Genomic DNA, 112,624 nt, shown 5'->3' on the forward strand with positions numbered 1-112,624 from the left:
GGCAACCTCAGGGTAGCTGGATCATTGCAGTTGCCGGCCAGCGGCCGGCACTACCACAGGCGTGGCGCATCCATTCACGGGAACGGCTTCAATCATGCCTCGTTGGCCGGGCAGACGGTCGCGGCCGATCTGACCGGCGCCGGGCGCAGGCTCAGCGCGATGACCACGCCGAGCGCGGCGAACAGCGCAGCGCCGAACTGTGCATTGACCATGCCCTGCAGGGCATCAGGACTGGTTGCCGCCTGCGTGCCACGCGTGGCGTTGGCCACCATCACCAGTACCGCCAACCCCAGCGCGCCGCCGATCTGCTGGGCAGTGGCCGCCATACCGGACGCCACACCCTGCTGCGGACCGGGCACGCCCTGCCCGGCCACGATCCACATCGCCGTCCAGCTCATGCCCTGGCCCACACTGAGCACCACGATGCCCGGCAGCAGCGGCCAGTAACCGGCACCATGCGGCATCGCCAGTGCCACCGCAGCGATACCGATGGCACCGGCGGCGAAGCCCCAGGCCAGCACCTGCCTTGGTGAACGACACCGCAGCATGCGCTCGGCAATACGGATGCCGAAGGTGCACACCAATGTCGGCAGCAGGAAGGCCATGCCAGCCTGCAGCGGGCTCCAGCCGTAGCCATCCTGGAAGTAGAGCGCCAGGAAGTAGTACTGCACGCCATAGCTGCTCATGAAGGCGAAAGTCAGGCCGAGTGCAGCGCGCAGGCCCGGCAGGCGCAACAGCGAAAACTGCATCAGGGGGTCACGGCTGCGCTTTTCGATCTGTACGAACACCGTCAGCAGTGCCGCTGAAAGGAGCAGGCAGATCATCGTGGCCGGGGCTGTCCAGCCCCACTCCGGCCCCTGCACCAGGGTGGTGACCAGCAGGCTGCCGCCGGCGGTGACGGTGAGGCAACCGGCCAGGTCGAAGGAGCGGCCGCGCACCTGCGGGCCATCGGCCGGCAGCCACGCACCGGCAGCGACCGCACATGCGGTGGCCAGCGGCACGATCACCGCCAGCACCGCCGGCCAGCCGAACGCCTGGGTCAGCACGCCGCCGAGCAACGTGCCCAGCGCCAGGCCGACCGCGCTGGCCATGCTCCAGATCGCCAGCGCGCGGTTGCGCACCGGGCCTTCTGCGTACAGCGTGTTGATCAGCGCCAGCGTGGCCGGGAACAGCAGCGCCGCACCGACGCCCTGCGCCGCGCGCGCGATGATCAGCAGGGTCGCGTTCGGCGCCAGCGCGCCGAGCAGCGATGCCAGTGCGAACAGCAGCATGCCCAGCCGGTAGAAACGGCGGCGGCCGATCAGGTCGGCGGCGCGGCCCCCCAGCAGCAGGCTACCGCCGAAGGCGACGGTGTAGGCACTGACCACCCATTGCAGCTGCTGCGCATTGATCTGCAACGCGCGCCCCATGTCGTGCAGGGCGACGAAGATGATGGTGGCGTCCAGGGCGATGATCAGCTGGGCAGTGGCCAGCAGGGCCAGCGCCCCGCGGGGGTATTTGAGGGGAGGCATCGGTGGTCTGGAGCAAGGGGGGAGCGCAGTCTCATTGATGCGGCCACATCAATAAACCCCTTAACGCCCATATCTGTCATGATTTTCAGCATGAATGGAGCCTCGATGGACCTCAATGCGGTGCGCATGCTGGTGCAGGTAGCGGAGGCGCGCAGCTTCACGGTGGCCGCCGGCCAGCTCGGGCTGAGCCAGTCGGGCCTGTCACGTGCGATCGGCCGGCTGGAGGCGACGCTGGGGGTGAAGCTGCTGCAGCGGAACACCCGCAACGTGGCGCTCACCCCGGATGGCCGCCAGTTCGTCGATCAGGTGATGCCGCTGCTGGCTGGCCTTGACGATGCCGAGCGGCAGCTGGCCGACCGACCGTGCACGCCCTCGGGCACATTGAAGATCAGCGCGCCGTCGATGTTCGGGCGCAAGGTGCTGGTGCCGATGCTTGCGCCGTTGCTGCAGCAGCATCCGCAGCTGCAGGTGGAAGCGGTGATGAGCGACCGACTGGTCGATCTGGTCGAGGAAGGCTTCGATGCCGCGCTGCGTACCGGCGTGATCGCCGACCAGCGCATTGTTGCGCGGCCCTTGCGGCCGTTGCGCTGGGTGACCGTGGCCAGCCCGGACTACCTGGCCCGCTGCGGCGCGCCGGTCGATGTGACCGCGCTGCGGGATCACGCCTGCCTGGCCGTGCGCAACCTGCGCAGTGGCCGCGTGGTTGATTGGCAGTTCCTGCAGGACGGCCAGCTGCGGGAAGTCACCCCGCCGACGCGGATGGTGTTCGACAGCGGCGATCCACTGGTGGAAGCGGCCATCGCCGGCATCGGCATCGTGCAGGTAATGGATTTCGCGGTGGCCGATGCGTTGGCCGATGGCCGGCTGCAGCGCGTGCTGCAGCCGTATGAAGGCCGCAGCCGTGCGTTGTCGTTGATCTATCCGCCGTCGCGCCAGCACTCGCCGAAGCTGCAGGTGCTGGCCGACGCGTTGCTGGCAGGGGAGTGGTAGCGCCGGCCGCTGGCCGGCGTCTGCGCGATCCAACCGTTTCCCGGTTGCCGGCCAGCGGCCGGCACTACCGCGATCAGGCGAAGCTATCGGTGGCGCGCACCAGCGCGTCCACGTTCTCGGCTTCGAACGCCGAGTGCCCTGAGGCCGGGGTGATTTCCAGCTTCGCCTTCGGCCACACCTTGGTCAGGTCCCAGGCGTTGGCCAGCGGGCAGACCACGTCGTAGCGGCCGTGCACGATCACGCCCGGGATGTCGGCGATGCGGTGCGCATCGCGCAGCAGCTGGTCTTCCACCTCGAAGAAGCCGCCATTGACGAAGTAGTGGTTCTCGATGCGGGCAAACGCCAGCGCGAAATGCGGGTCTTCGTGGCTGTTGATGAAGTCATCATCAACATGCAGGAAGCTGGTCGCGCCCTCCCACACTGCCCAGGCCTTGGCCGCTTCAAGGCGGGTGGTTTCATCGTCGCTGGTCAGGCGGCGGTGGAAGGCAGAGATCAGGTCATGACGCTCCACCGACGGAATCGGCTTCAGGTAATGCTCCCATGCATCCGGGAACAGGCGGTTGGCGCCTTCCTGGTAGAACCATTCCAGTTCCCAGCGTCGCAGCATGAAGATGCCGCGCAGCACCAGCTCGGTCACGCGCTGCGGATGGGTTTCGGCATAGGCCAGCGCCAGGGTCGAACCCCAGCTGCCGCCAAACACCTGCCAGCGATCGACCTTCAGGTGTTCGCGCAGCTTTTCGATATCGGCAACGAGGTCCCAGGTGGTGTTGTCCACCAGGTCGGCATGCGGCGTGGAACGGCCGGCACCGCGCTGGTCGAACAGGATGATGCGGTACTTGGACGGGTCGTGGAACTGGCGCATCTTGTCGCTGCAGCCGCCGCCCGGGCCACCGTGCAGCATCACCACCGGCTTGCCATCCGGGTTGCCGCACTGTTCGAAGTACAGCGTGTGGCGATCGTCGACCTTCAGGGTGCCGACGTCGTAGGGGGTGATGGCGGGGTACAGCGTACGCATGCTTGCAGCTCCAGGGTGATGCCCTGCCGGGGCAGGAGAACCCCCATTCTAGGCCGGACGCCGGCCCAGGGTGATGCGGTCGCGCTGCTCCAGGTCCTGCACGGTCTGCACCTCGGCGAAACCGGCGCCGTCGAACAGCGCGCGGATCGCCTCGCCCTGGTCCCAACCATGCTCGATCAGCAACCAGCCACCGGGCAGCAGATGCGCATGGCCGCCGTCGATGATGCGGTGGATGTCGTCCAGGCCATCCACACCGGACGCCAGCGCGGAGGCCGGTTCGAAGCGCAGGTCACCCTGCTCCAGGTGTGGATCGTCGCTGGCGATGTATGGCGGGTTACTGGCAATCAGGTCGAAACGCGCACCCTGCAGCGGCGCATACCAGTCGTGGCCGCCTTCGGCAAAGCGCACGTTGCGCAGTTCATGACGGGCGGCATTGCGCGCGGCCACGGCCAGCGCGCCCGGGCTGGCATCGGTGGCCAGCACCTGCGCCTGCGGCAGCTCGCTGGCCAGCGCCAGCGCGATCGCGCCACTGCCGGTGCCGAGATCGGCCAACTGCAGGTCGCGATCCGGCGGCAGGCGCTCCAGCGCCAGTTCCACCAGCAGTTCGGTTTCCGGGCGCGGGATCAGCGTGGCCGGGTCGACCTCCAGGTCCAGCGTCCAGAAGCCGCGGCGCCCGGTCAGATAGGCCACCGGCTCGCCGGCCACGCGACGGACCAGCAACGCCTCGAAAGCGGCCTGCTCATTGGCGGCCAGCGGATCGGTGGCGTGCGCGAACAGCCAGCTGCGTGGGCGCTCCAGCACGTGCAGCAGCAGCAGTTCCGCCTCGTGGCGGGCGTCGATGCCGCCCAGGCGGGCACTGGCGTCGGCCACGATCTGGCGCAGGGAGGGTTGGGTTTGGGAAGACATTCCGCAATTGTAGAGCCGAGCCCATGCTCGGCTGCTTCTGGAACAGCCGAGCGCAGGCTCGGCTCTACAGATCCGCCATTGAGCATGGCTCGACGCTACAAAAAGCTGGAATCCGTTCAGGTTTCGCCTGAGGGCATAAGGAGGGGCTATCAGCCCTCTTCACACGTCCCGGGCGATTTTCCTTTCCATACAGACAGTTGCAGGATGAGAGCGACAAGGTTCAGTGCCTGCTCACGCCCATTTGATAGACTCCATCTATCAAATAGATGCAATCAATGGATTGTTCTTATCGCCAGCGAGTCGGTAACCTAGCTCCTGTCGATTCACCCACTCCCCTTCACCCAGAGGAATAACGATGTCCCTGATCAACACCCAGATCCAGCCGTTCGAAGCCAATGCTTACCTGAATGGCGAGTTCATCAAGGTTTCCGACAGCACCCTGAAGGGCCAGTGGTCGGTCCTGATCTTCATGCCGGCCGCCTTCACCTTCAACTGCCCGACCGAGATCGAAGACGCCGCTGACCATTACGCCGAGTTCAAGAAGGCCGGCGCCGAGGTCTACATCGTCACCACCGACACCCACTTCTCGCACAAGGTGTGGCACGAAACCTCGCCGGCCGTCGGCAAGGCCCAGTTCCCGCTGGTCGGCGACCCGACCCACCAGCTGACCAACGCCTTCGGCGTGCACATTCCGGAAGAAGGCCTGGCCCTGCGCGGCACCTTCATCATCAACCCGGAAGGCGTGATCAAGACCCTGGAGATCCACTCCAACGAGATCGCCCGTGACGTCTCCGAGACCCTGCGCAAGCTGAAGGCTGCCCAGTTCACCGCCGCCAACCCGAACCAGGTGTGCCCGGCGAAGTGGAAGGAAGGCGAGAAGACCCTGACCCCGTCGCTGGACCTGGTCGGCAAGATCTAAGGCAGTACCGGCCTGCCGTGGCCCCACGCCACAGCGCGCCCTTCATCCCCGTGCCGGTCCCCCCGCCGGCGTGGGGGTGAACCCAAGACAGCCAACGCTCGCCCGCCTTGGCCAGCCAGCCCCTTCCACGGTCGCTGTCTTGGGTTCACCCCTACCCCCTGCTGGTCCGCTACCTTCTACAGCGGTGCCACGCCCCCTGTTTGCCTGAAGCCAGGAGATGACCCGATGTTGGACGCCAACCTGCAGTCGCAGCTGAAGACCTATCTGGAGCGCGTGACGCGCCCGATCCAGATCACCGCGCACGCCGACGACGGCGCCAAGTCGCAGGAAATGCTGGAACTGCTGCAGACCCTGGAAAGTCTGTCGGACAAGATCTCGCTGCAGGTGCAGCGTGACGGCCAGGGCCGCGTGCCCTCGTTCGACCTGGGCACGCCGGGCCAGGACATCCACCTGACCTTCGCGGGCCTGCCGATGGGCCACGAGTTCACCTCGCTGGTGCTGGCCCTGCTGCAGGTGGGCGGTCATCCGTCCAAGGCGACCGCCGAGCTGATCGAGCAGGTGCAGAACCTGGAAGGCGATTACCGCTTCGAGACCTACTTCTCGCTGTCCTGCCAGAACTGCCCGGACGTGGTGCAGGCGCTGAACCTGGCCGCCGTGCTCAACCCGCGTATCCAGCACGTGGCCATCGACGGTGCGCTGTTCCAGGACGAAGTGGAGAAGCGCGAGATCATGTCCGTGCCCACCGTGTACCTCAACGGTGAAGTGTTCGACCAGGGCCGCATGACCCTGGAACAGATCGTGGCCAAGCTGGACACCAACGCCGGCAAGCGCGATGCCGAGAAGATCGCCGCCAAGGACGCCTTTGACGTGCTGGTGGTGGGCGGCGGCCCGGCCGGTGCCGCAGCGGCCATCTACGCCGCGCGCAAGGGCATCCGCACCGGCATCGCCGCCGAGCGTTTCGGTGGCCAGGTGCTGGACACCATGGCGATCGAGAACTTCATTTCGGTGAAGGAAACCGAGGGCCCGAAGCTGGCCACGGCGCTGGAACAGCACGTGCGCGAGTACGAAGTGGACATCATGAACCTGCAACGCGCCACTGCGTTGGTGCCTGCTGGTGAAGACGGCCTGGTGCAGGTGCAGCTGGAAAACGGTGCGGTGTTGAAGTCGCGCTCAGTGATTCTGTCCACCGGCGCACGCTGGCGGCAGATGAACGTGCCCGGCGAAGACCAGTACCGCAACAAGGGCGTGGCTTACTGCCCCCACTGCGACGGCCCGCTGTTCAAGGGCAAGCGCGTGGCGGTAATCGGCGGCGGCAACTCCGGCGTGGAAGCAGCCATCGATCTGGCCGGCATCGTGTCGCATGTGACCCTGCTGGAGTTCGATTCCAGCCTGCGCGCCGATGAAGTGCTGCAGAAGAAGCTGCGCAGCCTGGGCAACGTGACCGTGCTGACCAGCGCGCAGACCACCGAAGTGCTGGGTGACGGCAGCCGCGTCACCGGCCTGGTCTACAAGGACCGCGTCGGCGGTGATTCGCACCGCGTTGAACTGGAAGGCATCTTCGTGCAGATCGGCCTGCTGCCGAACACCGAATGGCTGAAGGACACCGTGGCCCTGTCGCCGCGTGGCGAGATCGTCATCGATGACCGCGGGCAGACCAATCTGCCGGGTGTGTTCGCCGCCGGTGATTGCACGACGGTACCCTACAAGCAGATCATCATCGCGATGGGCGCCGGTTCGACCGCCGCACTGAGCGCGTTCGACCACCTGATCCGCTCGTCGGTGAGCAACAGCAGCGGTGCCGTTGCTGAAGCGGCTTGATCCACCGTTCCCAGATCACCGGGAATATTGTCTGCCTGCCGGGTAACCACGCCGTCAGCCGGTCCGTTACCCCTGGGGTGTAAGGATGAACCTACGTGATCTGAAGTACCTGGTAGCCCTGGCCGACCACAAGCATTTCGGTCGGGCTGCCGCCTCCTGCTTCGTCAGCCAGCCCACGCTGTCCACGCAGATCCGCAAGCTGGAAGAAGAGTTGGGCCTGCCGCTGGTGGAGCGTGCACCGCGCAAGGTGATGCTGACCCCGGCCGGCCAGGAGGCTGCCGCGCGGGCACGGGTGATCGTGTCCGAAGTGGAGCAGCTGAAGGAAGCGGCGCGACGCAGCCGCGATCCGGAAGCCGGCACGGTGCGCCTGGGGATCTTCCCGACCCTGGGCCCGTACCTGCTGCCGCATGTGATCCCACGCATCCGCGATCGCTTCCCGGAGCTGGAACTGCTGCTGGTCGAGGAAAAGAGCGATGTGCTGCTGGACCGCCTGCGCGAAGGCAAGCTGGACGCCGCACTGCTGGCGCTGCCGGTGATCGACGACCAGCTGCACGCCGAATTCCTGTTCGAGGAACCCTTCCTGCTGGCCGTGTCCGGGCGCCACCCGCTGGCCCGCCGCGAGCATCTGGACGTGCAGGAGCTGGCCACGCAGAAGCTGCTGCTGCTGGAAGATGGACATTGCCTGCGCGACCAGGCGCTGGAAGTGTGCCGCCTGTTCGGCGCCAACGAGAAGTCCGAGTTCCGCGCCACCAGCCTGGAGACCCTGCGACAGATGGTGGCCGCCGACGTCGGCATCACCCTGCTGCCCAGCCTCTCCGTGCAGCCGCCGGTGCCACGCTCGAACAACATCCGCCTGCTCGATTTCACCGGCGAAGGCCGTCCCAGCCGCCGCATTGCCATGATCTGGCGCCGCAGTTCGGCCATGAACGACTTCCTGATGGAACTGGCCGACCAGTTCAAGCGCCTGCCGCAGGCGTTGTTCACCCTCGATGCGGTGAATACCACCGACGAAGCCGCAGCCCTGCCCGGCCCCGCGCTGAACGGCTGAGCCCCCGCAGCATCGGCCCGGAATCGGCAGGAGTCGATTCCGGCCGCATTTGTCCCCACAATACAGACAGGCGGCGCCAGCAGGTGCCGCCTTTTGCATGGCTTTCAACCAAGGAGCGTCACCATGAACACCGCCAGCGGCCTGCCGCCGTCGATCACCGTTTCTACCTTCGACATGGACCGCCTGGACGCCATGCTCGAATCCCCTGCGCTGAGCCAGACGCCTGCCGCGCTCGCGCTTGCTGAAGAACTCAACCGGGCCACCGTGCTGGCACCGGACCAGATTCCCGAAGGCATCGTCATGATGCATTCGCGCGTGGAGTGCGAAGATGAAGTGTCGGGCGAGAAGCATGTCCTGACGTTGGTCTTCCCCCGCGAAGCCAACGTCGACGAAGGCAAGGTGTCCGTGCTGGCCCCGGTCGGCAGTGCCCTGCTTGGTCTGGCCGTCGGCCAGAGCATCGACTGGAATGCGCCTGGCGGCCGCAAGCTGCGCCTGCGCGTGACCGCGGTCCATAACGACCGCCCCTGACACCCGCTGCGCACTGCGCGCGATTCGATCCCCCTGCACCAGGAGCCGTAATGAGTACCCCGTCCAAACTGTCCCAGCTGCGCGAACTGTCCGTGGTCGTTGCCGATACCGGTGACTACGAGGCGATCAAGCGCCTGCAGCCGGTGGACTGCACCACCAACCCGACCCTGGTGAAGAAGGCGCTGGACCTGCCGGTCTACGCCGAGCTGATCGAACGCGAACTGGCCTGGGGCCGCCAGCAGAGTGGCGACCGCGAAGCCGTGGTGCAGGCCGTGGCCGACCGCCTGACCATCGGCGTCGGCGCGCTGCTGAGCACGCTGGTGCCGGGCCGCGTGTCCACCGAAGTGGACGCCGACCAGGCCCACGACACCGCCGCCACCGTGGCCAAGGCCCGCCAGTTCATCCAGATGTACGCCGATGCCGGCGTGCCGCGCGAGAAGATCCTGATCAAGATCGCCGCGACCTGGGAAGGCGTGGAAGCCGCGCGCATCCTGCAGGCCGAGGGTATCGACTGCAACCTGACCCTGATCTTCAACCCGACCCAGGCCCTGGCCTGCAGCGAGGCCGGCGCGTTCCTGATCTCGCCGTTCGTGGGCCGCATCCTGGACTGGTACGTGGCCAACGGCCAGACCCCGGCCAACATCGACGAAGACCCGGGCGTGAAGTTCGTGCGCGGCGTGTACGCCGAATTCAAGCGTCGCGGTTCGCAGACGGTGGTGATGGGCGCCTCGTTCCGTTCGACCGCGCAGATCGAAGCGCTGGCCGGCTGCGACCGCCTGACGATTTCGCCGGACCTGCTGGAGAAGCTGGACGCCGACCACGGCGAGCTGCCGCGCAAGCTGGTGGCCGGTGCCGCCGACGGCGTGGCGGTGACCCCGATCGATGCGGCGAAGTTCGCGGCGGATCTGGCGGCCGATCCGATGGCGACCGAGAAGCTGGCAACGGGTATCGATGCGTTTGCCAAGGATCTGCAGGCGCTGCGCGAGCGGATTCGTTCGGAACTGTGATTCCGGCCAACGGCTGGGCCCCTCGTGGCGGGCTGTTCGGCTCGCCTGCGCGGTAGAGTCGACTGTTAGTCGACTTGTCCTGCTGGGTCGGGCGGGTTGGGTTCGCGGGAGACGCCGTGAATCCATCCCTGGAGGCTTGGCCGCCGCATCCATGCGGCGGACACTCCCGCGAACCCAMCCCGCCCGCCCTCTGACAGTTTCCGGTGGCGGCCCGCCACGGAAGAAAGAAAGAAGAGCAACAGCGGGTCGCGCGCTTCGCTTGCTCGGAGCCGAGCATGGCTCGGCTCTACAAGGGCAATGCAGAACCAAAGAAAAAGGACGCGGCGAAAGCCGCGTCCTTTTTCTTTTCCATCAGTTCGTCAGAAACCCAATGCTCTTGCCCACCGTCACCGGGAAACTCTCGGGGGTGGGRCGGTGTGGGTTGGCAGGACCGTTGGCGCCATGAATGGCGCCAACGAGCCCCCAGGGACGGGTTCACGGCGTGTCCTGCCAACCCACACCGCCCCACCCAACCCGCAGAAACCCAGAGCCGCTTTGGCTTTCAGCCGACTAACAGTCGGCTCTACCAGGCTTTGGCGTCTGCCCGCTGCAGGCGGACCTCCGCGTGTCAGCGCGGCGCCTCCACATCCAACCCGATCAGGCAGCTCACGCCGGTGCCGCCGATGCCGCAATAACCGTTCGGGTTCTTCGCCAGGTACTGCTGGTGGTAATCCTCGGCGTAGTAGTACGCCGGTGCCGGGTACACGATCTCGGTGGTAATCGGGCCGTAGCCGGCCGCATCCAGCTGGGACTGGTAGGCCTCGCGGCTGGCCAGCGCGGCCCTGTACTGGGCCTCGTCGGTCGCGTGGATCGCCGAACGGTACTGGGTGCCGGTGTCGTTGCCCTGGCGCATGCCCTGGGTCGGGTCGTGGCTTTCCCAGAACAGCTGCAGCAGCCGTTCCAGGCTCACCACCGCCGGGTCGAAGACCACCTGCACCACCTCGGTATGGCCGGTCAGGCCCGAGCAGACCTCTTCATAGGTCGGGTTCGGGGTGATGCCGCCGGCATAGCCGACCGAGGTGCTGTACACGCCCGGTTCGGTCCAGAACTTGCGCTCTGCGCCCCAGAAGCAGCCCAGCGCAAAACGGATCTGCTGCAGGCCGGCGAAACCGTCTTTCAGCGGATGGCTGTTCACGAAGTGCTGGTTGCTGTGCAGCGGCAGCGGCTGCTCGCGTCCCGGCAGCGCCTCTTCCGGACGCGGCAGGCGCTGCTTGAAGGCGCCGATGCCGAGGATGCCCTGGCCAATTCCCAACATGATGCGCTCCTACGCCGGAAGACCGGCTATGTCGTCTGCATCTGAAATGGGGGCGTCCGGCGTGTGGCCCAAGTCCAGCGCCGCCACGATGTCTTCAGCCTGCGGCCGCGCCGCGTCGGGGATGCCCACCCGCAGCACGCCGAACAGCGGCAGCTCCCCCATACCACCCAGCAGCGACTCGCCGAACACGAAGGCCGGGATGCCGGCATCTTCCAGCGCGTGCTTGACCAGGTGGGCATCGAAAAGGTTGTCGGCCTTGTACACGATGTGCATGCGGCGGCTCCGTGGGACAGGGTTCCAGCATACGCCCGGGGGCTGAATGGTGGTGGTGAGTTCTGCCGGCCAGCGGCGGGCACTACCCATCTGCGCGTCGATCCACAATCCGCTGGCCGACAACCCCGGAAGGTGGGTGGTAGTGCCGGCCGCKGGCCGGCACCCCCTGGCTCACCGGGCAGCCCTACCCGGTACGCGCTAGACTGTTGGTCTTTCTGCCTTTCTTTTTCGCCGACTCATGTCCGAGCACACCCCCGCCAGCCCCGAGACCCCCGCCGACAGCCACGAGAAGCGCGATTTCATCCGCCAGATCGTGCGCGAGGACCTGGCCAGCGGCAAGCACCAGGCGATCAAGACCCGCTTCCCGCCCGAGCCGAACGGCTACCTGCACATCGGCCACGCCAAGTCGATCTGCCTGAACTTCGGCCTGGCCGGTGAGTTCAGCGGCGTCTGCAACCTGCGCTTCGACGACACCAACCCGGCCAAGGAAGACCCCGAATACGTGGCCGCCATCCAGGACGACGTGCGCTGGCTGGGCTTCGAGTGGAACGAGCTGCGCCATGCCTCGGACTACTTCCAGACCTATTACCTGGCCGCCGAGAAGCTGATCGAACAGGGCAAGGCCTATGTCTGCGATCTGTCGGCCGAGGAAGTACGCGCCTACCGCGGCACCCTGACCGAGCCGGGCCGCCCGTCGCCGTGGCGCGACCGCAGCGTGGAGGAAAACCTCGACCTGTTCCGCCGCATGCGTGCCGGTGAATTCCCCGACGGCGCGCGTACCGTGCGCGCGAAGATCGACATGGCCAGCGGCAACATCAACCTGCGCGATCCGGCCCTGTACCGCATCAAGCACGTCGAGCACCAGAACACCGGCAACGCGTGGCCGATCTACCCGATGTACGACTTCGCCCATGCGCTGGGCGATTCCATCGAGGGCATCACCCACTCGCTGTGCACGCTGGAATTCGAAGACCATCGCCCGCTGTACGACTGGTGTGTGGACAACGTCGATTTCGCCCATGACGATGCGCTGACCCAGCCGCTGGTCGATGCCGGCCTGCCGCGCGAAGCAGCCAAGCCGCGCCAGATCGAATTCTCGCGCCTGAACATCAACTACACGGTGATGAGCAAGCGCAAGCTGATGGCGCTGGTGACCGAACAGCTGGTGGACGGCTGGGAAGACCCGCGCATGCCGACCCTGCAGGGCCTGCGCCGCCGCGGCTACACCCCGGCCGCGATGCGCCTGTTCGCCGAGCGCGTGGGCATCAGCAAGCAGAATTCGCTGATCGACTTCAGCGTGCTGGAAGGCGCGCTGCGAGAAGATCTGGACAGCGCCGCACCGCGCCGCATGGCGGTGGTCGATCCGGTCAAGCTGGTGCTGACCAACCTGCCGGAAGGCCACGAAGAGCAGCTGACCTTCAGCAACCATCCGAAGGACGAGAGCTTCGGCAGCCGCCAGGTGCCGTTCGCGCGTGAGGTATGGATCGACCGCGAGGACTTCGCCGAAGTGCCGCCGAAGGGCTGGAAGCGCCTGGTCCCCGGTGGCGAAGTGCGCCTGCGTGGCGCCGGCATCATCCGCTGCGATGAAGTGATCAAGGATGCCGACGGCACCATCACCGAACTGCGCGGCTGGCTGGATCCGGAATCGCGCCCGGGCATGGAAGGCGCCAACCGCAAGGTCAAGGGCACCATCCACTGGGTCAGCGCCGCGCACGGCGTACCGGCCGAGATCCGCCTGTACGACCGCCTGTTTTCGGTGCCGAACCCGGACGACGAGTCGGAAGGCAAGACCTACCGCGACTACCTCAACCCGGAGTCGCGCCGCACCGTCACCGGCTACGTCGAGCCGGCTGCGGCCAGCGCCGCGCCGGAGCAGTCGTTCCAGTTCGAACGTACCGGCTATTTCGTTGCCGATCGCCGCGACCACACCGAGGCCAAGCCGGTGTTCAACCGCAGCGTGACCCTGCGCGACACCTGGTCGGCCTGAGGACCTGTGCGGGCGCCAGCACGGCGCCCGCACGCCCCCGACGATGATCACCGCCCTGTCCGCCCTGCTCTGGTTCATCTCGCAGCATCCGCTGCTGACGTTCTTTGCAGCGATGGTGCTGGCCGGGCTGGTCTCGTGGTGGCGGCGCTTTCCGGGCTACGCGATCGTGGTGTTCCCGCTGGCGATGCTCAACATCTTCCTCGGCCACTTCCTCAACGCCACCTTCCTCAATGCGGTGGGCGAGCGTGGTGAGGCGGTGATCGTCAAGGCCGAGGAAACCAATTCCACGCTCAACGAACAGTACATCTGGCGCTACGAAGCGGTGTTGCGTACCGCCGAGGGCCGCGACGTGGAGGTGGTGTTCCATACCAACACCGCCTCGCTGTGGCCGCTGGAGAACACGATCCGCATCCCGGCGCAGGACCAGCCGTTCGTCGTGAAGTACACGCCGGGCTTCCCGCGCAACTTCGTCATCCTCACCAACGAATCGCCGCACGGCATCGCCCAGGCCCGTGCCAGCGCGCGCGAGCGGGTGGAGGTGGCTGCACGCAAGCTGCACTTCAGCCCGGGCAATGCCGATTTCCGCGCGGACTATCGCCGCGAGCTGGACACCTGGCTGCGCGATCATGGCAACGATCCGCAGCAGCAGTCCGACGCGCTGCGATATCGCGCAGAACGCGAAGCACTTGACCACTAGCACCAGGCCTGGCCTGGATGTTCCACCCGATCCATCCACAGGCCTGACATGACCACGACGTCCACCGCGCTCCTCCCGCTGCTGCAGCAGGTCCTGCAGGATGCCGGCATCGCCAGCCGCGTCGACGGCGGCGCGCTGCTGCTGGACAGCGGGCTGCGCCTGACCCCGCATGCGATGGCGGCGCACGCGCGCGACAACGGCGGCTGGCAGACCTCCACCGTCATCGAGGCGCAGCACCCCACCCTGTTCGCCGATGGCCTGTTCGAGTACCAGCACGCCAACGGTGCCGATGAGCAGGCATCGCTGTTGTCCGGCTTCCACGCCTGGGCCCGGGTGGACCTGGTGACCCTGCAGACCGCGATCGGCGCCGAAGACGCACAGGGCCTGCCGATGATGGGCCTGACCTATCCGGCGGGTGACGATGGCGAGGAACACGAGCGCACTGTGGTGCTGGGGCCGCTGGCGCACTACCGCGCGCAGGAGGTGGACGCCAGCACCTGCAGCGAGGACGACCACGGTTCCTGCCCCTGCTGCCTGTTCACCAAAAGCATGGACGCCTTCGACGAGCTGCTGAAAGCCCGCCAATTCCTCGCCATCCGCCTGTTCGCCTCGCGCGATGCCGACGGCCTGTGCGAGGCCGATTGCCGGGTCAATGGCCACGACTTCGCTCCTGCCCTGCCCCTGCTGCGCGCCTATGCCGCCAGTTGGCCGCAGGCCGGGCTGGAATTCCGCAAGCAGTACGTGGTGATCCGCAGCGGCTCGCCGGGCTGACCCACGCCCACACCCGATACAGGCCGGTGCGGCTACACTGCGCGCCGGTTTCCCATGCAACCGCACTTTCTTCCATCCCACACGAGGCACCCCCGCGATGCTGTACGCGCAAGTCCACCTGACCCTTCCCGCCTGGATCCACGACCAGATCGACCTGGATCGTCGATATCCCGGCGATGAGGCCAAGGTCGCGCTGGCAATCGAGCTGTCGCGGTTGAATGTCGAGCACGCCAGTGGCGGCCCGTTCGGCGCCGTGGTGTTCGGCCCGGATGACAAGGTCATCGCCGCCGGCGTGAACCGGGTGATGCCGCACGCGACCTCGCTGGCGCACGCCGAGAACATGGCCTACATGCTGGCCCAGCAGCGCCTGCAGACCCCGCGCCTGAACGCGGTGCTGTCGCCCGTCACCCTGGCCACCAGTTCGCAGCCGTGCTGCCAGTGCTACGGCGCCACCGTGTGGGCCGGCATCGACCGCCTGCTGATCGGTGCCAACTCGGCCGACGTCGAGGAACTGACCCCGTTCGACGAGGGCCCGCTGCCGGCCGACTGGGTGGGCGAACTCAACAAGCGCGGCATCGAAGTGGTGCAGGGCCTGAACCGCGACGCCGCGCGCAGCGTGCTGCGCGCCTATGGGGAAAGCGATGGCGCCCGTTACTGAAACCGGCATCGGCCTGCTGTGCCTGTGCCGGCAGGGCTTCGAGCCCGAGCTGGCCGGCGAACTGCAGTTCCGCGCCGGCGAAGCCGGTTTCGCCGGCTACGCACGCACCCAGCGCAATGATGGCTACGTGCTGTTCATATGCGACGAGGCGGCGGCGCTGGCGCCGCGGCTGCGCTGGCGCGAGCTGATCTTCGCGCGGCAGAAGCTGGTGGTGCTGGCCGAACTGCCGCAGCTGGACCCGGCCGACCGCATCACCCCGATGCTGGAGGTGCTGGCCGATGCGCCGCGCTTCGGCGACCTGTGGGTGGAGCACCCGGACTCGGACGCCGGCAAGCCGCTGTCCGGGCTGGCCCGCGCCTTTGGCAATGCGCTGCGCCCGGCGCTGCGCAAGGCCGGCAAGCTGACCGACAAGCCGAACAACCGCTTGCCGCGCCTGCACGTGGTATTCGTCGACGGCACCCACGCCTTTGTCTGCGTGGCCGACCCGGCCGACAGCGCGCCGTGGGCACTGGGCATTCCGCGTCTGAAGCTGCTGCCCGAAGCGCCCTCGCGTTCGGCGCTGAAGCTGGACGAAGCGCTGCTGACCCTTCTCACGCCGGAAGAACGCGAGGCGCTGGCCAAGCCCGGCATGCGCGCGGCCGACCTCGGCGCCGCCCCCGGCGGCTGGACCTGGGTGCTGACCCGCCAGCACATGCACGTGCTGAGCATCGACAACGGTCCGCTGCGCCAGCACGTGCTGGACACCGGCCTGGTCGAGCACCTGCGCGCCGACGGCTTCCACTGGCATCCCGAACAACCGCTGGACTGGATGGTCTGTGACATGGTCGAGCAGCCGCGCCGCGTCGCCGAACGCATGGCCACCTGGTTCCGCGAAGGCTGGTGCCGGCACGCGATCTTCAACCTGAAGCTGCCGATGAAGAAGCGCTGGGACGAAACCCGGCTGTGCCTGGACCTGTTCCAGGACCAGGCCGGCAAGCCGCTGGTGGTGCGCGCCAAGCAGCTGTATCACGATCGGGAAGAAATCACGGTGCTGGCCTCGCCGCTGCGCTGAACCCATTGCATCCGCCGGGCATGGCCCGGCGCTACCGGGGAACGGAACCATGCGCTACCACTCACTCGCCATGCTGATCACCCTGCTGGCAGCCGCACCGGCCATGAGCCAGCAGCTGCCGCACATTCCCGCGCAGAGCCAACCACTGGGCCCGACCGGTGGTGCGATCCGCCAGCAGCCGCTGGATGCGGGCCGGGTCAGCGGCAGCGTCGAGATTGCACAGCCGGCCGGCGAGGCACAGGTGACGGTACGTTCGCTGGAGCCCAGCAACGTGGTTGGCCAGTACCGCATCCACTTCGCAGCGCTGGACGTGAACGGCGATGGTTTCATCAGCCGCGAGGAAGCACAGGCGAATCCGGCGCTGGCCGATGAGTTCAATGCGTTGGACGTGAAGCGTCGCGGCAAGCTGGATCGTGCCGACCTGGCCGGCTGGCTGGTCGACTGAAAAAGGGGACGGAGGGGATTAAGTCGTTTGTGCCACAAACGACTTAATCCCCTCCGTCCCCTTTTTTGTTCACCGATGCCGGAAGCGTGCCAACCAAGGTTGGCACCTACCAGAGCGGTGTCCCGTGGTTGGTAACGCGCCAGCGATGCCCGCAGCGTCGTGCGGCATGTATTCCGCTTACACCCCAGCGGCGCGCTTCCAGAACGCCTGCACCAGCGGCGGCCATTTGCCGACGCAACCCAGCGCGCGGCCACGGGCCAGGGTCAGGTGCATCTCATCGTTGGAGAACAGGCGATTGATCGCATCGAAGCTGTAGGCGGCGATGTGGTTGTCGCTGCGCCGTTCGCGGGCCCAGCGCTGCAGGCGCTGCGGCGACAGCCGCGGCTGGCCCCGACGCTCGGCGGACGGCGCCAGCCACTGCTGCAGGGCGGCCACATCGCGCAGTCCCAGGTTCACGCCCTGTCCGGCCAGCGGATGCACCACATGTGCGGCATCGCCCAGCGCCAGCACGCGGCCGGCCACATAGTGACGGGCCAGCTGGCGGCGCAGCGGGAAGGCCGCGCGCGGCGAGGCCAGCCGCAGTTCGCCCAAGCGTGCAGCGAAGGCGCGGGTCAGTTCGCGGTTGAACGCATCTTCGTCCAACGCCAGCACGCGAGCAGCTTCATCCTCGGGCAGGGTCCAGACGATGGAGCTGCGGCGCTCGGCCACCGGCAGCAACGCGAGCGGACCGGTCGGCAGGAAGCGCTGCCAGGCGGTGGCCTGATTGGGAAGATCGCTGTCCACGTAGGCCACCACGCCACGCTGGTGGTAATCGTGCCGTTCCACCTCGATCCCGGCCAGCTGGCGCAGGGTCGACTCGGCACCGTCGGCAGCCACCGCCAATCCTGCTTCCAGGCGGCGACCGTCATCCAGGCGCAGGCGCACGCCGTCTTCATCCTGCTCCAGCGCTTCCACCCGTGCCGGGCAGTGCAGCTGCACGCCCGCCGCCGGCAGCGCCGCCCACAGGCGGTCCTGCAGCAGGCCGTTCTCGACAATGTAACCCAGTTCGCGCCGGCCGAAACGATCGGCGTCGAACAGCAGATCCTCGCCACCGGCCGCGTCCCACACCTGCATACGCCGGTAGGGCCAGGCGCGGGCCTGCGCGATCGCCGGCCACACGCCGAGGCGATTCAACAGCTGCACATTGTCGGCGGCAAAGGCGAACACGCGCAGGTCCGGCTGTGCGGCCTGCCACGGCGCCGGTTCGCGGCCTTCCACCAGCGCGACCGACAGCCCGGCATCGGCCAGCGCCAGCGCGCACGCGGCACCGACCACGCCACCGCCGACGATGGCCACATCCAGGCGCGCGCGGCGGCTCATGCGGCTTCTCCACGGCACAGCCGAGGCACGTCGCCACGGAAGCCCATCGCGCCACCGACCAGCATCGACTGCACCGACGCACGTTGTGCGGCCACCAGGCCGAGACTGCGCAGCGGACGCATCAGTGGCGCCGGGTTGCTGGTCAGCCGCGCCAGACCGCCGGAGAACGCCACCGTCTGCCGGCGGTCTTCCTCGCGGCGCGCGACATAGGCCTGCAGCAGCGCATCGCTGCCGGCATCATCGATGGAATCTTCCAGCAGTTCGGCCAGGGTCAGCGCGTCGCGCAGGCCCAGGTTGAAGCCCTGCGCGCCCAACGGATGGATCGTCTGCGCGGCGTTGCCCAACAGCACCGCGCGTTCGCCCACCAGCGCGCGCGACAGCACCTGGATGAGCGGATAAGCACTGCGTGGGCCGGACTCGAGCAGGCGACCGGCACGCCAGCCGATCGCGTCCTGCAGGCGTTGCAGCCATACCGTATCGTCCAGCGCCATCACCGCATCGGCCTGGTCGCGTGCCACGCCATGCACGGTGCCGAAGTGGCGGTCTCCCCGCGGCAGCAGCGCGGTCGGACCGGTATCGGTGAAGCGCTCCCAGGCCGTGCCGTCCGGCGCGCGCTGGCTGCGCACGCGGGCCACGAACAGGGTCTGCTGGAAGTCATGGCGATCGACCTCGATGCCCAGCGCGCCACGCACGCCGCTGGTGGTGCCATCGGCCCCCACCACCAGACGTGCCAGCAGGACACGTTCACCAGTCTCGTCAGCCACCCGCACCTGGCGGTAACCATCGACCACCTCGCCAAGCCCCAGGAACCGCATCGGCCGGTAGCGGCGCAGGCGTGGCAGTTCCTGAAGCCGTGCTTCCAGCGCCTGACCGAAATCGCGCGCCACCACCACCTGGCCGAACCATGGCCGGTCGTAATCAGCCGCTTCAAGCTGCACACGGCCGAAATCGCCGGCGCGGCTGACATGGATCCGGCGGATCGGACCCGGCGCCATCGCCAGCTTCTGCATGACCCCCAGCGCGGTCAGCGCGTTGACGGTAGCTGCGGCGAAACTGAGGTTGCGCTGGTCGAACACCGCCGGGAGCTCGCCGGCCGGGCTGGCCTCAAGCAGGCCCACGTCGCGGCCCAGGCGGTCCAGGGCAATGGCCAGGCTGGCACCCACCAGGCCACCACCGACAATCAGCACGTCATGTCGTTCACTCATGCGTTCATGATACGCGCTCGCCCCCTCTGTACGCCGAACGGGAGGGCCCCTGCGCCAACCCGCGCGGCGGGCTAGAATGAAACCTGAATCCGCTCCGGGCCCCCACCATGTCCGATACCGCCAACCGCGCCTTCGTCCTGTCCGTACTCGTACTGCTGCTGGCGGCGACCCGGGTCAATCACTTCGCGGCCATTCCCGATGCCTCCTGGGCGGTGTTTTTCATAGGTGGTTTCTACCTGGCGCGCTGGACGCGCTGGGCGTTCCCGTTGCTGATGCTGTTTGCCGTGCTGGTCGACTGGATCGTGATCCGCAGCAGCGGCCTGGACTTCTGGCAGCACTACTGCGTGTCGCCGGGCTACTGGTTGCTGCTGCCGGCCTACTTCTCGCTGTGGGCCGGCGGCATGCTGCTCGGCCGCAACTACCAGAGCGCGCGCTGGCCGGTGCTGGCCAAGGGCGCGTTGCTGCTGGTCGCCTCGGTAGCGGTCTGCCATCTGCTGGCGCAGAGCGGTTTCTACTGGACCAGCCGCAATGTGGCTGAGCCGACCGTTGCAGGCTGGGCGCAGAACTATGCGCAGTGGTTTGGCCCCTACCTGCGCACCACGGCGATCTATGTGGCACTGGCCGCGGCCCTGCAGCTGGCCGTGGAGCAGGTGCTGAAGCTCCAGCAGGCCCGCCGCGACATCCAGCACTGAGCTGCGCCATGGGTCATCGCCTCTCGCGCATCTATACCCGCACCGGCGACGACGGCACTACCGGCCTCGGCGATGGCCAGCGCGTGGCCAAGGATGATGCCCGCGTTGCTTCCTTCGGCACCGTCGACGAAGCCAACGCGGCTCTCGGCCTGCTACTGGCCGCACCGTTGCCCGAAGACGTGCGCGCGCTGATCGTGCACCTGCAACACCAGCTGTTCGACCTCGGTGCCGAATTGTGCATCCCCGCCCATGCCGCCATCCACGCTGCCGACGTCTCGGCGCTTGAGCAGCAGCTGGACCACTACAACGCCAGCCTTCCCATGCTGAAGGAATTCATCCTGCCGGCCGGCGGCGAGGCCGCCGCTCGCTGCCATGTGGCCCGCACCATCGTCCGCCGCGCAGAGCGCGAAACGGTCACCCTGGCCCGCCACGAGCCTGTGCGCAGCGAGGCGCTGCAGTACCTGAACCGGCTGTCGGATCTGTTGTTCGTGCTGGCCCGGGTACTGGCGCGCGCCGACGGCCACGGCGAAGCGCTGTGGCAGCCACAGCAGCGCCAACGCTGAGTCGGCACGATGCTGGTCTATACCCATCCGTCCTGCCTGCTGCATGACCCTGGTCCTGGCCACCCCGAGTGCCCGCAACGCCTGCAGCATGTGCTTGATGCGCTGCATGCCGCCTTCCCCGGCCAGCTGGAGTGGCGCGAAGCGCCGCCGGCCAAGTTCGGCGAACTGAGCCGGGTCCACGACAGTGCCCTGCTCGACTTCGTGCTGCAGCCACAGACCGCGCCGCTGCGCCAGCTGGACATGGACACCTGGACCTCGCCGGGCTCGGCCAGTGCCGCCGTGCATGCCGCCGGTGCCGGCGTGGCCGCGGTCGACGCGGTGATGCTGGGCGAGGACCCGCTGGCCTTCTGCGCGGTGCGCCCGCCCGGCCACCACGCCACCGGCAGCACGGCGATGGGCTTCTGCCTGCTCAACAACATCGCCATCGCCGCCGCCTACGCCCGCGACCGCCACGGCCTGGAGCGGATCGCGGTGGTCGACTTCGACGTGCACCACGGCAACGGCACCCAGGACATCTTCCAGCACGATGCCCGGGTCTCGTACTACAGCACCCACCAGGCCGGGCTGTTTCCCAATTCCGGCCTGCGCCGCGACCGGGGTGCCGGCAACCTGATGAACATCCTGCTGCCCCCCGGCAGCGGTGGCTTCCGCTTCCGCAACGTCTGGGCCGACGAGATGCTGCCGGCCATCAACGACTTCCGCCCGCAGCTGCTGCTGATCTCAGCCGGCTTCGACGCCCACCTTCGGGACCCCCAGGCGGACCTGATGCTGGAGACCGACGATTTCGCCTGGATCACCCGTGAACTGCACGCGCTGGCACGCCGTCACGCGGCCGGACGGGTGGTCTCGATGCTGGAAGGCGGCTACGACCTGCAGGCCCTGGCAGAGTGCAGCGTGGCCCATGTCCAGGCATTGATCACACCGTCCGCCGGTGCCACCGCCGGATGAACCCGAACCGGCAGGCTCCGGTGCCCTTCATTGCCCCTATGCAAGGGATGGGGCAAGCTACCGTCCGTTTTCGCCCGAATCCGAACCGCGTGCGCCGAGCCCTCCGCCTGCTTCCCCTGCCCCTGAGCATCGCCATCAGCCTGCCGGCAATGGCCGATGACAAGCCGCTCAACTGGGGCCTGTGCCCGGCCACCGACGTCATTCCCGCGTTCACCGACGCCCCGACCCCGGTTCCCGGCCAGGACAAGGCTGCAGCTGCTGCCGCCCGCGAGCAGCAGCCCACCGACATCGAAGGCGACCAGCTGCTGGGCACCACCACCGTGCCGCAGTACGAGGGCAACGTGGCACTGCGCCGGGGCGACCAGTTCGTCGGCACCGACAAGCTCAGCTTCGACACCGAGACCGGCAACTACATTGCCGACGGCAATGTCCGCTACCAGGACGGGTCGATCCGGATGGTCGCCAAGCGTGCCGAAGGCAACCAGGAAAGCGACACCCACAAGATCACCGACATCAAGTACCAGCTGGTGTCGCGCCGCGGCAACGGTGATGCCGAGTCGGTGGACCTGCAGGGCGCGGTCGGCCAGATGCACCGCTCCACCTACACCACCTGCGATCCATCGCAGCCGGTGTGGAAGCTGTCGGCGCCACAGATCGAAGTGGACAACGACGAAGGTTTCGGTACGGCACGCAATGCCGTGCTGCGCATCGGCAAGGTGCCGGTGCTGTGGGCGCCCTACTTCAAGTTCCCGATCGATGACCGCCGCAAGACCGGCCTGCTGTTCCCGCAGCTGGGCATGTCCGGCCGCAACGGTTTCGACTACGCGCAGCCGATCTATTTCAACCTGGCGCCGAACTACGACGACACCCTGACCCCGCGCTACATGAGCCGGCGCGGCCTGCTGCTCGACAACGAGTTCCGCTACCTCTACAACGGCGGCCGTGGCGAGGTGCTGACCAGCTACATGCCCAACGACAAGCTGCGCGACCGTGACCGCGGCCGGGTGATGTTCGACGGCTACCACAACGTGAACAGCCACTGGCAGGCCCGTGCCAACCTGGCCTGGGTGAGCGACGAACGTTATGTGGAGGACTTCGCCAACCGCCTGGTGGGCGTGACCGCCTCCAACCTGCAGAGCACCATCGGCCTGTACGGCACCGGCAAGGACTGGACCGCCGGGATCATGGCCGACCGTTGGCAGCTGACCGACTACACCCTGACCGAGCGGGCACTGGCCTACAACCGCCAGCCTCGGGTGTACTTCAACTGGAACAAGCCGCTGCTGCCGTGGCTGGAAACCGGCGTCTACGCAGAAGCAGTGCGCTTCACCCACGATGACATCAACGAGAAGACCATCAATGCCGAGGGCGAATACGTGCGCAATGGCACGGTCACCCGCATGTATGGCGGCTCACGCCTGGACGTGAAGCCCTATGTGTCGTTCCCGATCAGTGGCGCAGCCTGGTACGTGACCCCGACCCTGGCCTACCGCTACACCGCCTATGATCTGGACCAGGGACTGGCCGACCGCGTCCGCCGCGACGTGCTGGTCTCGCAGGGAATCAACCCAGACACCGCCACGCCCGAACAGCTGCGCGGCAATACTTCGCCCAGCCGCAGCCTGCCGATCGGCAGCCTCGATGCCGGCCTGTTCTTCGACCGCGAGACCACCATCCGCGGCAAGTCGTTCCTGCAGACCCTGGAGCCGCGCCTGTTCTACCTGCGCACGCCCTATCGCAACCAGGACGAGCTGCCGATCCTCGACACCCGTGACTTCACCTTCAGCTGGGGCCAGTTGTTCCGCGACTCGCGCTATACCGGCGCCGACCGCCAGAACGACGCCAACCAGCTGACCCTGGCGCTGGGCACCCGCTTCATCGACCAGACCACCGGCAAGGAACGCTTCTCGGCCGCGATCGGCCAGATCCAGTACTTCGATGAATCGCGGGTCAGCACAACGCCGGGCGGCGCCCCGGTGGAGAAGGGCAAGTCGGCGTGGATCGCCGACGGCAACTACATGATCAACGACCGCTGGACCCTGGGCGCCACCTACCAGTGGGACCCGAAGTACAAGCGCGAGGATCTGGCCAGCGTCCGCGCCCGCTATCTGATGCCCAACGATGGCGTGATCAACCTGACCTACCGCTACCGCATCAACGCCGGCGCCCCGGCCACTGCCAACAAGCATGACCGGACCCTGCTGGAACAGGCCGACCTGTCGTTCCTGTACCCGCTGAATGCGCGCTGGAGCCTGGTGGGCCGGTATTACTACTCGCTGCAGGACAAGGAACCGCTGGAAATCATCGGCGGCGTGCAGTGGGACAGCTGCTGCCTGGCCGTGCGCGCCGTGGCCCGCCGCTACGTGCGCAACCGCGAAGGTGACATGAACAATTCCTTCCAGCTGGAGTTCGTGCTGAAGGGCCTGAGCTCCATCGGCCAGGACACGGACCGTACGCTGCGCCGTGCTATCCTCGGCTACAACCGCGACGACCTCTATCTCGTGCCGCCCAGCAACACCGGGGCGACCCGGGATGACTACGATCCGAATCAGATCCCATGACCAAGCGCTTCCCCGTTCTTCTCGCCTCCCTGCTGGCGGTGTCCAGCGTGTCCGCCCCCCTGCAGGTGCTCGCGCAGGAGGCGCAGCCGCTGGACCGCATCGCCGCCGTCGTCGACGAGGACGTGATCCTTCAGAGCGAGCTCCAGCGTGCGATCGCCAACATCAAGGCGCAGTACGCCGGCCGTGAAAACCAGCTGCCGCCGGAAGACGTGCTCAGCCGCCAGGTGCTCGAGCGCCTGGTGCTGGTCAAGCTGCAGGTGGCCCGCGCCCAGGGCAGCGGCATCCGCGTCAGCGACCAGGAGCTGAACCAGGCGATGAATGCCATCGCCCAGCAGAATGGTTCCAACCTGGACGCGCTGCGCCAGCGCCTGGCCCATGACGGCATCGACTTCAACGATTTCCGTGCCTCGGTGCGCGACGAGATCACTGTGCAGCGCCTGCGCCAGAGCTTCGCGCAGAGCCGCATCAGCGTCAGCGAGGGCGAAGTCGACGCTGCGCTGAAGCAGCAGGCCACGGTGGGCAACCAGTACCACCTGGCGCACATCCTGATCGCCCTGCCCGACGGTTCCAACGCCGACCAGATCGCCACCGGCCAGAAGAAGGCCGATGGCGTGAAGGCGCTGCTGGACAAGGGCGAGCTGGACTTCAACGCCGCCGCCGTGCGTTATTCGGACAGCCCCAACGCGCTGGAAGGCGGCGACCTGGGCTGGCGCAGCCTGGATGAAATCCCGCAGGCCTTCGCGCAGATGATGGAAAAGATGAAGCCCGGCGAAGTGGTCGGCCCGATCCGCGGTCCCAGCGGCTTCCAGCTGCTGAAGCTGGTGGAAGTGCGCGATGCCAGTGCCGCTGCCGGCGCCAGCACCGTCACCGAGTACCACGGTCGCCACATCCTGGTGCGCGTGGACGATCATCAGACCGACGCGGCCGCCAAGGCCAAGATCGATACCCTGCGCGCCCGCATCGCTGGTGGCGCAGACTTCGAGACGGTGGCCAAGGAGTCCTCCGAGGACAACAACAGCAAGGGCCAGGGCGGCGATCTGGGCTGGTTCCCGGCCGATGCGTTCGGTCCGGCGTTCGGCCAGCAGGTGTCCGGTATCCAGGACGGTGGCGTCAGCCAGCCGTTCCGTACCGATGCCGGCTGGCACATCGTGCAGCGCGTGGCCACCCGCCAGACCGACGTGACCAGCGACAACCAGCGTGCCCAGGTCCGCGAGACCATCGGCCGCCGCAAGCTGGAAGACGAGTACAACCGCTTCCTGCAGGAACTGCGTGGCGAAGCCTACGTCAGCTTCCGCAGCGGCGACCGCGCGGAAAACACTGCCACCCCGCCGCAGTCCTGACCGATGCGCCCCGAGCTCGCTCTGGTACCGGGCGAGCCCGCCGGGATCGGCCCGGAGTTGTGCGTCCGCCTTGTCCAGCAGCCGCGTGAAGATTGCCGGCTGCTGGCCTTCGCTGACCCGGACACCCTGCGCGCGGCTGCGGCCGCGCTGAACCTGCCGCTGCAACTGCTGCCCGAGGATGCCGAAGCATGCGTCCCCGGCGACCTGCGCCTGCGCGTGGTGGCCAATGCCGCCCCGAGCCACTTCGGCCGGGCCGATCCGGCCAATGCCCCTGCCGTCATCGGCGCCTTGCTCGGCGCCGGCCAGGCCTGCCTGTCCGGTGAGCTGCACGGCGTGGTCACCGGCCCGGTGCACAAGGCAGTCATCAATGAGGGCGGCATCGCCTACAGCGGCACCACCGAACTGCTGGCCGACCAGGCCGGGGTGAAGGTGGTGATGATGCTGGCCAACGACATCGTGCGCGTGGCCCTGGCCACCACCCACCTGCCGTTGCGCGAGGTGGCCGACGCGATCACCGCGCCCGGCCTGGAACACATCCTGCGCACCGTGCATGCCGCGCTGCGTCGCGAGTTCGGCCTGCCTGCACCCCGCATCGCCGTGCTTGGCCTGAACCCGCACGCCGGCGAAGACGGCCATCTGGGCCACGAAGAGCTGGACCTGATCATCCCCCTGATGCAGCGCCTGCGCGCAGAGGGCATGGACCTGGTCGGGCCGTTGCCGGCCGATACCGCGTTCCTGCCGGCCAAGCTGGCCGGCTTCGACAGTGTGCTGGCGATGTACCACGACCAGGGCCTGCCGGTGCTGAAGTACTCGGGCTTCGAGCAGGCAGTGAACCTGACCCTGGGCCTGCCCTACCCGCGCGTAGCGGTGGACCATGGCACCGCGCTGGACCTGGCCGGCCGCGGCATCGCCGATCCTTCCAGCCTGCAGGCGGCAACGACGTTGTGTGCGCAGCTTGCGCGGCAACGTACACTGAGCGCATGAATTCCCCGCATTCCCCCTCCGGCCCGGTGTTCACCGCACCAGCCAAGAAGCAGCTTGGCCAGCATTTCCTGGCTGATCGCCACTACATCGACAAGATCGTGATGGCGGTCAACCCGAAAGACGGCGATCGACTGGTCGAGATCGGCCCCGGCCAGGGCGCGATCACCCTGCCGCTGCTGCGCGTGCACCCGAAGCTGACGGTAATCGAATTCGACCGCGACCTGATCGCGCCGCTCACCGCCGCCGCCGAACCGCTGGGCGAGCTGACCATCGTCCACCGCGACGTGCTGCGCGTGGACTTCACCGAGCTGGCCGACGGCCAGCCGATCCGCCTGGTCGGCAACCTGCCCTACAACATCTCCTCGCCGATCCTGTTCCATGCGCTGGAACATGCCGCGGTCATCCGCGACATGCACTTCATGCTGCAGAAGGAAGTGGTCGACCGCATGGCCGCCGGCCCGGGCAGCAAGGTCTATGGCCGCCTCAGCGTGATGCTGCAGGCCTACTGCCAGGTGACCTCGCTGTTCGTGGTGCCGCCGGGCGCGTTCCGGCCGCCGCCGAAGGTCGATTCGGCCGTGGTGCGGCTGGTGCCGCGTGACCCGGCAACGATCAACATCCATGACCACAAGCGTTTCGCCGAGGTGGTCAAGGCCGCCTTCGGCCAGCGTCGCAAGACGTTGCGCAATGCCCTGAACAACGTGGTGTCCGCCGAGCAGTTCGTTGCCGCCGGCGTGCGTCCCGATGCCCGCGCCGAACAGCTGGACGTGGCCGAATTCATCGCTTTGGCCAATGCCTCCTGATTACACTGCCGGTATGGAAGACGCTGACGTTTATGCCATCTCCGTCGAAGTCGCACCACGCTTCCTCGACGATCAATCCGCGCCGGAAGACGGGCGCTATGCGTTCGCCTACACGATCCGCATCCACAATCAGGGGCGCGTTGCCGCGCGCTTGGTCGCGCGCCACTGGCGCATCACCGATGCCAACGGCCGCGTCGAGCATGTCGATGGCGACGGCGTGATCGGCGAACAGCCGCGACTGCGTCCCGGTGAAGACTTCCATTACACGTCCGGTGTCATGCTGGGCACCGATCACGGGACCATGCAGGGCCACTACGACATGGTCGCCGACGATGGCACCGAATTCGCCGCGCCGGTCGCACCCTTCGTGCTGGCCGTCCCGCGTACCCTGCACTGACACGGAGGCCGAACGATGAGTGTGTGGGCGATCGGCGACCTGCAGGGCTGCTACGACGTCACCCAGCGACTGCTGGAGAAGATCCGTTTCGATCCGGCGCAGGACACCCTGTGGTTCTGCGGCGACCTGGTCAACCGGGGTGGACAGTCTCTGGAAACGCTGCGTCTGGTGCATTCGCTGCGCGAGCACAGCGTGGTGGTGCTGGGCAACCATGACCTTTCGCTGCTGGCTGTCGGTGCGCGTACCGAAGAGGAACAGCGCAAGGTCAACCCGGACCTGCTGCGCATCGTGCAGGCCGAGGACCGCGACGAACTGCTGGATTGGCTGCGCCTGCAGAAGCTGGTGCACGTGGACCGCGAGCTGGGCTGGATGATGGTGCACGCCGGCCTGGCGCCGAAGTGGACCACGCAGATGGCCGAGAAGCACGCGGCCGAAGTCGAGGTGCAGCTGCACGGCGCCGGCTACCGCAAGCTGTTCCGCAACATGTACGGCGACAAGCCGAGCTGGGCGCCGAACCTGTCCGGCTATGACCGCTCGCGCGCGATCATCAACGTGCTCACCCGCATGCGTTACTGCACCCCGCGCGGGCGCATCGGCATCGAGGACAAGGGCACGCCGGGCACGCAGGAACAGGGGCTGTATCCGTGGTTCGAAGTGCCGGGACGCGTCGAGCGCGACCTCAAGGTCGTGTGCGGCCACTGGTCGGCGCTGGGCTTGACCATCACCCAGGGCGTGCACGCCATCGATACCGGTGCGGTGTGGGGCGGCAAGCTCACAGCGATCCAGCTCGATACCAATGAACTGCGCGTGGTGCAGGTGCCGGGCCGCGATGTACCGGCACCGGTGCCCAACGCCCGCCCGCCCGCGCGCCCCGCGCACGAACGACCGGCCGCGTCGGCGCAGGGCAAGGTACAGGGCGGCGGCAGCGCACCCGCAGCCAACCCCGGCAATCGTGGCCCGCGCCGTCGTCGTCGCCGTGGTGGCGGTGGTGGTGGCTCCGCGGGCCCCGGCAACAACAGTCCTCCGCCGCAGGCATGACGCGGCGCGGCTGGGCACCATGGATGGTGCTGCTGACGCTGGCCCTGGCCAGCGGCTGCCAGCCCGGCTCGCCGACTGCTCCCACGGCTGCGGACAGCGCTGAACGCACACCGACGCCACCACAGGCGCCTTCACCACCACTGGTGGCAGCGGCGCGCGCGCAGATCGGCGTCACCACCCGCTACGACCCTGCCTATCAAGTGCTGGCCTATCCCGGCGGAGACGTGCCACTGGATCGCGGCGTGTGCACCGATGTGGTGGTGCGCGCCCTGCGCAGCCAGGGCCTGGACCTGCAGGCACGCGTGCATGAGGACATGCGCGGCAACTTCAGTGCCTATCCGGCGATCTGGGGCCTGTCACGGCCGGACCGCAACATCGATCATCGTCGTGTACCGAACCTGATGCGCTGGTTCGAACGGCAGGGCTGGCAGCAACCGATCACCGCCCTCGTCACCGACTATGCGGCCGGTGACATCGTTGCCTGGAAGCTCAACGGCAACGGCCTGCTGCATGTGGGCATCGTCTCCGACCGGCAGCTGGCCGATGGCACGCCGCTGGTGCTGCACAACATCGCGCGCGGCACCCGCGAAGAGAACCTGCTGTTCCGGCACGCCATCATCGGGCATTACCGGATGCCCGGGCCGTAGAGTCGAGCTTGCTCGACTATGCCCTGTGTATCCGTCAAGAGCTGTCGAGCAAGCTCGGCTCTACAGGTACGTTGCGACGATCAGCGGCGCACGTAGTGCACGAAGCGGAACGCGTACGCGTGACGTTCGTCGGCCGGGTGCGGCTCGCTGCTCACTTCCTGCCAGTCCTGCGCATCCACTTCGGGGAAATGGGTATCGGCGGGGACTTCAGCATCCACCCAGGTAAGGTACAGGTCATTGGCCTGCTCCAGCAGCTGGTGGAAGATCTCACCGCCGCCGATGATGCACAGCTCGCTGGCGCCCTCGCCTTCGGCAATCGACTTCGCTTCGTCCAGCGACGCCACCGCACGCATGCCCTCGAACGGCACCTGGCCGCTGCGGGTCAGCACCAGGTTGGTCCGCCCCGGCAGCACGCGGCCGATCGACTCGGCGGTCTTGCGCCCCATCAGGATCGGCTTGCCCAGGGTGAGCGCCTTGAAATGCTTGAAATCATCCGGCAGGTGCCAAGGCATGGCATTGCCCTGGCCGATGCCACGGTTGCGGTCCAGCGCCACGATCATCGACAGCTTCATTGCTACCACCTCCTCAGCTGGCGTCGATCTGCAGGCGTTCGCAGGCAGCGTTCGCGGCACTGGCGGCCTGCAACGCCGCAGCCAGCGCAGGGCTGGACGTGGTCTGCTCATCCAGGCCAGCGAGGATCTTCTGCTTCTGCGCCTCTTCGATCTCCTTCAGGCCCGGTCCCGACAGGATCTCTGCCGACAGCGCAGCGATATCGTCGCTGGCGCCGCGCGCCAGGAACGCCTTCAGCTGGTCGTTGGAATAGACGGTGGCCAGACCCTGTTCAAGCTCACGCTGATACGCCGGGTTCTCGACGCCCGCCTTCAGGTGCTCGGTCATCGCCGTGTACATGCCGGTTACCGCCTCACGCATCTGCGCCCGGCAGCCTTCCGGAACATCCTGGGGCATCATCGTGCTGCCGTTGAATGCCCCGGCGAACGCCTGCACTTCCTCGCGCATGTGCTTGTGCACGATCTGCTCGTTGACCTGCCTGGCCAACGACAGCGCATCGGCCGGTCCGGCCTGCACCATGGCCAGCGGCAGCATGCCGCACAGCGCCAGCAGGCCTCTGGAAATCAGGCGGGTACTCATACCGCCACCGGCGCCTTGATGGCCGGATGCGGATCGTAGCCGTCGATGCGGATGTCGTCGAACTGGAAGCCGAACAGGTCGGTCACCTCCGGGTTCAACCATAGCGTCGGCAGCGCGCGCGATTCACGCGACAGCTGCTCGCGGGCCTGCTCGAAGTGGTTCGAATACAGGTGCGCATCGCCCAACGTGTGCACGAAGTCACCCACGCCCAGGCCGGTGGCCTGCGCCACCATGTGGGTCAGCAACGCGTAGCTGGCAATGTTGAACGGCACGCCGAGAAAGATGTCGCCGCTGCGCTGGTACAGCTGGCAGCTGAGCTTGCCGTCCACCACGTAGAACTGGAACAGGTTGTGGCACGGCATCAGCGCCATCTGCGAGAGCTCGCCCACGTTCCAGGCGCTGACCACCAGCCGGCGCGAGTCGGGGTTGCGCTTGATCTCGTCCACCAGCCATTGCATCTGGTCGATCTCACCGCCATCGGCGGTAGCCCAGCTACGCCACTGCTTGCCGTAGACCGGGCCGAGGTCGCCGTTCTCGTCGGCCCACTCGTCCCAGATCCGCACCTGGTTGTCCTTCAGGTAGCCGATGTTGGTGTCGCCCTTCAGGAACCACAGCAACTCGTGGATGATCGAGCGCAGGTGCAGTTTCTTGGTGGTGACCAGCGGGAAGCCTTCGGCCAGGTTGAAACGCATCTGCCAGCCAAACACGCTGCGGGTGCCGGTGCCGGTGCGATCGCTCTTCTCGGCGCCGTGTTCCAGCACGTGCGAGAGCAGGTCCAGGTAAGCCTTCATGCCTTGCCCTCGGCAGCTACCGGCGGCTGCGGCTGCAGCACCGGTGCCCGGCGCGACATCACCAGCAGCACCAGGCCGAACGCGATCAACGGCACGCACAGGATCTGGCCCTTGGTCAGCCAGCCGAAGGCCACGTAGATGCCGTTGTCAGGCATGCGCACGAACTCCACCGCAAAGCGGAAGATACCGTACAGCAGTGCGAACAGGCCACCGATCAGGTAACGATGGCGGGGCTTGGCCGACACCGTCCACAGCACCACGAACATCACCAGGCCTTCCAGGAAGGCTTCGTACAGCTGCGACGGATGGCGTGCGAACTGGTTCAGGGCGCCGCTCGCGAACTGCGCCTGCAGCGTCGCGTGGTCGAGCTGGTTCAGCGGCGCCGGCAGGCCGGACGGGAACACCACGCCCCACGTGCCGTCGGTGTACTTGCCCCACAGCTCGGCGCCGATGAAGTTGCCGATGCGGCCGAAGCCCAGGCCCAGCGGCACCAGCGGCGCCATGAAATCCATGGTGTCGAAGAAGTGCAGCGCATGCTTGCGCGACCACCACCAGCAGGCCGCGATCACGCCCAGCAGACCGCCGTGGAAGCTCATGCCGCCGTCCCACACCTTGAACAGCAGCAGCGGGTTGTGCAGGAAATCGCCCAGCGCGTAGAACAGCATGTAGCCGACACGCCCCCCCAGCACCACGCCGAGCATGGCGTAGAACAGCAGGTCGGAGAAACCATTGGCGTCGACGCCCGGCAGGCGCCCATCGGCGATGCGCTTGCGGCCCAACAGCCAAGCCGCAGTGAAGCCCAGCAGGTACATGATGCCGTACCAATGCACCTTGATCGGCCCCAGCGAGAGGGCGATGGGGTCGATGTCGTGGAAATAGATCATGGAAGGTGCCTTGCGGTTGAACGCCTATTCTCGGGCCAGTGCCGCCCCGGCTCAACCAAGGAGCTGGGGCGAGTTCGGCAACGCGTCATCGTTCGACCGCGTCGAGGCCGGAAAGTGCCCTTCGATCAGGCTGGAGACCTCATCGATGGCATCCTGCAGCGCTTCCACCGGATTGGCTCCACGCAGGCCCTCGCGCAGGTGGGTGCAGACCCGCTGCCACTGCGCCGGACTGACCCGGCCCTGCAGGCCCCGGTCAGCGACGATCTCGATGGCGTGGTCGGCCAGCAGCAGGTAGATCAGTACGCCGTTGTTATGGGCAGTATCCCAGGTGCGCAGGCGCGCGAATGCATGCTCGGCGGCCTGGCGCGGGGTGACCCGCCGCCACAGCGCGGCCAGTGGCAGGTCCGCTTCCACGGCGAACATCACCTGCCCGCCGTGGCGCTGCTCACCAACCGCGATGGCCTCGGTGATCGCCTGCAGCGTGGCCGGCGGGAACGCGCGCCGCACCGACGGGGAAAACACATGGCGACATAGACGTTGGATCATCACCAGCCCCCCGAAGCACCGCCGCCGCCGGAGCGGCCACCGCCGCCGCCCCAACCGCCGCCACCGCCGAATCCMCCACCGCCACCGAAGCCGCCTCCGCCGCCCCAGCTGCCACCGCCCCAGCCCCCGCTACCGGCAAAGCGGCCCGGGTGGCCAGAGAGCATCGCCACGATCAGGCCCACGATGCCCGCCAGGCCACTGGCCAGCAGGGTTGACGTGAACAGAAACGCCGCCAGTGCTGCACCGGCACCGCCGAGCAGGCCACGCAGCGGTCGCGGCACGCGCGAGAACACGCCGCGCAGGATGCTGCCGGCGAACACACCGATGAACAGCGCTACGAACCAGGTATCGCCGCCACCCTCAGGCTCGCGGCCACGCTGGCTGCTGACCGGCGCAGGCAGTGCTTCACCCTCGACGATCTTCACCAGCACGGCCGTGGCATCGGTGATGCCACCGGCGTAGTCGCCGCTGCGGAAGCGCGGCACCAGGTATTCCTGGATGACCCGGTTGGCGATGGCATCGGGAATAGCGCCCTCCAGGCCGTAGCCCGGCTCGATGCGCACGCGCCGGTCATCCTTGGCCACCACCAGCAGCACGCCGTCATCCACGCCCTTGCGGCCGATCTGCCACTGGTCGAAGACGCGCGTGGTGTACTGCGCGATGTCTTCCGGCTGGGTCGTGGGTACCACCAGCACCTGCAGCTGGCTGCCCTTGCGCTGCTGGAGGTCCAGCGCCTGCTGTACCAGCGCCTGCTTCTGCGCGGCATCGAGCGTGCCGGTGGTATCGACCACCGGCGAATCCAGCGCCGGAATCGGCGCCAGCTGCTGCGCCTGCGACGCCAGCGGCAGCCACAGCAGCAGGGCCAGCAGCGCAGTGGCCAGGCGCATCGATCAGTTCCCCGGCTGCGGTGCCGGTTGCTGCTGCGGCGCGTTGCCGAAATCGACCGCCGGCGCGTTGGAGATCTGTGCTTCGTTGTCCACGGTGAAGTTCGGCTTGGTCTTGTAGCCGAAGATCTTGGCGGTGATCACCTGGGGGAACGAGCGGATGTAGGTGTTGTAGTCCTGGACCTGCTGGATGTAGCGGCCACGGGCGACGGTGATGCGGTTTTCGGTGCCTTCCAGCTGCGCCTGCAGGTCGCGGAAGTTCTGGTCGGACTTCAGCACCGGGTAGTTCTCGGTAACCACCAGCAGTCGCGACAGCGCACTGCCGAGTTCACCCTGGGCCTGCTGGAACTGCTTGAGCGAGGCTTCGTCATCAGCGTTGACATTGATCTGGCCAACCCGCGAACGGGCGTTGGTGACTTCGGTCAGCACGCGCTCTTCCTGGCTGGCGAAGCCCTTCACGGTCTGCACCAGGTTGGGCACCAGATCGGCACGGCGCTTGTACTGGTTGAGCACTTCGGACCAGCTGGCCTTGACCGCCTCATCCTTCTGCTGGATGGCGTTGTAGCCGCAGCCGGACAACAGGGAGGCCAGCAGCATCAGGGGCAGGACACGGGTGAACAGGCGCATGGCGGAGGTTCCGGGTGGGCTTGGCGCCGAGCATGCCATGGTTGGGGTGAAAGATCGGCCATCGGGCCCGCGCCCTCCGCGATGCTTGTGCTCATGGATCGCCGGGGTAGTCCGGGCGAGTGGGCATGGCGGGGGACGCCGTGAATCCGTCCCTGGAGGCTTAGCCGCGGCATCCATGCCGCGGATACCCCCGCCACGCCCACCCGCCCGGCCACAGACAATTTCCTGCGCACCGCGGGAAGATCAAAAGAAAAATCAAAAGCAAAAGCCGGTTCTTCAGGCATTCGTGTCGACCAAGGTCGACACCTACCGGAGCAGGACGCCGTTCCGACAGACCGCGGARAACTGTCGAAGGCGGGGTGGGTCCGGTTGCGGGRGTGTCTGCGGCATGGATGCCGCGGCCAAGCCCCCAWGGATGGGTTTACGGCGTCTCCCGCAACCGGCGCCACCCCGCCTACCCACGGATAACCAGTTTTGCTTTTGACGTTGATTCGGCAGGTGCAGGGCTGCAAGCCCTGCCGCCCCCTCCCTACCGTCGGGGGGCCAGCTGCTCCAGCAGTTCCCAGGACTTCAGGCCCTTGGCCCCCAGGTGATGGGCCAGCACCCGCCGCATGGGCAGGCGCAGGCTGGCGAGGTCGGCGGCATCGGGCTCTTCGTCGGCCGCCAGCGCCAGCAGCGCCGAGCCGGTGGCCGCTGCCCGGCGTTCCCCGCCGCGCTCGCTCAGCAGGCGCTGCGCGCCTTCCTGCGGATCCAGCTCGTAACGTGCTGCCGGGTCGATCGGCTGGCCGTCGCTGGCACTGTCCAGTTCGAAGCCCAGGCCCAGTGCGGTCAGCAGTTCGCGCTCGAAGCGACGCAGGGTCCAGGCCAGGCCGGCGCCCACCGCCAGGCGTGCGCGCGCTTCGCCGTAGGCCAGATACAACTCCGGCAACGGGTCCTGGCGGGGGGCCAGGCGCAGGGTCAGTTCACTCAGGTAGAAGCCGGCCAGCATCGCTTGGCCGACCAGGCGCGGCGCCGCATCCAGCGCTTCAGCACCGCGCAACTGGGCCAGTTCACCCCGCTGCTGGGCACTGAAGCGGATCCACTGCAGCGGCTGCAGGGCCGCGCGCAGCACCTGCCCCTTGGCGGTGGACACGCCACGCGCGAGCAGGCCGATCCGGCCATGCTGCGCGCTCAGCACCTCGACCAGCAGGCTGGTCTCGCGGTAGGCCCGTGCATGCAGCACGAAGCCGGTGTCGTCCTCGATCATCATCGAAGCGACCGCAACTGATTACTCGTAGCCGAAGGCCTTCAGTGCGGCCTCGTCGTCGGACCAGCCTTCACGCACGCGCACCCAGGTTTCCAGGAACACCTTGGCCCCGAACAAGCGCTCCATCTGCAGGCGGGACTTGGCCCCGATCTCCTTCAGGCGGGTGCCGCCCTTGCCGATCACGATGGCCTTCTGGCCTTCGCGCTCGACCCAGATCACCGCGCCGATGCGCAGCAGGTTGCCATCTTCGGTGAAACGCTCGATCTCCACAGTCGTGGCGTACGGCAGTTCCTCGCCCAGCTGACGCATCAGCTGCTCACGCACCAGCTCACCGGCCAGGAAGCGCTGGCTGCGGTCGGTGATCTCGTCCTCGCCGAACATCGGCGGGGCTTCCGGCAAGAGCTTCAGCACGTCACGCACCAGCGCTTCAAGGCCGTTGCGCTTCTGTGCCGAGATCGGGTGCACGGCAGCGAACTCGCGACCGGCGGTAACTTCCTGCAGGAACGGCAGCAGCGCGCCCTTGTCCTTCAGGCGGTCGATCTTGTTGACCACCAGCACCACCGGAATGCCGGCATCACGCAGCACGTTGAACGCCAGGCTGTCCTCTTCGTCCCAGCGGCCGGCTTCGATCACCAGCAGGCCGGCGTCGACGCCTTCCAGCGAGCCGCGCGCGGCGCGGTTCATCACCCGGTTCATCGCCCGCTTCTGCACCTTGTGCAGGCCAGGGGTGTCAACCAGCACCAGCTGGCCTCCCGGATAGGTAGCGATGCCCAGCAGGCGATGACGCGTGGTCTGCGGGCGATTGGAAACGATGCTGACCTTGGCACCGACCAGGGCATTGGTCAGGGTCGACTTGCCCACGTTCGGACGGCCGATGACGGCCACGCTGCCGCAATGATGGGGAGTTTGTTCGCTCACTTGGAATCCAGTTGTTCTAGGACGGCCGCAGCCGCCTGTTGTTCGGCAATCCGCCGCGAGGCGCCTTCGCCCTCGGTGCTGGCGGCCGGGTCGGCTACGCTGCAGCGTACCCGGAAGTGCTTGGCGTGGTCGTCACCGGATTCTGACACCAGTTCATACTGCGGCAACGCCTTCTGTCGGGCCTGCAGCCATTCCTGCAGGCGGGTCTTGGGGTCCTTCTCGGGCCGGCCGGAGGCCGGCAGTGCCTCGATCGAAGCGCTGAACCAGGGCAGTACCACCGCCCGGCAGGCCTCGAAGCCGGCATCCAGGTAGATCGCGGCCACCACGGCTTCCACCGCGTCGGCCAGGATCGAGTCGCGGCGATGACCGCCGGACTTCATTTCGCCCGGGCCCAGGGTCAGCCGCTCGCCCAGTTCCAGGCTGCGCCCGATCACCGCCAGCGCGCCTTCACGCACCAGCTCGGCACGGGCACGGGTCATCGCGCCTTCGTCGGCCTTGGGCCAGCGTCGGTACAGCGCCTCGGCCGCCATCATGTTGACGATGCTGTCGCCGAGGAACTCCAGGCGCTCGTTGTGCGGCGCACCGGCACTGCGATGCGTCAGCGCCTGCTTGAGCAGGGCCGGGTCGCTGAAGGCATGACCGATCAGGTCGCCACGTTGGATGAATTTACTGGGCACCGCTTCGTGTCAGGTCCTGGGAAGAATCGAATTTGCCAACCACATCGAGGTTGCCGATCAGCTGACGGCGCACTTCGTAGTTGACCTTGAGGGTCCAGCCATTGTCGCGACGGTCGAACTTCACGTTGGCCGGCTTCACGTTGTCCGAGTAGTTGATGTACAGGCGCTTGAAGAACAGGTCCTGGATGCGCGCCGGCTCCATGCTGCCCACGCCCGGCTCGTTGGCCAGGCTCTTCATCGCCGAGCGCACCGCGTAGTACTCCTGGTACATCGGAAACAGCTTCATGCCGATGTAGAGGAAGAAGCCAACCACGATCAGGACCGTCAGGAACGAGGTCAGGGTCATGCCACGCTGCGTGTTGATCGTCTTCATTGCGTTCTCCCCAGATACGCGTCGGATGTGAAAATACTCAGTTGATGCCCGCTCAGTTGATGCCCGAGCCGATCCGCGACGGCTCGAAGCCATCCTTGCAGAACCAGCCCTGGCAGTTCAGCCAGATCAGGAACGCCTTGCCGCGCAGGTTTTCTTCCGGCAGCAGGCCCCAGAATCGGCCGTCGTCGCTGTTGTCACGGTTGTCGCCCATCACCAGGTACTTGCCGGCCGGTACGGTCCATTGGCCCTGGCCACGTGGGTAGTCGGTCTCCAGCACGGTGTGGGTACGGCCCGGCAGGTGCTCGACCAGCAGGTTGGCGCCCTCGCCCTGGCCCTTGTGGCCGGCGTAGATGCCCTTGTTGTCGTACTTCAGCGGCTCGCCGTTGAGGATCACGCCATCGCCTTCGAAGACCACGGTGTCACCCGGCACGCCGATCACGCGCTTGATGAAGTTCTCGCCCTTGGCCGGATCGTTCTCGCCATGGCCGGGGAAGTGGAACACCACCACGTCACCACGCGAGGGCTCGCCAACCGGCACGAACTTGGTGTTGCTGATCGGCAGGCGCAGGCCGTAGGAGAACTTGTTGACCAGGATGAAATCACCGATCAGCAGGTTCGGCATCATCGAGCTGGACGGGATCTTGTACGGTTCGGCGATGAAACTGCGCACGATCAGCACGATCGCCAGCACCGGAAAGAATGCACGCGAGTAGTCCACCAGCACCGGCTCGGTGTCGAGCAGGCCCGCGCGCTGGGCGCGCCGCTTGGCGAGGTACAGCTTGTCCGCGAGCAGGATCAGGCCCGAGGCCAGGGTCAGCACGACCAGGAGGATCTCAAACAGTTTCATTCAGGGTCCTTTGCAACGTCACCAGTCGACCGGCCCCGCAGGGCCGGTGCGGGCTTACTTGTTGTCCATCTGCAGCACGGCCAGGAACGCTTCCTGCGGGATCTCCACACGGCCGACCTGCTTCATGCGCTTCTTGCCTTCCTTCTGCTTTTCCAGAAGCTTCTTCTTGCGCGAAACGTCGCCACCATAGCACTTGGCCAGCACGTTCTTGCGCATGGCCTTGACCGTGGTACGGGCGATGATCTGCGAGCCGACGGCGGCCTGGATGGCCACGTCGAACATCTGGCGCGGGATCAGGTCCTTCATCTTTTCGCACAGCTCGCGGCCGCGACGGTCGGCATGGCTGCGGTGCACGATCAGCGACAGAGCATCGACCTTGTCACCGTTGATCAGCACGTCCACGCGCACGAACGGGCCGGCGTCGAAGCGCACGAAGTGGTAGTCCAGCGAGGCATAGCCACGGCTGACCGACTTCAGCTTGTCGAAGAAGTCCAGCACCACTTCGGCCATCGGCAGCTCGTAGCTGATCTGCACCTGGCTGCCCAGGTAGTTGATGCCGATCTGGCTGCCGCGCTTTTCTTCGCACAGCTTGATGATGTTGCCGATGTACTCCTCGGGGGTGAGCACGTTGGCACGGATGATCGGCTCGCGGATCTCCTCGACCTGGTTCACCGCCGGCAGCTTGGCCGGGTTGTCCATGTTGATGATCGAGCCATCGGTCTTCAGGACTTCATACACCACCGTCGGCGCGGTGCTGATCAGGTCCAGGTTGTATTCGCGCTCCAGGCGCTCCTGCACGATTTCCATGTGCAGCATGCCGAGGAAGCCGCAGCGGAAGCCGAAGCCCATCGCCTCGGAGCTTTCCGGCTCGAAGCGCAGCGCGGCATCGTTCAGGCGCAGCTTGTCCAGCGCTTCGCGCAGGTCCGGGTAGTCCTCGGCGTCTACCGGGAACAGGCCGGCGAACACGCGCGGCTGCATTTCCTGGAAGCCCGGCAGCGGCTTCGGTGCCGGGTCGCCGGCCAGGGTCAGGGTGTCGCCGACCGGCGCACCGTGCACGTCCTTGATGCTGGCGGTGACCCAGCCCACTTCACCGGCACGCAGCGCCGGCAGCACCTTGCGCTTCGGGGTGAACACGCCGACGTTGTCGACCTGGTGGTTGCGGCCGGTCGACATCACCTGCAGCTTGTCACCGGCCTTGATCTCGCCCTGCATCACGCGTACCAGCGACACGACGCCCAGGTAGTTGTCGAACCAGGAGTCGATGATCAGCGCCTGCAGCTTGTCGGTGTCGCGCGGCTTCGGCGGCGGGATTCGATGCACGATCGCCTCCAGCACGTCCTGCACGTTCAGGCCGGTCTTGGCGCTGACCGGCACGGCGTCGGAGGCGTCGATGCCGATCACGGCCTCGATCTCGGCCTTGGCGCGCTCGATGTCGGCGGTAGGCAGGTCGATCTTGTTGATCACCGGCACCACTTCCAGGCCCTGCTCCACGGCGGTGTAGCAGTTGGCTACCGACTGCGCTTCCACGCCCTGGGCCGCATCGACCACCAGCAGCGCGCCCTCGCAGGCGGCCAGCGAGCGGCTGACCTCATAGGAAAAGTCGACGTGGCCAGGGGTATCGATGAAGTTCAGATGGTAGGTCTGCCCGTCCTTGGCCAGGTACGGCAGCGACACCGACTGCGCCTTGATCGTAATGCCACGCTCGCGCTCGATCGGGTTGGAGTCGAGCACCTGCGCTTCCATCTCGCGGGCCTGCAGGCCACCACAGAGCTGGATGATGCGGTCGGCCAGCGTGGACTTGCCGTGGTCGACATGGGCGATGATGGAGAAGTTGCGGATGTTCCGCATCGAATCAGAAGACATAGGTGGCGGCGGCGCGCGGCGTCGTCAGGGTAACGGTCGATTATCGCATGCCCGGCGCCCGCCCGCGAAAACGGCCTCATCGGACCGGGCCCGGAACGGCTGAAGCCCCGCCGGGGCGGGGCTTCGGAGGAGAAMCCMGGGCCGCCAAMGCGGCCCCGGCAGGCCTTACTGCCCAGCCTTGACCGCTACGAACGCGCTGTTGCCGCTGCCGGTGCGCACCAGCAGCATCACCACGTCGCCCTTCTTGTAGCTGGACAGCGCACGGTTCAGCGCGTCCACGCTGCCGACCTGGGTGCTGGCCACCTGCAGGATCACCATGCCCGGAGACAGGCCCGCATCACGCGCGCCCTGGCCCTTGACCCCGGTGATGCGCACGCCTTCGCCCGATTCCAGGCCCAGTTGCTTGCGCTGCGGCGCGGTCAGGTCACTGACGTCCAGCCCCAGCAGGGCATTGGCGCCGGCCTGCGGAGCCGCATCGCTGTTGCCGGTGGCCGGGCCACGCGAACTGGCCTGCCCGTCTTCGGTCAGTGCGGTCAGGGTGGCGCTGAGGTCACGCGGCTTGCCGTCGCGGATCACGCCCAGGGTGACCCGGCTGCCCGGTGCCATCGCGCCGATCAGCGGCGGCAGGTCGGACCAGCTGTTGACCGGCGCGCCGTTCACCGAGCGGATCACATCGCCGATCTTCACCCCGGCCCGCGCTGCAGCCGAGTCCGGCACGATCTGGTTGACCAGGGCACCGCGGCTGTCCGGCAGGCCCATCGCCTGTGCCTTCAGGCCGTCGATTTCCTGCACCACCGCGCCGAGCTGGCCACGGGTGACCTTGCCGGTCTTCTTGATCTGCTCGACCGCGCTCATCGCCAGGTCGATCGGGATCGCGAAGCTGATGCCCATGTAGCCGCCCGAGGCGGAGAAGATCTGCGAGTTGATGCCGACCACTTCACCACGGGTATTCAGCAGCGGGCCACCGGAGTTGCCCTGGTTGATCGCCACGTCGGTCTGGATGAATGGCACGTAGCGCTGGTCCGGACCGCCGGTGCTGCGGCCGAGGGCGCTGACCACGCCGGCAGTGACCGAGTGATCGAGGCCGAACGGCGAGCCGATTGCGACCACCCACTGACCCGGCTTGAGGGAGTTGGAGTCGCCCACGCGCACGGTCGGCAGGTTCCTGCCGTCGATCTTCAGCAGCGCGACGTCGTACTGCTGGTCGCTGCCCACCACTTTCGCGGTGAACTCACGACGGTCACCCAGCTTGACCTTCACCTCGCTGGCATCGGCCACCACGTGGTAGTTGGTCAGCACATAGCCATCGGGCGAGATGATGAAGCCCGAGCCCATGCCGCGGCCCTTGATGCTGGGACCACCGTCCGGGCCGCCGGGGCCCTGCCCCGGCATCGGGAAATCCGGGCCGAAGAAGCGGCGGAAGAACTCCGGCATGTCATCGTCGCCGCCCATCGGGCCCCGCGAAGCCTGGCGGTTGTTGCGGACGATGGTGGTGTCGACGTTGACCACGCCCGGCCCGACCTGTTCGACCAGATTGGTGAAGTCAGGCAGGCCCGTGACCAGCGGCTGGGCCGGCGCCCGTGGCGCGGCGGCCGACGCGGCCTGGGTCTGGGCGGCCGGAGCCGGGGCCTGCGCGCAGGCCATCAACGGCAGGGTCAGGGCCAGCAGGCCCATGGCCTGCGTGCGGAGTCGGGGAGTCATCGGACGGCAACCTCCGGATCGGATGGAAAGAGGAATACGGGCCCCGCCGACGGCGGGGCGTGAAAGCGCCCGGCTCAGTCGCGCGGGCGCGGCGGCACCGGCAGGTCGTCCTGCAGGCGCGGCTCGAACGGGTAGAACGCGGCGCCCCCGGCATGGGCCGGGAAGCTCGCATTGAGCGCGCCGCCGGCAGCGGGCGCCAGGCTGGAGCGCGGCCACGGTCGCGCCTGCAGGCCACCGACCTCACCGAACGGCATGTTGCGGCTGGCATTGGCCGGCACGGTCGGGGTCAACGGCGCCTGTGCGGCGGCCACAGCGCGTTGCGGCATGTCCTCACGCTGGGCGGCACGCGCGGCCTGCTGGCTTCGGGTAGCGCTGGCGCGGCGGGTGTCCTGGCGGCGACTGGCAGCAGCGGCCATCGCCAAGGCGGGAGTCGCCGCCACGGCCATCGCGGCAGTGCCTGCAGAGGCCTCGGTCACCGGGGCAGTGTCGGTCGGCGCGGTCGGCAGCTCTGCCTGGCTGGCGACCACCTGCGGTGCCAGCGGCTCGCCCGGGGTGGCTTCCTTCAGCTTTTCACCGCCCATGAACAGCGCCACCGCCGCCACCGAAGCGGCCAGTGCGGCCCCGCCGCCCCAGGCCCGCCAGCCACTGCGACGCACCTGACGGCGCGGCGCGGCCTGCGGCGCAGGCTCAGCGGCGATGGCGGCAGCCACGGCGGCACTGAACCCGGCCGGCGCGAGTGCCGACGCCTGCCCGCGCATCACATCGCCCAGCAACTGCCAGCGCTCCTGGCAGCCGGCGAGTTCGGGGTCATGCTCCATCCGGCGCAGCAGGAAGCGCGCTTCATCAGCGCCCAGCTCGCCATCGACCATGGCCGACAGCTGTTCGCGATGGCGCTGGTCCAGGCGCTGTCCGGCGGGCGATTGGTGGTTCTGCGATTCGTTGAACGGATTACTGGTCATACGCGGCTCTTCTCACGGGTGGCGCTGCCGATGTCCAACAGCGGCCGGAGTTCGGTGTCGATCGCCTCGCGCGCCCGGAAGATCCGTGAACGCACGGTGCCGATCGGGCACCCCATTTTCTGCGCGATTTCGTCGTAGCTCAGGCCTTCCACCTCGCGCAGGGTGATCGCCGACCGGAGCTCTTCCGGCAGCGCGTTGACGGCCTTCATCACCGTCTGTTCCAGTTCCTGGCGCATCAACTCGCGTTCGGGCGTATCGGTGTCGCGCAGTCGCGTCCCGCTGTCGAACTGTTCGGCATCGCCGATGTCGATGTCATCGGTCGGTGGCCGTCGATTGTGTGAAGCCAGGTAGTTTTTGGCGGTATTCACGGCGATTCGATGCAACCAGGTTGAGAACTGGGCATCGCCACGGAAACTTCCGATCGCGCGGTAGGCACGGATGAAAGTGTCCTGGGCGACGTCCTGACATTCGCTCCAGTCGGCGATGTAGCGACCGACAAGGGCCACCACGCGATGCTGGTACTTGCGCACCAGGACATCGAACGCGGCGCTCTCGCCGTGCTGCACGCGCCGGACCAGTTCCAGATCCAGCTCCTGAGGTGTATCAACATCGGCCATGAGGGGCCGCACTCCTGTCAGCCCAACCGACGTCGGGCAATGAGACTGCCAATCCCGGGAAAAGTTCAGTCGCCGATCACCTGGCGCCGCACCAGCTTTTAACCACCGTTCCGTTAGCGTCCCGGTCCACGGCCATGGATCCGGGGTCGCCACCCCCCTGCTATTGGGATTTGACGCGGGGGAAACAACCTCTGGATCATAGCCGCTTCTCCATACACAACCGGATGGAACGTCCATGCTCTCAGGCTTCGATGGTCTCCGCTTCAGCCACTGGCACCCCGAGATCCGCGACGACGGCGTGGTGGTTCTCTCCCTGGATCGTCAGGACAGCAGCGTCAACGCCATGTCGCAGGACGTGCTGCTGGAACTGGGCGACCTGCTCGAGCGCATCGCGCTGGACCCGCCCAAGGGCGTGGTGATCCAGTCGCTGAAGAAAGCCGGCTTCATCGCTGGTGCGGACCTGAAGGAGTTCCAGGAGTTCGACCGCCGCGGCACAGTCAACGACGCCATCCGTCGCGGCCAGGCCACCTACCAGAAGCTGGCTGAACTGCCCTGCCCGACCGTGGCAGCCATCCACGGCCACTGCCTGGGCGGCGGTACCGAGCTGGCGCTGGCCTGCCGCTACCGCGTGGCCTCCAATGACAGCAGCACCCGCATCGGCCTGCCGGAGACCCAGCTGGGCATCTTCCCGGGCTGGGGTGGCAGCGCGCGCCTGCCGCAGCTGGTGGGTGCACCGGCGGCGATGGACATGATGCTGACCGGCCGCACCCTGTCAGCCTCGGCCGCGCGTGGGATCGGCCTGGTCGACAAGGTGGTGGCACCGGCGGTGGTACTCGACACCGCCGTCGCGCTGGCGCTGTCCGGCACCACCCGCCCGTTCAAGCAGCGCGCGACGGCCTGGGCCACCAACACCTGGCTGGCCCGCACGCTGCTGGCGCCGCAGATGGTCAAGCAGGTCGCACGCAAGGCCAAGAAGGACCAGTATCCGGCGCCCTACGCGCTGATCAGCACCTGGCAGCGCAGCGGCGGCAAGCCGATCCAGGCGCGCCTGGATGCCGAACGTCGCGCCGTGGTGAAGCTGGCCAGCACGCCGACCGCGCGCAACCTGATCCGCATCTTCTTCCTCACCGAGCGCCTGAAGGGCCTGGGTGGCGGTGATTCCGGCATCCGCCACGTGCACGTGGTCGGTGCCGGCGTGATGGGCGGCGACATCGCCGCCTGGGCCGCCTACAAGGGCTTCGAGGTGACCCTGCAGGACCGCGAGCAGCGCTTCATCGACCCGGCCATGGAACGCGCGCAGGCGCTGTTCGCCAAGAAGGTTCGCGACGAGAGCAAGCGCCCGGCGGTGGCCGCACGCCTGCGTGCCGACCTGGAAGGCAACGGCGTGGCCGAGGCCGACCTGGTGATCGAAGCGATCATCGAGAACCCGGAAGCCAAGCGTGCGCTGTACCAGACGCTGGAACCGAAGATGAAGCACGACGCGCTGCTGACCACCAACACCTCGTCGATTCCGCTGGTGGAACTGCGTGACCACATCCAGCGCCCTGCACAGTTCGCTGGCCTGCATTACTTCTACCCGGTCGCGCAGATGCCGTTGGTGGAGATCATCCATCACGACGGCATGGCGCCGGAAACCGAGCGTCGCCTGGCCGCGTTCTGCAAGGCACTGGGCAAGTTCCCGGTGCCGGTGGCCGGCAGCCCGGGCTTCCTGGTCAATCGCGTGCTGTTCCCGTACATGCTGGAAGCCGCCACCGCGTATGCCGAGGGCATTCCGGGCCCGGTGATCGACAAGGCCGCAGTGAAGTTCGGCATGCCGATGGGCCCGATCGAACTGATCGACACCGTGGGCCTGGACGTGGCCGCCGGCGTCGGCCGCGAACTGGCGCCGTTCCTGGGCCTGCAGATTCCGGCCGCGCTGCAGACGGTGGAACCGGACAAGCGCGGCAAGAAGGATGGCCAGGGCATCTACACCTGGGAGAACGGCAAGCCGAAGAAGCCGGACGTGGCCAGCGATTACCAGGCCCCGGCCGATCTGGAGGACCGTCTGATCCTGCCGTTGTTGAACGAAGCGGTGGCCTGCCTGCACGAAGGCGTGGTGGCCGATGCGGACCTGCTGGATGCCGGCGTGATCTTCGGCACCGGCTTCGCACCGTTCCGCGGCGGCCCGATCCAGCACATCCGTGCGGTGGGTGCCGATGCGATCGTCGAGCGCTTGAAGGCGCTGCAGCAGCGCCACGGCGACCGTTTCGCACCGCGCCCGGGCTGGGACAACCCGGCCCTGCGCGAACCGGTGGTGTAAGAAGTTTTATCGGCCGGGCCGCAGGCCCGGCACCCGCGGTAGTGCCGGCCGCTGGCCGGCAACCTCAAAAGCCAGAGCCAAAGCGGCTCTGGCTTTTCTGTTTGTTGGGCGGGGCGGTGTCGGGTTGCGGGGACGCCGTAAACCCGTCCTTGGGGGCTTGGCCGCGGCATCCATGCCGCGGACACCCCGCAACCCGACACCGCCTCGCCCCTGACAGCTTCCCGGTGACGGTGGGTCAATCGCGATTAAGGTGTGGATCACCACGAACTGGTGGGTGGCTACCTTGGTCGCCACCAGGAGCGAAGCGACCGGCGTTTGATTTTGATTTTCTTTTTTCTTCTCCGTGGCTGGACGCACACAGAAACTGTCAGAGGCCGGGCGGGTGGGTGGTGCAGGACCGTTGGCGCCATGGATGGGTTTACGGCGTGTCCTGCGCCTCCCACCCGCCCGGCCAAACACGAGATACGCATTGCGCGCCCAACCACGAGGGGCTGCGCCGTTGGCTGGAACAACCTGTTACCCATACGGGGCATGTCCCCGTCACAGCTGCATGCGATGCTGATCACCTGATCCCTGCCAGCGAGAACGCCCGCATGACCACCATCATCGCCCCGCGCGTGCACGACATTGGCGGCCTCGAAGTCCGTCGCGCCGTCCCCACCCTGCAGGCGCGCAGCATCGGCTCGTTCGTGTTCGTCGACCAGATGGGCCCGGCACTCATGCACCCCGGTACGGCCATCGACGTGCGCCCGCATCCGCATATCGGCCTGGCCACCGTCACCTACTTGTGGTCGGGCGCGATCGGCCATCGCGACACGCTCGGTTCGGACCAGGTGATCCGTCCCGGTGACGTCAACTGGATGACCGCCGGCCGTGGCATCGCCCATTCCGAGCGCACGCCGCAACCGGACCGCGACCATGACAACCCGATCCACGGCATGCAGACCTGGGTGGCGCTGCCGAAGTCGCACGAGGAAATCGAACCGGCGTTCTACCACCACGCGGCTGCCACCCTGCCGGAGCAGCGCCGCAACGGTGCCTGGCTGCGCGTGATCGCCGGCCGCGCCTATGGCGAGGAATCGCCGGTGAAGGTGTTCGCCGACACCCTCAACGTGGCGATCGATCTCGACCCGGATGCGGAAATCGACATCGACGACGGCCATCGCGAACGCGCGTTGTACATCCTCGAGGGCGAGGCGCAGCTGGATGGCGTGGACATCCCCGCGCAGCACCTGGTGATCCCGGAAGCCGGCGCACGTGGCCGCCTGCGCGCGAAGACGCCGGTGAAGGCGATGCTGTTCGGCGGCGAGCCGCTGGATGGCCCGCGTCATCTGTGGTGGAACTTCGTTTCCAGCTCGAAGGAGCGTATCGAGCAGGCCAAGCACGACTGGGAGGCCGGTCGCTTCGGCACCATACCGGGCGACGACAAGGAGTTCATCCCGCTGCCGCAGTACTGAACATCGCGTGTTGCACACATCCGAAGGTGTATCCCTGCACCCGGCGTTGACACTACAGTCACCCGCTGATCACTGAAATGTGACATAAATCACACTTTCAACCGTCAAAGGAGTGCAACACATGAGCATGGGTAAACGCTTGTCCGCCGAGTTCCTCGGCACGTTCTGGCTGGTTCTGGGTGGCTGCGGCAGTGCGGTGCTGGCCGCCAAGTTCGGCGGTGACGGCAATCCGCTGGGTATCGGTTTCCTCGGCGTGGCGCTCGCCTTCGGCCTGACCGTGGTGACCGGCGCCTATGCGTTCGGCCATATCTCCGGCGCACACTTCAATCCGGCGGTCAGCGTCGGCCTGTGGGCCGGCGGCCGCTTCCCGACCAAGGACCTCGTGCCCTACATCATCGCCCAGGTGGCTGGCGGCCTGCTGGCCGGCTTCATCCTGCTGCAGATCGCCTCCGGGGCCAGCGGCTTCGCCATCGACGGCAGCCAGGCCGGTGCGTTCGCCAGCAATGGTTATGGCGCGCTGTCGCCCGGCGGTTACAGTGTGGCCGCGGCCTTCCTGTGCGAAGTGGTGCTGACCGCCGTGTTCCTGATCGTGATCATGGGCTCCACCCATGGCAAGGCACCAGCGGGCTTCGCGCCGCTGGCGATCGGCCTGTCGCTGACCCTGATCCACCTGATCAGCATCCCGGTCACCAACACCTCGGTGAACCCGGCCCGTTCCACGGCAGTGGCCTTCTTCGCCGGCAGCGGCGCGGTCAGCCAGCTGTGGCTGTTCTGGGTCGCCCCGCTGCTGGGTGGCGCGATCGGCGGCATCATCTACAAGTGGATCGGCAACGACCGCTGAGGCCTGCGCGGACCATTGCGGCCGCCCCTCGGCCGCAATGGTTACGCTTGTAACCGCGATTTGTGCGATCGCTCACGTTCCGTTAAGGTTGAGTTGACCTGCCGTGCACATGCTGGCGGGGGGCATCCGGGGATGGGATGCCAATGCTGCCGGCCCATCCGGCGAAGCCAACGACATACCACCTTGGGGGATGCATGAAGTTCGCGCCTGTAGTGTTGTCGAGCCTGCTGTTCGCTGCGGCCCAGGCCGCCGCGCAGGCTCCTACCGAATGTCCTTCATTGCCGGCCAGCAGTGGCCTGCAGTGGCAGCAGCAGACGCAGGCGGATTTCCTGGTCTGCCGGGCCAGCACCGGCGATGGCCGCGAGGTACTCAGCCTGATGCTCAGCGCGCGCGATCCCAATCTTCCGTTGAACCGCTCGCTGCGCCAGGAGAAAGGCAGTTTCGGCGGTGAATCGCTGTACTGGTACCAACCCGATCTGGGAGGCCAGCAACCGCCCGGCTATGCCGAGCGTCGCATCAGCGTGGTCAAGCTCGACAAAGGGCGTTACGCGCAGATTTCGCTGTATCCGGACAGCGCGCAGGAACTGGGTTCGCTGCAGCAGCTGGCGCAGGGCATGAGCCTGACCCCGTCGGCCGTGGCTGCCGGGCACTGACGATGGCGGGGATGACTGCCTGGCAGCATCCCCGCAGGATCCGACGCGCGGGACGTCCGCCGGGCATCACCCGACGGCGTTACCGGTATCTTTCGCAGGGCATGGCCCAGCGCAATCCCTCAGAACTTGCCTTCCTGGAAATCGACGAAGGCCTGCATCAGTTCCTGCCGCGTGTTCATCACGAACGGACCGTGGCGCATCACCGGCTCGCGCAACGGACGACCGGCCACCAGGATCAGCCGCGCGCCCTCGCTGCCGGCCGACAGATGCAGCTGCTCACCACCGCCCAGCACCGCCAGTTCCTGACGTGCAACGTCGCGCGCTGCGTCCTGCTCACCCACGGTCATCGCACCTTCGAATACGTAGGCGAACGCGTTGTGCCCTTCCGGCAGCGCATAGGTCCAGGCACGATCGGGCGCCAGCGTGATGTCCAGGTACAGCGGATCGGTGGCCGGCTGCACGATCGGGCCATTGGTGCCATCCACGCTGCCGGCAATCACCTTTACCTCCACGCCCGCTTCCGGGTGCAACACCGGAATCCGCTCAGGTGCGAATTCCTGGTACTTCGGATCCGTCATCTTCTCCTTCGCCGGCAGGTTCACCCACAGCTGAAAGCCCCGCATCTGCCCGCTTTCCTGCTCGGGCATTTCCGAATGCACCAGGCCGCGGCCAGCGGTCATCCACTGCACGCTACCCGGGGTCAGCAGGCCTTCGTTGCCGTGGTTGTCGCGATGGCGCATGCGCCCGTCGAGCATGTAGGTGACGGTTTCAAAACCACGATGCGGATGCTCCGGGAAGCCGGCGATGTAGTCCTCGGCGCGGTCGGTACCGAATTCATCGAGCAGCAGGAACGGGTCCAGGTCGGGCAGTGTGGGACCGCCGATGACCCGGGTCAGGCGCACGCCGGCACCGTCGGAAGTGGGCATGCCACGGATGGTCCGCAGCACGCGGACCGGTTCGGGAAAGCTCATGGCGACTCCTGTTGGATGGATGCCCCTGAAGATGGACGCCGCACGACCACACGCCAATGGACGGCGCCGCAACCGATTGTTCCATCCCTGATGTTCGCTGCACGTCAGCACAACACGCGTACGACCAAAGTACTACCGCCGATTCGTCCTGTGCCAATTGACCCTGTCGAGGGCACGCGGGACTCTTTGTCTGTCTTTCCGGGAGAGAGCACCTCATGAAAGGGTTTTCCAAACTGGGCTGGGCGGTACTCGCCCTGCTCGGCGCATTCTGTCTGGGCACCGTGGCCCTGCGCCGCGGCGAACACATCAACGCACTGTGGATCGTGGTGGCAGCGGTTTCGCTGTACCTGGTCGCCTACCGCTTCTACAGCCTGTTCATCGCCAACAAGGTGATGCAGCTGGACCCCACCCGGGCCACTCCAGCGGTGATCAACAACGATGGACTGGACTACGTGCCCACCAACAAGCACGTGCTGTTCGGCCACCATTTCGCCGCCATTGCCGGCGCCGGCCCGCTGGTCGGCCCGGTGCTGGCCGCGCAGATGGGCTACCTGCCCGGCCTGCTGTGGCTGGTGGTGGGCGTGGTGCTGGCCGGCGCGGTACAGGACTTCATGGTCCTGTTCCTGTCCAGCCGCCGCAACGGCCGCTCGCTGGGTGACCTGGTAAGAGAAGAGATGGGCCAGGTACCCGGCACCATCGCGCTGTTCGGCGCGTTCCTGATCATGATCATCATCCTGGCGGTGCTGGCGATGGTGGTGGTCAAGGCGCTGGCCGAAAGCCCGTGGGGCATGTTCACGGTGATCGCGACGATGCCCATCGCGATCCTGATGGGCGTCTACATGCGTTACATCCGCCCTGGCAGGATCGGCGAGATCTCGGTGGTCGGCCTGATCCTGCTGCTGGCCGCGATCTGGTACGGCGGCAAGGTCGCCGCCGATCCGGTGTGGGGCCCGGCATTCACCTTCACCGGCACCCAGATCACCTGGATGCTGATCGGCTACGGCTTCGTCGCCTCGGTGCTGCCGGTTTGGCTGCTGCTGGCCCCGCGTGACTACCTGTCGACCTTCCTCAAGATCGGCACCATCATCGCGCTGGCCATCGGCATTCTGGTGGTGATGCCGGAACTGAAGATGCCGGCGCTGACCCAGTTCGCCGCCAGTGGCGACGGCCCGGTGTGGAAGGGCGGCATGTTCCCGTTCCTGTTCATCACCATCGCCTGCGGTGCGGTGTCCGGCTTCCACGCGCTTATTTCCTCCGGTACCACGCCGAAGCTGCTGGCCAATGAAGCGCACATGCGCTACATCGGCTACGGCGGCATGCTGATGGAATCGTTCGTGGCAGTGATGGCCCTGGTAGCCGCGTCGATCATCGACCCGGGCATCTACTTCGCGATGAACAGCCCGGCCGCCGTGATCGGTGCCGACGCAGCATCGGCGGCGCACTACATCACCAACACCTGGGGCTTCACCATCACCCCCGAACAGCTGACTGCAACCGCGGCGGCGATCGGTGAACCGACCATCCTGCATCGCGCCGGTGGCGCACCGACACTGGCGGTGGGCATCGCGCAGATCCTGCATGAAGCGATTCCAAGTGGCAGCGACGCGATGATGGCGTTCTGGTACCACTTCGCAATCCTGTTCGAAGCACTGTTCATCCTGACTGCAGTGGACGCGGGCACCCGCGCCGGACGCTTCATGCTGCAGGACCTGCTGGGCAACTTCGTGCCGGCCCTGAAGAAGACCGAATCGTGGACCGCCAACATCATCGGTACCGCAGGCTGCGTGGCGCTGTGGGGCTACCTGCTCTACACCGGCGTGGTCGATCCGTTCGGTGGCATCCAGACCCTGTGGCCGTTGTTCGGCATCTCCAACCAGATGCTGGCCGGCATCGCGTTGATGCTCGGTACCGTGGTGCTGTTCAAGATGAAGCGTGACCGCTATGCGTGGGTGACGGCCGTACCGGCCATCTGGCTGCTGATCTGCACCACCTACGCCGGCTTCATCAAGATCTTCGACAGCAACCCGGCACAGGGCTTCCTGGCCCAGGCACACAAGTTCCAGGCCGCCATTGCCAGCGACACCATCACCGCACCGGCCAAGTCGGTGGCACAGATGCAGCAGATCGTGATCAACGCCTACGTCAATACCGGCCTGACCGCGCTGTTCCTGCTGGTGGTGGCATCGGTGCTGGTGTATGCGATCAAGACCATCCTCGCGGCACGCCGCAATCCGCAGCGCAGCGATCGCGAGACCCCGTACGTGGCGCTGAAGCCGCATGAAATGGTGGATCTGTGATGAGCACGCAACTGGTTCCCGCCGGCCAGTATCAGGCGCATCGCCGCATCTGGCGGCGCCTGGTGCAGACCGCACGGCTGTGCTGTGGCATTCCTGATTACGACAACTACGTCCGGCACATGCTGGAGAAGCACCCTGACCAGGAGCCGATGGACTACAAGACGTTCTTCCGCGAGCGCCAGGAAGCGCGCTACGGCGGACGCAACGGTGGTCGCTGCTGTTGAGGTTCCGTGTGGGTGCCGGGCTTGCAGCCCGGCGCCCGCAGAGGCCGGAGCAACTGCAACTGCAGGAGCGTCTGCTCTGGCTTTCTGTGGGTTTGGCGGGGCGGTGTGGGCTTGCAGGACACGCCGTAAACCCGTCCATGGGGGCTCGATGGCGCCATCCATGGCGCCAACGGTCCTGCAAGCCCACACCGCCCCACCTCTGACAGATTGCCGGTGACGGCGAGACACATGCGGGGTCAGATMCGTTTTMCGAAGGAAACGGATCTGACCCCATTTTGTTTATCGATATCTGACAGATGTGCCGACCAACGGTCGGCACCCACCACCAGCAGCAAGTTCCAACAGCCGCGTGAACCTGTCGAAGGCGGGGTGGGTCCGGTTGCGGGGGCGTGAGCGCCATGGATGGCGCGACCGAGCCTACATGGACGTATTTACGGCGTCCCCCGTAACCGGACCCACCCCGCCATCCCACGGAATGCCCGCTGTTGCTATTGCTTCGGCTGTTGCTGTTGCCGTTGATCGAAGCGGGTGCAGGGCTGCAAGCCCTGCTGGCCTACTCCACCAGCGTCATCGGCGTCAGCGTGATCCTGGCGTTGTTCGCCGCGCCCATGCGATCGGTGTACGCCTGGCCACGCTGCACCAGGTAGAAGCTGTCCAGGTAGTCAATATCGTTGGAGAACCATGACGTCGGCATCGCCTTCAGAATCGCACCGGCGATATCGGCAATCATCGCGTACTCCGGCGCGAATGCACCCAGCGCCGCCTTCACGCCATTGCTCAGTGCCACCAGCAGCTCCTGGTAGTTGGTGTCGCCGTCATCCTCGAACAACTGCACGTTGGCGGCGTTGAAGCGGTAGTTGCCCCACAGGATCAGTGCCTGCTGCGGGGTGTAATCGATCTTGTCATGGTCCAGGTACGGCATGTCGACCGTAGCCATCTCCGGCTCGGTTTTGCCGATCTGCAGCCCGGATACCACCGCAAATACTTCTGCCGCGCCCAGTGCCCACGGTTCCTGATCATCGGCCAGGCGGATGCGGTCGAGACGGGTGATATCCAGCGACGCGCGCGCGCCATCGGTCGAAAGCTGGATCCGCTCGGGCGACTGCAGCCCGCGTGCACGCAGCCCGGCATTGACCAGCGCCATGCCCTCGCGCACCGAACGGCGGGTATCGACATCGACGATCAGTACCGGGAATGACGGCGCACGCTTCGCATCCAGCACATGCGCGCGGCCCTGCGCGTCGTAGGCAGTCAATGTGGTCCAGGTGCGATCATCGCCGCGCGGCAAGCTGGCAACCCACAGCTGTCGCGGAGCGACCTCCGCCAGCGACTGGCCTTCAGGTACGTAGGCACGCAGCTGCAGCAGGCCCTCGCCCTGATCCGGCAGGCCCTTGGCCTGGCGCAACTGTTGATCGTTGCTGGCCAAGGCAACGCTGGCCCGGGTGCGAACACCCGGGTCAAAGCGCTCCATCACCGCGTCCAGTGCCACCCCCTGCTCCGGTCCGGCCGCCAGCGTACTGCGCACGGCGTCGGCGAAGCCGGGGTGCGTGATCAGTGCCGCCACCTCGCGCGCACTGGCCTCGGTCACGGCCCAAACCTCATCGCCACGCGCAGCGGCACCGCCCTGCGCAGTCGCCCCCGCACTGGCCAGCAGCAGTGCCAATAGTGCAGTCCCGCGAACCATCTGTCGTTGCGTCATTCCAGCCCCCAAGGCAACGTCGCTGCAGATGAGCGACAGGTGCTGACTACGCTACGACGGGGGATCCATACGATCCGGCATGCACCGCACAGTTCCACCTGCGGCCCAAAAAAAGAGCCGAGCATAGGCTCGGCTCTACATGAAGCGCGATGCCAAGGGCGGGCCGGAATCAGCCGTTGGCCATCCATTTCAGGATCAGGCCTGTGACATAGGCCAGCCCGGTGCCGGTGGCATAACCCACCGTACCCAGCAGCACGCCCACCGGCGCCAGCGTCGGGTGGAACGCCGCCGCCACCACCGGTGCCGACGCCGCCGCACCGATATTGCCCTGCGAACCGATCGCGAAGAAGAACAGCGGCGCACGCACCATCTTGGCGACGATCCACAGCACCAGCACATGCGTGGCCATCCAGATCGCACCGAGCAGGAACAGCCACGGACGATCCAGCAGCGACAGCAGATTCATCTGCATGCCGATGCAGGCAATCAGGAAGTACAGGAACACCGTACCCAGCCGCGAAGCGCCTGCCGCTTCCAACCGGCGTGCGCGGGTGAAGCTCAGGCCCAGGCCCATCGCGGTGGACAGCAGGATCACCCACACGAACTGGCTGTCCAGGCTGAATTGGCTGGCCCAGCTGATGTTGGCCTTGAACCAGCCCGACAGCGGCGCGGCGATCGCATGCGCCAGACCGACACCGCCGAGAGCCACGCCGACGATCACCATCAGATCGGTCATGCTCGGGATGCGTGCGTTCTGTGCCTCGTAGGCGCTGATGCGCGCCTTCATCTCGTCGATGGCACGGGTATCGGCACCGTTGCGGGTGTCGATCTGCTGCGCGCGGTTGGCGAGGAACAGCAGGATCGCCATCCACAGGCTGGCGCAGGCCACGTCGACCACGGCGAACTGGCCGAACGTGGTCGCATCGGTACCGAACACTTCGCGCATTGCGACCATGTTGGCGCCGCCACCGATCCAGCTGCCTGCCAGTGCGGCCATGCCGGCCCAGGTATCACCGGCCACGGTTTCCGGGTGGATCAGCTTCATCAGCTGGAACGAGACAATGGCACCGAGCATGATGCCGGCGGTACCGGCGCAGAACACGAGCAGCAGCTTCGGCCCGAGCTTGATGACGCCCTTCAGGTCGATCGACAGGGTCAGCAGGACCAGCGCGGCCGGCAGCAGCACGTCACGAGCGATCGGGTTGTACAGCGAGGTGTTGTGGCCATCGATGACACCGGCGGTGTTGTAGATGGCGGGGATGAAATAACACAGCAACAGTGCCGGCACCCAGGCGAAGATCTTCTTCAGCAAGGGAGTCGGGCCACTGGCAGCCCAGAAGATCAGGGCCAGGGTGGCGGCGATCAGGCCCAGTCCAACGATGTCGTTGCTGATCAGGGCAGTAGCGGGTTCGGTCGGCATGGGATCCTCTGTCGATCGAAAGAGCGGGAAAAAAAAGCGCCGCATGGAGCGGCGCATCTGCAGATTAACATTGTCTTCACGCCGGGTCATGCTGCACTGCCGACTGTCCTCCCCGGAGCCCCCCATGCAGCTCGGTGCCTTCTCTGTCAGCCTCTCGGTCAAGGACCTTGGAGCCTCGCGAGCCTTCTACGAGGCCTTGGGCTTTTCGGTAACCGGTGGTGAGCCGGCGCAGAACTGGCTGGTGATGCGCAACAATGGCATTGTCATCGGCCTGTTCCAGGGGATGTTCGAGGGCAACCTGCTCACCTTCAACCCGGGCTGGGATCAGCACAAGCAGGAACTGCCCCGTTTCCAGGACGTGCGCGAGTTGCAGGCCGAACTGGATGCGAAGGGCATCGAACTGGCGGTCCGGACCGACCCTGATGGGCAGGGCACCGGCTATCTGCAGCTGGCCGATCCTGATGGCAACGTGATCCTGATCGACCAGCATGTGGCGCGGCCGAACGGGCGTTGACGCGGACTGCATGCCAACCAGGTTGGCATCAGTTCAGCCACGGCCCAGGTAGGCGTCGACCTCGGCCGACGAACGGCATGCCGGTCAAGGTTGGTATCTACCAGAACGGCCGGATCAGCCCGGTCGCGAGGCACTGAAATCGAGCGTGACACGCGTGCCACGCGGCTCGCAGGGCTGCAGCTGCAGGGTCCAGCCCAGGTGCTCGCAGAGCCGCGCGATCAGCTCCAGTCCGATGCCGCCCCCCCGATCGGCGCGCTCGCCACGGGCCATCCGCGCGTGAATGGCCGCGATCTCCTCCGGGCTCATGCCATGTCCGGGGTCCTGCAGGGTCAGCACCGCCGACGAACTCAGCCGCAATTCGATGTGGCCACGGCCACTGTTCTCGATGGCATTGCGCAGCAGGTTGCCGATGGCCGCCTGCACCACCGCCAGCGGCGCGACGATATCTACCGGCGCGGCCTGGATGCCAATGCTCAGGTCCTTGTCGCCCAGCAGGTGACGATGGTCGTTGACGATCTCCGGCAGCAGCTGGTCCAGTGCAATGCGCTCGGCACGCGCGGCCAGTCGCGCTGGATCCCGGGCCAGCACCAGCAACAGCTCGATCAGCTGCTCCACGCTCTGTGCGGTACGCAGCACGCGCTGCATCTGCTGGCGCGAACGTTCGGGAAGGCCCGGCTGTTCCAGCGCCAGCTCGGCAGCACCGGTCATCACCGCGATTGGCGTGCGCAGCTCGTGGCTGGCAGTACTGATGAACACCCGCTCGCGCTCGACGAACTGCTCGTTGCGATCCAGGTAGTCGTTCAGCGCATCGGCGATGGTATGCAGCTCGGAACTACCGCGCGGATCGACCCTGATCCGCTGACCCTGCACGCCTGGCCGCAACGCAGCAATGTGCTGCGCCAGCAGGCTCAGCGGCCGCACCATCCGCTCCATGCCGAACGAAGCCATCAGCACGGTGACGAAGATCATGATCACCCCGGCCAGCATCACCCAGCGCGTGGCGAACTGCTCCAGGTCATGGAAATCGGAAATGTCCAGAACCAGTGCAACCCGTCCCATCGACTCGGTTTCACGCACCATAACGGCCGTCTCGCGCCCCTTGACCAGCACGCCGTCATGCAGCCCTGGATGCAGTACGCGCAAGCTCTGGGGCAGGTTGACCGCATCGAAGCGGTACAGGCTGAGCGTGTCAGAATCCTGCCAGCGGTAATGCGGCTCGTGTTCAACATGCTCGACGATGCTGTCCAGCTCGGAATTGAGCAGCGCGCGCCAGGCCGCGTGCTCGGCGTGTTCGTGCACGTAGTTGCCCACGCTGAACACCGCGATCGACAGCAGTGCCAGGTAGCCCAGCAACCACCACACCACGCGCCGGTACAGCGGCCCCGGCTTACGCGCCTTCATCATCGTCCTTGCCGGTCTCCCCAACCGTGGCCTCGGCCAGCCGGTAGCCGACCCGTGGCAGGGTATGGATCAGCTTCCCGGCGAACGGACCATCGACGCTGCGGCGCAGTTCATAGACATGTGAGCGCAACAGGTCGCCATCCGGCGGTTCGTCGCCCCACAGGGCGAACTCCAGCTGCTGGCGGGTGACCGCGCCGGGGCTGGCACGCATCAGCACTTCCAGGAGCTTGCGGCAGGCCGGGTAAAGGTGCAGCACCTGGCCGCCACGCTGGGCTTCCAGGGTCGCCAGGTCCAGCACCAGGTCGCCCACCTGCAGGCGTTTGCGCGGGTTGCGGCCCTGCGCGCGCAACAGCAGCGCCTCCAGCCGCACTTCCAGTTCCGGCAGGGCGAAGGGCTTGGTCAGGTAGTCATCGGCGCCGGCGCGGAAACCGGCGATCTTGTCCGGCAATTCGTCGCGCGCGGTGAGCATGATCACCGGCACCTCCGAGGCGTGCTCGGCGCGCAGCCGGCGCAGCACTTCGGGGCCCTCCATGCGCGGCAGCATCCAGTCCAGGATCACCGCATCGTAGGGATGACTGCCGGCCAGGTGCAGGCCGGTGATGCCATCCGGGGCCACATCCAGCACGTGCCCGCGCGACTCGAAGTAGTCGAACAGGTTGGCCACCAGCTGGCGGTTGTCCTCGATCACCAACAGACGCATGCACGAAACATCCACGGAAGTTCGTACCATGGTAGCGCTGCCCATGTCGGAATGCGGTCGCCCCCGGCACCCCTCTGACGTTTTTCCCACCCCTGCCACCTCACAATGGCTGTTTTGCTCCCGGAGCCCGCCGTGCCCGTAGCCCTGCCCCGTCGTTGGCGCCTGCCCCTGTTGTGGCTGCTGATCGTTGCTGCGTTGGCAGCGGGCATCGGCCTTCGGCAGCCGCAGCCGCCGGACGAGCCGCGCTTCGTGCTGGCCGCGCGGAACATGGTCGAAAGCGGGCAATGGCTGCTGCCCCACCGCGGCGTGGAGCTGTACGCGGAAAAGCCACCGGTCTTCATGTGGCTGCAGGCCGCCGCCTACGAGATCGTCGGCAACTGGCAGTGGTCGTTCCTGCTGCCATCGCTGCTGGGCGCCCTGCTCAGTCTGTGGCTGGTGTCGGATCTGGCACGCCGACTGTGGTCGCCACGGTATTCCCTCTATGCCCTCGCAGCCCTGTTCTGCACCCTGCAGTTCGGGTTGATGGCCAAGCGCGCGCAGATCGACATGGTGCTGGTGGGCATGACCACCGTGGCCTTGTGGGGGTTGATGCGCCACCTGTGCGAGCACCGCAACCTGCCCGCGCTGTGGCTGGCCGGCTTCGCCGCCGGTCTCGGTACGGTAACCAAGGGTGTAGGGTTCCTTCCCCTGTTGATGGTGCTGCCCTGGTTCGGCTGGTGGCTGTACCAGCGTCGTCGGGGACACACCGCGGGGGGGCCGCATCCGGCCACTCTGCTCTGGCTGATCCCGGCCTTCCTGCTGGGCGTCGCGGTGTGGCTGGCGCCGCTGGGCTGGGCCCTGCTGCACACGCCCAGTGCCGAACTGCAGGCGTACGCGCATGAACTGCTGTTCAAGCAGACCGGTACCCGTTACGCCAATGCCTGGCACCACCGACAGCCGGCCTGGTACTACCTGCAGGTGATCCTGACCCTGTGGCTGCCGGGCAGCCTGCTGCTGCCCATGCTGTTCAAGCCCTGGTGGCGCCGCATCCGCCGTGGCGACCGCCGTCAGTGGCTGCTGCTGGGCTGGGCCGTGCTGGTACTGCTGTTCTTCAGCGCCAGCCCGGGCAAGCGCGAGGTTTACCTGCTGCCGATGCTGCCGGCAATTGCACTGGCCGCGGCACCGCTGTTGCCAGGCCTGCTGCGCCGGGTGTGCGTCCGTCGCTACCTGTTCGGCTACAGCGTGGTGCTGATGCTGGCCACCGGCGTGCTCGGTGTAGTGCTGATGACCGAACATTCCTGGGCACTGGCACAGCTGCAACGGCGGGCCATGCCCGACACCCTGCTGCCAGTGCTGGGTGATGGCCTGCTGACCTTTTCCATCGCGCTGGCCACGTTGATCGTCTGGCTGCGGGTGCGCCGTGCGGCGACGCTGGTGCTGCTGACCCACGGCATGCTGTGGATGCTCTACGGCCTGGTACTGATCCCGGCACTGGACCCCTACGCATCGGCGTCGGCACTGATGCGCCGCGTGGGTGCACGGATCGGCCCGGACGCGGAACTGGCCCTTGTCGCCTGGCGCGAGCAGAACCTGCTGCAGGCCGACCGGCCAGTGCGCGAGTTCGGCTTCAAGCGCCCCTGGGCCGAGCAGTGGCACGACGCCGGCCCGTGGCTGGCCGAGGCGCCGGACAAGCGCTGGCTGCTGGTGCTGGATGATGCAATGAGCCCCTGCGTGGACAGCACCAAAGTGATCGATATCGGCATTGCAAACCGCAATCGCTGGCAACTGTTCCCGGGCACCGCCTGGGATGCGGAATGCCACGCCGAACGGGCCGGGGCGAACGTCGAGGAAGACTGAACGTTGGCAGACGTCGCGGCATCATTAACCCGGTTCGAACGCGCGTCCGACCCTTCTCCGACATCCAGGTGACGAGCATGGCCGCGGATTCCCGAACCGCCCCTTCCCAGCATGCCCGTCCGTCCCCTTGATGCGGTAGCGCCGCCTGCGACATCGCCACTGGCGTCACGATTTGCCGTAACCCACCTCTGGCTGCCTGTCGCAATTGGTCTGCCCGTGTTTGCGCTGCTGATGGAATTCGGCGGTGATCAATGGGTGGCCGACCACCTGTTCCGCCTTGAGGGCGGCCATTGGGCGCTGCAGGACGCCTGGGCCACCCGCACGCTGGTGCACAAGGCAGGCAAATGGCTGACCACGGCAGCGGCGCTGGTCGCGATCCTGCTGTGCTTACACCACTGGTGCAAAGGTCGCGATCGCACCCTGCGCTGGTCGCTGCTGTATGTCGTAACCGCGATGGCACTGAGCACCGGCGTGATCTCGCTTCTGAAGTCATGGGTGCCCATGGAATGCCCTTGGGACCTGCTGCGCTACGGCGGCCACCAGCCCTTCATCGGCCTGCTCACTGCGCGCCCGGCCGGCATGGCCGCGCAGGCCTGCTTCCCCGCAGGCCACGCCAGCGCCGGTTACGCGTGGCTGTGCCTGTACTTCTTCGCACTGCTGTGGCGTCCCGCCTGGCGCTGGGCAGGGTTGTGGACCGGCCTCGGCACCGGTCTGGTGTTCGGCATCAGCCAGCAGCTGCGGGGCGCGCATTTCCTTTCGCATGACGTTGCTACTGCGTTGATCTGCTGGCTGCTTTCGCTGGTCCTGTATCTGACCGTCAAACGCGTCCTGACACGCCGTCAGCTGGACCTTACCCACCGCCAGGAGGCAAACGCATGAGTGCATCGGTCCAACGCCCCGCCCGCCTCCCCGCACTTGCGGGCCTTCGCAGCTGGCGGCCGCAGCTGTCCACCGAAGCACTGATCGCGCTGACCAGCCTGTTCTTCGCGGTGGCCGGAAACGGCCTGTTCTGGCACAGCGCGATGGCCAGCCATCCGGGCAGCGTGCGCTACGGGCTTTCGCTGCTGCTGTTGCTGCTGGGTGCCCACGGCGTACTGCTGGGCATCGTGGTCTGGCGCTGGAATGCCAAGGTGGTGATCAGCCTGTTGCTGCTGGTGACCGCATTCGCAGCGCACTACATGAGCCGCTACCACATCTACCTGGATGCGGACATGCTGCGCAACGTGCTGGCGACCGACCCCAAGGAAAGCCGCGAGCTGATGACCGTGTCGCTGCTGTGGCCGGTGCTGTTGCTGGCAGTGCTGCCGATGGTGGTGCTATGGCGCGTGCAGCTGCGCCGCCGTAGCTGGGCCCGCAGCCTGCTGTGGCGCCTCGGCTTCCTGGTCGTGGCAGCGGTGACCGCCGTTGGCGGTGCGCTGATCTCGTTCCAGGACGTCTCCGCGCTGATGCGCAACCAGCGTGAAGTGCGCTACCTGGCCACCCCGGCCAACGTGCTGCTGGGCCTGCCGCGTGCACTGCGCGGCGACAACCCCGTGCAGCGCGCGCCGAAGCTGCCGATCGGCACCGACGCCAAGGCCACGCCGCGCGCTGCGGCCAGCAAGCCTCGCCTGCTGGTGATCGTGATGGGCGAGACCGTGCGCGCGCAGAACTGGGGCCTTAACGGTGGCCGCAACACCACGCCGGAACTGGCCCAGGCGCCGGTGATCAACTTCCCTGACATGCACTCCTGCGGCACCAGCACCGAAGTGTCGCTGCCGTGCCTGTTCTCGCCGTGGGGACGCCACGGCTACGACGAAAAGAAGATCCGCGCACACCAATCGCTGCTGCACGTACTCAACCGTGCCGGCATCGCACCGCTGTGGCGTGACAACCAGTCCGGCTGCAAGGGCGTGTGCGAAGGCCTGGACTTCCAGTCGCTGTCCGACGCGACCACCCCGGGCCTGTGCGCAGACGGCCGCTGCATGGACGAGATCCTGCTGCAGGACCTGGCCACCCAGGTACGTGCAAAGCCCGGCGACCGCGTGGTGGTGCTCCACCAGCTGGGCAACCACGGCCCCGCCTATTTCGAGCGCTACCCGGCCGCCTTCGCCCGCTTCAAGCCGACCTGCGACACCCGTGACATCGGCCGCTGTTCGCGCGAAGAGATCACAAACAGCTACGACAACGCGGTGCTGTACACCGATCATTTCCTGAGCAGGACCATCGGCACCCTGCAGGGCATGCAGGACTACGACACGGCGATGATCTACCTGTCCGACCATGGCGAATCGCTGGGCGAGAAGGGACTGTTCCTGCACGGGGTGCCGTATGCGATCGCGCCGGCCGAGCAGACCCGGGTGCCGATGACGATGTGGTTCTCGCCGGGCTTCGCCAGCAGCCGCGGGCTGGACCTGCAGTGTGTGCGCAAGCGCTCGGCGGCCTATACCGACCACGACAACCTGTTCCCGTCGGTGCTGGGCCTGATGCAGGTGAAGACCTCGCTGTACGAGCGCGATCGCGACGTGTTCGCCAACTGCGAGAGTTGAGGGTTGTTCGGCAGGGCTTGCAGCCCTGCACCCGCCGAGGCCACTGCACAAGCAACGGCAACGGCAACAGCAGAAGCAGGCATTCCTTGGTTTGGCGGGGCGGTGTCGGAATGCGGGGACGCCGCAAGTACGTCCATGTAGGCTTGGCAGCCGCATCCATGCGGCTGACACCCCGCACTCCGACACCGCCCCACCTCTGACAGTTTTCCGGTGTCTGGTAGATCCACGCCATGTGTGGACGCTCTTCGTATTCAATTCGAGATATTCGATTTCGATGAAGATTGATCCACGCATGGCGTGGATTTCCAACAGGTCGCGGTCAATTGTCGAAGGCGGGGTGGGTCCGGTTGCGGGGGCGTGAGCGCCATGGATGGCGCGACCGAGCCTCCATGGACGGATTTACGGCGTCCCCCGCAACCGGGCCCCGCCCCGCCATCCCACGGATAGCACGCTGTTGCTCTTGCTTGTGCTCCGGCCTCTGCAGGTGCCGGGCGCCGCCCGGCCGACTTCCGCCACTTGCGGTGGCAACGACGGCCCACTAGCCTTCGGCCGTCGTTCACCACCCAAGGACCGCCCGTGAAACACCGTCATCTCCTGCTGGCCTCGGCAGTCGCCGCCGCCACGTTGGCCCTGGTCGCCTGCAAGAAGGAACCCACCCCAGGCACCGATGCCGCCAGCAGCAGCGCCCCGGCCGGCGAAACCGCCGACCAGTTCGTGGCCCGCATCAATGCCGAATTCAAGGCCGCCTACCCGGAGATGACCTCGGCGCAGTGGTTGTCCTCCACCTACATCAACAGCGATTCCGAACGCATCGCGGCCAAGGCCAACGAGCGCTCGCTGACCCAGCTCAACAGCTGGATCGAACAGGCCGCCAAGTTCGACGGCAAGCCGATGAGCGAGGACAGCAAGCGTGCGATCCACCTGCTGAAGCTGATGTCCTCGATGCCAGCGCCGCGCGACCCGGCCAAGCTGGCCGAGCTGACCCAGATCGCCACCCGCATGGAAGGCAGTTACGGTGCCGGAAAGTACTGCACCGATGCCAATGATCCGAACTCCTGCCGCCAGCTTGGCGAGCTGGAGCAGGTGCTGGCACGCAGCCGCGACTACGACAAGCAGCTCGATGCGTGGCAGGGCTGGCACAGCACCACCAAGAGCATGCGTGGCGATTACCAGAAGTTCGTCGGCCTGGTGAACGAAGGCGCCAAGGGCATGGGCTTCACCGATGCCGGCCAGATGTGGCGCAGCGGCTATGACATGCCGCCGGAGCAGATCGGCCCTGAAACCGATCGCCTGTGGGAACAGGTCAAGCCGATGTACGAACAGCTGCACTGCTACGCGCGCGGCAAGCTGGACAAGACCTACGGCAAGGACAAGGCCGAAGTGGGCAATGGTCTGATCGCGGCGCACCTGCTCGGCAACATGTGGCAGCAGGACTGGTCGAACCTGTGGGACCAGCTGGAACCGTACCCGGGTGCCGGCAGCCTGGACATTACCGCAGCGCTGGAAAAGCAGTACCAGACCAACCTGAGCGCTGCGCTGGCCAAGGCCGGCAAGGACGCCAACGTGGCCGCCCAGTACAAGGCGCAGCGTGAGGCCGAACTGCGTACCGCCAAGCAGATGACCGAGCGCGCGCAGGACTTCTACGTGTCGCTGGGCATGCCGTCACTGCCGCAGTCCTATTGGGAAAAAACCCAGTTCATCAAGCCTGACGACCGCGACGTGGTCTGCCACGCCAGCGCCTGGGACATGAACATGGAAGGCGACGTGCGCACCAAGATGTGCATCAAGCCGAACGAAGAAAACTTCACCACCATCTACCACGAGCTGGGCCACATCTATTACGACCTGGCCTACAACCCGCTGCCACCGCTGTTCCAGGGCGGTGCCAACGATGGCTTCCATGAAGCGATCGGCGACACCATCGTGCTGGCGATGACGCCCAAGTACCTCAGCTCGATCGGTCTGGTCGATGCGCCGACCGAGAGCCGCGAAGCGGTCATCAACAACCAGATGCGCATGGCGCTGTCGGGCGTGTCGTTCCTGCCGTTCGGGCTGATGATCGACCGCTGGCGCTGGGGCGTGTTCGATGGCTCGATCACCGCCGACAACTACAACAAGGCGTGGTGGGACCTGAAGGCCAAGTACCAGGGCGTGGCGCCAGCCAGCACCCGTGGCGAAGAGTTCTTCGATCCGGGCGCGAAGTACCACGTGCCGGGCAACACCCCGTACACCCGCTACTTCCTGGCGCGCATCCTGCAGTTCCAGTTCTACAAGGGCCTGTGCGACGCGTCCGGCTACAAGGGCCCGCTGCATGAGTGCACCTTCTACGGCAACAAGGAAGCCGGCCAGAAGTACTGGGCGATGCTGAGCAAGGGTGCCAGCCAGCCGTGGCAGGCCACGTTGAAGGAGCTGACCGGTACCGACACGCTCGATGCCGGCCCGATGATCGAGTACTTCACCCCGGTCAACGAGTGGCTGAAGCAGCAGAACGAAGGCCAGATGTGCGGCTGGCAGGCCAACGCGGCCCCGGTGGCAAAATGAGAAAAGGGGCGGATCCGCGAGGATCCGCCCCTCTTTGCGTTGTAGAGCCGAGCCATGCTCGGCTTGCCGCGCGCAGCGCGGTGAAAAAGCAGCCGAGCATGGCTCGGCTCTACAGTTTGGCCGCGGTCAGCTGTTCTTCTTCGCCGCCATCGCTGCGGCCAGTTCGGCCTTGTATTCCTCGAAAGTCTGGCCCAGTTCTTTGGCCTCGGCCTGCGCGGCATCGCGCAGTGCATCGGAGTACATCAGGCGCACCGGTGTGCCGTTGCGCTCGTGCAGCTCACCGGCCTGCATGATCAGCGCCAGCACCTGCGCAGCGCTCTCGCTGTGACCGGCGATGCGGCCATCCATGCCCAGCACCCACTCGCCGTCACGGCGCACGACACCGGCCAGCAAGGTGCGCTGCGCATCGCGCAGTTCCGCATGCGGCTCCACCGGCGAGGCCTGGGCAGCGGCCTTGTTGGCGGCCTGCTTTTCCTGGCGACGGCGCTGGTCGCGGCGGGTCTTGGAGCTGGTGGACATGGTGCGGTACCGCTGCGAAGGGGGCGCAAGGATAGCGCACCCCGCCCGCAGCGCTGCTTCACACCCTCTCAGTCCAGCACCTTGCCGTGCCTCCAGTAGCCCATGAAGGTGATCGCGCGGCGGTCCAGCCCGCAATCGCGCACCAGGTGGCGGCGGATCGCCATCACCGCCCCCGCCTCGCCCGCCACCCAGGCATACAGCGGCCCGGCCACGCGGGTATCGGCCTGCTCCCAGAGGATCTGCGTATCGACGTCGATCTCCTCCAGCGCATCGCCGGCAGCCTCGCTCGAGGTCGCTGCCAACCGCGCCTGGACCGCCTGCAGCAACGGCTGTCCGTAGGCGGCCTGCCCGCGCGGCAGCCAGACCAGCTCGGCGCTGGAGGGCGCCTTCAGGTGCACCGCATCACCGGCCTGCGCCACCTCCAGCAGTGCCAGCGTGCGCGGTGGGTCGACCATGGCCGACAGTTCCTCAAGGATGCCAGCCACCGCAGGCAACGCGGTTTCATCGGCCACCAGCAGCACCTGGCCGACACCGGCCGGTGGCTTCCACTCCCAGCCCTCGCTGCTCCCGGCACAGTCGACGTCCGGGGCCAGGAGCACCACGCGGTCGCCGGGGCGGGCGTGCGTGGCCCAGCGCGAAGCGGGGCCGGTTTCGCCATGGATGACGAAATCGACATCGACCTCGCCCTGCTCGGCGCGCAATTGGCGGATGGTGTAGGTACGCATCGGCGGGCGCTGATCGTCCGGCAGCGCCCGGTAGCGCGGATACCAGTCCTCGCCACTGGGCACCTGCGGCACGTCCTGGCCGGGCAAGGGGAAGAACACCTTGATGCGCTGGTCCGGGCCCTCGGTCTTCATCCGTGCCACGTCGGCACCGGTGAACACCATGCGGTCCAGGGAAGGGGAAAGAACGCGGCGCTCCTTCAGCGCCACCTCGAACAGGCGGTAGGTCTGCTGCGCAGCCATGGGGGAACCTCATGCAACGACATCGGATCGGCTGGCTGTCGTGCATCCACGCACCGGCTGGCTGGAGTCCCCAGCCTAGTCCGGCCATTCCTCGCCGCAAGCGTTGCGGGCATCGCGGCCCGCCCTACCCCTGCGCGCTGCTCAATGGCCCGTGCAGGCCGCCTGCGCCGCACGCTCGCGCTGGTATTCCCAGTACCAGAACACGAAGCCGACGCCGAAGAACGCGGCCTGGCCCAGGGCCAGATGCAACGGACTGGCGCTCAGCAGCGGCGACACCACGCCGGCCACCACGGTGCTGATCATCAGCTGCACGAAGGCCTGCAGCGACGAGGCCAGGCCGCGCTGGTGCGGGTACATGTCCAGCACCGCCAGTGCCAGGATCGGGAAGATCAGCGACATGCCCATGCCGCCCAGGAAGATCGGCAGCACCGCCCACGGCAGCACGAACTGCGGCGACAGCGCCACGTAGCCGACATTCAGCAGCGCCGACAAAGCGCACAGGCTGAAGCCAATGGCGACCTGGCGGGTGGGTGTGGTGTGGCCGGCCATGCGCCCGGACAGGAACGAGCCGGTGGTCATGCCGCCGATGGTGGGGATGAACAGCCAGGCAAATCCGCCCTCCCCTAGGTGCAGGTGCTGCATCACGAACACCGGCGCCGAGGAGATGTACAGGAAGATGCCACCGAAGCCGATGCTGCCGGCCAGCGCGAGGCGCAGGAAGCGCGGGTTGAAGCCGATGCGCACGTAATCACGCATCAATGCGCGTGGTGACAACGGTACCCGCGCTTCGACCGGATGAGTCTCCGGCAGGTAGCGTGCGGTAGCCGCCAGCAGCACCAGCGCGAACACCACCAGGAACCAGAAGATCAGTGGCCAGCCAGCGCCGCTGAGCAGGATCCAGCCGCCGATGATCGGTGCGATGGCCGGTGCGATGCCGAACAGCATCGAGACCTGGCTCATCAGCCGCTGCGCGTCGTGGCCGTGGTAGAGATCGCGGATCACGGCGCGGCCGACGATCATGCCGACACCCGCCGACAGGCCCTGCAGCGCACGGAACGCCAGCAGCGTAGTCAGGTCGGTGGACAGCGCACAGCCGACCGAGGCGCCGACGAACACCACCAGGCCGCCCAGGATCACCCGCTTGCGGCCCCAGGCATCGGACAACGGGCCGTGCGCCAGGCTCATCAGGCCGTAGAACAGCAGGTACACGCTGATGGTCTGCTGCACCGCCACCTCGTCCACCGTCAGGCGCTGGGCCAGCTGAGGGAACGCCGGGAAAATGGTGTCGATCGAGAACGGGCCAAACATGGCCAGGCCGGCAAGCAGCAGGGCCATGCGGCGGGTGGAGGGAGCAACAGCGGCGGTCATCGGGCAAGCGTCCGGCAGGGCCATGCGTGACATGCACGGCGGGCGCCGGTCCCCCTGAAGCAGGGACGGCGCCAGATAAATTCGGGTATCTGCTCATCATAGGTGCGGATTGTTCCCTGCGCCATGCAGCACTGCACAAAACGCACGTCCGGGCCATCGGCCATTCAGGTGCGGCGACCTGGCTCCGGAACGGCCGCCGCGCGCTCAAAGGGCTATAATCGGCGGGCAACACGGTGGGAGAAGCGGAACACCGCTGCCGAAGGCGCAACGCCCGTAATCGCTCAGGCCCGATACCACCCGTAACACAACTCTGGAGAGACCGGTTCGATCCGGCGCCGAAGGGGCACGAAGCTGCGGTCCGCCGCGCTTTTAAACTCTCAGGCAAAAGGACAGAGGGGCGCCCCGCAGACCGCCGACCGGCGGCTTGTGCCCGTGCGTGTGCCCTTTCCTGACGGATCCTTCGCCATGTCCCAGAACACCCCTTCCCTGCGTGAGCTCGAGCATCATTCCGCGTTCGTCGAGCGCCACATCGGCCCCAACGACGCCGAGATCGCGCAGATGCTCGATGTCGTCGGCCACGCTTCGCTGGATGCGATGACCGATGCCATCGTGCCGGCCAAGATCAAGTCGTCGGCGTCGCTGGCGCTGCCGGAGTCGATGACCGAAGTGCAGGCACTGGCGAAGATCCGCGCGATCGCCGACAAGAACACCGTGCTGCGCAGCTTCATCGGCCAGGGCTACTACGGTACCCACACGCCGAACGTGATCCTGCGCAACATCCTTGAAAACCCGGCCTGGTACACCGCCTACACCCCGTACCAGGCGGAAATCTCGCAGGGCCGCATGGAAGCGCTGATCAACTTCCAGACCCTGTGCGCCGACCTCACCGGCATGGAAATCGCCAACGCCTCGCTGCTGGACGAAGCCACCGCCGCCGCCGAAGCGATGACCCTGGCCAAGCGTTCGGCCAAGTCGAAGTCGGACACCTTCTTCGTGCACGACGCCGTGCACCCGCAGACTCTGGAACTGCTGCGCACCCGCGCCGAGCCGATGGGCATCGTGCTGCGCGTCGGCACCCCGGCCGAAGCGCTGGAAGCGGAAGCCTTCGGCCTGCTGCTGCAGTACCCGGACACCTTCGGCCAGGTGGGCGACTACAAGGCGCTGGTCGATGCCGTGCACGCGCGCGGCGGCCTGGTGGCCGTGGCGACCGACCTGCTGGCCCTGACCCTGCTGGCCGCCCCGGGCGAATGGGGCGCGGACATCGTGGTCGGCAACAGCCAGCGTTTCGGCGTGCCGTTCGGCTTCGGTGGCCCACACGCCGCCTTCATGGCCTGCCGTGACGCCTACAAGCGCTCGATGCCGGGCCGCCTGATCGGTGTTTCGGTCGATGCCCAGGGCAACCCGGCCTACCGCCTGACCCTGCAGACCCGTGAACAGCACATCCGCCGCGAGAAGGCCACCTCCAACATCTGCACCGCGCAGGTGCTGCTGGCGGTGATGGCGTCGATGTACGCCGTCTACCACGGCCCGGACGGCCTGACCCGCATCGCCCGCCGCACCCACCGCCTGGCCTCGATCCTGGCCGCGGCGCTGCGCACGGCCGGCGTGCAGGTCGGTGGCGACTTCTTCGACACCCTGCATGTCACCGGCGTGCACGCCGATGAGATCCACGCCAAGGCCCGCGCCGCCGGTTACAACCTGCGCGCGATCGACAGCGACTCGGTCGGCATCAGCCTGGACGAGACCGCCACCCGCGCCGACGTGGTCGCGCTGGCTGCCGTGTTCGGTGCGCAGGCCGACGTCGACGCACTCGATGCCAGCACCGCCGACGCGCTGCCGGCCGGCCTGCTGCGCCAGTCCGCGTTCCTGACCCACCCGGTGTTCAACACCCATCACAGCGAGCACGAACTGCTGCGCTACCTGCGCTCGCTGGCCGACAAGGATCTGGCGATGGATCGCACGATGATCCCGCTGGGTTCGTGCACCATGAAGCTCAACGCCACCGCCGAGATGATCCCGGTGACCTGGCCGGAGTTCTCGCAGATCCACCCGCTGGTGCCGGCCGACCAGGCGCTGGGCTACAAGGAACTGATCGATTCGCTTGAAGCGATGCTGGTCGAGTGCACCGGCTACGACGCGGTCAGCCTGCAGCCGAATTCCGGCGCGCAGGGCGAGTACGCCGGCCTGCTGGCGATCCGCGCCTACCACCGCTCGCGCGGCGAAGGCCACCGCGACATCTGCCTGATCCCGGATTCGGCGCACGGCACCAACCCGGCTTCGGCACAGATGTGCGGCATGAAGGTCGTGGTCACCAAGACCGATGCCAACGGCAACGTCGACGTCGAGGACATCCGCCTCAACGCCGAGAAGTACAGCGATCGCCTGGCCGCGATCATGATGACCTATCCGTCCACGCACGGCGTGTTCGAGGAAGAGGTGGTCGAGATCTGCGAGATCATCCACCAGCACGGCGGCCAGGTGTACACCGACGGCGCCAACATGAACGCCCTGGTGGGCGTGGCCAAGCCGGGCAAGTGGGGTTCGGACGTTTCGCACCTGAACCTGCACAAGACCTTCTGCATCCCGCACGGCGGTGGCGGCCCGGGTGTCGGCCCGTGCGCGGTGAAGGAACACCTTGCCCCGTTCCTGCCGGGCAAGCTGGGCGACAACGGCCCGGTCGGCATGGTCAGCGCGGCCAGCTTCGGCAGCGCCTCGATCCTGCCGATCAGCTGGATGTACATCGCCATGATGGGCAGCGAAGGCCTGCGCAAGGCCACCCAGGTGGCCCAGCTCAACGCCAACTACATCGCCAAGCGCCTGGCCCCGCACTTCAAGACCCTGTACACCGGCCGCAACGGCCTGGTGGCGCATGAGTGCATCCTCGACGTACGTCCCCTGGAGAAGACCAGCGGCATCGGCGCCGAGGACGTGGCAAAGCGCCTGATCGACTTCGGCTTCCATGCCCCGACCCTGAGCTTCCCGGTGGCCGGTACGCTGATGGTCGAGCCGACCGAGAGCGAATCGCTGCACGAGCTGGATCGCTTCATCAGCGCGATGATCCAGATCCGCGAGGAAATCAGCGCGATCGAAGACGGCCGCCTGGACCGCGAGGACAACCCGCTGAAGAACGCGCCGCACACTGCGACCGCAGTAACGGCCAGCGAGTGGACCCACGCTTACCCACGCGAACTGGCAGCGTTCCCGCTGCCCAGCCTGAAGCTGCAGAAGTACTGGCCGCCGGTGGCACGCGTGGACAACGTGTACGGCGACAAGAACGTGATGTGCGCCTGCATCCCCGTTGATGCCTACAAGGATGATGAAGTCGAGGCTTGATTCCTCGCTGCATCGGTAAAGAGAACGGCCCGCGCAAGCGGGCCGTTCTCTTAAAAGAGTGTGGACCAAGGTCCACACCCACCATGATCCGGTCACGGGTCCGGCATCTGCCCCAGGCTCAACTGCCACGACACGCCGAAACGGTCCTGCACCCAGCCGTAGCGGTTGCTGAAATCGTAGTCGCCCACCGGCATCAGCCAGTGCCCACCTTCTCCCAGTACGCGTGCCGCGCGTTCGAACTGTTCGGCGCCGGAACACTCGACGAACAGCGAGATCGACGGGCTGAATGTGAAGTCATGTACGTCCAGGCTGTCGAAGCACAGGTAGTGGGTGCCACCCAGCAGGAAGATGGCCTGGCGGACCTGCCCGGGCACGCCGGCACCGGCGCCCTCGGGGTGGCGCTGCAGGGCAAGCAGGCGAAAATCGGCGAAGGCTTCGGCGTACAGGGCCAGAGCGGCCTCGGCCTGGCCAGTGAACATCAGGAACGGACGGCTGCGCAGCATGCGGTACTCCCGGTCGACGGGCCGCTGACGGCCCACGCGATCAGGATGGCACGGCGGATGTATGCCTGCTGTAGAGCCGAGCCCATGCTCGGCTGGCGACCGCGCGAACAGCAGCCGACCGTAGGGTCGGCTCTACAGAATTACGCCTCGCGCATGCGCCGCGCGATGGCGCTGCCAGCGGCGATCGTGGCGGTCAACGCCACCATCGACAGGAACTGCAGGCGGGTATGTGACTCGCTCAACAGCAGACCGAAGATCAGCGCCAGGATGCCCAGTGCACAAACGGTCAGCCACGGGAAACCGGCCATGCGGAACGGCAGGCGGGTACCCAGGCGATCCGCCCGGCGGCGCAGCACCAGTTGCGAGACCAGCGACAGCGTCCACACCAGCAGGCAGGTGGAGCCGACGATGTTCAGCAGCACCGGCAGCACCCGGTCCGGGAACAGCAGTTCCATCACCGTGGCGGCAAAGCCGAACAGCACGCTGGCCAGCACGGCGATCACGGGCACCTGGCGCGGGTCGGTCCAGCCCAGCACGGCAGGAGCTTCACGACGCTGCGCCAGCGAGTACATCATGCGCGAGGCGCCGTAGAGGTTGGCGTTGAGCGCGGACAACAACGCGATCACCGCGATCAGGGTGATGGCGGTGCCGGCACCCGGAATACGGGCGATATCCAGCACCGCCGCGAACGGCGACTTCAGCGCCTCGCTGGTCCACGGCACCACGGCGATGATCACGCTCAGCGAGCCGATGTAGAACACCAGGATGCGCCAGGCCACGGTGCGGATGGCACGGGCAATGCTGCGCTCGGGATCTTCGGTTTCGGCCGCCGCCACGGCAACGATCTCGGTACCGCCAAAGGCAAAAACGACAACCAGCAGCGCCGCACCGATCCCGGCCAGGCCCTTCGGTGCGAAGCCACCATGCTCGGTGAAGTTGCTCAGGCCCGGCGAGGTCACCTGCGGCAGCCACCCCATCAGCAGCGCCACGCCAATGGCGATGAAGGCCAGGATTGCCGCCACCTTGAGGATGGCGAACCAGAATTCGAACTCGCCGAAGTTCTTCACTCCGAGCAGGTTGATCGCGGTGAAGAACAGCATGAAGGCCAATGCCGCCATCGGTACCGGTATCGCCGGCCAGACCGTGGCCAGCAGCCCGGCTGCGCCCACTGCTTCAGCGGCGATCACGATCACCAGCTGCACCCACCACAGCCAGCCCACCGTGGCACCGGCGGTAGCGCCCATGGCGTCGGCTGCATACACCGAGAACGCGCCGCTGGTGGGCTTGGCCGCCGCCATCTCGCCCAGCGCGTTCATCACGATGATCACCAGCGCGCCCGCCACCAGGTACGACACCAGCACCGCCGGACCGGCTGCCTGCACACCCACGCCCGAGCCGAGGAACAGGCCGGCGCCGATGGCGCTGCCCAGGCCCATCATGATCAGCTGGCGGGGCTTGAGCGAATGTCCGAGGCGGGACGGCGAAGCGGTCGGAATCGAGTTGGGCATCGGCGGGGCTGGCGGCGGGCTACAGGGGCGACACCTTACCCTGTCCCGTGCCCACGGGGATAGGCACAGCGCAGCAGGCGGCTCAGGCCAGCGCCGGCTCGCCGACGTTCCCGCCGATACGGGCACGATAGGCACGCGGCGAGAAACCGGTTTCAGCCTTGAACTTGCGGGTGAAGGCGCTCTGGTCGCTGAAACCGCAGGCCTGGCCGATGCAGGCGATGCTGTCGTCGCCATGCAGCAGGTGCATGGCCATCTGGATCCGCAGCCGGGTCAGCACCTGCTGCGGGGTCATCTGGAACACCTTGCGGAAGCTGCGCTCCAGCTTCGACAGCGAGAAACCGGTGATGTCCAGCAGGGTCTGCATGCGCACGTTCTCGGCGTAGTGCGCGTTGAGGTGGGCCAGCGCCAGCCGCAGCTGCTCGTACTGGGTGCCGAGGCTGTCCTTCTGGCCGAGGTCGCGGGAAATGCCGATCAGGCCCTCGATGGCCCCATCGACCACCAGCGGGCGCTTGCAGGTCAGGCACCAGCCCGGTTCCCGGTTGGCGAACAGGTGCAGCTCCATCAGGTTCTCGATCACCTCGCCGGACAGCACGCGGGCGTCCTGGTCGACGTAGTCCGCACTGAGGCCGGTCGGGTAGATCTCGGCCGCGGTGCGCCCGATCACGTCCTTGCGCGCGCGCAGGCCCAGCCGTCGCAGCATGGTCTGGTTGACGTGGGTGTAACGCCCCTGAAGGTCCTTGATGAAGAACAGCACATCCGGGATGGCGTCGAACAGGGCTTCGATGTCGGCGGGCTCGACTCGCATGCCACAAGCATAGCCGAGGCCCCTTGCCGGTGCGATCATCTTTGCGGGACTTGTGCTTAACGCCGCCAGGGCCACCGTGGGGGCCAGCCCCCGCCGGAGATCCTGCCATGCCACGCGGTGACAAATCCGCCTATACCGACAAGCAGAAGCGCCAGGCCGAGCACATCGAAGAGAGCGAGCGCCAGCGCGGTGCCAGCGAAGGCACGGCCGAGCGCATTGCCTGGGCCACCGTGAACAAGCAGGACGGTGGTGGCAAGCGCAGTGGTAGTGGGCGTAGGGCGGCAAAGAAGGCACCGGCGGAAAAGTCAACGGTCCGCAAGACAGCCACGAAGAAGGCAACAAAGAAGACGGTGGCCAAGAAGGCCAGCACTCCCGCCTCGCGTAGTGCTGCCGCGACGAAGGCAGCGAAGACCCGTGCGGCAAAGACGACCGTGCGCAAGGTGGCGGCGAAGAAAGCAGCACGTACCCGCGCGCGCGGCTGAGCCCGTCAATCGGGATTGCAGCCCGCAGATCAGCCATACTTCCCCAAGCCGCTGGACGCGGCAAAGGGGAATCACCCATGAATGTCCAATGCTCCGCAGCTTTGGCAGCCCTGCTATCCATGGCACCCGCTGCTCATGCGATCACCGCCGCTGACCCACCCCACGAATCCCATCAGGCTGCGACCGCGGCTGCGGACGCCGACATTGCGCGGATCGAATCTCTCGGCCGGTCATTGTTCGAACATGATCTTGCCGCCGAACGCGCAACCGACGCACTCGTAGCGAAGGGAATGCGCAAGGATGACCGCGTTGCTGGATGGGTCACCGAACAACGCGACAACCGCTATGTCGTCAGTATCCTCGGAGGTGACAGTAGCGTGCTGTATCGGGTAGTCACCGACGACAAGGGAACGCTTGCCGGTCCTGTACAGACCCTGTCGCCACCCGAGCCACTATCGCCTTATGAGGCCGGCGCGGCAGCTGCGCGTGCACTGGCATTGAGCAGCAAGTTTCAAGCGTGCTCGAAGAACTACAACACGGTCGTGCTACCGAACGTGGACGGCACGGCAAATGCCTGGAGTGTCTACCTGCTTCCCGGCACATTCGATCCTGCAGCGGTGCCTCTGGGGGGAAGCCATCGCGTGGAAATCGCGGATGAAAAGATCACTTCCAGCCGGCCTTACACCCTCTCCTGCATCACGCTGCAGCGCCCACCGCGGAAGGGTGCCATGATGGTGACCCACCTACTCGATCCAACGCCGACCGAGGTCCACGTTTACTGGAGTCTCTGGGCACGCGCGCCACTGTTCGTGAGTACGGCCAAGGGCGTGATCTGGAAGATTGAGAACGGACATATCAGCAAAGTCGTGGACTGACATCCGGTCACACCATGGACGCCCATGGTGTGACCGGCACCACAACGCTTACCGCGCAGCAGCTCAGGCTGCGCGACGCGGCACAACCGAAGCTGCGTCGCCTTCCACCTTGAACACCGACACCGACGTGGTCAGTGCATGCGCCTGTTCTTCAAGTGCGCGGCTGGCGGCGGTGGCTTCTTCCACCAGCGCAGCGTTCTGCTGGGTCACCTGGTCCATCTGCACCACCACTTGGTTGACCTGCTCGATACCGGCGGCCTGTTCCTTGCTTGCCGCTGCGATGTCGCTCATCAGCTGGGTGGTGCGCGAACTTGCCTGGGCTACGCGGGCGATCGCGGCTTCCGATTCAACGGTCACTGCCAGGCCGCTCTTCACCTTGGCAGCGGCATCTTCGATCAGTTCCTTGATCTCCTTGGCGGCGACACCGGCACGCTGCGCGAGCGTGCGCACTTCGCTGGCAACCACGGCAAAACCACGCCCCTGCTCACCTGCACGCGCCGCTTCCACCGCAGCATTCAGCGCCAGGATGTTGGTCTGGAACGCAATGCCGTCGATCACCGTGGAGATTTCCGAGATGCGTGCCGAGGACTGGTCGATCTCACCCATGACCGAGGCCATCTGTGCCATCGCCTGCTCGGTCTCGCGCACGGCGGCACCGGCCGCATGCGCTTCACTGTCGGCCTGACGCGCCAGCTCGGCGTTCTGGCGCACGGTGGAGGTCAGTTCCTCCATCGATGCGGCCGCTTCTTCCAGATTGGCTGCCTGCTGCTCGGTGCGGCGCGACAGATCATTGTTGCCGGCGGCCAGTTCCTGCGCCGCGTTGTTGATGCTGTCGGCAGCCACCTGGATGCCACGCACGATGCCGGTCAGCTGTGCGGTGGTGGTGTTGGCATCGTCGCGCATGCGTGCGAACACGCCGTCGTACTCGCCGTCCATGCGTGCGGTCAGGTCACCGTGCGAGATCGCGCGCAGCACGTCGGAGACATCGGCGATGCTGGCCTGCGAACTGGCCATCATGCCGTTGAGATGTTCGACCATCGCCTTGAACTGGTACTGGAACGCAGCGGCATCACCACGCATGCTGAAATCACCAGCGCGTGCGGCGCGGGCCAGTTCATCGATCTGCGCGTTGATCGCCATCAGGCTCTGCTTCACCGCGCCCAGGGTGCGGGTCAGCGTGCCCTTCTCGTCCGGGTAGTCGGGCAGGTCGCGGCTGAGGTCGCCGATGGCGTAGCGCTGCATCACCTCGGCCATCAGCAGTTCCACCTGCACGTGCGATTCGACCAGGCTGTTGGTGGCCTGCACCATGCGGCCGAAATCGCCGGGGAAGGCGCTGGCGTCCATGCGATAACGGATCGCACCTGCCTCGTGCTGTTCGGCCATCTGCAGCTGTGCGCCGATCGCCGCCTGCACGCTCTGCCGCACGCTGGCCATGGCTTCACCCAGCTGGGTCAGTTCATCGCGGCCGCCAAGGCGGAACTCCTGATCCAGCTGTCCCTTGGACAGGCGTTCGGCCAGGTTCACCGCGCGGGCCAGCGGACCGGTCAGGCTGCGGCCGATCATCATCGAGGCACCGATGCCGACCAGCAGCGCAACGCCGCCCAGCACCAGCAGCTGCAGCAGGCTGCGCTCGCCCAGGCGGATCGCCTCGGCGGCCGCATCGCGGCTTTCCTTCTCTTCGAAGTCCACGCCATCGGACAGCGCCTTGTTCCAGCCATTGGCCGCGTCCTGCACCGGGCCCAGGGTCAGCGCCACGGCGCCCGGGTAGTCGCCCTGCTCCATCAGTTCACTGGTCTGCTTGTTGAGCGGGCGCGCAACGGCGCGCTTGGCCGCAATGGTTTCCGCGATGGCCTTGCCCTCCGCATCACCCGGCAGTGCCTGGTAGGCGGTCCAGCTGGCCTCATAGCGTTTGACAAGGTCGGCGATGCGCTGCTCGTCGTGGCCACGGTCTTCGCCCTGGCGGATCAGCATTTCGCGGCGCACCACCATCATCTGGTTGTTGGCATCGAGCATCTGCGACAGCAGGCGCACCTTGGCCACGCTGACGTCGACCACCTGCTGCATCGCACGCTTCTGCACGACGCTGGCGGTGGCGCCGGTGGCCACCACGGCGGCAACCAGCAGCAGCAACAGGCCAAAGCCCAGCCCAAGACGCCAGGCAACCCTGACGTTCCTCAAGTAGTTCATGGGGGTATCCAAAACGGGGGGATGCGCCCTTATCGGCGGCCCCGCAGGCAATCTTGATCGCCGCCCATCGGCGGCGTCGGCCACCGTTCACCTTGGTGAGCGCCCGCCCAGCGGCACCTGTGCGCGGTAACCGGCTGCAATGACCATGGCTGCTCATGCGGGCATCAGATCCCTTTCACGGCGGCTCGGCGCCGGCTGCGGGCAAGGTGGTGGCGTACCTGCTGGAGATCCCAATGCCCTCATCTGTGTCCCGATCCACCCTGCTCGCAATCTCGCTGCTGGCGTCGCCGGCCTTCGCGCAGGTACCGCCGCCCAACCTGCCCGCGCCCATTGCCGAAGCGGCCGGACCGGACACTGCGCCACGCTCCGCCCTGCACGCCCAGGTGCTGCTGGATCGCGCGAATTTCTCCCCTGGCCAGATCGATGGCGAAGTGGGCAGCAACCAGCGACGCGCGGTGTCGGGCTTCCAGGCGGCGCATGGGCTGAACGTGACCGGCGAACTGGATGACGCTACCTTGAACTCTTTGCAGGCCGATACGATCGCGCCGCTGGCCAGCTACACGCTGACTGCTGAAGATGTTGCCGGTCCGTTCCAGGCCACACCGAAAGGGCCCGCCGCCCAAGCCAAGCTGAAATCGCTGGGCTACGGCAGTGTGGAGGAAGCCCTGGGCGAGCGCTTCCATGCTTCCCCAGAACTGATGAAGGTGCTCAATCCCGGCGTGGATCTGACCAAGGCTGGCAGCCGCATCCAGGTACCCAACATCGCACCGGCCGCATTGCCGAAGGCCGCCAGGATCGTGGTCGACAAATCCGACTCCACGCTGCAGCTACTGGACGCGCAGGGCAAGCTGATCGCGCAGGTGCCGGTGTCATCCGGCAGCCAGCACGACCCGTTGCCGATCGGCGAATGGAAGATCCTGGGCGTTTACCGCGACCCGCCGTTCCACTACAACCCGAAGCTGTTCTGGGATGCCCGCAAGGGCGAAAAGAAGGCCACGCTGCCGCCAGGCCCGAACAATCCGGTCGGGCGGGTCTGGATCGATCTGTCCAAGCCGCATTACGGCCTACATGGCACGCCTGAACCCGGCCACGTGGGCAAGACCGAGTCGCATGGCTGCGTGCGCATGACCAACTGGGATGCACTGCGCGTGGCCGACGCAGTAGACACCTCGGTGCCTGTCGTGATGCAGGAGTGAGCCGATGCGTCTTTCGCAGCTGATCGTGCTGGGCGTGCTGCTGGGTGTGGGAACGGGCTGGTGGCTGCGCCGCGATGCCGCTGAACCCACTGCAGCAGCCACGCCTGCAACACCGCTCACCGTAACGGCAACGCCGGCGGCGAAAGCGGCCACAGCGCGCACGTCGCTGCCGGCCGCCGTCGACGCAACACCCGACGGCCTGCTGCTGCCGGTGCAGGGCGTACTGCCCTCGCATCTGCGCGATACCTTTACCGATGCCCGCAGCGAAGGACGCGTACACGATGCGATCGACATCATGGCCGATGCCGGAACGCCGGTGCTTGCGGTGGCCGACGGCACGGTGGAGAAGCTGTTCGACAGCAAGCGCGGCGGGCTGACGATCTACCAGTTCGAGCCCAGCGGACGCTGGTGCTACTACTACGCCCACCTGCAGCGCTATGCCGATGGCCTGGCCGAGAAGCAGGTGATCAAGCGCGGAGAGGTGATCGGTTATGTAGGCAGCACCGGCAATGCCAGTGCCGACGCACCGCACCTGCATTTCGAGGTGCACGTGCTGGGCCCGGAGAAGCAGTGGTGGAAGGGGGAATCGATCAATCCGTATCCGCTGCTGAAATCGGCTGCTTCGACGCCCGGCGCTGCCAGCGCCGCAAGGTGAACGTGAACAACACCAAGGCGCCCCCCGGAATCAGCAGGAACAGTGCCGCCACCTTCCAGAAAAAGAACGGCCACAGCCAGACGTAATCCAGGTCGGTCAGCTTCAGCAGGTCCAGAGGGGGCTGCAGTTCGATCACGGCCGCCCTGCCCGCCAGCACCGGGGCCACGTCCAGTACGGTTACCCGCAGCCATGAACGGCCGCGGGGCAATGCATCGCCGCGGCCATAGCCGAAATAGAATGCCGTTATGCCGCCGGACTCAACCGATACCAGCGCGCGGCTGATGCCCTGCCCGGCCACACCCGAACGTTCTCCTGCGCGGAAGTCTCCATGATCGGTGGGAGTGTCGATGCGCAGCAGCACTTCAGGGTCAACCTCAGTACCGTCTGCGGCATACCGCAGTCGCAGCCGCAGTTGGTCATCGATGAAGCGGTAGACGGTCACCTCAGCCGTCGCGCCCGGACTCAGCAGCAGCGGCAGGGTCTGGGTACGCGAGGCCAGATGGTTGGCGATGGCGCCAAGCGCCAGAACCAAGCAGGCGATGCCCCACAGGCTCCACAACACCCACAGGGTGACCCGCACCACCATCTCGCCCTTCACGCTGACATCCTGGTCATCGCGTCGCTTCCTCGCTGGCACTGGCGACACAGTAACGAAAAAGCCCCGCTTGCGCGGGGCTTCTTCTTTCAGCGACGCCGCGCATGGCCCGGCGTTACCGGTCAACCACTCAGGCGAACGGATCCTGCAGGACCATGGTGTGGTCGCGGTCCGGGCCGGTGGAGACGATGCTGATCGGGCAGCCGGCCAGCTCTTCCAGCGAACGCAGGTAGGCGCGTGCGGCCGGCGGCAGGTCGTCCCAGTTGGTGATGCCGTGGGTGTTCTCGCTCCAGCCCGGGAACTCCAGGTACACCGGGGTGCACTCTTCCCAGCCCTGCGCGTCCAGCGGCGCGTACTCGGTGCGCTTGCCGTTGTATTCGTACGCGATGCAGACCTTCAGCTTTTCCATGCCGTCCAGCACGTCCAGCTTGGTGATGCACAGGCCGCTGATGCCGTTGATGGCCACGGCGCGCTTCAGCGCGACGATGTCCATCCAGCCGCAGCGACGCGGACGGCCGGTCGACGCACCGTACTCGGCGCCCCGGTCACGGATGCCCTGGCCGACTTCGTCGTCCAGCTCGGTCGGGAACGGGCCGCCGCCGACACGGGTGGCGTAGGCCTTGGCGATGCCCAGCACGTAGTCGATCGAATCGGCGCCAACGCCGGAACCGGCCAGTGCACCGCCGACGGTGGTGTTGGAGCTGGTGACGTACGGGTAGGTGCCGTGGTCGATGTCCAGCAGTGCACCCTGCGCGCCTTCGAACAGCACGCGCTTACCCTGCTTGCGCAGGTCGTGCAGGATGCCGGCCACGTCGGACTTCATCGGCTGCACGTATTCGCCGAAGGCCAGCGCCTCGTCGAAGGTCTTCTGGAAGTCGACCGCATCGGTGTTCAGATACTTGGTCAGCACGAAGTTGTGGTAGTCCAGTGCGGTGCGCAGCAGTTCTTCCAGCTGCTTCGGGTAGTGCAGGTCGGCGATGCGGATGCCGCGGCGCGCCACCTTGTCTTCGTAGGCCGGGCCGATGCCACGACCGGTGGTGCCGATCGCCTTGCCACCGGCAGCGCGCTCGCGCGCCTGGTCCAGGGCGATGTGGTACGGCATGATCAGCGGCGCGGCCGGGGAGATCTTCAGGCGCGAACGAACTTCCACGCCGGAGGCTTCCAGCTCGGCGATTTCCTTCTGCAGCGCGGCCGGCGAGATCACCACGCCGTTGCCGATCAGGCACAGCGCATCGTCACGCAGGATGCCCGACGGGATCAGGTGCAGGACGGTCTTCTTGCCGTTGATGACCAGGGTGTGGCCGGCGTTGTGGCCGCCCTGGAAGCGCACGACGGCGCCGATTTCCTCAGTGAGCAGATCGACGATCTTGCCCTTGCCTTCATCGCCCCACTGGGCACCAAGCACTACGACAGACTGACCCATGACGGGCTCCTCATATGTTGCGGCCATCGGGGCCGCGGACGGGTAAACCGTGGCGGGGCTGGCCAGCACCTGGATGGCGGCTCCAAACGGGGAGCGCCGGCGATGGAAGGCCCAGACACGGAAAAAGCCGAACGGGGAGGCCCGTCCGGCTTTTGTGCATTATCCGGGTTTCCGGGGTCGGGTGCCACCTTTCCGACGGACGGCTTTACCGGCCGGTCAGGCGCCTCGCCCGGTAGTGCCGGCCGCTGGCCGGCAATGCCAACCAAGGTTGGCATCTACCAGAGCCGGGCCACGCATGTGAACGCAGGCGACCGCCCCGGGGCGTCTAATGGCGCACCCACCACAGCAGGCTCAGGCCGGCCAGCAGCACCAGCCCGCCGAAGCTGCGCAGGGCCGGGCTCGGCATGTCCAGCAGGCGCTCGGCCATGCGCTTCCAGGCGAACGGGGCGACGAACAGGAACAGGCCTTCCAGCACCGCGACCAGGCAGACGGCAGCGAACAGATCTTTCATGGGGGACTCCGGAAAAAGCACGGGGCCCGGCATCTGGCCGGGCCCCGTGGGGTACTGCCCTGCGACCTCAGCGGTCGTTCTTCAGGTACTGCAGGAACGGGTCGTTCTTGTCCAGCACGATCACGCCGTTGCCGTCGGTCATGGAGCCGCGGTAGGCCTCCAGGCTGCGGTAGAACGCATAGAACGACGGATCGGCCGAGCCGGCCTTGCCGTAGATGCGGGCCGCGTCGGCATCGCCTTCACCGCGCAGGCGCTGCGCGTCACGCTCGGCTTCGGCGATCAGCACGGTGCTGTCACGGTCGGCCTGGGCGCGGATGGTCAGCGACTGCTCCTCGCCCTCCGCACGCAGCTTGGCGGCTTCCTGCTTGCGCTGGGCGCGCATGCGCTCATACACGTCGTTGATCACCTGGCTGTCGGTCGGCAGGTCCACCTGCTTGATGCGCAGGTCGATCATCTGCATGCCCAGCCCGGCCACCGCTTCGTTGATCCCCTTCAGCTGCTCGGCGATCAGCTCGCTGCGGTCGCCGGACACCAGCTGCTGCAGGGTGCGCGAGTTGATCTGGTTGCGCAGCGAGTCGGTGATGATCGGTGCCAGGCGGGCATTGGCGATACGCGGATCGCCACCGGTGGCACGGAAGTAGTCACCCACATTGGAGATGTAACCGATGGCGAAGAAGTCGACGCTGACGTCCTTCTGCTCAGCAGTGAAGTAGCGCGCCGGGGCGGTGTCGAGCACCTGGAAGCGGCGATCGAAGACCTTCACCGTTTCCACCACCGGCACCTTGAAGTGCAGGCCCGGCTTGATGTCCGAACGCACCACCTTGCCCAGGTTGAGCACCATGGCGGTCTGGTCCTCACGGACCACGTATACCGAGCCGAGCAGGCCCAGCACCACCGCCACGATCACGGCGATCCAGATTGGACTCTTCATCGGCTGCCCTCCTCACGGCCGCTCGGTCGCCCGGTCGGGCGGCCCACCGGCCGGCCCGGATCACGGGACTGTTCCACCCCTGCGCCCGGTAGCGACGGCATCACCACCTCCGGGTTGGTCACCCCCGGCGGCGCCGAGGTGGTGGGACGCGTATCGCCGGTCATCGGCACATAGATCAGCTGGCGACCATCGCCACCGATCACCTTGCGGTTCTCGCTCAGCACCTGCTGCACGGTCTCCAGCCACAGGCGCTTGCGGGTCACTTCCGGGGCGTCCTTGTACTGGGCCTGCAAAAGGCTGAAGCGTTGCGCGTCACCCTCGGCCTTGGACACCACGGCCTGCTTGTAGCCTTCGGCGGTGGTACGGGCACGCGAGGCCTGGCCTCGGGCTTCCGGCACGACCTTGGCGGCGTAGGCCTGGGCTTCGTTGATCAGGCGCTCCTTGACCTGCTGGGCACCGTTGACCTCGTCGAAGGCCGGCTTGACCTCTTCCGGCGGACGGGCATCCTGCAGGGTCAGGCCGGTCACGGTCAGGCCGGTCTTGAACGCCTTCAGCAGCGCCTGCAGGCGCTCTTCGGCGGCCACGGCCAGCGGGCCACGGTTGTTCAGCACGGCGTTGAGGTCGGCGCGGCCGACTTCTTCGCGCACCGCACTCTGCGCCGACTGCTCCAGCACCTGGTTGGCATCCACTGTGCCGAACAGGTACTGCTGCGGGTCGTCGATGCGGTACTGGACGTTCAGCGAGACATTGACGATGTTCTCGTCGCGGGTCAGCACCGGCACCTGGATCGAGAAGGTCTTGATCTCGGTGGCGTTGACCTTGGTAACCGATTCGATCGGCCACGGCAGCTTGAAGTTCGGGCCGGGCTGCAGGATGCGCGAGAACTGGCCGAAGCGCAGCACCACGCCACGCTGCTGTTCGCCGATCAGCTGGAAGCTGGAGAACAGCACCAGCAGCACCACGGCCGCCACCACCCAACGCACGATGCCGCCGTCGAACAGATCCTTCAGCGGCCCGGGCAGACCGCCCCAGCCACCACCATTGCCACCGCCGCGGGAGCCGAACGGCCCGCGTCGATTGTCCTCGGGGCCTTGTCCGCCCTTGTTGCCGCCGGGTGTATTCCAGGCCATGCACGCTCCATCAAGATTTGGGCTGCGGCGCGGGCCCTTCCCGCACCACCAGCCGTGAAACCATTACCGATCATACAAGATGGGGCGGATCGGCAGGATCGAAAGGGGCCCGGCGGGGTAAGGTGGCGTTTTCCTCGAAGTCAGGCAGCGCCGATGGCCCCCACCACCCCGTTCACCGCCTTCCGCATCGAAAACGACGACGCCGGCTACCGCAGCGGCCTGGCCCAGCTCAATGTCGACGACCTCAACCCGGGCGAGGTGCTGATCCGCGCGCAGTGGTCCTCGGTCAACTACAAGGACGCTCTGGCGGGCACCGGCAAGGGCAGGATCCTGCGCCGATTCCCGCTGGTGGGGGGCATCGACGTGGCCGGCACCGTGGTGGCCTCCAGCGATCCAGCCTGGCGCGAGGGCGATGCGGTCCTGACCACCGGCTGCGGCCTCAGCGAAACCCGCGACGGCGGCTACAGCCAGTACGTGCGGCTGGAGTCGCGTGCGGTGATCGCCCAGCCGGCCGGGCTGACCCCGCGCGAGGCGATGGTGCTGGGCACCGCTGGGTTCACTGCGGCGCTGGCCCTGCTGCGCATGCAGGACAACCGGCAGACCCCGGAACTCGGCCCGCTGGCGGTCACCGGTGCCAGCGGCGGTGTCGGTGCGCTGGCGCTGTCGATCTTCAGCCGTGCCGGGTACCGCGTGCACGCGGTCAGCGGGAAGCCGGACCAGGCCGATTTCCTGCGCAGCATCGGCGCCACCGAGGTACTACCGCGCGACGCACTGGCCGACACCGGCCCGCTGCAGTCGGCGCGCTTCGGCGGTGGCCTCGACAATGCCGGAGGCGACATGCTGGCCAGCCTGCTCGCGCAGACCGTGCCCTACGGCAGCGTGGTCAGTGCCGGTCTGGCCGCCAGCCCAACGCTGGACATGACCGTGATGCCGTTCATCCTGCGCGGTGTCTCGCTGCTGGGTGTGTCCTCGGCCAATGCGCCACGCAGACTGCGCGAGGAGGTCTGGGCGCGGCTGGGCAACGAATGGAAGCCACAGCACCTGGAGCGGATCTGCACTGCCGAAGTCGGCCTCGATGGTCTGCCCGCCGTATTCGAGCGGATGCTGGCCGGCGGCTCGCTGGGGCGCACGGTGGTGCGGATCGACTGAACGTCGCAGGCAGGCGACGGACGGCAGGCGCGCCCCTCCCGCCGGTAATGTGCCCGCACTACACTGCGGGCATTACATGGGGAACAACATGGCACGCATTCTGATCGTCGACGACTCACCGTCGCAGCTGTTGGGGATACAGCGCATCGTCGAGAAGCTCGGGCACCAGATCCTGACCGCCACCGACGGCGCCGCCGGGGTCGAAACCGCCAAGGCCGAGCTTCCCGACCTGGTCCTGATGGACGTGGTGATGCCCAACCTCAACGGTTTCCAGGCCACCCGCACCCTTGCACGCGACGAAGCGACCCGGCACATCCCGGTGATCCTGGTGACCACCAAGGACCAGGACACCGACCGCATGTGGGGCATGCGCCAGGGCGCCAAGGCCTACATCACCAAGCCGTTCTCGGAAGACGAACTGTCCGAGGTGCTGGAACGGGTGTTCGCCGGGCAGGGCTGAAACATTCCGGTGGGTGCCAACCTTGGTTGGCACGCTCTTCTCGTGCCGGCCGCWGGCCGGCAACCACACATCATTGCCGGCCAGCGGCCGGCACTACCGGAAGGCGTGCGGACCAAGGTCCGCACCCACCAGAACCGGTCTCAGATCGTCTCGCCAAACGCCTTGGCCAGGTTCCGGTACGCCTTCTTCTGCGCCTCGTCGGTCGCGGCCGGGGCCACGATCTCGATCTCGACGATCTGATCGCCGTCCGGATTGCCCGGCAGGCCACGGCCACGCAGGCGCAGCTTGCGGCCGGCATCGGAGTCAGCCGGAATCTTCAGCTCCACCGCGCCGCCCAGGGTCGGTACGCTGATGCTGGTCCCCAATGCGGCCTGCCATGGGGTCACCGGCAGCGTGTAGAGGATGTTGCGGCCATCCACCTCGAACTGCGGGTGCGCGGCGTACTCCACCTCCAGCAGCAGATTGCCGCCATGATTGCCCTGCCCGGCCAGGCGGATCACCTGGCCCGGACGGATGCCCTTGGGCACGCGTACGTCCAGCTGCTTGCCGTTGACGGTGATGCGCAGGCTGTCGCCGCTGTAGGCAGCCTCCAGCGGTACCGACAGCTTGGCGCGGGTATCGCGGTTGGGCGCATGGCCCTGGCTGCTGAAGCCCGGGCCCGGACCGGCACCACCTCGCTGGCGCGCGAACAGGCTTTCGAAGAAGTCGCTGAAGCCGCCATTGGGACCGCCGCCGCCGAACACCTCCTCGAAATTGAAGCCCCCGGCGCCGCCGTAGTTCGGCGGCACGTTGAACTCCTCGCCAGGGCGATAGCCCTGTGCGCGCAGCTGGTCGTAGGCCGCGCGCTTTTCCGGATCGCGCAGCGCCTCGTAGGCCTCGTTGACCGCCTTGAACTTGTCTTCGGCCCCGGCCTCCTTGCTGACATCCGGGTGGTACTTGCGCGCCAGCCGGCGGTAGGCGGTCTTGATCTCCGCCTCGCCCGCACTCGGTTCCACCCCCAGGGTGGCGTAATAATCCTTGAATTCCATCCAGCTACCTCGATTCGCTTCGGCCGCGCCGGTGGCGCCGCCCCGGGTTCATTCTACGCGCCGGCGATGCTACGCCGCCCCTCGTGCGGCCCCGGTGAGGCCGACTGATCCTGCGCAATGCGGCTGCCATCACGATGCCCCAGGCTGTGACTGGAAGCGTGCCCCGCCCGGCCTGAAGATGGGGCCTGCACACCGGTTTTCCAATGTCTTGACGTCCCTGTCCCACGCAGGCCTCTAGCCTGCCCCTGCAAGGAGTCCACCATGATCATCCACGTTGGCGAGCGCATTCCGGAAGTGACCCTCAAGCGCATCCGCGAGGGCATCGAAACGCTCGATACGCATTCGCTGTTCGACGCGCGCAAGGTGCTCCTGTTCGCCGTGCCCGGTGCGTTCACCCCCACCTGTTCGGCCCGCCACCTGCCCGGCTACATCGATAGATTCCAGGATTTCCGCCAGCGCGGCATCGATGTCTATTGCATGGCCGTCAACGATCCGTTCGTGATGAAGGCCTGGGCCGCCGACCACCACGTGCCCGACGGCCTGCTGATGCTGTCCGACGGCAATGCCGAACTGACCCGTGCGCTCGGTCTGGAACTCGATGCCAGTGCCTCAGGCATGGGCATCCGCTCGCGCCGCTTCGCGCTGTACGTGGTCGATGGTGTGGTGCGCGCGGCCTGGGTCGAACAACCCGGCCAGTTCGAAGTCTCTTCAGCCGAGTACGTGCTGGAGCACCTGCCCACCTGATTTTCCACCGCAGAACGCAAAAGGAAACGGCCAGCCATGTCCAGCAAGCCAGCCAAAGCCCCCAAGCCCGTCGCCAGGATTCCCGGCATCAGCGACCGCAAGACCCTGCGTGATCGCGCCCGGCGCAATATCGAGGACGGTGCGATCACCGACAGCTACAGCGCCGACCGCAAGGTGGTGATCAAGCTGCTCAACGATGCCCTGGCCACCGAGTACGTCTGCGTGCTGCGCTACTACCGGCACTATTTCATGGCCAAGGGCATGCTGGCCGACGCGGTCAAGGCCGAGTTCCTGGAGCACGCACAGCAGGAGCAGGCACACGCCGGCAAGCTGGCCGAGCGCATCGTCCAGCTCGGCGGCGAACCCGATTTCAACCCGGATACGCTGACCGCGCGCTCGCATGCCGAATACAAGGAAGGCAGCGACCTGCGCGACATGGTACGCGAGAACCTGGTGGCCGAACGCATCGCCATCGACAGCTACCGCGAGATGATCAACGTCATCGGCGACCGCGATACCACCACCAAGCGCATCCTCGAAGAGATCCTGGCGCAGGAGGAGGAACACGCCGACGAATTCGCCGACCTGCTGGATGGGTGGATCGGGGAATGATTGCGCGGCGGATGCCTTGGTAGATGCCCACCTTGGTGGGCGCTTTGCCGTTCGCGTGCCAACCAAGGTTGGCACCCACCAAAGCGGAGGAATGTCATCCCGCCGCGCATGGCCCAGCACCTACCGCAGCACGTTGAAGCGCACCTGCGTCCACGCGCCGTCGGCCGCCAGCGCGGTCAGGGTATGCGCGCCCGGCTCGGCGAACTCACGCTGCATCAACTGCGCGCCGTGGGTCTGCGCGATCCAGCGACCGTCCAGCAGCCAGTCCACCGCCTGTTCGCTGCCGAGCGCGCGCAGCTGCAGGCGTACGCCATGTTCGGCGTTTGGCGCACGTGCCAGTGCGGCGCCATCATTGAGGCCATCGATGTGCAGCGCGACGCTGGCCTCGCGACCATCGTCACGGCAGTCCGGCGACAACGGCGGCAGCTGCGAGGCCTCGCGCGTGGCCTTGGGCAGCCACGGTGACAGCAACGCCGGCCAGCGCGCGATTTCGCCCGCGACTTCCTCATGCGGCAAGCGGCAATCGGCCGACACGCGCAGACCGCTGCGGGCGTCTGCCAGGAAACGCTGCCGCCCCGGCTGCCAGCGTCGCGCCTCGCGCTCGGGAAAGGTCGGCGGTGCCGCGCCATCAAGCAGGTAGGCCGGCATCCTGCGCTGGCAGAGCGCAGCAGTCAGGCCTTCGGCACGCTCGCCGGTCGGCCAGCAGACGTCTTCCTGGCTGACGCTGGCCGGCATCGGCGCAGCGGCCGAGTCACCGCGCTGGCGTGGCAGGCTGTCCACCACCTCGAACATCAGCGGCAACGCGGTGACCGCACCATACTGCCCCGGCAGCGGCGTGCCGTCGGGCCGGCCCACCCACACGCCCACGGTGTAATGGCGGGTACTGCCGATCGCCCACGCGTCGCGGTAGCCGTAGCTGGTGCCGGTCTTCCACGCCACGCGCGGGCGGCCGCCGACATCGAAGGTGCCGATGCTGTACCCCGGGCGTGGATTCGATTCCAGCATCTCGCGCACGATCCAGCTCGCCCCGGGCGAAGCGAGGCGCCGCTCGACCATCGGCTCACCATCGGTGTAACGCACGCGCCCGGCGATGCCGTTGCGGTTGAGTGCGGCGAATGCGCCGACCAGGTCTTCCAGACGCGCACCGGTGCCCCCCAGGATCAATGACAGATTGGGCTTGCTGCCCTGGGGGAAACGAAGCTGGATGCCCGCGTGCGAAAGGCGCGCAGCAAAGCGGGCCGCACCCACCCGCTGCAGCAGGTCCACCGACGGCACGTTGAGTGACAACCGCAATGCGCTGGAGGCGCCGATCGGTCCATTGAAGGCCATGTCGAAATTGCCTGGCCGGTAGCTGCCGAAGCTCTGCGGCGCATCCACCAGCAGACTTTCTGAATGAATCAGTCCGTCGTCCAACGCCATCGCATACAGGAATGGCTTGAGCGTGGACCCGGGCGAACGCCAGGCCTGCACCATGTCGACGTGGCCCAGCCGCTGGCGGTCGCCGAAAGACAATGTGCCGACATAGGCACGCGCCTGCAGGGTCTGGTTGTCGATCACCAGCAAAGCTGCCGAGGTGCGATCTGGCAACGTCGAGAAATAGCTGGCCACGCGCTCTTCCAGCGTGCGCTGCAAGCCGATGTCGATACTGCTCTGGATGCGCGCCTGGCCCGGGTGTGCCGAGTGCAGGCGCTGCGCCAGCAACGCCGCATGCAGCGGCGGCCGCAGCGAGCGCGCCACCACGTTCTCGATGCACGCGTCTTCCACCTCTTCCGGTGTCCATGCACCCAGTTCGGCCATGCGTGACAGCACCTTGTCGCGCGCCTTCTGCGCCGCTTCCGGATGACGATCCGGACGCAGCCGGCTCGGCGCCTGCGGCAGCACCGCCAGCAGTGCGGCCTCGGCATGCGACAGCTGCGCCGCCGGCTTACCCAGATAGGCCCAGCTGGCCGCTTCCACACCCTCGATGGTGCCGCCGTAGGGCGCGCGTTCCAGATACAGGGTCAGGATCTGCGACTTGCTCAGGTGTACTTCCAGCTGTACCGCACGCAGCATCTGCTTGAGTTTGCCCCAGGGAGTGCGCGTGTGCGGATCAAGGATGCGAGCGACCTGCATGGTTAGCGTGGAGCCACCGGAGACGATGCGGCCGCCGCTGAGCAGCTGGCCGCTGGCACGCAGGATCGCCAGCGGATTGATGCCAGGGTGCTGCCAGAACCATCGATCCTCGTAGGTCAGCAGCGCCTGCAGGTACAACGGCGAGACGCTGTCGATCGAGGCCGGGTAGCGCCATACACCCTCGTCATCGGCGAACGCACGCAGCGGCGTACCGTCGGCAGCGACCACCAGGGTGCTGGTATCACGCTGTTTCGGCAACGGTGGTGGGAAGGCCTGGTCCAATACCAGCAGCAGCGCCAACAAGCCTGCCGTGCCCCAGCGCAGCCATGGCCACAGCGGTCGCAGCCGGCGGCACAGGGTCGCCAGCCGGGTCTTCAATGCTTCCTTCATTGCGTAGTGCCCGCAGGACGGGCCGCGCCGTCGCGGCCCATCCGTGGGATCACGGCTGCACCACCGTGATCGTGGTCGGATTGCTGCGGCCAACGCCACGCAGCTGGGGCCGGTACATGTCCTCCACCAGCGGTGGCGGCACCGAGTAGGTACCCGGGGTCACCGCACGCACCAGGTAGAACACGTTGGCCTTGCTGCCACGCGAGAGCTTCAGCGCGGCCACGTAGCGGTCGTCGCGGAACTCTTCGTGCTTGGTATCGGCCGCTTCACCGCGATCGCTGATGGTGATGCCATCCACCACTACGTCGGCCCACTGCTTGGCATCGCCCAGGTTGAAGTTCTCGATCTCCAGGCCGGCCGGCAGCAGGTCGGTCAGCAATGCATCGGGCATCGTGGTGTCGGCGGTGACGGTGACGCGCACGATCAGTGCTTCGCCTTCCTTCAATGGGCGCGGCGACCACGGCTTGCCATCGGTACCGTAGTAGCTGCGCTCGACGCCCAGCACGCTGTTGTCCGGCGTCGGCGCGCTGCGCGGGATGCCGGCCACATCGATGCTGGCGAACATCGGTGGCTGGCCCTGCGGGGTGAAGCGCACACCGCTGGCCAGTTCGCTGGCACTGAAGTTGCGACCGAACAGCTTGCGCTCGCCGATGGTTTCGGTGCCGCCACCGATCACCAGCTCACCCGCAACCAGCGACTTCTGGTTGGCCGCCAGCGCCTTGCCGAGGCGGGCGATGGCCACCTGCTCCTGCGTGCTCAGCCACATCCAGCCGGCACTGCGGCGCGCATCGAGGCCACGGCCCAGATCGACCGCACGCGCATCCCAGGCCGGCTTGGCCAGCTTGTTCTCGTGGGTCAGCGCGATCATCAGCGCGTCATCGCGGATCGCGCTGCCGTAGTCGCCGAAGTACGACGGACGTTCACTGCTGGACTTGGCGAACCCCGCGGCAAGTGCGGCCTGGCCTCGCTTGGCATCGCCCTGCAGCGACAGCGCCACGCCCAGGTGGACCAGCGACAGGCCGCCAACCGCCTTGCTGCGCTCGTTGTCGTACAGCGCGCGCAGGGTACCCAGCGGCGCGCGGTTGACCCGGGCCAGTACATAGCCCGAATACGCCTTGTTGGCGAACGTCAGCTTCTCGCGGTCATCCTGGCCGTAGAACTGATTGCCACCGGACAGCAGGTCCTCGCTGAGGCGGTTGAGTGCCTTCTGCAGCACGTTGTCGGGAACCGCGAAGCCGGCGTCCTTGGCATCAAGCAGGAACTCGGTGACATACGGCGTCAGCCACGGGTTCACGTAACCATCGTCACCCCACATCGAGAAGTTGCCATTGGCCACCTGCATCGACGCCAGGCGCCCGAACGCACCTTCCATGCGTTCACGGCGGGCCTTGGCGTCCAGGCCATCGGCGCCGAGCATCGACGACGTCGCCTGGTCCAGGATCAGCGCGGCATAGCCCTTGCTGGTGGTCTGCTCGGCACAACCGTAAGGGTAGTTCAGCGCGCCCTGCAGTGCGCTGGCGAACGGAATCGGCGGCAGCGGGCTGACCAGCAGCCGTGCGTTCACCGACTCGGACATCAGGCCCTCGGTCAGGCTGTTGTCGAGGCTGACCGCAGCCAGCGGATCCAGCGTGCGCACCTGCGAACGCAGAACCTGCGGCCATGCCGCACGCACCGGCAGGTCGTAGCGGCGGTCAGCCTTGAAGCCGTTGCCGTCCACGCGCACCCGCACCTTGGCCACGCTGTGGCCCTCACGCGCCGACAGCGGGAAGCTGAGCGTGCTCTTGGCATCGGCGTTCAGCTGCACGCTGCGCGTGCCTTCGGCCAGTGCCAGCGGGCCCTCGGTCTCCACCCGCACGTTGAAGGCACCCGGCTTGCCGGTGAAGTTCTGCACGTCCAGGGTCACGGTGCTGCGGTCGCCCGGGGCGAGCACGCGCGGCATGCTGGCTTCGGCCAGGATCGGCGCGCGCACCACGGTTTCCACGTCGCGCTTGCCGTATTGGTCATCGCTGTACACCAGTGCCGACACGCGCAGGGTGCCGTTGAAGTCCGGCACCTTCAGGCGGATGCGGGCGATGCCCTTGGCATCGAGCTGCACCGGGCCGGAGAACAGATCCACGGTCTGCACGCGCGCGGTCGGGCGCTTGGCCTGTGGCAGCGCCTGCAGCGCCATGTCGCCACCAAACTTCAGCTTGCCGCTGCTGCCATCGAAGCTCTCGATCACCCGGCTGTAGATGTCGTAGGCATCGATGCCGAGGCGACGCTGGGCGAAGAAGTGCGCGCCGGCGTCGGGCACCGGGAAGCGGGTGATGTTGAGGATGCCCACGTCCACCGCCGAGACGGTGACGTGCGCCATCTTGCCGGCCAGCTGCGGTGCACTGACCGTCACCGGCAGGTCCTGCTCCGGGCGCATCTGCTTGGGCGCAGCCAGGCCGACCGCCACGGTGCGGCCCTTGCGGTCCATCGGCACATGCACCACGCCCACGGCGCGGGCCGGGGTGATCTTGCTCGGCGCACTGCCGCCACGGAGCACCAGCGCGGTGATGTAGACGTCGTGGCGTTCCCAGTCGGCGGTGACCGGAATCTTGAAGGTCGACCCCGGCTTGGCGTCGATGTCCTGCACGTACAGCATGCGGTCGGTCTCGACCATCAGGATGCCCTTGCCGGCGTGCGGCGGGGTCACCGTCACCTCGAGCGTGTCGCCTGCCTTGTAGCCGGTCTTGTCCAGGCCCAGCTTGATCTTGTCAGGGCGCGCGTCCAGGCCACGGTTGTCATCACCCCAGCTCCAGCCAGCACGGAAGGGATAACGGCTGGTCAGGCCGGTGGACGGATCGAACACGTCCACCCGGTACTCGCCCCACTCCACCGGGAAATCAAAGGCCACCGCGCTGCCGCCGGCATCGACGGTGCGCGTTTCCTTGTTCTCGAAACGGCGGGTGAAATCGTAGTCCCAGCGGTTGTCGTTGAAGGTCCAGTGGTAGTCGCGCAGTTCGCGCACCAGGGTGATCTTCAGGCCCTTGGCCGGCTGCGGCGTACCGGCAGCATCCACGCGCATCAGTTCGAAGCGCGCATTGCCGTTGGCATCGGCGCCGTCTTCGGGATTGAACAGCGGGCGCACGCCCACCAGCGCATTGGCCGGCCACATCACCCGCTTCAAGGTGCGGGTGACGGTACGGCCGCCGGTCTCGTACAGGCTGCCGGACAGCACCACCGCGATCGGCGCCTTGGCCTTGGCCGCCTCTTCCGGCAGGGCCACGTCCTCGCGCAGCTGGCCGTTGGCCGGCAGCGTGGTGTCGATCACGTCCTTGGCTTCGCGCGGCAGCTGCAGGGTCGGGTCACCGAAGAAGTAGCCCGGCAGGCCTTCCACCGGCTGCTGCTCGGCCGCCACTGCCATGCGCGCGGTGAAGCGGTTGCCATCGGCCGGCGCACCATACAGGTAGGCACCATTGGCCTGCAGGCGCAGGTCCTCACCCGGCTTCAACGTCTTCTGCGCGCTGTCCAGGTCCAGCTTCATGCGCTCGGGCAGGAACTCCTCGATGCGCAGGGTCATGCCCTGGATCGCTTCCTTGCTGGCCGGGTCGGTGCGGAACTCGACCTGCCAGCGCCCGGTCGGCGCCTCGGCGGGGATCACCTGCTCGAAATTGATGTAGCCCTGGTCACCCGGCTGCAGGCGGGTCTCCCGGAAAGTCTTGCCGTCGGGCTGCTTCAGGCGCAGGAACACCGGTTGCGCCTTGACCGGCTTGCCGTCGTTGTCGCGCAGCAGTGCGGACAGGCGCACGGTCTCGCCCGGGCGATACAGGTCGCGCCCGGACCAGGCGTAGACGTCGAACCAGGCATTGTCACGGCCGGCCACGGCGAATTCGCTCAGGTCCAGCGCCGGCTGGTTGAACGGCAGGAAGCTGGTGTCCTTACCACTGCTGGCGACCAGCACGTGGGTGGCATCCAGCGTGTAGTTCAGCAGCGCATTGCCGTTGCCGTCGGTGCTGCCCTTCAGCACCACCTCGCCCTTGGCATCGAGCACGCGCAGGTCGATGCCCTTCAGCGGCGCACCGTCCTTCAGGCCGGCGGTGTGCACGAACAGCTTGTCCTTGTACGCCCGGGTGTGCAGGCCGATGTCACTGACCGAGAAGAACGCGGTATCGAACTCACCCTCGTAGTCGCCGGTGCGCTTGAGCAGGGCGAAGTACAGGCCCGGCTCCTGCAGTTCCTTGATGTCCTGGGTCGGCAGGTAGGTCAGCACCCGCTCGTTCTGCTTGCCGCCGAGGATGAAGCGGTTGACGTAGACCGGCTCGGCCAGCTTGTTGATCGGGCTGCGCTCGTAGTCGCTGCTCAGTTCCCAGCTGCCACGGCGGCCGCCGCGCTGGTACTGGCTGAAGAAGGTCGGCAGGTCCTTCTCGCGTACGCGCAGGAACTCGACGTCGACCTCCGGCACGTTCACCGACACCACCGGCAGGCCGCGGCTGTCCTTGGCCGGCAGCACGCTGCCCTGCGAGGCGAAACCGACCACCGGCTTCAGCTCGCCGCTGAACACCTTCTGCTTCAGTTCCTTGCCCAGGCGGCTGCCATCGGCGGCCAGCAGGTCCGGCGAGACCACCAGGCTGAACTCCTTGCCGGCCTCGACGAACGGGTAACGCAGGGTCAAACCGTCATCGGACAGCGTCCAGCTGCTGTCGTCGGTACCGACCTTCTCTTCGAAGCGCACCAGTTTGTCGAAGTCCTGGGTGCCGACCAGCGGGCGCGAAAACTCCAGCGCCAGCGACAGGCCTTCATTCTTCTGGTCCGGGTAGGCGCGCAGCAGGGTGAACTCCTTCACCTGCTCGGCCTTGGTGGTGATGGCTTCACCGCTGGCCTTGGGCAGCTGCCCGCTGTCGTTGCGGCAGCCGGCCAGGCTCAGCAACAGGCCTCCTGCCAATACTACCGCCGCCCATCCCCACCGCTTCCGCCGTGCCGGACCGCTCATGTCGTCACTCCTTGATCGAGGTGGCCATTATAGGCGCGCCGCGTCAAGGTGTTGACGCAGATTCGGCAAGTGCCCCGGATGCAGGTAGTGCCGGCCGCTGGCCGGCGACCGGCATGACCGGGCCATGCGCGGCAGGATCGGTAGTCGCCAACCCTGGTTGGCGTCGGCCGTGCCAACCAAGGTTGGCACCTACCAAAGCGAGCCTCCCCTGGCAGGTACCGGTGTTGACGCAGATTCGTGCAAGTGCCCCGGATGCGGGTAGTGCCGGCCGCTGGCCGGCAGTATCGGTAGTCGCCAACCTTGGTTGGCACCCACCAGGGCGCGCCCTACCCCGGCAGGTACAGGTCCACGTAGTCGGTTGCCGGCATTGCCGCCAGCGCCACCGGGTCCAGTGAAGCGGCCAGGATGCGCTGCTGCTGGGTGGTCGGGAAGCGGTGGCCCAGGTGCCGGCGGAACTTGTCCATCAGCAACGGAATGCCCTCCTCACGTCGGCGCGCGTGGCCCAGCGGGTATTCCACCAGCACCTCGGGCAGCTCAGTACCGTCGCTGAAGCGCACGCTCAGGCCGTTGGCGATGCTGCGCTTGTCCGGGTCCAGGTAATCGGCGCTGAGCTGCGGATCCTCATGACAGGCCATCTTCGCGCGCAGTGCGTCGATGCGCGGGTCGGCGGCGACGTCATCCTCGTAGTCCTCGGCCGTCAACCGCCCGTGCAGCAGCGCGATGGCGACCATGTACTGCACGCAGTGGTCACGGTCGGCCGGATTATGCAGCGGCCCCTGCTTGTCGATGATGCGGATGCAGGCCTCCTGGGTGCGGATGGCGATGTGCGCGATGTCCTCGACCCGCCGCCCCATCGCGCGCAGCTGCTGGTGCAGCGTGATCGCTGCCTCCACCGCGGTCTGGCCATGGAATTCGGCCGGGTAGCTGATCTTGAACAGCACGTTCTCCATCACATAGCTGCCCAGCGGCCGCCCCAGCGTCAACGCCTGGCCATGCATGGATACGGCCTCGAAACCCCATATCGGTGCACTCAATACGCTGGGGTAGCCCATCTCGCCACTGGCCGCCATCAGCGCCAGGCGCACGCCGCGGCTGGTCGCATCACCGGCCGCCCAGCTCTTGCGCGAGCCGGTGTTGGGCGCGTGCCGGTAGGTCCGCAACGCGTGGCCATCGACCCAGGCCAGTGACAGCGCATTGAGCATGCGCTCGCGGTCCAGGCCGAGCAGCTGCGAGACCACCGCGGTGGTGGCGACCTTGACCAGCACCACATGGTCCAGCCCGACGCGGTTGAAGGAATTCTGCAAGGCCAGCACGCCCTGGATCTCGTGCGCCTTGATCATCGCCAGCAACACATCGTGCACGGTCGGCGGCGGCCGGCGCAGCGCGGCAGCATTGCGCCCCAGCCAATCACAGACGGCGAGGATACCGCCCAGGTTGTCCGACGGGTGTCCCCATTCGGCGGCCAGCCAGGTGTCGTTGAAATCCAGCCAGCGCACCATTGCGCCCAGATTGAAAGCAGCCTGCACCGGGTCCAGCACGTAGTGCGTGCCCGGTACACGTGCTCCGTTGACCACGCTGATGCCAGGCACCAGCGGCCCGAGCAGTTTGCTGCAGGCCGGGAAGGACAGTGCCTCCAGCCCGCAACCGAGCGTGTCGAGAAGGCAATGGTGTGCGGTCTGGAACGCCAGTGGTGAGTCGATGTGGGCGTCGCGCACGTAGTCGACGATATCCACCAGCAGCGCATCCCACGCTGCACGCTCGTTGGATGGGGTGTGGTTGTCGGACATCGTCGATCTCCTCGTTGCGGTGCGCAGTTGCTCGCGCACCATGCCAACCAAGGTTGGCATCTACCAAAGCAATCGGTCTCTGCGGCCCGGTAGTCGCCAACCCTGGTTGGCGTTTACCAGCACCTCATTCGGCCGGCACCCGCACCATGCCTTCCATCAGCACGCGGGCGCTGCGGCTCATGATGGCCTTGGTCACCGTCCACTGGCCGTCAACGAGCCCGGCCTGTGCGCCCACGCGCAGCGTGCCGGAGGGATGGCCGAAGGTCACCGCTTCGCGTTCACCACCACCGGCCGCGCGGTTGACCAGAGTGCCCGGAATCGCCGCGGCGGTACCGATCGCCACGGCGGCAGTGCCCATCATCGCGTGGTGCAGCTTGCCCATCGACAGGGCACGCGCGTGCAGGTCGATGGCCGAGGCCGCGATCGACTTGCCACTGGACGACACGTAGTCCTGTGCCGGTGCCACGAAGGCCACCTTCGGCGTGTGTTGGCGGGTCGCTGCGTCTTCCAGTTTCGAGATCAGGCCCATGCGCAATGCGCCATGGGCGCGGATGCTTTCGAACTTCTGCAGTGCTGCCTTGTCTTCGTTGATCGCCGGCTGCAGCTCGGTGCCGGTGTAGCCCAGGTCGGCAGCATTGAGGAAGATGGTCGGAATGCCGGCGGTGATCATCGTTACATCGAAGCTGCCCACGCCCGGCACGTCCAGCGTGTCCACCAGATTGCCGGTCGGGAACATCGCGCCGGCATCGCCGTCGTCGGACGGATCGATGAATTCCAGCTGGATCTCGGCCGCCGGGAACGTCACCCCATCCAGTTCGAAATCGCCGATTTCCTGCACTTCGCCATCGCGCATCGGCACGTGGGCGATGATGGTCTTGCCGATGTTGGCCTGCCAGATGCGCACGGTGCACAGGCCATCGCGCGGCACGCGGGCGGGATCGACCAGGCCGTTGGCAATCGCAAACGGGCCGACCGCGGTGCTGAGGTTGCCGCAGTTGCCGCTCCAATCAACGAAGGCGGTGTCGATCGAGACCTGGCCGTACAGATAGTCCACGTCGTGGTCCGGCACCGACGCAGCGGAGATGATCACGCACTTGCTGGTGCTGGACGTAGCCCCGCCCATGCCATCGGTCTGCTTGCCATACGGATCGGGCGAGCCGATCACGCGCATCAGCAGCGCATCGCGTGCGGCGCCCGGCACCTGAGCGGCTTCGGGCAGGTCCTTCAGGCGGAAGAACACGCCCTTGCTGGTGCCGCCGCGCATGTAGGTGGCGGGAATACGGAGTTGCGGAAGGAAGGTCATGGATCAGTATCCTGGATGCGACGAACCAATATCGGGTTTGAGCTCCTCGTCTTCGAACAGCGCTTCCATGCCCCGCGAAGCATTCCAGATGCGCACGATGGAAACATGCGCAGGTAGCTCCACGTAGTAGACCAGGTAGCCGTCGAAGCGACGAACCGGATGAAAACGCAATGGCGCTGGCAGCGAGAGCAACAGACCCGCATGCAGTGCGGAACCAGCACCTGGGTGGGTCTCGATCAGCTTGACGACGGATTCCACCGCATCGATGAAGCCGATTTCCTGCACTTCTCCGCCCTGACCTCCATACCAAGCTGCTGCCTGGTCAAGATCTCGAACCGCTGCAGGGGACCAGTGCGAAGGTTTCACTTCCAGTTCCGTGCACGCTCACGGAGCTTGTCGAAGTGATCCGGCGCCAAAGGCGCCGAAGGACCAGAAGCCAGTCCCTCCGCAATCAGCTGCTTGAGCAGTTCTTCGGCCTTGCTGCGCTGGCGCTGGCGGATCAGGTCACGCACATAGTCCGACGTACTGGAGTAGCCGCCTTCGCGCACTTCCTCGTCCACGAACTGCTTGAGCGGATCGGTCAGCGAAATGTTCATGGTGGCCATGAAACTCTCCTCTGGCAGTTTTTGCCAAGTCAGTGTGCGCCCCGCTCTGGTGTCGGACAAGCCCGCCCCCGGCCTCCGGGGGCAGGCATTCAGCCGGCTATCACGCCACCTTGGCCCCTTCCAGGAAGTCCTGGGCGAAGCGCTGCAGCACGCCGCCGGCCTCGTAGATCGCCACTTCCTCGTCGCTGTCCAGGCGGCAGGTGACCGGCACGATCACGTCCTGGCCGTCGCGGCGGTGGATGACCAGGGTCAGTTCGGCACGCGGGGTACGCTCGCCGATCACGTCATAGGTCTCCGTGCCGTCGATGCCCAGGGTCAGGCGGGTGGTGCCCGGCTTGAACTCCAGTGGCAGCACGCCCATGCCGATCAGGTTGGTGCGGTGGATGCGTTCGAAGCCCTCGGCCACGATCGCCTCCACGCCAGCCAGACGCACGCCCTTGGCGGCCCAGTCACGCGAGCTGCCCTGGCCGTAGTCGGCACCGGCGATGATGATCAGCGGCTGCTTGCGGTCCATGTAGGTCTCGATCGCTTCCCACATGCGCATGACCTTGCCTTCCGGCTCCACGCGCGCCAGCGAACCCTGCTTCACGCTGCCGTCGTCGTTGCGCACCATCTCGTTGAACAGCTTCGGATTGGCGAACGTTGCGCGCTGCGCGGTCAGGTGGTCACCGCGGTGGGTCGCGTAGGAATTGAAGTCCTCTTCGGGCAGGCCCATCTTCGCCAGGTATTCGCCGGCGGCGCTGGAGGCCATGATCGCGTTGGACGGCGACAGGTGGTCGGTGGTGATGTTGTCCGGCAGCACCGCCAGCGCGCGCATCCCTGCCAGCGTACGCTCACCAGCCAGCGCCCCCTCCCAGTACGGCGGGCGGCGGATGTAGGTGCTCTGCGGGCGCCAGTCGTACAGCGGGCTGACCGCAGCGCCATGCTCCACGCGCACATTGAACATCGGGTTGTAGACCTTGCGGAACTGCTCGGGCTTCACCGAGGCCTTCACTACCGCATCGATCTCGGCGTCGCTCGGCCAGATGTCCTTCAGGCGCACCTCGTTGCCATCGGCATCCACGCCCAGCACGTCCTTCTCGATATCGAAGCGGACGGTGCCGGCGATGGCATAGGCGATCACCAGCGGCGGCGAGGCCAGGAAGGCCTGCTTGGCGTAAGGATGGATGCGGCCATCGAAGTTGCGGTTGCCCGACAGCACGGCCGTGGAGTACAGGTCACGGTCGATGATTTCCTGCTGGATCTTCGGATCCAGCGCACCACTCATGCCGTTGCAGGTGGTGCAGGCGAAGGCGACGATGCCGAAGCCGAGCTGCTCCAGGTCCGGCAGCAGGCCGGAATCTTCCAGGTACAGCTGCACGGCCTTCGAGCCCGGCGCCAGCGACGACTTCACCCACGGCTTGCGCTGCAGGCCACGCGCGTTGGCATTGCGCGCCAGCAGCGCGGCGGCAATGACGTTGCGCGGATTGGAGGTATTGGTGCAGCTGGTTATGGCGGCGATGATCACCGCGCCATCGGGCATCAGGCCCTGCGCCTGCTCGGCCTTGCCCGCTTCCAGCTTGGCTTCGTCGGCGATGCCGCGTTCGGCCAGCTCGGCGGTGGCCACGCGCTTGTGCGGGTTGGACGGGCCGGCCATGTTGCGCACGACGCTGGACAGGTCGAAGCTCAGCACGCGCTCGTACTGCGCGGTCGCCAGATCGTCGGCCCACAGGCCGGCGGTGCGTGCGTAGTTTTCCACCAGCGCCACCTGCGATTCCTCGCGCCCGGTCAGGCGCAGGTAATCGGTGGTCTGTGCGTCGATGTAGAACATCGCGGCTGTGGCACCATATTCGGGGCACATGTTGGAGATGGTGGCGCGGTCACCGATGGTCAGTGCCGCGGCACCTTCGCCGAAGAATTCAAGCCAGGCACCGACCACGCGTTCCTTGCGCAGGAACTCGGTCAGGGCCAGCACCACGTCGGTGGCGGTGATGCCCGGCTGCGGGCGGCCACTCAGTTCGACACCGACGGTGTCGGGCAGGCGCATCCACGACGCGCGGCCCAGCATCACGTTCTCCGCTTCCAGGCCGCCCACACCGATGGCGATCACGCCCAGTGCATCCACGTGCGGGGTGTGGCTGTCGGTGCCCACGCAGGTATCCGGGAAGGCCACGCCGTCCTGCACGTAGACCACCGGCGACATCTTCTCCAGGTTGATCTGGTGCATGATGCCGTTGCCCGGCGGAATCACGTCCACGTTCTCGAAGGCCAGCTTGGTCCAGTCGATGAAGTGGAAACGGTCTTCATTGCGACGATCTTCGATCGCGCGGTTCTTCTCGAACGCCTGCGGATCGAAACCACCACATTCCACTGCCAGCGAGTGATCGACGATCAGCTGCACCGGCACCACCGGATTCACCTTGGCCGGGTCACCGCCCTTGTCGGCAATCGCATCACGCAGGCCGGCCAGGTCGACCAGCGCGGTCTGGCCGAGGATGTCGTGACACACAACGCGCGCCGGGAACCACGGGAAATCCAGGTCGCGACGGCGCTCGATCAGCTGCTTCAGCGAATCGCTGAGCGTGGCCGGATCGCAGCGGCGCACCAGGTTCTCGGCCAGCACGCGCGAGGTGTACGGCAGGGTGGCGTAGGCGCCGGGCTGGATCGCATCGACAGCGGCACGCGCGTCGAAATAATCCAGCGCGCTGCCGGGGAGGTTCTTGCGGTAATCGGTATTCATGGGCTGGCGGAGTGCTTGAGGCGGGCCGGGTGCCGGCGGTGCGGCGGCGAAAGCATCCGGCCGGCACATTGCCGGCCGGATGGGTACAGCAGGTGGATCAGGCGCGCTTGTCGATGGCGACGAAGTCGCGGTCTTCCGGACCGATGTAGTTGGCGCTCGGACGGATGATCTTGCCGTCGATGCGCTGCTCGACGATGTGCGCGCTCCAGCCGGCGGTGCGGGCGATCACGAACAGCGGAGTGAACATCGCGGTCGGCACGCCCATCATGTGGTAGCTGACGGCGCTGAACCAGTCCAGGTTCGGGAACATCTTCTTGATGTCCCACATCACCGTTTCCAGGCGCTCGGCGATGTCGTACATCTTCATGCTGGACTGTTCTTCGGACAGCTCGCGGGCCACGTCCTTGATCACCTTGTTGCGCGGATCGGAGACGGTGTAGACCGGGTGGCCGAAACCAATCACCACTTCCTTGCGCTCGACGCGGGCCTTGATGTCTTCCTCGGCCTCATCGGGGTTGTCGTAGCGCTTCTGCACTTCGAAGGCCACTTCATTGGCGCCGCCATGCTTGGGGCCGCGCAGCGCGCCGATGCCACCGCAGATCGCGCTGTACATGTCGCTGCCGGTGCCAGCGATGACGCGGCAGGCAAAGGTGGAGGCGTTGAACTCGTGCTCGGCGTACAGGATCAGCGAGGTGTGCATCGCCTTCACCCACGATTCCTGCGGCTTCTCGCCGTGCAGCAGGTGCAGGAAGTGGCCACCGATCGACTCATCGTCGGTTTCCACGTCGATGGCGCGGCCGTTGTGGCTCCAGTGGTACCAGTACAGCAGCATCGAGCCGAGGCAGGCCATCAACTTGTCGGCGATGTCACGCGCGCCCGGATGGTTGTGGTCATCCTTCTCCGGCGCCACGCAGCCGAGCACGGACACGCCGGTGCGCATCACGTCCATCGGGTGCGCCGACGGCGGCAGTTCTTCCAGCGCGGCCTTCACCGCGGCCGGGATGCCACGCAGCGACTTCAGCTTGGCCTTGTACGAAACCAGCTCGGCGCGGGTCGGCAGCTTGCCGTGCACCAGCAGGTAGGCGATTTCCTCGAATTCACTGGTGTTGGCGAGGTCCAGGATGTCATAGCCACGGTAGTGCAGATCGTTGCCACTGCGGCCCACGCTGCACAGCGCGGTGTTGCCGGCAGCGGTGCCGGACAGGGCGACGGACTTCTTCGGCTTGAAGGTCGGGGTTGCGGTCGTATCGTTCATGTTTTCCCTCCGAAAACTGATGGTGCAGGGTACTGCTTATTTCTTGGCGGCGAACAGTGCGTCGAGCTGCTGCTCGAAGGCGTGGTAGCCGATGCGGTCGTAGAGTTCTTCGCGGGTCTGCATGGTCTCGACCACGTTGCGCTGGTGGCCATCGCGGCGCACCGCCTGGTAGACGTTCTCGGCCGCCTTGTTTGCCGCACGGAACGCCGACAGCGGGAACAGCTGGATGGCGACGCCGGCCGAGGCCAGTTCGTCGCGGCTGAACAGCGGGGTGGCACCGAACTCGGTGATGTTGGCGAGCACCGGCACCTTCACCGCGTCGACGAAGCGGCGGTAGGTGTCCAGATCGTAGGCCGCCTCGGCGAAGATGCCGTCGGCACCGGCCTCGACGCAGGCGATGGCGCGCTCGATGGCCTTGTCCACGCCGTCCACCTGGATGGCGTCGGTACGCGCGATCAGGAAGAAGTCCGGATCGGTCTTGGCATCGGCAGCGGCCTTCACGCGGTCGACCATTTCGCCCTGCGAGACGATTTCCTTGCCCGGACGGTGACCGCAGCGCTTGGCGCCGACCTGGTCCTCGATGTGGCAGGCGGCCGCGCCGGCCTTGATCAGCGACTTCACGGTGCGCGCGATGTTGAACGCGCTCGGACCGAAGCCAGTGTCGATGTCGACCATCAGCGGCAGGTCGCAGACATCGGTGATGCGGCGCACGTCCACCAGCACGTCTTCCAGGGTATTGATGCCCAGATCCGGCAGGCCCAGCGAGCCAGCAGCCACGCCGCCACCGGACAGGTAGATGGCGCGGAAGCCGGCGCGCTTGGCCAGCAGGGCGTGGTTGGCGTTGATCGCGCCGATCACCTGCAGCGGCGATTCGGCAGCCAGCGCTTCACGGAAGCGGGCACCGGCGGAGGATGGGGTGGAAGCGGTCATGCGGCAATCCAGGTTGAAGAACACGAAGGGGAGCGCAAACTCCATGCCAAGCTGCAAGCCCTTGATTTCACGGGGATGACCAGGGCACATCGGTGAAACATATGAAACACTGAAACAGATGTATCATGAAACACCTTGCCCACCCCGCCCCGAGCCGCCATGTACCTGCCCCGCTCGCCCCAGCGCCACGCCGATGACCCCGGCCGTCCGGTGATATGGACGGTCAGCGTCTCGCGCCTGACCGGCCTGCTCGGCGACGTCATACCCGAGTTCGACCGCCGCGCGCGTATCGAGCAGATCAACCTTGGCTTCGAGGAAGCCGTCGAGGTGATCGGCCAGCGCCTGCGCCGCGAGCATTGCGACGTGGTGATCGCCGGAGGCTCCAACGCCGCCTGGCTGCGCAGCCGGCTGGAGTTGCCGCTGGTGCCGATCCAGGCCAACGGCTTCGATTTGATGGAAGCGCTGGCCCGTGCGCGACGCATCGCCAGCCGCATCGGCCTGGTCACCCACGCCAGCGACGTGCCGGTATTCAGCAACTTCCAGCAAAGCTTCGGTCTGGATATCGAGCATCGCCGCTTCGTCACCCGCGAGGACGCGCGCGACTGCATCGCCGACCTGCGCGCCAATGGCATCGAGGTGATCGTCGGCACCGGCATGGCCATCGACCATGCCGAACAGGCCGGGCTGCCCGGCGTGCTGCTGTACTCGGCCGATTCAGTGCGGCAGGCGTTCGAGCACGCCCTGGAACTGACCCATACCCTGGCCCGCTCCGGCGGCAGCCGGCCAGCTCCACGCCGTCGCGCCGCACCGCGCAGCGATGCACACGACCTGCTGGGCAGCAGCGATGCGATGGCGCAGGTGCGTGCACAGATTGCACTGTACGCGCCGCACCACAGCACGGTATTGGTCAGCGGCGAAACCGGCACCGGCAAGGAACTGGTCGCGCGCCAGCTGCACGCGGCCAGCGGTCGTCGTGGCCGCTTCGTGGCACTGAACTGCGGCGCGATCAGCGAATCACTACTGGAATCGGAACTGTTCGGCTACAGCGATGGCGCGTTCACCGGCGCACGCCGTGGCGGCCGCGTGGGCCTGGTGGAAGCAGCCGATGGCGGCACCCTGTTCCTGGATGAAATCGGTGAACTTCCGCTGCCCTTGCAGACCCGCCTGCTGCGGGTGCTGGAAGAACGCGAAGTGCTGCGCGTGGGCGCCACCGAGCCGACGCCGGTTGACCTGCGCGTGGTGGCCGCCACGCTGCAGTCGCTGGAACAGCGCGCGGCCGCAGGCAGCTTCCGTAGAGATCTCTATTATCGTTTGGCCGCACTGCGCATTGCCCTGCCCTCGCTGCGTGCGCGACGCGATGACATCCCACTGCTGGCACAACACTTCTTCCGCCAGCTGCGCGGCATCGACACGCCGCTGGATGAGGATGCGATGGCAGTGCTGACTGCCGCCGAATGGCCCGGCAACGTGCGTGAACTTCGCAATCTTGTTGATCGACTACGCATCCACTGGCAGCCTGGAGAAGGGCTGATTGATGCCGCGCGACTGCTGCAGCTGGCACCCGAGCTGATGAATGCGGGCAGTGCAGCCTTTCCGGCCGGAAACAACGGCAAGCGCCCGCCGCGTGCGCAACTGGAAGCGCTGCTGCTGGAACATCGGAATGACCGCGAGGGCATGGCGCAGGCACTGGGCGTATCACGCACCACGCTGTGGCGGTGGTTGCGCGCGGAGAATCTCTGACGGGATGGTGCGGGCCACAGGCCGGCAACCACAGGTATGATCAGGTCCACTGGTGTACGGCTGCTGAGCGGTACTACCGGACCGGCACAGGGAGACGACCCCATCGACACCTTCAGACAGCATGACCGGCAGCTGCGCCGGCAATACCCGCTGCCCCATTTCCTCGCGCCCTGGGGCTGGTGCTTCGCAAGGAACAACCTGCTCGATGCGGCCCCAGCCGTGCTGGATGGCATCGAAGATCAGCAGACCGTGTTCCTGCTCCGCGACCTGTACTTCTGCGGCATGATCTTTTCCGCCAGCGGAGATTTCCCGCTTCGCAACGGTGACCGCCTGCAGGCCTCGCTGCATGTGACCTATGCGTCGAACACCGAACACCCGTACGAAATCGAACTGCACCTGCGCAAAGGCAAGGCGCGCAACAGCGCTCACCAGTTCGACATCGAGCGCGCCGTCGCCACGGCCCGCGAGGCCATCGATGTGATCAATGCATGGATGAACCAGGTCAGCAACGAACTCGTCGAGTGTTACGACCCGGCCAACGAGCGCATCGATGCCTGGTTCCCACCGGGGAATCAAGCAGTGCGTGCAACACCGCTCGACGGGCATCGGTGAAACGGTGGCAGCCAAGCATCGGCCCGGCTACGCCAGAAACTCGATTTCCTCTACGTGCACGACGGGTACCCGCCACGGGTGATGCGGCACAATGCCCCGCTCGAATATCTGCTGCAGCCGCAGTGGATCACGTGGCAGGCAGAATTCCAGCCGCACGCTGCCGACCACTTCGGTACGGCCCGCTTCCCCCTGCACGGGCATCGCATCCGCGCGGGGGCGGAACTGCTCAAACCCCGGCGCAGACCACCACATGCCGTGCTCGTAGTCGCCTGCCACCAGCGCGTCCACCGCAAGGATGCCGTTCTTCACGGCATCCAGCGACGCGATTGGCACGAATACCACCACGCGATACAGCGGCAGGCGATTCATCATGCGACCTTACGGGTACAGCAGGCGCTTGCTCCAGCGGCCTTCTGCCCCGGCCTCATAGCACCAGCGCTCGTGCAGGCGGAACTGCGCGCCATACCAGAACTCGATGCGGTCAGGCACCACGCGCAGGCCGCTCCAGCCCTCCGGACGTGGCACGTCCTTGCCTTCGAAGCGGGCTTCGATCTCTGCCACGCGCGCGTCGAACTCCTCGCGCGTCGCCAGCGTCTTCGACTGCTGCGAGGCCCATGCGCCGATCTGGCTCATACGCGGACGGCTGGCGAAATAGGCATCGGCTTCGGCATCGGCCACCTGTTCGACACGGCCTTCGATACGCACCTGGATGCCGGCCTCGCGCAGGCTGCGCCACAGGAACAGCAGCGCCGCCTGCGGATTGGCCTGCAGTTCCTGGCCCTTGTGGCTGTCCAGGTGGGTGTAGAACACGAAGCCGCGCTCGTCGAACGCCTTCAGCAGCACGGTGCGTGCCGAGGGACGACCCTGCGTATCGGCGGTGGCCACGGTCATCGCATTCGGCTCGACCTCGCGGCTCTGTTTGGCCTCCTCGAACAGGCCGGCAAACGTGGACAGGGCTTCGGCGTACAGGTCGCTCATGATTGCGTTCTTCTCACACGGATTGGGCTATTGTGGCTGCATGGTCGCTGCTGCGTATATGCCCCAGGTGAAAGGATTCCCGGAAACATTGGCCAAACAGGCGCTGGACGATGCGCTGGGCAGCGGCGCAGCGGTTCCAGTATTGGCGATCAGCGGCCTGCAGGGGAGCGGCAAATCGACGCTGGCCGCGCAGGTGGTGGCATGTGCACAGGCGCGTGGCCTGAACGCGGCGACGCTGTCCATCGATGACGTCTACCTGACCCGCGCACAGCGCCAGCGACTGGCCCGACAGGTGCACCCGCTGCTGATCACCCGCGGCCCACCCGGCACCCATGACCTGCCGCTGGCCCACCGCGTGCTGGACGCGGTAGCCGCGCGCCAGCCCTTCGCATTGCCCCGCTTCGACAAGCTGGCCGACGAGCGACTGCCCGAAGCGCAATGGCCACGTATCGAGCAACCCCTCGACCTGCTGGTGTTCGAAGGCTGGTTCCTGGGTACGCCAGCACAGGCCGACGACGCGCTGGACAGCCCGCTGAATGCACTGGAACGCGAGGCCGACGCCGATGGCCACTGGCGGCGCTGGTGCAACCAGGCCCTTGCCCGCAACTACCCGGCGCTCTGGCAGCGTTGCGACCGCCTGTGGTTCCTGCAGCCACCGGATTTTTCAGTGGTGCCGCGCTGGCGCTGGCAGCAGGAGCAGAACCTGCAGGCCGCGCAGCCGGGCCGGCACGGCATGAGCCGGCCACAGCTGGAGCGATTCGTGCAGTACTACGAGCGGGTCAGCCGGCAGGCGCTGCGTGCCCTGCCCGCCCTCGCCGACCACGTGGTGGTGCTGGACGGACAGCGACAGGTGCAGGCAGTGCGCTGAGGGCGCCTATTCCACCAGGAAGGTCACCCGCAGATTGACCCGCCATTCGGTGATCTCGCCACTGCCATTGGTGACCACCTTGGTCTCGTTCACCCAGGCGCCCTGGATGCCCTTGACCGTCTCGGAGACCTTCTTCAATCCGCTGCGTACGGCGTCCTCCACGCTTTTCGGTGAGGAGGCGGTGATTTCGATGACCTTGGCAACCGTCATGGCCTGTACTCCAGCTGGCGCGGGAGACCCCGCAGGAACGCCTAGAGTGACGTGAAGAACGTAAAGGCCGGGGCACGGAGGTGTTAGCATCAGAGGGCATGAACCCTGCTCCGAACCTGATCCTGATCGGCCCTATGGGCGCCGGCAAAACCTGCATCGGCCGCCGCCTGGCCGAGCGCTTCACGCTGGACTTCGTCGATGTCGACCAAGCCATCGTCGATGCCGCCGGCGCCAGCATCCCGACCATCTTCGAGCATTCCGGCGAAACCGGCTTCCGCAGCCATGAACGCGAGGCACTGGCCCGCGTGCTGGAAGGCCATGGCCAGCTGGTCTCAACCGGTGGCGGCGCGGTGCTGGATCCGGACAACCGGGCATTGATCGCCCGGCGCGGCTTCGTGGTCTACCTGCGGGTCAGCGTGGCCGCGCAACTGGAACGCCTGGCCCGCGACAAGGGCCGGCCACTGCTGCAGCGCCCGGACCGCGAGCAGGTGCTGCACGATCTGGCCGCACACCGCGACCCGCTGTACCGCGAACTGGCCGACCTCACCCTTGATACCGACCCGTACACCGCTGCCGATGCGACTGCCCAGCTGGTGGTCAAGCTGGCCACGCAATGGCAGCGCCAGGACCTGACTGCATGACTTCCCCCACTCTGCTGCAGGTCGCCGTTGGCGGCGACCGCCCCTACTCCATCACCATCGGCGCCGGTGCGCAGGCCGACGGCACCGCGCTGGCGTCGCACGTGCGTGGGCGCCATGTGCTGCTGCTCAGCGACAGCGAAGTCGCCCCGCGCTATCTGGATGCCGTGAAGCAGACTCTGCTGGCCGCTCGCCCCGACCTGATCATCGGCGAGCACGTGCTGGCCGCCGGCGAAGCCTCCAAGACCCTGCCCGAATTCGGCCGCGCGATCGAAGCACTGGCCGGGCTCGGCGCTACCCGCGATGCCTGCGTGTTCGCCCTCGGCGGTGGCGTGGTCGGCGATCTTGCGGGTTTCGCCGCCGCGTGCTGGATGCGTGGCGTGGACTGCGTGCAGCTGCCCACCACCCTGCTGGCGATGGTCGATTCGTCGGTGGGCGGCAAGACGGCGGTCGACATTCCGGCCGGGAAGAACCTCGTCGGCGCCTTCCATCCGCCGCGTGCGGTCATTGCCGATACCCGCGTGCTGGCCACCCTGCCGCCGCGCGAGCTGCGGGCAGGCCTGGCCGAAGTGGTGAAGTACGGCGCGCTGGGTGATGCCGTGTTCTTCGAATGGCTGCAGCAGCATGCCGAGGCGCTGATCGCCGGTGAAGACCACGTGCTTTCCGAAGCCATCGCACGCAGCTGCCAGCACAAGGCTGCCATCGTCGAACGCGATCCGTTCGAGAAGGGCGAGCGTGCCCTGCTCAACCTGGGCCACACTTTCGGCCATGCCATCGAGACCGAACAGGGCTACTCGGCCCCGGGCCGCGATGCGCTGAACCACGGTGAGGCCGTGGCCGTGGGCATGGTACTGGCGGCGAAGCTGTCCACCGACCTGGGCCTGGCCGAGGATGCCGACCGCGCGCGCCTGCAGGCGCTGCTGGAACGCCTCGGTCTGCCGGTGGCCATCCCGGCCGGGCTGGACCCGCAGGCCCTGCTCGGCCGCATGCGGCTGGACAAGAAGAACGTGGCCGGTCGACTGCGCCTGGTGCTGTGGCGCGGCATGGGCCGCGCCGAAGTGGTGCCGGACGTGGATGAGGCGGCGGTACTGAAGGTACTGGGCGCGGGCTGACCTTTCCGCGTTCGCCGGGCATGGCCCGGCGCTAACGAATTGTGCCGCGGCATGAAGCGCAGCCGAGCGTGGGCTCGGCTCTACAGGTTCGTGCCGCCCGGGGCGATACAATCGGCACCATGCACGTCTACCTGCAACATCCCGACGCCGGTGCGCAGGCACCGCGCTTCCTGCGCCTGAGCCTGCAGCCGGACCTGTTCGGCGGCTGGGAGCTGCTGCGCGAGAGCGGCCGCGTCGGCAGCCGCTCGCAGCTGCGGCGCGAGCTGTACCTGCAGGCCGACGAAGCGCGCCATGCCTTTGAGAAGGCCCGCGATGCCGAACTGCATCGCGGCTTCCAGATCCTTTCGCACGGCGACTGACGCCGCTGCCAACTTTCGTCCAAGGAATGCCCATCGTGACCAGCCCTCTCCGCAACGATCGCCTGCTGCGCGCCCTGCGCCGCGAACCGGTGGACTGCACCCCCGTCTGGCTGATGCGCCAGGCCGGCCGCTACCTGCCGGAGTACCGCGCGACCCGGGCCAAGGCCGGCAGCTTCCTGGCCATGGCCAAGAACCCGGAAATCGCCTGTGAAGTCACCCTGCAGCCGCTGCGCCGCTTCCCGCTGGACGCGGCCATTCTGTTCTCGGACATCCTTACCATTCCCGATGCGATGGGCCTGGAGCTGTACTTCGTTGAGGGCGAAGGCCCGAAGTTCCGCCACCCGGTGCGCGATGAAGCCGCCATCGCCAGGCTGGCGGTGCCGGACATGGAACAGGACCTGGGCTACGTGATGGACGCGGTGCGCCTGATCCGCCGCGAGCTGGACGGCCAGGTACCGTTGATCGGCTTCTCCGGCAGCCCGTGGACGCTGGCCTGCTACATGGTGGAGGGCGGCGGCAGCAAGGATTTCGCCCGTATCAAGGCGATGGCGCTGAACCACCCGCAGGCCCTGCACCGCCTGCTGGAGGTCACCACCGACGCCGTGATCGCCTACCTCGGCGCGCAACGCGCAGCCGGCGCGCAGGCACTGCAGGTGTTCGATACGTGGGGCGGCGTGTTGTCGCCGGCGATGTACCGCGAGTTCTCGCTGCGTTACCTGCAGCGCATCGCCGAAGGCCTGGAGCGTGGCGAAGGCAGCGAGCGCACGCCGCTGATCCTGTTCGGCAAGGGTACCGGCCTGCACCTGGAAGCACTGTCGCAGACCGGTGCCGATGCGCTGGGCCTGGACTGGACGCTGGACCTGGACGAGGCCCTGCGCCGCACCGGTGGCCGCGTCGCCCTGCAGGGCAACCTCGACCCGACCACGCTGTACGCCTCGCCGGATGCGATTGCCGCCGCCGCCGCGCGCGTGCTCGATACCTATGCCGCCGGCAACGGTGGTTCGCGCGAGGGCCATGTATTCAACCTCGGCCACGGCATGTCGCCGGACATGGACCCGGCCCACGTGCAGGTGCTGGTCGACGCGGTGCACGCGCACAGCCAGCGCTGAATCAAGCGCAGTAAGCGTCACGGTGCGACGTTGATCGCACCGTGATCCGGTTTGCGCGATCATGGCGCCCCCACGCTGCACCGGCCGCACGCCATGCCCACATCGTCATCGACCTACAACCGCCACCGTCCCCTGCTGTGGCTGGTGTCCTTGGCGATCTTCATGCAGATGCTGGACTCGACCATCGTCAACACAGCGCTGCCTGCGATGGCGGCCAGCCTGGGCGAGAGCCCGCTGCAGATGCAGTCGGTGGTGTTCAGCTACGCATTGGCGGTGGCCACCTTCATTCCCGCCTCCGGCTGGATCGCCGACCGCTACGGCACCCGCCGCACCTTCCTGGTGGCGATCATCCTGTTCACCCTCGGCTCGCTGGCCTGCGCGCTGGCCCAGCACCTGCACCAGCTGGTCGGTGCGCGCGTGCTGCAGGGCATCGGTGGCGCGATGCTGCTGCCGGTCGGCCGGCTGGCGGTGATGCGCTCGGTTCCGCGCGAGGATTTCCTGCGCGCGATGAGCTTCATCGCCATTCCCGCGCTGGTTGGACCGCTGATCGGCCCGACCCTGGGCGGCTGGCTGGTCGAGATTGCCTCGTGGCACTGGGTGTTCCTGATCAACCTGCCGATCGGCGTGATCGGTTTCATCGCCGCGATGAAAATCATGCCCGACCACTACGCCAGCCATCGCACCCGCTTCGACCTGCGCGGCTACATCATGCTGGCCTTCGCGATGGTGGTGCTGTCACTTGCATTGGACGGCATCTCCGGGCTGGGCACGCCACACGCGCTGGTGATGCTGATGACCGTTGCAGGCCTGGCGGCACTGGTGGGTTACTGGCTGCACGCCGCCAACTCCACCGCCCCCTTGTTCTCGCTGGCCCTGTTCCGCGTGCCCAGCTATCGCATCGGCATCCTCGGCAACCTGTTCTCGCGCATCGGCAGCAGCGCCATGCCGATGCTGATCCCGCTGCTGCTGCAGGTCGGCCTTGGCCTGGGCCCGATGAACGCTGGCCTGATGATGGTGCCGGTGGCGGCGGCCGGCATGGTATCGAAGAA

The 112,624-nt window shown here is 66.7% G+C and carries 103 protein-coding genes and 1 riboswitch (1 of these 104 cut by a window edge); of the genes, 50 read left to right on the top strand and 53 right to left on the bottom strand.

Annotation, left to right across the window (positions count from 1 at the left end):
• Positions 1 to 92: 92 nt before the first annotated feature.
• On the bottom strand, positions 93 to 1,511 hold the full coding sequence (locus D7Y61_RS10310) for an MFS transporter (protein WP_180866159.1): 1,419 nt from the start codon (positions 1,509 to 1,511) through the stop codon (positions 93 to 95).
• Between the two features lie 105 nt (positions 1,512 to 1,616).
• Here D7Y61_RS10310 and D7Y61_RS10315 point away from each other — a divergent pair, with 105 nt between their 5' ends.
• Positions 1,617 to 2,501, top strand: a complete 885-nt coding sequence (locus D7Y61_RS10315) for a LysR family transcriptional regulator (RefSeq protein WP_180866247.1) — start codon at positions 1,617 to 1,619, stop codon at positions 2,499 to 2,501.
• A gap of 73 nt (positions 2,502 to 2,574) precedes the next feature.
• On the opposite strand, the gene pip is transcribed toward D7Y61_RS10315, so the two are convergent.
• Complete coding sequence (pip, locus tag D7Y61_RS10320) at positions 2,575 to 3,516, bottom strand: prolyl aminopeptidase (RefSeq protein WP_014646006.1); 942 nt, start codon at positions 3,514 to 3,516, stop codon at positions 2,575 to 2,577.
• A gap of 48 nt (positions 3,517 to 3,564) precedes the next feature.
• Entirely contained in the window at positions 3,565 to 4,422 is an 858-nt protein-coding gene (prmC, locus tag D7Y61_RS10325) for a peptide chain release factor N(5)-glutamine methyltransferase (RefSeq protein ID WP_180866160.1), read from the bottom strand.
• Positions 4,423 to 4,777: 355 nt separating this feature from the next.
• Between prmC and ahpC the strand changes: the two genes are divergently transcribed.
• From ahpC to D7Y61_RS10350, 5 genes are all read left to right on the top strand, one after another.
• Positions 4,778 to 5,341, top strand: a complete 564-nt coding sequence (ahpC, locus tag D7Y61_RS10330) for an alkyl hydroperoxide reductase subunit C (RefSeq protein ID WP_004144811.1) — start codon at positions 4,778 to 4,780, stop codon at positions 5,339 to 5,341.
• 225 nt (positions 5,342 to 5,566) lie between these two features.
• Positions 5,567 to 7,159: an alkyl hydroperoxide reductase subunit F gene (ahpF, locus tag D7Y61_RS10335; RefSeq protein ID WP_180866161.1), complete on the top strand. Its 1,593-nt coding sequence runs from the start codon at positions 5,567 to 5,569 to the stop codon at positions 7,157 to 7,159.
• Between the two features lie 85 nt (positions 7,160 to 7,244).
• Entirely contained in the window at positions 7,245 to 8,207 is a 963-nt protein-coding gene (locus tag D7Y61_RS10340; RefSeq protein WP_180866162.1) for a LysR substrate-binding domain-containing protein, read from the top strand.
• 123 nt (positions 8,208 to 8,330) lie between these two features.
• The gene (gene rnk / locus D7Y61_RS10345) at positions 8,331 to 8,735 is read left to right on the top strand and encodes a nucleoside diphosphate kinase regulator (RefSeq protein ID WP_180866163.1); all 405 of its coding nucleotides are present in this window, start codon (positions 8,331 to 8,333) and stop codon (positions 8,733 to 8,735) included.
• Between the two features lie 50 nt (positions 8,736 to 8,785).
• Entirely contained in the window at positions 8,786 to 9,742 is a 957-nt protein-coding gene (locus D7Y61_RS10350; protein WP_180866164.1) for a transaldolase, read from the top strand.
• 607 nt (positions 9,743 to 10,349) lie between these two features.
• Here D7Y61_RS10350 and msrA read toward each other — a convergent pair.
• On the bottom strand, positions 10,350 to 11,015 hold the full coding sequence (msrA, locus tag D7Y61_RS10355; protein WP_180866248.1) for a peptide-methionine (S)-S-oxide reductase MsrA: 666 nt from the start codon (positions 11,013 to 11,015) through the stop codon (positions 10,350 to 10,352).
• Positions 11,016 to 11,045: 30 nt separating this feature from the next.
• On the bottom strand, positions 11,046 to 11,309 hold the full coding sequence (locus D7Y61_RS10360; protein WP_180866165.1) for a DUF2007 domain-containing protein: 264 nt from the start codon (positions 11,307 to 11,309) through the stop codon (positions 11,046 to 11,048).
• Between the two features lie 238 nt (positions 11,310 to 11,547).
• Between D7Y61_RS10360 and D7Y61_RS10365 the strand changes: the two genes are divergently transcribed.
• From D7Y61_RS10365 to D7Y61_RS10390, 6 genes are all read left to right on the top strand, one after another.
• On the top strand, positions 11,548 to 13,296 hold the full coding sequence (locus D7Y61_RS10365; protein ID WP_180866166.1) for a glutamine--tRNA ligase/YqeY domain fusion protein: 1,749 nt from the start codon (positions 11,548 to 11,550) through the stop codon (positions 13,294 to 13,296).
• A gap of 43 nt (positions 13,297 to 13,339) precedes the next feature.
• The gene (locus tag D7Y61_RS10370) at positions 13,340 to 13,993 is read left to right on the top strand and encodes a hypothetical protein (protein ID WP_180866167.1); all 654 of its coding nucleotides are present in this window, start codon (positions 13,340 to 13,342) and stop codon (positions 13,991 to 13,993) included.
• Between the two features lie 48 nt (positions 13,994 to 14,041).
• Positions 14,042 to 14,764: a DUF6348 family protein gene (locus D7Y61_RS10375; RefSeq protein WP_180866168.1), complete on the top strand. Its 723-nt coding sequence runs from the start codon at positions 14,042 to 14,044 to the stop codon at positions 14,762 to 14,764.
• A gap of 97 nt (positions 14,765 to 14,861) precedes the next feature.
• Positions 14,862 to 15,422 (top strand): nucleoside deaminase, encoded by a 561-nt coding sequence (locus D7Y61_RS10380; protein ID WP_004154307.1) that lies wholly within the window; start codon positions 14,862 to 14,864, stop codon positions 15,420 to 15,422.
• Complete coding sequence (rlmM, locus tag D7Y61_RS10385; RefSeq protein WP_180866169.1) at positions 15,406 to 16,473, top strand: 23S rRNA (cytidine(2498)-2'-O)-methyltransferase RlmM; 1,068 nt, start codon at positions 15,406 to 15,408, stop codon at positions 16,471 to 16,473. Before D7Y61_RS10380 ends, rlmM begins: the two co-directional genes overlap by 17 nt.
• Positions 16,474 to 16,522: 49 nt before the next feature.
• Positions 16,523 to 16,918 carry an EF-hand domain-containing protein gene (locus D7Y61_RS10390; RefSeq protein WP_180866170.1) on the top strand — a complete coding sequence of 132 codons (396 nt, stop codon included), beginning with the start codon at positions 16,523 to 16,525 and terminating at the stop codon, positions 16,916 to 16,918.
• A 177-nt stretch (positions 16,919 to 17,095) separates the two neighbouring features.
• Here the strand turns inward: D7Y61_RS10390 and D7Y61_RS10395 are convergent, their stop codons facing one another.
• Both D7Y61_RS10395 and ubiH read right to left on the bottom strand, forming a co-directional pair.
• Entirely contained in the window at positions 17,096 to 18,277 is a 1,182-nt protein-coding gene (locus D7Y61_RS10395) for a UbiH/UbiF family hydroxylase (RefSeq protein ID WP_180866171.1), read from the bottom strand.
• The gene (gene ubiH, locus D7Y61_RS10400) at positions 18,274 to 19,482 is read right to left on the bottom strand and encodes a 2-octaprenyl-6-methoxyphenyl hydroxylase (RefSeq protein ID WP_180866172.1); all 1,209 of its coding nucleotides are present in this window, start codon (positions 19,480 to 19,482) and stop codon (positions 18,274 to 18,276) included. The genes D7Y61_RS10395 and ubiH overlap by 4 nt, the downstream gene beginning before the upstream one ends.
• Positions 19,483 to 19,589: 107 nt before the next feature.
• Between ubiH and D7Y61_RS10405 the strand changes: the two genes are divergently transcribed.
• The 10 genes from D7Y61_RS10405 to D7Y61_RS10450 all read left to right on the top strand — a co-directional run bounded on the left by D7Y61_RS10405 (position 19,590) and on the right by D7Y61_RS10450 (position 29,452).
• Entirely contained in the window at positions 19,590 to 20,174 is a 585-nt protein-coding gene (locus tag D7Y61_RS10405) for a hypothetical protein (protein WP_180866173.1), read from the top strand.
• Positions 20,175 to 20,182: 8 nt separating this feature from the next.
• Positions 20,183 to 20,737 (top strand): cob(I)yrinic acid a,c-diamide adenosyltransferase, encoded by a 555-nt coding sequence (locus D7Y61_RS10410; protein WP_180866174.1) that lies wholly within the window; start codon positions 20,183 to 20,185, stop codon positions 20,735 to 20,737.
• A gap of 9 nt (positions 20,738 to 20,746) precedes the next feature.
• Positions 20,747 to 21,685: a histone deacetylase family protein gene (locus tag D7Y61_RS10415; protein ID WP_180866175.1), complete on the top strand. Its 939-nt coding sequence runs from the start codon at positions 20,747 to 20,749 to the stop codon at positions 21,683 to 21,685.
• A gap of 89 nt (positions 21,686 to 21,774) precedes the next feature.
• The gene (gene lptD / locus D7Y61_RS10420) at positions 21,775 to 24,246 is read left to right on the top strand and encodes an LPS-assembly protein LptD (RefSeq protein WP_180866176.1); all 2,472 of its coding nucleotides are present in this window, start codon (positions 21,775 to 21,777) and stop codon (positions 24,244 to 24,246) included.
• Complete coding sequence (locus D7Y61_RS10425; protein ID WP_180866177.1) at positions 24,243 to 25,586, top strand: peptidylprolyl isomerase; 1,344 nt, start codon at positions 24,243 to 24,245, stop codon at positions 25,584 to 25,586. The genes lptD and D7Y61_RS10425 overlap by 4 nt, the downstream gene beginning before the upstream one ends.
• A 3-nt stretch (positions 25,587 to 25,589) precedes the next feature.
• Positions 25,590 to 26,570, top strand: coding sequence for a 4-hydroxythreonine-4-phosphate dehydrogenase PdxA (pdxA, locus tag D7Y61_RS10430; protein ID WP_180866178.1), 981 nt, complete (start codon positions 25,590 to 25,592; stop codon positions 26,568 to 26,570).
• Positions 26,567 to 27,370: a 16S rRNA (adenine(1518)-N(6)/adenine(1519)-N(6))-dimethyltransferase RsmA gene (gene rsmA, locus D7Y61_RS10435; protein ID WP_180866179.1), complete on the top strand. Its 804-nt coding sequence runs from the start codon at positions 26,567 to 26,569 to the stop codon at positions 27,368 to 27,370. The genes pdxA and rsmA overlap by 4 nt, the downstream gene beginning before the upstream one ends.
• 13 nt (positions 27,371 to 27,383) lie before the next feature.
• Positions 27,384 to 27,767, top strand: coding sequence for a Co2+/Mg2+ efflux protein ApaG (apaG, locus tag D7Y61_RS10440; protein WP_049446387.1), 384 nt, complete (start codon positions 27,384 to 27,386; stop codon positions 27,765 to 27,767).
• Positions 27,768 to 27,782: 15 nt separating this feature from the next.
• The gene (locus tag D7Y61_RS10445) at positions 27,783 to 28,805 is read left to right on the top strand and encodes a symmetrical bis(5'-nucleosyl)-tetraphosphatase (protein WP_180866180.1); all 1,023 of its coding nucleotides are present in this window, start codon (positions 27,783 to 27,785) and stop codon (positions 28,803 to 28,805) included.
• Complete coding sequence (locus D7Y61_RS10450) at positions 28,802 to 29,452, top strand: DUF1287 domain-containing protein (protein WP_180866181.1); 651 nt, start codon at positions 28,802 to 28,804, stop codon at positions 29,450 to 29,452. The genes D7Y61_RS10445 and D7Y61_RS10450 overlap by 4 nt, the downstream gene beginning before the upstream one ends.
• Positions 29,453 to 29,532: 80 nt before the next feature.
• Here the strand turns inward: D7Y61_RS10450 and D7Y61_RS10455 are convergent, their stop codons facing one another.
• From D7Y61_RS10455 to rpoE, 16 genes are all read right to left on the bottom strand, one after another.
• Entirely contained in the window at positions 29,533 to 30,024 is a 492-nt protein-coding gene (locus D7Y61_RS10455; RefSeq protein WP_180866182.1) for a dihydrofolate reductase, read from the bottom strand.
• Between the two features lie 13 nt (positions 30,025 to 30,037).
• Entirely contained in the window at positions 30,038 to 30,601 is a 564-nt protein-coding gene (locus D7Y61_RS10460; RefSeq protein WP_258010331.1) for a hypothetical protein, read from the bottom strand.
• On the bottom strand, positions 30,598 to 31,392 hold the full coding sequence (locus D7Y61_RS10465) for a thymidylate synthase (protein WP_180866183.1): 795 nt from the start codon (positions 31,390 to 31,392) through the stop codon (positions 30,598 to 30,600). Before D7Y61_RS10465 ends, D7Y61_RS10460 begins: the two co-directional genes overlap by 4 nt.
• Positions 31,389 to 32,276: a prolipoprotein diacylglyceryl transferase gene (lgt, locus tag D7Y61_RS10470; protein WP_180866184.1), complete on the bottom strand. Its 888-nt coding sequence runs from the start codon at positions 32,274 to 32,276 to the stop codon at positions 31,389 to 31,391. The genes D7Y61_RS10465 and lgt overlap by 4 nt, the downstream gene beginning before the upstream one ends.
• A 51-nt stretch (positions 32,277 to 32,327) precedes the next feature.
• Positions 32,328 to 32,822: a TPM domain-containing protein gene (locus D7Y61_RS10475; RefSeq protein WP_180866185.1), complete on the bottom strand. Its 495-nt coding sequence runs from the start codon at positions 32,820 to 32,822 to the stop codon at positions 32,328 to 32,330.
• Entirely contained in the window at positions 32,822 to 33,709 is an 888-nt protein-coding gene (locus D7Y61_RS10480; RefSeq protein WP_180866186.1) for a TPM domain-containing protein, read from the bottom strand. Before D7Y61_RS10480 ends, D7Y61_RS10475 begins: the two co-directional genes overlap by 1 nt.
• Before the next feature lie 3 nt (positions 33,710 to 33,712).
• Positions 33,713 to 34,333 (bottom strand): LemA family protein, encoded by a 621-nt coding sequence (locus D7Y61_RS10485; protein WP_180866187.1) that lies wholly within the window; start codon positions 34,331 to 34,333, stop codon positions 33,713 to 33,715.
• 529 nt (positions 34,334 to 34,862) lie between these two features.
• A complete protein-coding gene (gene recO, locus D7Y61_RS10490; protein ID WP_180866188.1) occupies positions 34,863 to 35,582 on the bottom strand; it encodes a DNA repair protein RecO in 720 nt (239 codons plus the stop codon).
• Positions 35,583 to 35,600: 18 nt separating this feature from the next.
• Positions 35,601 to 36,497, bottom strand: coding sequence for a GTPase Era (gene era, locus D7Y61_RS10495; RefSeq protein WP_180866189.1), 897 nt, complete (start codon positions 36,495 to 36,497; stop codon positions 35,601 to 35,603).
• Positions 36,494 to 37,174 (bottom strand): ribonuclease III, encoded by a 681-nt coding sequence (rnc, locus tag D7Y61_RS10500; protein ID WP_180866190.1) that lies wholly within the window; start codon positions 37,172 to 37,174, stop codon positions 36,494 to 36,496. Before rnc ends, era begins: the two co-directional genes overlap by 4 nt.
• Complete coding sequence (locus D7Y61_RS10505; protein ID WP_180866191.1) at positions 37,164 to 37,547, bottom strand: DUF4845 domain-containing protein; 384 nt, start codon at positions 37,545 to 37,547, stop codon at positions 37,164 to 37,166. The genes rnc and D7Y61_RS10505 overlap by 11 nt, the downstream gene beginning before the upstream one ends.
• A 52-nt stretch (positions 37,548 to 37,599) precedes the next feature.
• Complete coding sequence (lepB, locus tag D7Y61_RS10510; protein WP_180866192.1) at positions 37,600 to 38,394, bottom strand: signal peptidase I; 795 nt, start codon at positions 38,392 to 38,394, stop codon at positions 37,600 to 37,602.
• A gap of 54 nt (positions 38,395 to 38,448) precedes the next feature.
• Positions 38,449 to 40,242: a translation elongation factor 4 gene (gene lepA, locus D7Y61_RS10515; protein WP_176433045.1), complete on the bottom strand. Its 1,794-nt coding sequence runs from the start codon at positions 40,240 to 40,242 to the stop codon at positions 38,449 to 38,451.
• Between the two features lie 180 nt (positions 40,243 to 40,422).
• Positions 40,423 to 41,958 carry a DegQ family serine endoprotease gene (locus D7Y61_RS10520; protein ID WP_180866193.1) on the bottom strand — a complete coding sequence of 512 codons (1,536 nt, stop codon included), beginning with the start codon at positions 41,956 to 41,958 and terminating at the stop codon, positions 40,423 to 40,425.
• Positions 41,959 to 42,032: 74 nt separating this feature from the next.
• The gene (locus D7Y61_RS10525; protein WP_180866194.1) at positions 42,033 to 42,917 is read right to left on the bottom strand and encodes a sigma-E factor negative regulatory protein; all 885 of its coding nucleotides are present in this window, start codon (positions 42,915 to 42,917) and stop codon (positions 42,033 to 42,035) included.
• Positions 42,914 to 43,534: an RNA polymerase sigma factor RpoE gene (gene rpoE, locus D7Y61_RS10530; RefSeq protein WP_180866195.1), complete on the bottom strand. Its 621-nt coding sequence runs from the start codon at positions 43,532 to 43,534 to the stop codon at positions 42,914 to 42,916. Before rpoE ends, D7Y61_RS10525 begins: the two co-directional genes overlap by 4 nt.
• Positions 43,535 to 43,769: 235 nt before the next feature.
• On the opposite strand from rpoE, the gene D7Y61_RS10535 reads away from it, so the two are divergent.
• The 4 genes from D7Y61_RS10535 to D7Y61_RS10550 all read left to right on the top strand — a co-directional run bounded on the left by D7Y61_RS10535 (position 43,770) and on the right by D7Y61_RS10550 (position 48,784).
• Positions 43,770 to 45,833, top strand: a complete 2,064-nt coding sequence (locus D7Y61_RS10535) for a 3-hydroxyacyl-CoA dehydrogenase NAD-binding domain-containing protein (protein ID WP_180866196.1) — start codon at positions 43,770 to 43,772, stop codon at positions 45,831 to 45,833.
• 593 nt (positions 45,834 to 46,426) lie between these two features.
• Positions 46,427 to 47,290, top strand: coding sequence for a pirin family protein (locus tag D7Y61_RS10540; RefSeq protein ID WP_049427674.1), 864 nt, complete (start codon positions 46,427 to 46,429; stop codon positions 47,288 to 47,290).
• A 121-nt stretch (positions 47,291 to 47,411) separates the two neighbouring features.
• Positions 47,412 to 48,131, top strand: a complete 720-nt coding sequence (gene aqpZ / locus D7Y61_RS10545; RefSeq protein ID WP_006462519.1) for an aquaporin Z — start codon at positions 47,412 to 47,414, stop codon at positions 48,129 to 48,131.
• A 194-nt stretch (positions 48,132 to 48,325) separates the two neighbouring features.
• Positions 48,326 to 48,784 (top strand): hypothetical protein, encoded by a 459-nt coding sequence (locus tag D7Y61_RS10550; protein ID WP_180866197.1) that lies wholly within the window; start codon positions 48,326 to 48,328, stop codon positions 48,782 to 48,784.
• A gap of 119 nt (positions 48,785 to 48,903) precedes the next feature.
• Here D7Y61_RS10550 and D7Y61_RS10555 read toward each other — a convergent pair whose 3' ends face one another.
• Positions 48,904 to 49,755, bottom strand: coding sequence for a pirin family protein (locus D7Y61_RS10555; RefSeq protein ID WP_180866198.1), 852 nt, complete (start codon positions 49,753 to 49,755; stop codon positions 48,904 to 48,906).
• A gap of 215 nt (positions 49,756 to 49,970) precedes the next feature.
• On the opposite strand from D7Y61_RS10555, the gene D7Y61_RS10560 reads away from it, so the two are divergent.
• Positions 49,971 to 52,052 carry a carbon starvation CstA family protein gene (locus D7Y61_RS10560; protein WP_180866199.1) on the top strand — a complete coding sequence of 694 codons (2,082 nt, stop codon included), beginning with the start codon at positions 49,971 to 49,973 and terminating at the stop codon, positions 52,050 to 52,052.
• A complete protein-coding gene (locus D7Y61_RS10565) occupies positions 52,052 to 52,276 on the top strand; it encodes a YbdD/YjiX family protein (RefSeq protein WP_005410613.1) in 225 nt (74 codons plus the stop codon). Before D7Y61_RS10560 ends, D7Y61_RS10565 begins: the two co-directional genes overlap by 1 nt.
• Before the next feature lie 553 nt (positions 52,277 to 52,829).
• Here D7Y61_RS10565 and D7Y61_RS10570 read toward each other — a convergent pair.
• Together D7Y61_RS10570 and D7Y61_RS10575 are read right to left on the bottom strand one after the other, a co-directional pair.
• Complete coding sequence (locus D7Y61_RS10570; RefSeq protein ID WP_180866200.1) at positions 52,830 to 53,960, bottom strand: DUF3103 family protein; 1,131 nt, start codon at positions 53,958 to 53,960, stop codon at positions 52,830 to 52,832.
• Positions 53,961 to 54,144: 184 nt separating this feature from the next.
• Entirely contained in the window at positions 54,145 to 55,395 is a 1,251-nt protein-coding gene (locus tag D7Y61_RS10575; protein ID WP_180866201.1) for a DUF819 domain-containing protein, read from the bottom strand.
• Positions 55,396 to 55,519: 124 nt separating this feature from the next.
• Between D7Y61_RS10575 and D7Y61_RS10580 the strand changes: the two genes are divergently transcribed.
• Positions 55,520 to 55,909 (top strand): VOC family protein, encoded by a 390-nt coding sequence (locus tag D7Y61_RS10580; RefSeq protein WP_180866202.1) that lies wholly within the window; start codon positions 55,520 to 55,522, stop codon positions 55,907 to 55,909.
• Positions 55,910 to 56,023: 114 nt separating this feature from the next.
• Here D7Y61_RS10580 and D7Y61_RS10585 read toward each other — a convergent pair whose 3' ends face one another.
• Both D7Y61_RS10585 and D7Y61_RS10590 read right to left on the bottom strand, forming a co-directional pair.
• Positions 56,024 to 57,310, bottom strand: coding sequence for a sensor histidine kinase (locus tag D7Y61_RS10585; RefSeq protein WP_180866203.1), 1,287 nt, complete (start codon positions 57,308 to 57,310; stop codon positions 56,024 to 56,026).
• Entirely contained in the window at positions 57,297 to 58,010 is a 714-nt protein-coding gene (locus D7Y61_RS10590; protein ID WP_180866204.1) for a response regulator transcription factor, read from the bottom strand. The genes D7Y61_RS10585 and D7Y61_RS10590 overlap by 14 nt, the downstream gene beginning before the upstream one ends.
• Before the next feature lie 132 nt (positions 58,011 to 58,142).
• Between D7Y61_RS10590 and D7Y61_RS10595 the strand changes: the two genes are divergently transcribed.
• The 4 genes from D7Y61_RS10595 to D7Y61_RS10610 all read left to right on the top strand — a co-directional run bounded on the left by D7Y61_RS10595 (position 58,143) and on the right by D7Y61_RS10610 (position 64,912).
• Positions 58,143 to 59,846 carry a glycosyltransferase family 39 protein gene (locus D7Y61_RS10595; RefSeq protein WP_180866205.1) on the top strand — a complete coding sequence of 568 codons (1,704 nt, stop codon included), beginning with the start codon at positions 58,143 to 58,145 and terminating at the stop codon, positions 59,844 to 59,846.
• Between the two features lie 111 nt (positions 59,847 to 59,957).
• Entirely contained in the window at positions 59,958 to 60,725 is a 768-nt protein-coding gene (locus D7Y61_RS10600; RefSeq protein WP_180866206.1) for a phosphatase PAP2 family protein, read from the top strand.
• Entirely contained in the window at positions 60,722 to 62,371 is a 1,650-nt protein-coding gene (locus tag D7Y61_RS10605; RefSeq protein WP_180866207.1) for a phosphoethanolamine transferase, read from the top strand. The genes D7Y61_RS10600 and D7Y61_RS10605 overlap by 4 nt, the downstream gene beginning before the upstream one ends.
• A gap of 576 nt (positions 62,372 to 62,947) precedes the next feature.
• Positions 62,948 to 64,912 carry a M2 family metallopeptidase gene (locus tag D7Y61_RS10610; protein WP_180866208.1) on the top strand — a complete coding sequence of 655 codons (1,965 nt, stop codon included), beginning with the start codon at positions 62,948 to 62,950 and terminating at the stop codon, positions 64,910 to 64,912.
• Positions 64,913 to 65,038: 126 nt separating this feature from the next.
• On the opposite strand, the gene D7Y61_RS10615 is transcribed toward D7Y61_RS10610, so the two are convergent.
• The 3 genes from D7Y61_RS10615 to D7Y61_RS10625 form a co-directional block, all read right to left on the bottom strand.
• Positions 65,039 to 65,431: a hypothetical protein gene (locus D7Y61_RS10615; protein WP_180866209.1), complete on the bottom strand. Its 393-nt coding sequence runs from the start codon at positions 65,429 to 65,431 to the stop codon at positions 65,039 to 65,041.
• Positions 65,432 to 65,499: 68 nt separating this feature from the next.
• On the bottom strand, positions 65,500 to 66,396 hold the full coding sequence (locus D7Y61_RS10620; protein WP_180866210.1) for a siderophore-interacting protein: 897 nt from the start codon (positions 66,394 to 66,396) through the stop codon (positions 65,500 to 65,502).
• Positions 66,397 to 66,537: 141 nt separating this feature from the next.
• Entirely contained in the window at positions 66,538 to 67,764 is a 1,227-nt protein-coding gene (locus D7Y61_RS10625; RefSeq protein ID WP_180866211.1) for a multidrug effflux MFS transporter, read from the bottom strand.
• Positions 67,765 to 68,064: 300 nt separating this feature from the next.
• Positions 68,065 to 68,167: riboswitch (glycine riboswitch) on the top strand.
• 62 nt (positions 68,168 to 68,229) lie between these two features.
• On the opposite strand from D7Y61_RS10625, the gene gcvP reads away from it, so the two are divergent.
• Positions 68,230 to 71,097 (top strand): aminomethyl-transferring glycine dehydrogenase, encoded by a 2,868-nt coding sequence (gcvP, locus tag D7Y61_RS10630; RefSeq protein ID WP_180866212.1) that lies wholly within the window; start codon positions 68,230 to 68,232, stop codon positions 71,095 to 71,097.
• A gap of 92 nt (positions 71,098 to 71,189) precedes the next feature.
• On the opposite strand, the gene D7Y61_RS10635 is transcribed toward gcvP, so the two are convergent.
• The 3 genes from D7Y61_RS10635 to D7Y61_RS10645 form a co-directional block, all read right to left on the bottom strand.
• Positions 71,190 to 71,600, bottom strand: coding sequence for a VOC family protein (locus tag D7Y61_RS10635; protein WP_005418291.1), 411 nt, complete (start codon positions 71,598 to 71,600; stop codon positions 71,190 to 71,192).
• 140 nt (positions 71,601 to 71,740) lie between these two features.
• The gene (locus tag D7Y61_RS10640; RefSeq protein ID WP_180866213.1) at positions 71,741 to 73,108 is read right to left on the bottom strand and encodes an amino acid permease; all 1,368 of its coding nucleotides are present in this window, start codon (positions 73,106 to 73,108) and stop codon (positions 71,741 to 71,743) included.
• An 82-nt stretch (positions 73,109 to 73,190) separates the two neighbouring features.
• Entirely contained in the window at positions 73,191 to 73,913 is a 723-nt protein-coding gene (locus tag D7Y61_RS10645) for an AraC family transcriptional regulator (protein ID WP_032127825.1), read from the bottom strand.
• 107 nt (positions 73,914 to 74,020) lie between these two features.
• Here D7Y61_RS10645 and D7Y61_RS10650 point away from each other — a divergent pair, with 107 nt between their 5' ends.
• Positions 74,021 to 74,395, top strand: coding sequence for a hypothetical protein (locus D7Y61_RS10650; RefSeq protein ID WP_180866214.1), 375 nt, complete (start codon positions 74,021 to 74,023; stop codon positions 74,393 to 74,395).
• Positions 74,396 to 74,472: 77 nt separating this feature from the next.
• Complete coding sequence (locus D7Y61_RS10655) at positions 74,473 to 75,270, top strand: hypothetical protein (RefSeq protein WP_180866215.1); 798 nt, start codon at positions 74,473 to 74,475, stop codon at positions 75,268 to 75,270.
• A gap of 63 nt (positions 75,271 to 75,333) precedes the next feature.
• Here D7Y61_RS10655 and D7Y61_RS10660 read toward each other — a convergent pair whose 3' ends face one another.
• The gene (locus D7Y61_RS10660; protein ID WP_180866216.1) at positions 75,334 to 77,457 is read right to left on the bottom strand and encodes a methyl-accepting chemotaxis protein; all 2,124 of its coding nucleotides are present in this window, start codon (positions 77,455 to 77,457) and stop codon (positions 75,334 to 75,336) included.
• A gap of 233 nt (positions 77,458 to 77,690) precedes the next feature.
• On the opposite strand from D7Y61_RS10660, the gene D7Y61_RS10665 reads away from it, so the two are divergent.
• Together D7Y61_RS10665 and D7Y61_RS10670 are read left to right on the top strand one after the other, a co-directional pair.
• Positions 77,691 to 78,653: a L,D-transpeptidase family protein gene (locus D7Y61_RS10665; protein WP_180866217.1), complete on the top strand. Its 963-nt coding sequence runs from the start codon at positions 77,691 to 77,693 to the stop codon at positions 78,651 to 78,653.
• A 4-nt stretch (positions 78,654 to 78,657) separates the two neighbouring features.
• Positions 78,658 to 79,308, top strand: coding sequence for a M23 family metallopeptidase (locus D7Y61_RS10670; RefSeq protein ID WP_180866218.1), 651 nt, complete (start codon positions 78,658 to 78,660; stop codon positions 79,306 to 79,308).
• Here D7Y61_RS10670 and D7Y61_RS10675 read toward each other — a convergent pair.
• From D7Y61_RS10675 to hflK, 5 genes are all read right to left on the bottom strand, one after another.
• Positions 79,244 to 79,906 carry a hypothetical protein gene (locus tag D7Y61_RS10675; RefSeq protein ID WP_180866250.1) on the bottom strand — a complete coding sequence of 221 codons (663 nt, stop codon included), beginning with the start codon at positions 79,904 to 79,906 and terminating at the stop codon, positions 79,244 to 79,246. The two genes, D7Y61_RS10670 and D7Y61_RS10675, sit on opposite strands and share 65 nt — an antisense overlap.
• Before the next feature lie 127 nt (positions 79,907 to 80,033).
• The gene (locus tag D7Y61_RS10680; RefSeq protein WP_005410639.1) at positions 80,034 to 81,326 is read right to left on the bottom strand and encodes an adenylosuccinate synthase; all 1,293 of its coding nucleotides are present in this window, start codon (positions 81,324 to 81,326) and stop codon (positions 80,034 to 80,036) included.
• A 325-nt stretch (positions 81,327 to 81,651) separates the two neighbouring features.
• Positions 81,652 to 81,837, bottom strand: coding sequence for a DUF2065 domain-containing protein (locus D7Y61_RS10685; RefSeq protein ID WP_180866219.1), 186 nt, complete (start codon positions 81,835 to 81,837; stop codon positions 81,652 to 81,654).
• A 67-nt stretch (positions 81,838 to 81,904) separates the two neighbouring features.
• Entirely contained in the window at positions 81,905 to 82,768 is an 864-nt protein-coding gene (hflC, locus tag D7Y61_RS10690; protein ID WP_010482785.1) for a protease modulator HflC, read from the bottom strand.
• Positions 82,765 to 83,898: an FtsH protease activity modulator HflK gene (gene hflK / locus D7Y61_RS10695; RefSeq protein WP_180866220.1), complete on the bottom strand. Its 1,134-nt coding sequence runs from the start codon at positions 83,896 to 83,898 to the stop codon at positions 82,765 to 82,767. Before hflK ends, hflC begins: the two co-directional genes overlap by 4 nt.
• A 153-nt stretch (positions 83,899 to 84,051) precedes the next feature.
• Between hflK and D7Y61_RS10700 the strand changes: the two genes are divergently transcribed.
• Both D7Y61_RS10700 and pilH read left to right on the top strand, forming a co-directional pair.
• Positions 84,052 to 85,047: a YhdH/YhfP family quinone oxidoreductase gene (locus tag D7Y61_RS10700; protein WP_180866221.1), complete on the top strand. Its 996-nt coding sequence runs from the start codon at positions 84,052 to 84,054 to the stop codon at positions 85,045 to 85,047.
• An 88-nt stretch (positions 85,048 to 85,135) separates the two neighbouring features.
• Entirely contained in the window at positions 85,136 to 85,507 is a 372-nt protein-coding gene (pilH, locus tag D7Y61_RS10705) for a twitching motility response regulator PilH (RefSeq protein WP_005410644.1), read from the top strand.
• A 140-nt stretch (positions 85,508 to 85,647) separates the two neighbouring features.
• Here the strand turns inward: pilH and D7Y61_RS10710 are convergent, their stop codons facing one another.
• A complete protein-coding gene (locus D7Y61_RS10710; protein WP_180866222.1) occupies positions 85,648 to 86,535 on the bottom strand; it encodes a DnaJ C-terminal domain-containing protein in 888 nt (295 codons plus the stop codon).
• A 261-nt stretch (positions 86,536 to 86,796) separates the two neighbouring features.
• Here D7Y61_RS10710 and D7Y61_RS10715 point away from each other — a divergent pair, with 261 nt between their 5' ends.
• Both D7Y61_RS10715 and D7Y61_RS10720 read left to right on the top strand, forming a co-directional pair.
• Positions 86,797 to 87,279, top strand: a complete 483-nt coding sequence (locus D7Y61_RS10715; protein WP_180866223.1) for a peroxiredoxin — start codon at positions 86,797 to 86,799, stop codon at positions 87,277 to 87,279.
• 36 nt (positions 87,280 to 87,315) lie between these two features.
• Positions 87,316 to 87,891: a ferritin-like domain-containing protein gene (locus tag D7Y61_RS10720; protein ID WP_180866224.1), complete on the top strand. Its 576-nt coding sequence runs from the start codon at positions 87,316 to 87,318 to the stop codon at positions 87,889 to 87,891.
• 120 nt (positions 87,892 to 88,011) lie between these two features.
• Here the strand turns inward: D7Y61_RS10720 and pbpC are convergent, their stop codons facing one another.
• From pbpC to prpB, 9 genes are all read right to left on the bottom strand, one after another.
• A complete protein-coding gene (gene pbpC / locus D7Y61_RS10725; protein WP_180866225.1) occupies positions 88,012 to 90,393 on the bottom strand; it encodes a penicillin-binding protein 1C in 2,382 nt (793 codons plus the stop codon).
• Positions 90,394 to 90,442: 49 nt separating this feature from the next.
• Entirely contained in the window at positions 90,443 to 95,350 is a 4,908-nt protein-coding gene (locus D7Y61_RS10730; RefSeq protein ID WP_180866226.1) for an alpha-2-macroglobulin family protein, read from the bottom strand.
• 326 nt (positions 95,351 to 95,676) lie between these two features.
• Positions 95,677 to 97,137 carry a bifunctional 2-methylcitrate dehydratase/aconitate hydratase gene (locus D7Y61_RS10735; RefSeq protein WP_180866227.1) on the bottom strand — a complete coding sequence of 487 codons (1,461 nt, stop codon included), beginning with the start codon at positions 97,135 to 97,137 and terminating at the stop codon, positions 95,677 to 95,679.
• Between the two features lie 124 nt (positions 97,138 to 97,261).
• Positions 97,262 to 98,440, bottom strand: coding sequence for a 2-methylaconitate cis-trans isomerase PrpF (gene prpF, locus D7Y61_RS10740; RefSeq protein WP_180866228.1), 1,179 nt, complete (start codon positions 98,438 to 98,440; stop codon positions 97,262 to 97,264).
• A 3-nt stretch (positions 98,441 to 98,443) separates the two neighbouring features.
• Positions 98,444 to 98,806 carry a type II toxin-antitoxin system RelE/ParE family toxin gene (locus tag D7Y61_RS10745; protein ID WP_180866229.1) on the bottom strand — a complete coding sequence of 121 codons (363 nt, stop codon included), beginning with the start codon at positions 98,804 to 98,806 and terminating at the stop codon, positions 98,444 to 98,446.
• Complete coding sequence (locus D7Y61_RS10750) at positions 98,803 to 99,045, bottom strand: type II toxin-antitoxin system ParD family antitoxin (RefSeq protein ID WP_180866230.1); 243 nt, start codon at positions 99,043 to 99,045, stop codon at positions 98,803 to 98,805. Before D7Y61_RS10750 ends, D7Y61_RS10745 begins: the two co-directional genes overlap by 4 nt.
• A gap of 100 nt (positions 99,046 to 99,145) precedes the next feature.
• A complete protein-coding gene (gene acnD / locus D7Y61_RS10755) occupies positions 99,146 to 101,764 on the bottom strand; it encodes a Fe/S-dependent 2-methylisocitrate dehydratase AcnD (RefSeq protein WP_180866231.1) in 2,619 nt (872 codons plus the stop codon).
• 97 nt (positions 101,765 to 101,861) lie between these two features.
• Positions 101,862 to 103,019 (bottom strand): bifunctional 2-methylcitrate synthase/citrate synthase, encoded by a 1,158-nt coding sequence (gene prpC / locus D7Y61_RS10760; protein WP_180866232.1) that lies wholly within the window; start codon positions 103,017 to 103,019, stop codon positions 101,862 to 101,864.
• Between the two features lie 36 nt (positions 103,020 to 103,055).
• Entirely contained in the window at positions 103,056 to 103,949 is an 894-nt protein-coding gene (gene prpB / locus D7Y61_RS10765) for a methylisocitrate lyase (protein ID WP_057498383.1), read from the bottom strand.
• 159 nt (positions 103,950 to 104,108) lie between these two features.
• On the opposite strand from prpB, the gene prpR reads away from it, so the two are divergent.
• Both prpR and D7Y61_RS10775 read left to right on the top strand, forming a co-directional pair.
• Positions 104,109 to 105,689 carry a propionate catabolism operon regulatory protein PrpR gene (gene prpR / locus D7Y61_RS10770; protein ID WP_180866233.1) on the top strand — a complete coding sequence of 527 codons (1,581 nt, stop codon included), beginning with the start codon at positions 104,109 to 104,111 and terminating at the stop codon, positions 105,687 to 105,689.
• A 36-nt stretch (positions 105,690 to 105,725) separates the two neighbouring features.
• On the top strand, positions 105,726 to 106,301 hold the full coding sequence (locus D7Y61_RS10775; RefSeq protein WP_180866234.1) for a hypothetical protein: 576 nt from the start codon (positions 105,726 to 105,728) through the stop codon (positions 106,299 to 106,301).
• Positions 106,302 to 106,328: 27 nt separating this feature from the next.
• On the opposite strand, the gene D7Y61_RS10780 is transcribed toward D7Y61_RS10775, so the two are convergent.
• Together D7Y61_RS10780 and pdxH are read right to left on the bottom strand one after the other, a co-directional pair.
• Complete coding sequence (locus D7Y61_RS10780; RefSeq protein ID WP_180866235.1) at positions 106,329 to 106,670, bottom strand: hypothetical protein; 342 nt, start codon at positions 106,668 to 106,670, stop codon at positions 106,329 to 106,331.
• 9 nt (positions 106,671 to 106,679) lie between these two features.
• Positions 106,680 to 107,279, bottom strand: coding sequence for a pyridoxamine 5'-phosphate oxidase (gene pdxH, locus D7Y61_RS10785; RefSeq protein WP_180866236.1), 600 nt, complete (start codon positions 107,277 to 107,279; stop codon positions 106,680 to 106,682).
• A gap of 40 nt (positions 107,280 to 107,319) precedes the next feature.
• On the opposite strand from pdxH, the gene D7Y61_RS10790 reads away from it, so the two are divergent.
• The gene (locus tag D7Y61_RS10790) at positions 107,320 to 108,147 is read left to right on the top strand and encodes a kinase (RefSeq protein WP_180866237.1); all 828 of its coding nucleotides are present in this window, start codon (positions 107,320 to 107,322) and stop codon (positions 108,145 to 108,147) included.
• A gap of 6 nt (positions 108,148 to 108,153) precedes the next feature.
• On the opposite strand, the gene D7Y61_RS10795 is transcribed toward D7Y61_RS10790, so the two are convergent.
• Positions 108,154 to 108,357: a dodecin family protein gene (locus D7Y61_RS10795; RefSeq protein ID WP_005410663.1), complete on the bottom strand. Its 204-nt coding sequence runs from the start codon at positions 108,355 to 108,357 to the stop codon at positions 108,154 to 108,156.
• Between the two features lie 98 nt (positions 108,358 to 108,455).
• Between D7Y61_RS10795 and D7Y61_RS10800 the strand changes: the two genes are divergently transcribed.
• From D7Y61_RS10800 to mdtD, 5 genes are all read left to right on the top strand, one after another.
• Positions 108,456 to 108,998, top strand: coding sequence for a shikimate kinase (locus D7Y61_RS10800; RefSeq protein ID WP_180866238.1), 543 nt, complete (start codon positions 108,456 to 108,458; stop codon positions 108,996 to 108,998).
• A complete protein-coding gene (gene aroB / locus D7Y61_RS10805) occupies positions 108,995 to 110,107 on the top strand; it encodes a 3-dehydroquinate synthase (RefSeq protein WP_180866239.1) in 1,113 nt (370 codons plus the stop codon). Before D7Y61_RS10800 ends, aroB begins: the two co-directional genes overlap by 4 nt.
• Before the next feature lie 119 nt (positions 110,108 to 110,226).
• Positions 110,227 to 110,466, top strand: a complete 240-nt coding sequence (locus tag D7Y61_RS10810; protein WP_180866240.1) for a WGR domain-containing protein — start codon at positions 110,227 to 110,229, stop codon at positions 110,464 to 110,466.
• Positions 110,467 to 110,492: 26 nt separating this feature from the next.
• The gene (gene hemE, locus D7Y61_RS10815; protein WP_108765952.1) at positions 110,493 to 111,575 is read left to right on the top strand and encodes a uroporphyrinogen decarboxylase; all 1,083 of its coding nucleotides are present in this window, start codon (positions 110,493 to 110,495) and stop codon (positions 111,573 to 111,575) included.
• 93 nt (positions 111,576 to 111,668) lie between these two features.
• Positions 111,669 to 112,624, top strand: partial view of a multidrug transporter subunit MdtD gene (mdtD, locus tag D7Y61_RS10820; protein WP_180866241.1) — the 5' portion only. Its footprint extends 454 nt past the window's final position; only the first 956 of its 1,410 coding nucleotides appear in the window; its start codon is at positions 111,669 to 111,671; its stop codon lies off the right edge, out of view.

Source organism: Stenotrophomonas maltophilia (genome assembly GCF_013464485.1).
Classification (GTDB): domain Bacteria; phylum Pseudomonadota; class Gammaproteobacteria; order Xanthomonadales; family Xanthomonadaceae; genus Stenotrophomonas; species Stenotrophomonas maltophilia_AW.

What these genes read in the sequence shown, in the direction of transcription:
- D7Y61_RS10810 (WP_180866240.1), top strand. Translation starts at nt 110,227, where the DNA reads ATGCACGTCTACCTGCAACATCCCGACGCCGGTGCGCAGGCACCGCGC.
- recO (WP_180866188.1), bottom strand. Translation starts at nt 35,582, where the DNA reads ATGATGATCGAGGACGACACCGGCTTCGTGCTGCATGCACGGGCCTAC.
- D7Y61_RS10405 (WP_180866173.1), top strand. Translation starts at nt 19,590, where the DNA reads ATGTCCGATACCGCCAACCGCGCCTTCGTCCTGTCCGTACTCGTACTG.
- D7Y61_RS10665 (WP_180866217.1), top strand. Translation starts at nt 77,691, where the DNA reads ATGCCCTCATCTGTGTCCCGATCCACCCTGCTCGCAATCTCGCTGCTG.
- ubiH (WP_180866172.1), bottom strand. Translation starts at nt 19,482, where the DNA reads ATGAGTGAACGACATGACGTGCTGATTGTCGGTGGTGGCCTGGTGGGT.
- rlmM (WP_180866169.1), top strand. Translation starts at nt 15,406, where the DNA reads ATGGCGCCCGTTACTGAAACCGGCATCGGCCTGCTGTGCCTGTGCCGG.
- D7Y61_RS10565 (WP_005410613.1), top strand. Translation starts at nt 52,052, where the DNA reads ATGAGCACGCAACTGGTTCCCGCCGGCCAGTATCAGGCGCATCGCCGC.
- D7Y61_RS10390 (WP_180866170.1), top strand. Translation starts at nt 16,523, where the DNA reads ATGCGCTACCACTCACTCGCCATGCTGATCACCCTGCTGGCAGCCGCA.
- D7Y61_RS10535 (WP_180866196.1), top strand. Translation starts at nt 43,770, where the DNA reads ATGCTCTCAGGCTTCGATGGTCTCCGCTTCAGCCACTGGCACCCCGAG.
- D7Y61_RS10580 (WP_180866202.1), top strand. Translation starts at nt 55,520, where the DNA reads ATGCAGCTCGGTGCCTTCTCTGTCAGCCTCTCGGTCAAGGACCTTGGA.
- D7Y61_RS10590 (WP_180866204.1), bottom strand. Translation starts at nt 58,010, where the DNA reads ATGCGTCTGTTGGTGATCGAGGACAACCGCCAGCTGGTGGCCAACCTG.
- D7Y61_RS10560 (WP_180866199.1), top strand. Translation starts at nt 49,971, where the DNA reads ATGAAAGGGTTTTCCAAACTGGGCTGGGCGGTACTCGCCCTGCTCGGC.
- D7Y61_RS10710 (WP_180866222.1), bottom strand. Translation starts at nt 86,535, where the DNA reads ATGGAATTCAAGGATTATTACGCCACCCTGGGGGTGGAACCGAGTGCG.
- hemE (WP_108765952.1), top strand. Translation starts at nt 110,493, where the DNA reads ATGCCCATCGTGACCAGCCCTCTCCGCAACGATCGCCTGCTGCGCGCC.
- D7Y61_RS10525 (WP_180866194.1), bottom strand. Translation starts at nt 42,917, where the DNA reads ATGACCAGTAATCCGTTCAACGAATCGCAGAACCACCAATCGCCCGCC.
- D7Y61_RS10635 (WP_005418291.1), bottom strand. Translation starts at nt 71,600, where the DNA reads ATGCTGCGCAGCCGTCCGTTCCTGATGTTCACTGGCCAGGCCGAGGCC.
- D7Y61_RS10540 (WP_049427674.1), top strand. Translation starts at nt 46,427, where the DNA reads ATGACCACCATCATCGCCCCGCGCGTGCACGACATTGGCGGCCTCGAA.
- prpR (WP_180866233.1), top strand. Translation starts at nt 104,109, where the DNA reads ATGTACCTGCCCCGCTCGCCCCAGCGCCACGCCGATGACCCCGGCCGT.
- D7Y61_RS10800 (WP_180866238.1), top strand. Translation starts at nt 108,456, where the DNA reads ATGAACCCTGCTCCGAACCTGATCCTGATCGGCCCTATGGGCGCCGGC.
- D7Y61_RS10570 (WP_180866200.1), bottom strand. Translation starts at nt 53,960, where the DNA reads ATGGTTCGCGGGACTGCACTATTGGCACTGCTGCTGGCCAGTGCGGGG.
- pip (WP_014646006.1), bottom strand. Translation starts at nt 3,516, where the DNA reads ATGCGTACGCTGTACCCCGCCATCACCCCCTACGACGTCGGCACCCTG.
- lgt (WP_180866184.1), bottom strand. Translation starts at nt 32,276, where the DNA reads ATGATCTATTTCCACGACATCGACCCCATCGCCCTCTCGCTGGGGCCG.
- pdxA (WP_180866178.1), top strand. Translation starts at nt 25,590, where the DNA reads ATGCGCCCCGAGCTCGCTCTGGTACCGGGCGAGCCCGCCGGGATCGGC.
- D7Y61_RS10460 (WP_258010331.1), bottom strand. Translation starts at nt 30,601, where the DNA reads ATGAGTACCCGCCTGATTTCCAGAGGCCTGCTGGCGCTGTGCGGCATG.
- hflK (WP_180866220.1), bottom strand. Translation starts at nt 83,898, where the DNA reads ATGGCCTGGAATACACCCGGCGGCAACAAGGGCGGACAAGGCCCCGAG.
- prpC (WP_180866232.1), bottom strand. Translation starts at nt 103,019, where the DNA reads ATGAACGATACGACCGCAACCCCGACCTTCAAGCCGAAGAAGTCCGTC.
- D7Y61_RS10350 (WP_180866164.1), top strand. Translation starts at nt 8,786, where the DNA reads ATGAGTACCCCGTCCAAACTGTCCCAGCTGCGCGAACTGTCCGTGGTC.
- D7Y61_RS10620 (WP_180866210.1), bottom strand. Translation starts at nt 66,396, where the DNA reads ATGGCTGCGCAGCAGACCTACCGCCTGTTCGAGGTGGCGCTGAAGGAG.
- D7Y61_RS10735 (WP_180866227.1), bottom strand. Translation starts at nt 97,137, where the DNA reads ATGTCCGACAACCACACCCCATCCAACGAGCGTGCAGCGTGGGATGCG.
- D7Y61_RS10795 (WP_005410663.1), bottom strand. Translation starts at nt 108,357, where the DNA reads ATGACGGTTGCCAAGGTCATCGAAATCACCGCCTCCTCACCGAAAAGC.
- D7Y61_RS10600 (WP_180866206.1), top strand. Translation starts at nt 59,958, where the DNA reads ATGCCCGTCCGTCCCCTTGATGCGGTAGCGCCGCCTGCGACATCGCCA.
- D7Y61_RS10780 (WP_180866235.1), bottom strand. Translation starts at nt 106,670, where the DNA reads ATGAATCGCCTGCCGCTGTATCGCGTGGTGGTATTCGTGCCAATCGCG.
- D7Y61_RS10640 (WP_180866213.1), bottom strand. Translation starts at nt 73,108, where the DNA reads ATGCCCAACTCGATTCCGACCGCTTCGCCGTCCCGCCTCGGACATTCG.
- ahpF (WP_180866161.1), top strand. Translation starts at nt 5,567, where the DNA reads ATGTTGGACGCCAACCTGCAGTCGCAGCTGAAGACCTATCTGGAGCGC.
- D7Y61_RS10415 (WP_180866175.1), top strand. Translation starts at nt 20,747, where the DNA reads ATGCTGGTCTATACCCATCCGTCCTGCCTGCTGCATGACCCTGGTCCT.
- D7Y61_RS10550 (WP_180866197.1), top strand. Translation starts at nt 48,326, where the DNA reads ATGAAGTTCGCGCCTGTAGTGTTGTCGAGCCTGCTGTTCGCTGCGGCC.
- D7Y61_RS10555 (WP_180866198.1), bottom strand. Translation starts at nt 49,755, where the DNA reads ATGAGCTTTCCCGAACCGGTCCGCGTGCTGCGGACCATCCGTGGCATG.
- lepA (WP_176433045.1), bottom strand. Translation starts at nt 40,242, where the DNA reads ATGCGGAACATCCGCAACTTCTCCATCATCGCCCATGTCGACCACGGC.
- D7Y61_RS10575 (WP_180866201.1), bottom strand. Translation starts at nt 55,395, where the DNA reads ATGCCGACCGAACCCGCTACTGCCCTGATCAGCAACGACATCGTTGGA.
- aqpZ (WP_006462519.1), top strand. Translation starts at nt 47,412, where the DNA reads ATGAGCATGGGTAAACGCTTGTCCGCCGAGTTCCTCGGCACGTTCTGG.
- D7Y61_RS10670 (WP_180866218.1), top strand. Translation starts at nt 78,658, where the DNA reads ATGCGTCTTTCGCAGCTGATCGTGCTGGGCGTGCTGCTGGGTGTGGGA.
- prpB (WP_057498383.1), bottom strand. Translation starts at nt 103,949, where the DNA reads ATGACCGCTTCCACCCCATCCTCCGCCGGTGCCCGCTTCCGTGAAGCG.
- apaG (WP_049446387.1), top strand. Translation starts at nt 27,384, where the DNA reads ATGGAAGACGCTGACGTTTATGCCATCTCCGTCGAAGTCGCACCACGC.
- D7Y61_RS10680 (WP_005410639.1), bottom strand. Translation starts at nt 81,326, where the DNA reads ATGGGTCAGTCTGTCGTAGTGCTTGGTGCCCAGTGGGGCGATGAAGGC.
- rnk (WP_180866163.1), top strand. Translation starts at nt 8,331, where the DNA reads ATGAACACCGCCAGCGGCCTGCCGCCGTCGATCACCGTTTCTACCTTC.
- D7Y61_RS10340 (WP_180866162.1), top strand. Translation starts at nt 7,245, where the DNA reads ATGAACCTACGTGATCTGAAGTACCTGGTAGCCCTGGCCGACCACAAG.
- D7Y61_RS10485 (WP_180866187.1), bottom strand. Translation starts at nt 34,333, where the DNA reads ATGCGCCTGTTCACCCGTGTCCTGCCCCTGATGCTGCTGGCCTCCCTG.
- D7Y61_RS10310 (WP_180866159.1), bottom strand. Translation starts at nt 1,511, where the DNA reads ATGCCTCCCCTCAAATACCCCCGCGGGGCGCTGGCCCTGCTGGCCACT.
- D7Y61_RS10655 (WP_180866215.1), top strand. Translation starts at nt 74,473, where the DNA reads ATGAATGTCCAATGCTCCGCAGCTTTGGCAGCCCTGCTATCCATGGCA.
- D7Y61_RS10750 (WP_180866230.1), bottom strand. Translation starts at nt 99,045, where the DNA reads ATGGCCACCATGAACATTTCGCTGACCGATCCGCTCAAGCAGTTCGTG.
- D7Y61_RS10410 (WP_180866174.1), top strand. Translation starts at nt 20,183, where the DNA reads ATGGGTCATCGCCTCTCGCGCATCTATACCCGCACCGGCGACGACGGC.
- D7Y61_RS10650 (WP_180866214.1), top strand. Translation starts at nt 74,021, where the DNA reads ATGCCACGCGGTGACAAATCCGCCTATACCGACAAGCAGAAGCGCCAG.
- D7Y61_RS10685 (WP_180866219.1), bottom strand. Translation starts at nt 81,837, where the DNA reads ATGAAAGATCTGTTCGCTGCCGTCTGCCTGGTCGCGGTGCTGGAAGGC.
- hflC (WP_010482785.1), bottom strand. Translation starts at nt 82,768, where the DNA reads ATGAAGAGTCCAATCTGGATCGCCGTGATCGTGGCGGTGGTGCTGGGC.
- D7Y61_RS10370 (WP_180866167.1), top strand. Translation starts at nt 13,340, where the DNA reads ATGATCACCGCCCTGTCCGCCCTGCTCTGGTTCATCTCGCAGCATCCG.
- D7Y61_RS10715 (WP_180866223.1), top strand. Translation starts at nt 86,797, where the DNA reads ATGATCATCCACGTTGGCGAGCGCATTCCGGAAGTGACCCTCAAGCGC.
- D7Y61_RS10585 (WP_180866203.1), bottom strand. Translation starts at nt 57,310, where the DNA reads ATGAAGGCGCGTAAGCCGGGGCCGCTGTACCGGCGCGTGGTGTGGTGG.
- D7Y61_RS10380 (WP_004154307.1), top strand. Translation starts at nt 14,862, where the DNA reads ATGCTGTACGCGCAAGTCCACCTGACCCTTCCCGCCTGGATCCACGAC.
- rsmA (WP_180866179.1), top strand. Translation starts at nt 26,567, where the DNA reads ATGAATTCCCCGCATTCCCCCTCCGGCCCGGTGTTCACCGCACCAGCC.
- aroB (WP_180866239.1), top strand. Translation starts at nt 108,995, where the DNA reads ATGACTTCCCCCACTCTGCTGCAGGTCGCCGTTGGCGGCGACCGCCCC.
- prmC (WP_180866160.1), bottom strand. Translation starts at nt 4,422, where the DNA reads ATGTCTTCCCAAACCCAACCCTCCCTGCGCCAGATCGTGGCCGACGCC.
- D7Y61_RS10790 (WP_180866237.1), top strand. Translation starts at nt 107,320, where the DNA reads ATGGTCGCTGCTGCGTATATGCCCCAGGTGAAAGGATTCCCGGAAACA.
- acnD (WP_180866231.1), bottom strand. Translation starts at nt 101,764, where the DNA reads ATGAATACCGATTACCGCAAGAACCTCCCCGGCAGCGCGCTGGATTAT.
- pdxH (WP_180866236.1), bottom strand. Translation starts at nt 107,279, where the DNA reads ATGAGCGACCTGTACGCCGAAGCCCTGTCCACGTTTGCCGGCCTGTTC.
- D7Y61_RS10615 (WP_180866209.1), bottom strand. Translation starts at nt 65,431, where the DNA reads ATGTCCACCAGCTCCAAGACCCGCCGCGACCAGCGCCGTCGCCAGGAA.
- pilH (WP_005410644.1), top strand. Translation starts at nt 85,136, where the DNA reads ATGGCACGCATTCTGATCGTCGACGACTCACCGTCGCAGCTGTTGGGG.
- D7Y61_RS10625 (WP_180866211.1), bottom strand. Translation starts at nt 67,764, where the DNA reads ATGACCGCCGCTGTTGCTCCCTCCACCCGCCGCATGGCCCTGCTGCTT.
- D7Y61_RS10315 (WP_180866247.1), top strand. Translation starts at nt 1,617, where the DNA reads ATGGACCTCAATGCGGTGCGCATGCTGGTGCAGGTAGCGGAGGCGCGC.
- D7Y61_RS10720 (WP_180866224.1), top strand. Translation starts at nt 87,316, where the DNA reads ATGTCCAGCAAGCCAGCCAAAGCCCCCAAGCCCGTCGCCAGGATTCCC.
- D7Y61_RS10475 (WP_180866185.1), bottom strand. Translation starts at nt 32,822, where the DNA reads ATGATCCAACGTCTATGTCGCCATGTGTTTTCCCCGTCGGTGCGGCGC.
- D7Y61_RS10365 (WP_180866166.1), top strand. Translation starts at nt 11,548, where the DNA reads ATGTCCGAGCACACCCCCGCCAGCCCCGAGACCCCCGCCGACAGCCAC.
- D7Y61_RS10660 (WP_180866216.1), bottom strand. Translation starts at nt 77,457, where the DNA reads ATGAACTACTTGAGGAACGTCAGGGTTGCCTGGCGTCTTGGGCTGGGC.
- gcvP (WP_180866212.1), top strand. Translation starts at nt 68,230, where the DNA reads ATGTCCCAGAACACCCCTTCCCTGCGTGAGCTCGAGCATCATTCCGCG.
- D7Y61_RS10730 (WP_180866226.1), bottom strand. Translation starts at nt 95,350, where the DNA reads ATGAGCGGTCCGGCACGGCGGAAGCGGTGGGGATGGGCGGCGGTAGTA.
- D7Y61_RS10605 (WP_180866207.1), top strand. Translation starts at nt 60,722, where the DNA reads ATGAGTGCATCGGTCCAACGCCCCGCCCGCCTCCCCGCACTTGCGGGC.
- D7Y61_RS10505 (WP_180866191.1), bottom strand. Translation starts at nt 37,547, where the DNA reads ATGAAGACGATCAACACGCAGCGTGGCATGACCCTGACCTCGTTCCTG.
- rpoE (WP_180866195.1), bottom strand. Translation starts at nt 43,534, where the DNA reads ATGGCCGATGTTGATACACCTCAGGAGCTGGATCTGGAACTGGTCCGG.
- ahpC (WP_004144811.1), top strand. Translation starts at nt 4,778, where the DNA reads ATGTCCCTGATCAACACCCAGATCCAGCCGTTCGAAGCCAATGCTTAC.
- lepB (WP_180866192.1), bottom strand. Translation starts at nt 38,394, where the DNA reads ATGAAACTGTTTGAGATCCTCCTGGTCGTGCTGACCCTGGCCTCGGGC.
- D7Y61_RS10520 (WP_180866193.1), bottom strand. Translation starts at nt 41,958, where the DNA reads ATGACTCCCCGACTCCGCACGCAGGCCATGGGCCTGCTGGCCCTGACC.
- D7Y61_RS10445 (WP_180866180.1), top strand. Translation starts at nt 27,783, where the DNA reads ATGAGTGTGTGGGCGATCGGCGACCTGCAGGGCTGCTACGACGTCACC.
- D7Y61_RS10360 (WP_180866165.1), bottom strand. Translation starts at nt 11,309, where the DNA reads ATGCACATCGTGTACAAGGCCGACAACCTTTTCGATGCCCACCTGGTC.
- pbpC (WP_180866225.1), bottom strand. Translation starts at nt 90,393, where the DNA reads ATGAAGGAAGCATTGAAGACCCGGCTGGCGACCCTGTGCCGCCGGCTG.
- D7Y61_RS10375 (WP_180866168.1), top strand. Translation starts at nt 14,042, where the DNA reads ATGACCACGACGTCCACCGCGCTCCTCCCGCTGCTGCAGCAGGTCCTG.
- D7Y61_RS10645 (WP_032127825.1), bottom strand. Translation starts at nt 73,913, where the DNA reads ATGCGAGTCGAGCCCGCCGACATCGAAGCCCTGTTCGACGCCATCCCG.
- D7Y61_RS10450 (WP_180866181.1), top strand. Translation starts at nt 28,802, where the DNA reads ATGACGCGGCGCGGCTGGGCACCATGGATGGTGCTGCTGACGCTGGCC.
- D7Y61_RS10395 (WP_180866171.1), bottom strand. Translation starts at nt 18,277, where the DNA reads ATGAGCCGCCGCGCGCGCCTGGATGTGGCCATCGTCGGCGGTGGCGTG.
- prpF (WP_180866228.1), bottom strand. Translation starts at nt 98,440, where the DNA reads ATGACCTTCCTTCCGCAACTCCGTATTCCCGCCACCTACATGCGCGGC.
- D7Y61_RS10775 (WP_180866234.1), top strand. Translation starts at nt 105,726, where the DNA reads ATGATCAGGTCCACTGGTGTACGGCTGCTGAGCGGTACTACCGGACCG.
- D7Y61_RS10425 (WP_180866177.1), top strand. Translation starts at nt 24,243, where the DNA reads ATGACCAAGCGCTTCCCCGTTCTTCTCGCCTCCCTGCTGGCGGTGTCC.
- D7Y61_RS10700 (WP_180866221.1), top strand. Translation starts at nt 84,052, where the DNA reads ATGGCCCCCACCACCCCGTTCACCGCCTTCCGCATCGAAAACGACGAC.
- D7Y61_RS10465 (WP_180866183.1), bottom strand. Translation starts at nt 31,392, where the DNA reads ATGAAGGCTTACCTGGACCTGCTCTCGCACGTGCTGGAACACGGCGCC.
- D7Y61_RS10455 (WP_180866182.1), bottom strand. Translation starts at nt 30,024, where the DNA reads ATGAAGCTGTCGATGATCGTGGCGCTGGACCGCAACCGTGGCATCGGC.